Consider the following 114,563-nt stretch of genomic DNA (forward strand, 5'->3'; position numbering starts at 1 on the left):
CACGGACGGCGGGCAGCAGCGCCTCCAGGAGCGCGCCGTTGTCCAGGACGTCCTGCCCGGTGCCGCCGAGCCGCCGCAGGTCCGCGAGGAGTCCGGCGTCGTCCGCGAGGTGCAGGGTGCCGCCGCGGGTCCGCCGGGGGGCCGGCTGGCCCGAGACGACGAGACCGGCGGGCGGGCGGCCGGTCACCGCGAGTCTGCGCGCCGTCTCGTAGGCCACGGCGGCGCCCATGCTGTGCCCGAAGAGGACGGTGGTGGCGAGCGTGTCGGCGGTGTGCTCCCGCAGCAGCCCCGCGACGACGTCGTCGACCAGGGCCTCCATGTCCGCCGCCACCGGCTCGCCGAAGCGGTCGCCGCGGCCCGGGTACTGGACGGCCGACACCTCGACGTCCCAGGGGGATTCCAGGGCCCAGGCGCGATAGGCGCCGGCGGCTCCGCCGGCGTGCGGGAAGCAGACCAGGCCGGCCCGCGCGTGGGTGCGCCGGGAGAAGACCCGCGGGGCGGCGGGGGCGGGGTGGCCGGTCGGCGTCACAGCTCGCCCTCCTCGAAGTCGCCGGGGTCCCCGGCCGCGTCCCGGCCCGGTCCGTCGAGCGCCCGCGACTCCGCGACGAGCGCGCTCATGCCGGCGACCGTGGGGGCCCGCAGGACGTCGCGCATCGGCAGTTCGACGCCGAGCCGGCCGCGCAGGGCGGTCACCAGCCGGGTCGCCGTGAGGCTGTCGCCGCCGAGGGAGAAGAAGGTGGCGCCGCGTGCCGTGACGGGTACGCCGAGGGCGCGCGCCCACAGTTCCGCGACGATCTCCTCCACCGGGCCGCGGGGCGGGTCGTCCTCGCCGCCGCCCCGGGCCGCGCCCTCCGCGAGGACCCGTTCGACCCGTCGCCGGTCCACCTTGCCGTTGGCGTTGAGCGGCAGGGTCGCGAGACCGACGAGGGAGCCGGGGATCATGTGGGCGGGCAGCCGGTCGGCGAGCCAGCCGCGGAGCGCCGCGGGGTCCGGGCCGGGCACGCCGTCGGGGCGGCGGGCGGTGAGCAGGACGACGCCGTCCGGCTCGTGGCGGGCCCGCTCGACGGCGGCGAACCCGGCCGCCTCCAGCGCCTGCGCCCAGCCGGCCGCGTCCGCCGGGGAGGAGGCGGGCGCGGCGGCGGTGGGCAGGGCCAGGGCGGAGACCGTCGTCCGGGCGACGAGGAACAGCCGGCCGCCGGGGCGGGCCAGCAGGGCGAGCGCGCGCGCCGCGGCGTGCGGGTCGGGCTCCCGGCCGAGCGCGTCGTTGGCCACCAGGACGTCGTAGGCGGCGAGCCGTTCCTCGGGGACGGCGAAGGCGTCCTGACGGGCGGTCCGGACGCGGTGGCCCGATCCGGCGAGCCGGTTCTCGGCGGCGGCCAGCCGGGCGGGCCGGGCGTCGAGCAGGGTGTAGCCGACCGCGCCGGGCTTGAGCCGGTCGAGGAGTGCGGCGGCGGTCCGGCCGCCGCCGGCGGCCCAGTCGGCGATCTCGGGCGCCCGGGTGCCCTCGGGGTACGCGGCCTCCACCTCGGCGGCGACGGCGTCCAGGCAGGCGGCGACGCCCGGCCACCGGTGGGCCAGGCCGTCCGGGGACAGGACGGGGTCGTCGGCCAGCGCCTCCGCGTCGGTCTCGCCGGAGAGCAGGGGCATCAGGACGGGCATCGCCCCGGCCCAGGCGTCCACGACCGCCTGGAGGGGGGTGCCGGCCACCCGTCGGCGCAGGGCGGCGGCCCGTTCGCGGTCGCGGGCGGCCGCCCAGCGGGGGCCGGGGGCGACGCCGCCGCCGGAGCGGGTGAGGACGTCGCGCGCCGCGAGGAAGTCGACCCAGGTGTCGAACAGCGGGCGCCGCTCCTGCGCCACCGGGAGCGAGCCGCTCTCGGCCGGGCCTCCGTCGGGGCCGAGCACCTGCTCCAGCAGGGCGGCGAGCAGCGTCTCGGTCAGCTCCGCCTCCAGCTCCCCCGCGTCCTCGCCCGGGGCCGGTTCGCGGGCGGGCGGCGGGGCGGCGGCGGGCACGCCGTCGGCGGGGCGGGTACGGCCGGGGGCCGGCCCGGAGGCGGCGGGCGCGGGCAGGAAGGCCGCCGCGACCTCCCGGGTGCGGTCCCCGACCACGGCGGCGAGGGCCTGGGACACGGCCGGATGGGTCTGGAGCACGGACTCGATCTCGCCCAGTTCGACCCGGAAGCCGTTGATCTTGACCTGCTGGTCCATCCGGCCGAGGAACTCCAGGGTCCCGTCCGGCCAGTAGCGACCGGTGTCGCCGGTGCGGTACCAGCGCCCGTCGGGCCGTCGGGGGAAACGTTCCCGCGTGAGCTCCGGGTCTCCCCGGTAGCCCTGGGCCACCCCGGCGCCGCCGATCCACAGCTCGCCGGGCACCCAGTCCGGGCAGTCCCGGCCCTGCGGGTCGACGACCCGGAATCGCTGGTTGGAGAGCGGCGTGCCGTACGGGACGGACCGCCACTGCGCGGGCACCGAGCGGACCTCGTGGGCGTTGGACCAGATCGCGGCCTCGGTGGCGCCGCCGAGCGCGATCAGGCGGCAGCGGCCGCCGGTCGCGGCGGCCAGCCGGTCGGGCAGGTCGAGGCCGATCCAGTCGCCGGACAGCAGGGCCAGGCGCAGGGTGTCCGGCAGGGGTTCCCGGTCGGCGGCGGTGAGCAGCATGTCCATCAGCGCGGGTACGGAGTTCCACACCGTCACGCCGTGGCGCCGGCACAGGGCGAGCCAGCGGTGGGCGTCGCGCCGGTCGGCCTCGTCGACCAGGACCAGGGCACCGCCCTCGGCCAGAAGGCCGAACACGTCCCAGACCGAGAGGTCGAAGTCCAGGGCGGAGACGGCGAGGACGCGGTCGGTGGAGCCCACCGCGAAGCGCTCGTCGACGTCCTCGACCGTGTTCACGGCGGCCCGGTGGGAGACCTCCACGCCCTTGGGTGTGCCGGTGGATCCGGAGGTGAAGATGACGTACGCGGTGTCGTCGGCGGGGACCTCCACCGGGGCGTCGAGCGGCGCGGCGCGCAGGGCTCGGTGCAGCGGCAGGACGGGGAGCCGCGAACCGGCGGGCCGTGCGGGGTCGTTGCCGTCGAGGACCAGGACCGCGCGGCTGAGGGCGTGGATGCGGTCGCGGCGTTCGGCCGGCTGGTCGACGCCGACGGGGACGTACGAGCAGCCCGCCGCGAGGACGCCGAGCACGGCGGCCATCTGGTCCGGGCCCTTGGGGGCGGTGACGACGACAGGGCTGCCGGGGCGGACGCCGTGGGCGGCCAGGGCTCCGGCGACGCGCAGGGCGCGGTCGGCGAGTTCGCCGTGGGTGAGGCTGCCGTCCTCCCCCCACAACAGGGCGGGGTGGCCGGCCCGGGCGGCCGCGCGCTCGAAGAAGGCCTGGTGCAGGAGCCGTCCGCTCTCCTGCCGGGTCACGGAGTTCACCTCGTCGCGACATCGGGTCTGGGAGGCGGGCAGGGGTATGTGCGGCGGGCTCGTCCAGTCGGCGGTCGCGAGCCCGTGCAGCAGGGCGGTGTACGCGCCGAACATGGTGTCGAGGACGCCTTCGGGGAAGAGCGCCTCGACGGCGTCCCAGGCGAGCAGCAGGCCGCCCTCGCGGGTGCCGTACACCTGGTGGTCGAGCCACACCTGCGGGGTCTGCGAGACCATCCAGGACAGGTCGCCGAGGACGGCGGCGCAGTCGTCCGGCACCAGCGGTGCGTCGAGGTTGCAGGCGAAGACGACGGGTGCGGTGCGCGGGGCGCCGGTGTCGGTGCGGACGAAGTCGCGCAGCACGTCGACACCGGTGTAGGCGGCGTGGCCGACGTCGTCGTGCAGGCGCTGCTGGAGGGCCCGCGCACGCTCGGCGAAGCCGTCGCCGGGGGCCGGCGCGACCTCCAGGAGCAGCAGGCTGGTGAAGTCGGCGACCATGCGCTCGATGTCGGGGTGGACGTCCTGGTCGCGGTCGAACAGCGGGATGTTGAGCAGGAACCGCTGCTGTCCGCTCCAGCGGGCCAGGATCTCGGAGAAGGCGGTGGCGAGCAGCACCGCGGGGGTGATGCCGTGTTCGGCGGCGCGGCGCTGCAGCAGCGCCCAGTCTCCCGGGTCCAGGGTGTGGTTCCGCCGGACGAAGCGCGGGACGCCGATCTCGTCGGGGTCCGCGGCGAGCGGCAGGTCGGGGCCGCCGGGGAGGTCGGGCAGCCGGCGCTGCCAGTACTCCCGGGCCTTGTCGCGTCCGGCCGCTCGCCGGGCGGCGGTGTCGGCGGTGTACTGCGCGAAGGTGTAGCCCGGTTCGCCGCCGGTGGCGGGATCCCGGTAGAGCCCGGCCAGGTCGGAGAGGAGGAGGCGGATGCTGGCCACGTCGGCGACGAGCAGGTCGACGTTGACGTGGAGCCGGGGGCCGGCGCCGGGGCGGCGGCTGAGCTGGACGTCGAGGACCTCGCCGCGGGAGACGTCGAGGACCCGGTGGGACAGCCGGTCGCGCAGCCGCAGCAGGGCCTCCTCGGCGGCGGGCGCGGGGAGCCCGCTGTGGTCGTGCACCGTCAGGCCGGGCCAGGCGGAGGTGCCGAGGACGCGCTGGGCGCCGTCGTCGGCGAAGGAGGCGCGGAGCATCGGGTGCCGGCGTAAGAGGTCCCGTACGGCCTCCTCCAGCCGGTCCGCCGCCACCTCCCGGGTGTCGATCTCCAGGTAGGCGTGGCAGCCGACGCCGCCGAGCGGGCGGTCGGTGCCGCGGCCGATCCAGTAGGCCTGCTGGACGGCGGTGAGCCCGAAGGGCGCTCCCGGGTCGACGGGGACCGTGCCGGCCGGGGACTCCGCGGCGGGGTCGGTCGCCGCCGGGTCGGCCCCGAGCAGGCCGTACCAGGCGGCGAGGCGCGGGTCCTGGGCCATCTCGGTGAACTCGACGCCGATGCCGGCGCGGTTGAGTTTGTTGATCAGCCGCATCAACTGGATCGACTGGAGGCCGAGTTCGAAGAGGTTCACCTCGTCGTCCGACGGGCTCAGCTCGGTGTCGAGGAGCGCGGCGACCTCCTCGCGGAGGTCCGCCGGCCGCCATGCGGCGGACTTCCCCCCGGCACGGACGTCGGACCCGGCCGCCGTGTGCTTGCGTGACATCCCTACCCCTGTGTCGGATGGTGTGTGACGGGCGAACGATCTGCCATGCTGCCTTCAGGCCGCGGCGAGCGCGGCGATTCGCCGGAACTCGGCGTAGCGGCCCTGGTGCCGCAGGAGTTCCTCGTGGGTGCCCTGTTCGACGATTCGGCCGTCCTCCAGGAAGACGATCAGGTCGGCCTGTTCGACCGTACGCAGCCGGTGGGCGACCATGAGGGTCGTCCGGCCCACCATGAGCCGGTCGAGTCCCTCCTGGACGGCGGCCTCGCTCTCCGGGTCGAGGGCCGAGGTGGCCTCGTCGAGGAGCAGGACGGGAGCGTCCTTGAGCAGCGCGCGGGCGATGGAGACCCGCTGGCGCTCGCCGCCGGACAGCGAGGTGCCGCCCTCGCCGACCTGGGTGTCCCAGCCGTCGGGCAGGCGCTCCACCACCTCGTCCAGGCAGGCCGCGGCGGCGGCTCCGCGTACTTCCTCCGCCGTCGCGTCGGGCCGGCCGATGCGGACGTTGTCCTCGATGGTGCCCTCGAAGAGGTACACGTCCTGGAAGACCACGGAGAGGCCGGCCATCAGCTGTTCGGTGTCGATGTCGCGTACGTCGACACCGCCGAGGCGCACGGAGCCCCGGTCGACGTCGTGGAAGCGGGCCACGACCTGGAGCAGGGTGCTCTTGCCGGCGCCGGAGGAGCCGACGATGGCGACCCGCTGCCCCTCCCCCACGTCAAGCGAGAGTCCGTCGAGCACCGTGCGGTCGCCGCGCCGGAAGGACACGGAGTCGAGCGTGACGCCGTGGTGGGCGGGCAGTTGCGGGGTCTCGGTGTGCGGCAGCGGCGGTTCGGTGAGGACCGCGTCGATGCGCTCCAGTTCGCCGCGGGAGGCCCGCATGATCCCGCCGAGGTCGGCGAGGGACAGCAGCGGGTCCACGCAGCGGGCCGCCAGGACCATGATCGCCAGGAGTTCGGCGGCGCCCAGGTCGCCGTCCAGCGCGAGGTACACGCCGAGGGCGAGGACGGCGGTGAAGACGGCCTGGACGGAGAAGCTGAGGCCGAGCATGCCCGGTACGCCGCTGAGGGCTGCGCGCCGGCTGGTGCGCCACTGCTCGTTCAGCGCGTCGTCGAGGAGGGCGAAGCGCTCGCCCGTCCGGCCGCCGGCGCGCAGCACGGGCTGGGCGCGGACGTACTCGACGACCCGGCCGGCCGCGTCGTCGCTGCTCCGGGCCCGGTCCGCGTCCTGCTGTGCGGTGGCCCGCGAGGTCCAGCGCTGCACGCCGGCGATGAGGGGCGCGGCGACGAGTCCGGCCAGCGCGATCCGCCAGTCGAAGAAGAAGAGCACCACGACCGTGGTCAGCGGGATCAGGGTGGCGTTGATCAGCGGGCGCAGCCGGTGCGCCGGTACCGACATGACGCCCATGACGCTGCGGCTCGTGAGGCCGGAGACGTCGCCGACGCGGCCGGGGGTGAACCAGCCGAGCGGCAGCGCGGCCAGGTGGTCGCCGAGCCGGTGGTGCAGTCCGCGGGAGAGCTCGCCGCCGGTACGGAAGCCGGACTTGTCGCTGAGGTAGCCGAGGACCGAGGTGACGATCACGGCCACGGCGAAGGCGGTGAGCCAGGGCCGGGCGGCGCCGGCGTCGCCGTCGAGGAGGGCGTCCAGCAGGGGGATGAGCAGCGCGTACGACAGCCCTTCGAAGACCGCGCACACCGACATCAGCGCGACGGTGCGGCGCAGGGGTCCCGAGTGCCGCTCGCCCAGGACTCGCAGCAGCAGCCTGATCATCAGTGGATCTCCCTCTCCTGGCCGGCGCGGGCGTGCTGGGCACGCCACATGGCGGCGAACCTGCCGTTCATCCGCATCAGTTCGTGGTGGTCGCCGCTCTCCACGACGCGTCCGCCCTCCATGACGACGATCCGGTCGGCGCGGGCCACGGTCTCCAGCCGGTGGGCGATGACGAGTTGGGTACGGCCCCGCGCCAGGGTCTCCAGCGCGGCGCGGATCTCCGCCTCCGTCTTGGCGTCGGCGAAGGACATGGCCTCGTCCAGGACGAGGACCGGCGCGTCGACGAGCAGGGCCCGGGCGATCGACAGGCGCTGCGCCTCGCCGCCGGAGAGGCCGACGTCCTCGCCGATCACGGAGTCGTAGCCGCGGGGCATGGCCTGGACGCGCTCGTGGACACCGGCGGCGCGGGCGGCCCGCTCGACGTCCGCGTGGTCGGCGTCCGGTACGGCCAGGGCGATGTTGTCGGCGATGCTGGCCCGCAGCAGCCGGACGTCCTGGAGGACGAAGGAGACGCTGCGGTACAGCCGGTCGGTGGCGATCTCGCGCGCGTCGACGCCGCCGATCAGCACGGCGCCGCTCGTCGGGTCGGCGAAGCGCGGGACGAGCTGGGCGAGGGTGGACTTGCCGGCACCGGACGGTCCGACGAGTGCGGTGGTGGTGCCGGGTTCGAGGGTCAGGTCCACTCCGTCCAGGACGGGACGGCCCTCGTCGTAGGAGAAGCCGACGCCGCGGAACTCGACGCGGTGACCGCGCGGTTCGGCCGGGTGGGCCGGCTCCGGCAGCGGCGGTACGTCGAGCATCGCCCGGATCCGCTCGGCGGAGGCCTCGGCGGCGCGGACGTTGTCGAGGCCGTGTCCCAGGGCGGCGATGGGCGCGGTGAGCGCCACCGCGAGCAGCGGGAAGGGCAGCAGGTCCGCGGGCGGCATGGCGTCCGCCGCGATGAGGGCCGTGCCGCCGGCGCAGACCAGCAGCAGGACGAAGGGCGGCGACAGCACCAGGGCGGCCAGCGAGGCGAGTCCGGCGGCGCCCGCCACGTAGCGCAGGAAGAAGTCGGCGAAGTCGTCGGCGGCCTGGCGGTAGCGCCGGTGCGCCCGGCCGCCGCCACCGAAGGTCTTCACGACGGAGATGCCCTCGACGAACTCCACGGAGGCGGAGCCGATGCGCCCCATCGCCTCGCCCATCTTCCGTCCCTCGCTCTGCCGTTCCTCGGTCATCAGCGCGCGGTGCAGCAGCAGGCCGAGGACCACCGGGACCAGCGCGACGAGCGTCAGGCGCCAGTCCACCCAGGCCAGGTAGGCGAGCGAGGCGAGCGGGACCACGACGGCGGAGGTGGCCTCCACCGGCGCGTGGGCGATGAGGTGGTGCAGCTGGTCGACGTCGCCCTGCACCACGCCGTTGATCTCGCCCGAGCTGCGACGGGAGTACCAGCCGAGCGGCACCTTCCCCAGCCGCTGGGCGAGCAGCCTGCGCAGCGTGAGCTGGATCCGTCCGTCGACCAGGTGCGCGATGCCGCCGGAGGCGGCGGTGAGCACGACCCGGACGAGCAGGCCGGCGACGCCGATCCACACGGCGGTCCAGGCGGCGCCCTGGTCGGCCGGGCCCGGCGCGAGCAGCACCCGGCCGAGTTCCACGACCGCGACGAGCGGCGCGAGACCGGCGAGCGAGCCGACGATCTGGAGGACGAAGACGGCGACGATGCCGGCGCGGTAGGGGCGGAGCAGCCGCAGGAGCACCTGCCTGGGTGTCGTCGCCGCACCGACCGGATCGCTCTCGGGACCGCCGTCGCCGACCGCCTCCCGGCTTTCGGCACGGCTGTGCAGACCCTCTGCCGTGGCCATGGGGTTCCCCACCTCTCAGGCGCGACCGTCCGGCCCGCGGGCGCGGTCGCGCGACCACGGGCGGACGGCAAGATCCGTGAATACCGAGAGATAACTTTACACGTATAAGAACCCGCGTCGCAACCGCCCCACCGTGCTTCCACGAGCTCGCCGAGCCGTCTCGATCACGGTCTCCACCAGGGCTTTCACACATCGAGATTCCACCCAGACGATGCCCAGGACAGGGTTGAAAGGATCGGCCGCAACCCCTGCCAGGGGCGGTCACGACAATCCCAACGGGAGCGGGTACGCGTGCGCTTTCTACTTCTGAGCGGGCTCGGGCCCGCCAACATCAATTCGCCCTATCTGGAGGGCTCGCTCTTCGCCGCCGAGACCCCCGAGCGCGCCCGGGAGATGCTCCGCCGCGCCGGCGCCCCGGACCTCGCTCTCGGCCGCCTCGCCTTCACCCAGGCGGGCACGGAGTACGCCCTGCTCAGGCCCCGCGCGGACACGGCGCCCCATCTGACCACCGTCACCCTGCTGTCCATCCTGGAGAACAGCGGTCACAGCTTCGAGCGCGTGGACCTGGAGGACGTCTGGGAAGGGCGCGCCAAGGCCCCGGTCGGCGACGTGGACTACGTCCTGCTGTCGACCACGTACATCTGGAACGGCCCGATCCTGGGCGCGGCCGTGGCCTGGGTCCGGGAGAACCTGCCCGGCACGGGGATCGTGGCGGGCGGGCAGTTCACCAACCTGAAGTTCATGTCCGCGCTGCGCGACCACCCGGAGATCGTCGCCGTGGTCCGCGGCGACGGCGAGATCGCGCTGCCGCGCACGCTGGACGCGCTGTCCGGACGCGGCGAGCTGAGCGCCGTGCCCAATCTGGTGTGGCGCGACGAGGACAACATCCGCATCAATCCGACGGAATACGTCGACATCGAGGATTTCCCGTCGCCGCTGGTCATCGGGAAACAGCCGATCATTCCGTACGAGTCCATGCGGGGCTGCCCCTTCGACTGCAAATTCTGTTCCTTTCCGGCCGCCTCCCCGAAATGGCGGTACAAGTCGGCCGAGAAGATCCGCGACGACTGGATCGCCTACGCCGAGCGGAACGCCGCGGACTCCATCTCTGCCATGGACTCGACGTTCACCATTCCGCCGACCCGGCTGCGCCGGCTCCTGGAGATCCTGCCGGGCTCGGGAGTGCCGAGGTGGGAGGGGTTCAGCCGGGCCAACACCATCAACTCGGCCGAGCTGGTCGCCGGTCTGGAGGCCGCGCACTGCTTCCAGCTGCACATCGGGTTCGAGTCGATGAACGACGCCACGCTGAAGCGGATGAGCAAGCGTGTCTCGGTCAAGCAGAACCGTCGCGCGGTCGAACTCCTCAGCGAGGGCGGGCTCTCCTACTACGGCCTGTTCATCGTCGGATATCCGGGTGAGGACCCGGGGATGTTCCAGGACACGCAGGACTACCTGCTGCACGAGTACTCCGGGCACTTCGCGCTCTCCAAGTTCTCCATCACCGACGAGACCATGCCGCTGTGGCAGGACCGGGAGGAGTTGCAGATCGTCGCGGACGACCCGACGGATCCCGCCTCGCCCTGGTCCCACATCGGCATGGACAGCGCCCAGGCCGCCCGGCTCCAGAAGGAGACCCTGGACAAGGTCCGGCTGACCAACGACAAGGCGGTGCTGAGTCTCTGGCAGCACGACTACCAGCACTGGCTGATGCCCCGGCACGACCACACCACCAACATCGCGGTGGAGAAGTGCCTGGAACGGATGGCCATGGCCCCGGTCGACCACGCCGACCTCGACGAGGGCGCCGCCGTCGTCCGGGACAGCCTCCACCGGCTGAAGGGCTTCGGAGTCGAACTCGCCCCGCCCGGGCGGCCCCTGGTGTGCGATCCGGCCTGATGCCCACCGGATCGCGCGCACAGCGGTGGCTCGGACGGAGGATCCGTCCGAGCCACCGCCGTGAGCGGGCCCGCCGACGCGGGGCCGGCGGGCCGGGCCGGGCGCCCTACAGCACGCCGTCCTCCAGGTCGTCTCCCGCCGTGGACACCGCGACGGCCTCCCGTTCGGGGGCCGCGTCGGAGACGGTGACGACCGTGCCGGGCAGATGGCGCCGCAGCGCGTCCGTGACCAGCCGGGGCGGGAGTACGGACGCGGCCCGGTGGGCCCCGGGGCGCACCCGGCCGCGGGCCACCTCGCGCGCGGCGACCGCGCCGACGACGCCCGTCATCGCCGAGCCGTCCTCCCCCCGGATCAGCACCGTGCGGCGCCGCACCGGGCCCTGGGCCGACGCGCGGCGGAGCGGCTCCAGGGACTCCAGGACCCCCCACAGCACGTGGTACGGGGTCCTGCCGAGTGCGTCCAGGGTGCTGGCCCGCACCACGGCGTCCGCCCGCGCCGCCAGGCCGCCGGCCCGGACGTCACCCGCCCGCTCGTCGCCCGCCCGGACGTCGCCCGCCCGCTCGTCGCCCGCCGCCCGGGAGCGGTTCAGCGCGTCGAGCAGGTGCCGGCCGTCGAAGGCGTTGTACCAGCGGGCCTCCGCCAGACCGAGCGCCCGCGCCTGGGCCGTCAGCTCCCGGGTGAGGTAGGGGTGGGCGGTGACCGGGTGCGGTACACCCGGCACCACGCACTCCTCGGCGGCCCGCAGGGCGCCCGGCACCACGCGCCCGTCGCGCCACTGCGCCCGGGGCGTTCCGTAGCCGCGTTCCATGCTCAGCAGGTAGTCCGTCGCGCCGGTGCGGGTGAAGGCGCCGAGCGAGACGTAGTAGCCGGTGAACCGGGCGGCGCCCGGCTCCGGCCACCCCGGTCCGCCCCCGGTTCCCTCCGTGAGGAGGCGGGGCAGCAGTCCCGAGAGCCCCGGCGCGACACCGGCCGAGAGCACCACCGTGCCCTCGTCCGCCGGCGTCCCGCCGGGACCCGATCCGTCCATCACGTCCACGTAGTCGGCGCCGGCGGCGGCCGCCGCCCGCCGGGGGCGGTCCCCCAGCAGGTAGGCGGGCCCGGCGCAGTTGAGGACGACGTCGCAGCCGTGGACGAACCGGCCGAGGGAGTCGTCGTCCAGGGCGTCGGCCGCCGCGCCTTCGGCGGCCCCGCCGAGGGCGGCGGCACACCGTGCCGCCGCCTCGGCGTCCCGGCCGCCGATCCGGAGCCGGAGACCGCCCCCGGCGGTGAGGACGCGGGCGGCGGCCACGCCGACCGCGCCGTATCCGCCGAGGACGCCGATCACGGGCGGGCCGCCGGTCACCGCTCGTCCCCGGGCAGCAGCGCCCGCGCCACGGACCGGGCGTGCGGCGGCTGTACGCAGCTGAAGTGGTCGCCGGGCACGTCCACGATGCGCAGCCCCGCGCCGCAGACCCGCTGCCAGTAGTCCGTCATGTCGTCGTGCATCCCGGGGAAGATCTCCGCCTCCCCGGTCTGGCGGACGAAGGTCGCCGGGAAGGCGCAGGGGGTCGGCTCGTGCGAGGCGACCGACACGAGGCTGTGCTTGACGATGCGGAACAGCCGGGTGAGGCGTTCCTCGGAGCGCAGCGCGGCGTCCTCCACCGGCATGCCGGCGCCGATGGCCCGGAGCCGCTCCTCCTGGGAGCGTTCCGCGAGGGCCCGGAAGGCCCGCAGTGCCTCGCGGCCCGGCCCGGACAGCATGTCGGCGGGCCGGTCGACGAGGCTGCCCTGGGGCACGGTGTCGCCGTGCTCGGCGGTGGCCGCCTCGACGAGTTCACGTGTCGCCGCCTCGTCCTCGGGATAGCCGAGGGCGACCAGGTCGGCCCGCATGAGCCGGGCGAAGATGTACTCGGCGAGCAGGTCGTCCTCCACCAGGTACGGCACCCGGTAGCTGCTGATGACGGTCAGTCCGGTCACCTCCACGCCGGCGGCGGTCAGCCGCCGGGCGAGTTCGGGGACCAGCAGGCCGCCCATGCAGTAGCCGACGAGGTGGACCTGCCGGAGTCCTTCGGCGAGCAGGGCCTCCGCGTGCCGTTCGGCGAGTTCGGCCACCTGGGTGCGGGGGTCCGCCTTGAGGAAGGCGTCGATGTCGTCGACGACGAGCGCGGCGAGCGACATCCGGTCGGCCAGTTCGCCGATCACGCCGCGGTACGGGATGACGGTGCCGGTGCCGTCGTGCACCAGGATCCGCGGCACCGTGTCGCGCGCGCCGGCCGGCGCCTCGCTGATCCGGACGAACGGGGAGGCGGGTGCGGCCCCGGCGGGGCCGGAGAGGTTCTCCCGCGGGGCGGCCAGGTGGGCCGCGAGCGCGGCCACGGTCGGCCGGTTCATCACCAGGCGCAGCAGGTCGTCCCATTCGAGGTCGGCGGCCTCGGGGAGCCGTTCGCGCATCCGGGTGACCAGGCGGGCCACCAGCAGCGAGTCGCCGCCGAGGTCGAAGAAGTTGGCGTCGCGGCCGACGGTGGTGACCGGCAGGACGTCCGTCCACAGGGCGGCCAGGGTCTGCTCCATGCCCTCGTGCGGCGCGTCACCGCCCTCGTCGACCCGGCCCTGCGCCGCCGAGGCGGTCCAGGCGTCCAGCCGGGCCCGGTCGATCTTGCCGTTGCCGGTGAGCGGAACCCGGTCCACGACCTGGAGTTCGGCGGGGATCATGTATCCGGGGAGCCGGTCGCGGAGGTGGCCGAGCAGTGCCTCGGGGCGCAGCTGCGCGCGGTCGGCCTTGAAGCGGGAGACGAAGACGTGCTGGCCGATCCGGTCGAGCGCGGTGCCCTCGTCGGGCAGGCAGACGGCGACCTCGGCGCCGGCCTCGCGGAGCATCCGCAGCCACTGGTCGCGCCCGAAGAAGGTCTGGCCGGTCTCCCGGCGCTCGTCCTCGAAGCCGTGCAGCCCCGCGTTGAACTCCATCGAGGTCATGACGTGGTAGGCGTCGCGGGTGGCCTCGATGAAGACCAGCCAGCCACCGGGGGCCAGGAGTTCCCGCAGTCGGGCGAGCACCTTCTCGGCGTGCACGGAGTTGTGCAGCACGTTGGCCAGCAGGATGACGTCGAAGGAGTTCGGCGCGTGGCCCTGGGCCCGGTAGTCGCGGTTGAGGTCGAAGAGGCCGTAGCGCACCCAGGGGTGGTCCCGGAAGCGCTCCTCGGCCGCGGTGAGGAAGAAGTGGGACAGGTCGGTGAAGAGGTAGTCGACGCCCAGGCCGTCGAGCGCGGGTACCAGCACGGTGCTCGTACCGCCCACGCCGGCGCCGATCTCCAGGAGCCGGAGCGGTTCGGGGCCGCGGTGCCGCCGGGCGATCTCCTGGAGCGCGGCCACGACGGCCGCGTTGTTGTGGCGGCTGATCAGGTTGTCCCGGTAGGCGGCCTCGGCGGTGTCGAGGCGGCCCTCGGGGAACAGCAGCGTCTTGAGGTCGATCTCGTTGCGCAGCAGCGGGGCGAGGTGCTGCTCGGACACCCGGTGGTAGCGGACGAGTTCGGCGCCCCACGCGATCCGGGGTTCGAGGGCGTCGATCCGTCGCAGCACCTCCTCGTGGCGTTCCCGGCTGTCGGCGCGCAGGGCGCGGTAGCGGCCGGTGTCGGGGTCCTGGGTGACCCGCCCCTCGTGTTCCAGGGCGGTGAGCCAGCGCTGCACCAGGTAGTGGTTCTCCGGGGCCGCCCCGGTGGCCTCGACGACCTCCTCCAGGGTGTGCTCGGAGGCGGGCTCGGGGAAGAGGCCGCAGGAGCGCAGGAGGGCGGCCATCGACTGGAGCGCGGAGAGGTCGAGGAGTTCGACCATCTCGGTCGTCTCGGCGTCGGAGACGTCGCGGACGGTCTCGGCTCCGCCCGCCGCCGCGGTCTCCCGCAGCCGGGCCGGGAGCGCGGGGGCCTCGGCCCGGCCGGGCTCGGCGAAGGCCACCAGGCGGCGGGCGCCGCCCTCGCCCTGGATCGTGGCCGCGGCGAGTTCCACCGCGGGGTGGCTCTGGAGCGCGGCCTCGACCTCGGCGAGCTCGACCCGGTGCCCGTTGAGCTTGACCTGCCGGTCGACCCGGCCGAGGAACTCGATGGTGCCGTCGTCGAGCCGGCGCCCCATGTCGCCGGTGCGGTAGAGACGTTCACCGGTGGCGGGGTGGGTGACGAACCGTTCCGCGGTGCGCTCGGCGTCGCCCAGGTAGCCCAGGGCCAGGCCGGCTCCGGCGATGTACAGCTCGCCGGTGACATGGGCGGGGCACTCGCGCATCCGGGTGTCCAGCACGTGGAAGCGCTGGTTGGCCAACGGCCTGCCGTACGGGATGCTGCGCAGGTCGGGGTCGACCTCCGTCACCGGGTGGCAGATCGACCAGATCGCCGCCTCCGTGGCGCCGCCGAGGCTGACCACCTGCAGCCCGGGGATCCGCCGGCGGACGGCGTCGGGCAGGGTGACGGGGAGCCAGTCGCCGGAGAGCAGGACGAGCCGCAGCCGGGAGACGTCGGTCCCGGGCCTGCCGCGGAGGTACTCCTCCAGCATCTGCATCTGCGCGGGGACGGAGTTCCACACCGTGACGCCGTGCCCGGCCAGCGACTCGGCCCAGTGGGCGGGGTCGCCGCGGCGCGCGGGGTCGGGCAGGACCAGGGCGCCGCCGACCGCCAGCGGGCCGAAGACGTCGTAGACGGAGAGGTCGAAGCCGAGCTGGGCGAGCCCGAGCACCCGGTCGTCGGCGGTCACGCCGAACCGGGCGTTGACGTCGTCGACGGTGTTGCGGGCGGCGGCGTGACTGATCATCACGCCCTTGGGGGTGCCGGTGGAGCCGGAGGTGTAGATGACGTACGCGAGGTCGTCGGGGGCCGTGCGGTGGCTGAACGCGCGGTCGGCGGGTCCCAGGGTGTCGACCCCGACGGCCGGCAGCCCGGCGGGCAGGGCGAGCGAGGGCAGCAGCGCGGACTGGGTGAGGACCAGGCGGGCCCCGGCGTCGGCGAGGACGGCGTTCCGGCGCAGCGGGGGCTGGGTGGTGTCCACGGGCAGGTAGACCCCGCCGGCGAGGAGCACGCCGAGCACGGCGGCGACCTGCTCCCACCCCTTGTCCATCACGATGCCGACGCGTTCCCCGGGCCGGCAGCCGGCGTCGGCGACGGCGACGGCCACCGACCGGGCGCGGCCGAGGAGTTCGCCGTAGCTCAGGGTCCGGGTGGGGGTCACGACGGCGACGCGGTCCGGGGTGCGGGCGGCCTGGGCGACGACCTCGTCGTGCAGGAGTCCGGTCCGGCGCGGGGCGTCGGTGTCGTTGGCCCGTGCGACGCGCGCCGTCTGTCCGGCGGGCAGTTCCACGGGTTCGGCGTGCCCCCACACGGTGTTCCCGTCGACGAGCCGCTCGACCAGCTCGGCGAAGGCGGCGAACATGTCGTCCACGACGCCGTCGGGCAGGACGCCGTCGCGCACGTCCCAGTGGGCGAGCAGGCCGCCGCCGTCCTCCATGACCTGGCAGTCGATCCACACCTGGGGGGTCTGGGTGATGCCGTGGACGAGCTCGCCGTGCGGCATCAGCGCGGACTCGGCCCCGGCCCCGGCCCCTGTCCCGGTGACGGTGCTGGTGAAGGTGACGGGCAGCAGCGCCTCGGCGCGGCCCCGGCGACGGGCCAGTTCCCGCAGGACCTCGACGCCCGAGCAGAGCCCGTGGTCCATGTCCTCCCAGAGCCTCGCCTGCACGGTCCGCATGCGGTCGAGCAGGGTCGCGCCCTCGCCGAGGTCGACGGCGAGCAGGCTGGTGGAGCTGAAGTCGCCGATGACGCGGTCGGCGTCGGGGTGCAGGGGGAGCCGGTTCTGCACGGTGAGGCTGAGGGTGAAGCGCGGGGTACGGGTCCAGCGGCCGACGGTCTCGGCGAAGGCCTGGAGCAGGGCGCCGGAGGCGGTGACGCCCGCCTCGGCGGCTCGGCGGCCCAGCGTCCGCCACTGCTCGGGGGTCAGGCGCAGGCCGTGCCGGGTGAAGCGGGGCGGGGCGGCGAGCGAGTCGGTGCGCAGGGGCAGGTCGGGGGCGGGCGGCAGGGCGTCCACCCGGTCCCACCAGTAGGCGCGGTCGCGCTGGTACCGGCTGCCCTCGCGGGCCTGGCCGGCCGCCAGGACGTAGTCGCGGAAGTCGGCTCCCGGCGGCTCGGGCCGCCGGGAGCCGGTACAGATCGCGTCGAGTTCGGCGAGCAGCAGCCGGATGCTGCTGTAGTCGCAGATCAGCAGGTCGACGGCGACGTGCAGCAGCAGGGCCCGGTCGGTCTCGGTGACGCGCAGGTCGAACAGCGGCCACTGCTCGGTGGGACGCACCTGGTGCGACATCTCGGCGCGGGTGGCCTCCAGGGCGGCCGTCCGGCCGGCGGTGTCCGTGCCGCGCAGGTCCTCGCGGCGGACGTGGTAGCGCGGGACCTCCGGGAGCACCCGCTGGTGGCCTTCGGCCGAGACGACGGCGCGCAGCATGGGGTGCCTGCGGATCAGCTCGTTCCAGGCGTCCTCGATCCGGTCGGCTCCCCAGTGCGGGAGCGCCAGTTCGAGGTAGCCGTGGCAGGCCACGCCGCCGTAGTCGAAGGCCTCGCTGCGGCCGAGCAGGTAGGCCGCCTGGACGTCGGTGAGCGGGAACGGCTCGTGCGCCGCCTCCGGGTCGGCGACGACGGCCGGGCCGTACTCCTGTGCCCGTAAGAGGGCGAGTACGTCGTCCCGGTGGGCCTTCAGGGTCTCCAGCCGCTCCGGCGTCATCACCCCTCGGGGGGCGCGGTAGCGCAGCCGGCCGTCCTCCTCGTACATCGTCACACCGGCCGCGCTCAGCTCGGCCACGAACTCCCCTGCATTCACGATCCGTTGCCCTTTCTCGGCGTGCTGCGTGCACCACAAAGCGGCCATGAGACGCCTGACAGCCTCACCCATCGCCCCTGGCGAAGTTCTGGATGGCCCGCCACCGGCCGCGGTGACCCGCCACCCCGGCCACGCAACGGTCAATTCACGCCAAAGGGCGGCAACGGGTGCGTATAGGCTGACCTGCGCACACGCTCCTTCCCGTACCCCGCCGCCCCTCTGGAGAGTCTCCGGTGTCCGTCGCGTCCGCCCCGTCCGAATCCGGCACTCGTACCGCCGTACCCGCCCCCACCGCCGAACCGGCCGGCACCACCGGACCGGCCGGACTCCCCCCGACCACCGAGGTCACCGAGGTCACCGAGGCCACCGGCGCCGCCACGGTGCCCGCCCCGTCCGCCGAGGCCACCGGAGCGGCCGAACCGGCGGGGGTCACCGATCCCGCCGGCACCGCCCCGTCCGCGGAGGCGGCCGCGGCCACCGGCCCGGTGGTCCGCGACGCCCGGGAGTTCGGTGTGTACGCGCGGACCGGCGGCTGGGCGTTCGCTCTCCGGGTGGCCCGCAGCGTGCGGCCCGGCGGACAGGCCGCGGAGGACTCCCCGAAGGTGTCGGCGAAGGCGTTCGCCGAGCTGGCCGGCTGCTCGGCGGACCGGGTGATGCGCTTCTACAAGGCGTGGGACATGGCAGCCGACGACGGGCTCGTCCCGCAGTTCGAGGCGCTGGTGCCGGGCGAGGACGTCGCCCTGCCCGAGGCGGACGCCTGGCCGGCGTACTACTCCTCCCGGTCCGGGGCGGCCTCGGTGCGCGGGCAGGCGATCACCGCCGCCGCGGCGGCGGAGGGGATCCGGCCGACGAAGGCCCTGGAGGTCGCCGAGAACCCGACGGCGCTGCGCGCGGCGATCCTGGCCGACCCGGGCACGGCCGAGGCGGCCCGCGGCGCGCTGCTCGACCGGATGAAGGAGGATCCGGCGCTGCAGACCGAGATGGCGCGGGCCATCGCCCGGACCGACGGGCTGAAGAAGGCCGTGGCGACCGAGGCGAAGGCGGCCGACCGGATCGGCTACGTCCGGCAGATCGCCGAGAAGGGGCAGATCCGCACGCCGGCGGGTCAGACGGTGGAGGCGCCCGCCGCACTGCGCGCGGAGGCGGAACGGCACCTGTCGCTGATCGACGAGCTCGACGACGACGAGGAGGCGGGCCAGTGGGCGGGCGAGGCGTACGACGCCGTGAAGGGGCTCGTCGCCGAGGCCGTGGAAGCCGACCCGGAGCTGCGGGTCCGCGAGCGCCGCACGCGGTTCTACAGCAGTCTCCAGAAGGCCACCAAGGTCTTCGAGGAGCTGACGCTGGACGACGTCTTCGAGGAGGACGTCTACGAGGAGGACATGGTGCGGCGGCTCGAGGCGCTGCAGGAGGCGGTGGCCGGCTGCATCAGCGCGCTGCGCCGGGCGTCCGACGCGCGCTGAGCCCGGCCCGGCCCCCGGACCGGACCTGCCCCCGCCCCCGGCCCGGACAGTCCGCGGGCCGGGGCCGCCGGCGGCTCAGTCCTCGTGGCCGAGCTGGAGGTCCCGCTCGGTGCGCCCGCCGCCGGCGACCTGGAGGACGGTCGCGACGGGCGGGTAGCCGGCGGCGATGACGGTGTACTCGCCGGACGACAGGTCGACGAAGCGGAAGGTGCCGTCCGGCCCGGTCGTCAGGGTGTCGACGACGTTCCCGGCCGCGTCGAGGAGCGTGACCCGCGCGTCCTCGACCGGCCGGCCGCCACCCGCGCGCACCGTGCCGCGCAGTACGGCGCCACCGGCGAGCTCGATGTCCTGGCGGGTCTCGCGGGACGCCTGCACGCTCACCGGCAGGGCGGCCGGACGGAAGGCGGGCGCGCTGGCGGCCAGCGTGTACTCGCCGGCGACGAGTTCCGTGATGACGTAGCCGCCCTCGCGTCCGCTGCGGGTGGAGGAGACGACGTCACCGCGGACGTCGGTGAGGGTCACCGCCGCGTCCCGGACCGGCGTCCCGTCGGCGGTGACGACCGTGCCGGCCAGGCGGCCCGCGCCGCCGAGGACCACGTCGAGTTCGACGGGCCGCTCGCCGACGGTCACCGAGACGGCCTGCGGCTGGTGGCCGCCCGCCGCGGCGATCAGGACGTACGAGCCGGGGCCCGGCACGCTGAGCGCGTACCGCCCGTCCTCGCCGCTCCCGCCGCGGCCGATCTGGTGTCCCTGGACGTCGATGAGGGTGAGGGCCGCACGCGGGACGCGGCTGCCGTCGTGGTGCTGGACGGTGCCGGTGACGGGGAGGCCCGCGAGGGAGGGCGCGGCGGTCCTGGCGCGCGGGACGGCGGTGGCGGCCTCGGCGGGGGTGGCCTCGGCGGCGGGGCTGTGATGGGACACCAGCGGTTTCTCCTTGAGGAAGAAGGCGAGGACGAGGCCGAGCACGAGGACCGGCACCAGGTAGAGGAAGATCCGCGGCATCGCGTCGGCGTACGCCTGGATGTAGGCGTCGCGCAGCGCGGGCGGCAGGGCGTGCACCGTCTGCGGAGTGATCGATTCGGCGGGCGGCAGCGCGATGCCGGCCGTCCGCGGCAGCCTGTCGGCGAGGGCGTCGTCGAGCCGCGAGGCGAAGAGGGTGCCGAAGATCGCGGCGCCGACGCTGCCGCCGATCTGGCGGAAGTAGTTGTGGGCGCTGGTGGCGGCGCCCAGGTCGGCGGGGCGGACGGAGTTCTGCACCGCGAGCACGAGCACGGGCATGACCAGCCCGATGCCGACGCCGAGGACGGCCTGCCAGAGGCTGTGCTGGAGGCGCGGGGTGTCGGTCTCCATCCGCGAGAGCAGCCACATGCCGAGCACCGAGAGGGCGCCGCCGAGGATCGGGTAGGTCTTGTAGTGCCCGGTGCGGGTGATCAGCTGTCCCGAGACGATGGAGGCGCCGACGATCCCGCCCATGAGGGGCAGCATCAGCAGGCCGGACTCGGTGGCCGTGGCGCCCTCGACCATCTGCAGGAAGGTCGGCAGATAGCTGGCGGCGCCGAAGAGCGCGATGCCGACGACGGCGCCCACGAGGGCGGTGACGGCGAACACGGGATCGCGGAACAGCCGCAGCGGGATGAGCGGTTCGGGCGCGAAGCGCTCGACGACCAGGAAGAGCAGGGCGGCCGCCCCGGCACCGCAGCCGAGACCGAGGATGACGCGCGAGTCCCAGGCGTACTCGGTGCCGCCCCAACTGGTCAGCAGGACCAGGCAGGTGGAGGCGGCGGCGAGCAGGAGGGCGCCGAGGACGTCGAGCCGGGCCCGGGTCCGGGTCCGGGGGAGCTTGAGGACCACCGCGACGACGGCGAGGGTGACGAGCCCGAAGGGCACGTTGAAGTAGAAGCACCAGCGCCAGGAGACATGGTCGGTGAAGAAGCCCCCGAGCAGCGGGCCGGCGACCGAGGCGAGTCCGAACGCGGCCCCGATCAGACCCATGTAGCGGCCGCGCTCGCGGGGCGGGACGATGTCGGCGATGATCGCCTGGACGCCGATCATCAGGCCGCCGGCGCCGACGCCCTGGATCGCCCGGAAGGCGATGAGCTCGTCCATCGACCGTGACCAGCCGGCGAGCGCCGAACCGATCACGAAGACGACGATGGCGAAGAGGAAGACCCCCTTGCGGCCGAAGAGGTCGCCGAGCTTTCCGTAGACGGGCAGGCCGATGGTGGCGGTGAGCAGGTAGGCGGTGATGGCCCAGGACATCCGGTCCAGGCCCTGGAGTTCACCGACGATCTTCGGCAGCGCGGTGGCGACGATCATCTGCTCCAGCGCGGCGAGCAGCAGCGCGAGCATGAGGCCGAGGAAGACGAGCCGGGTCCGGCGGGGGTCGAGTGCCGGGCCGGGCGCGGGCGGCGGCGGCTCGACGGGCGGGTCGCCCGCGACGGGAGGTACGTCGTCCTTCACCAGCGTGATCGCACCCACGTGCTGCTCCCCTCGTCACGGCGTTCGGCGCCGCGTCATTCTTCGCATTGGGCGCGAAGCGGGAGCAAGTCGGGCGAGGTGCGGGCCCGCCGGCGTCAGCGGGGGTGAACGCCCCTGCCGTACGTGGCACTTGGGGCGCTCATCAGCGCGTTTACGGAAGTCCCCGCGCCCCCTGCGTGCGCGGGGCGCACCGGCGGGAGTCGCGGGGAAACCACTCGAATCGGTGAGCGGAGCCCGCCGGGGACGTTACTTCTCGACCTCGGCGGCCAGCTTGTCCAGCACGGCGTCGTAGATGCGGCTGAGCCCCTTGGGGGCGAAGGTCCGCTCGAAGAAGCCGCCGATGCCGCCGGCCCCGTTCCAGACGGTGCTCACCACGGCCTTGGAGCGGCCCTCGCCGGCGGGGGTGACGGTCCAGGTGGTGACCATGGACGAGTTGCGGTCCTTCTCGACCAGCTGCCCGTCGGTGGGCTCGGTGACGTCCAGCAGGCAGTCGCGGACGCGCTTGCTGGTGGCCTGGAGCTTCCAGTGGACGAGGGTGCCCTCGCCGTCGCCGCCCTCCCGCACCTCGTACTCGCTGAAGTGCTCCGGGAGCACCTTCGCGCGCGTGCCGCTGTAGTCGGCCAGCGCGTCGAACACCTTCTCCGCGTCCGCCGCGATGACCCGCTCCGTCGTGGCCTCGACCTGCGCCATGGCACTTCCTCCAGCACTTGTTCTCAAGGGGTGTGGGCCCAGCCAATCACCTGGGCCCGGGCCTCCCAAATCCGGGTTGCGGCGATCAAGGGAACAGATGTTCTATTCTTGGGTCACGACCGGGGAGACGACCCGAAGGCGGCCGAAGGCGGCCAGGACGTCGACCCGGGGACACCGGCACCGAGGAGGGTCAGCGGGGCTCCGGGTTACCGGAATGGAGCCGCGATCGGACACCGCGCCCGTGCAGGGAGGTGTGCAGGGGTGCCCTGCACAGCGTTTCCGCAGCTCAGGAGGCATCTAGAGCCCTGCTGTGCAGGGTATGCAGGGCAAATCTCCATTACAGCCCTTAGGGACCATTAGGTGTTCCCTCATCTCTCATAACGCGTAGTTTCCTCGAGATGCCCTGCACGCGCTGCACAGCAGGGTCGGAACACCCTTTGACCTGGGGCGATAGAGATCGTTTCTGTGCACCCTCCCTCTGCACATCCCCTGCGCACCCCCCTGCACAACCCTGCACATCCCCCTGGTGCCGCCCTCGCTGGCGGGGCTGCCCTGGTGATGACGAGCCGCAGCACGAGGGCCGACCTTAAGCCCGCGGCCACACGTCGTCCGCTGCGCCCCGCTCGCACCCTCAGAGCAATCCGGAGGACTCCGGAAGGTCGCCTCGTGGACAGGTGGGTGTTCGGAGACTTGATGGCCTTGCTTTCCGAGCCGGTGCAAGCGCAGCCGGATTCGCCCGAAACGTCGCCGTGATCATTTGTCCGTGTCATCGAGGTTGCGCCAGAACCCGATTCCCACTGCGGAAAGGGCCCTAGCGCATCCGTCATCAGACTCTATGGACGATCCGCACAGTGTCCGGGTTGAACGGCCGGCGCCCTCCGCCCCCGGCCCGGTCCACGGTCACCTCGGCGAGGAGATCCACCACGGCCCTCTTCCGGTCCAGGCCGAGCCGCTTCCACGCGGCGCGCACGTCGTCCGCGTCCACGAGTCCGGCGAGCACGCGTGCCCGCTGCGGGTGGGCCATGCGGCCCTCCACCTCGGCGAGGCGCTCGCGCAGGCGCCGCGTCGCGTCGCGGAACTCCATCACGTCCGCCTCGTCGTCGTCCGCGAACGCGGCGGCGAGGGCCTTCAGGCGGGCCCGCAGGGCGACCGCCTGTGTCCGCAGTTCCCCGGCGCCCGGGGCCGCCTCGTCGTGGAACAGATCGGCCGCGTCCGGGCGGGAGAGCCGGGCGATCACGAACTCCTCCACGAGGGCATCCACCGGCTCCATATTCCGGGCGAGGTGCTTGCTCAGCCGACACTTGTAGATCGGCTGCGACGTTCCCTCTCCGTCTTCCGGCAGGAGTTCGGCCTCGTCCTCCAGGCGCTCCTCGTCGCCCTCGGTCCGGTTCTTCTTCACCCCTCGCGATCCGCTGGTCACGGTCGTCTCCCCGTCGGCGCAGACACCGCACAGTGCGATGCCCGAGAGGAGGTGGCGTCGTGCCGGTCCCGGGGAGGTGGCCCGGTCCTCCTCCTCGAAGATCGCCCGAGCGGCTCGCCACAGATCCTCCGGGACGCCCGGCGGCCACATACCCGGGTACAGCTCCCCCTCGTACTCCCGCAGCGCCGCGTACCGGGGGTTCTTCAGGACATGCCTCACCCCGTTGTTGGTCCAGGGGTCCCCATCCTTGTTGAGGACTCCCCGCTCGCGCAGGTCCCTCGTGATGCCGGACACGGACCTCGTGACCACGAACGTCTCGTACGCCTTCACGACCTCGGGCATCTCCTCGGGGATGATCGTCCAGCCGTCTGCGCTGTAGCCGAACGCCCTCGGGCCGGTCGCGGGGAGGCCCTTCTCCACCCGCTGACGCATCTCCCGTTTCTCGCGCTCGCTCATCTGCTCCACCTCGAACGAGTCCACCTCGCCGAGGAGCCCCGCGAGGAGCCGGCCGCTCGCGGTGGTCAGGTCCAGCTCGGGACCCTTGACGGCGAGGATCGAGACGCCGTGCGCGCGGAACAGCTCCATCCCCTCGGCCCGCTCGCGCCGGTTGCGCCACAGTCGGCTCAGAGCAGCCACGATCACGACGTCCACCCGATCGGCGCGCACGGCGGTCAGGAGCCGTTCGTAGTCGGGGCGCAGCCGCTTGCCGGTGGTCGCCGAGATGTCGTTGTCGGTGTAGCGGCCCTGGACCGGGATGCCTCGCGCGAGGGCGAGCGCCCCGGCATCCTCGTCCTGTCGGGTGACACCGTCCCCGGTGAGTTCGTCGTCTCGGCTGATCCGGGTGTAGATCGCACCCTGCTGAAAGCCCGTCATGGCCGCCCCGCTCTCGGTCACTTGAGTGACGGAATCTTAGCGGGTCTTAGTGGGCAGTACAGGTGCGTCTACTGCTTCGCCCGCAAGACCCACGGCTATCTCGACCTCGACACCGGCCTCGGCTTCGACTCGCAGATCGTGGTGAAGACCAACGCGCCGGAACTGCTGCGCCGCCAGCTCGCCTCCCGGCGCTGGCAGGGCGCGCACATCGCGATGGGCACCAACGTCGACTGCTACCAGCGGGCCGAGGGCCGCTACCGGCTGATGCCCGGGATCATCTCGGCGCTCCGCGACCACGCCAACCCCTTCTCCGTCCTCACCAAGGGCACCCTGATCCTGCGCGACCTCGACCTGCTGGTGCAGGCGGCCGCCGTGACCGAGGTCGGCATCTCCGTCTCCGTCGGCTTCACGGACCGCGAACTGTGGCGCACCGTCGAGCCCGGCACCCCCTCCCCGCAGCGCCGCCTGGACGTCGTGCGGACGCTCGGTGAACACGGCATCGGCTGCGGCGTGCTGATGGCCCCGGTCATCCCCTTCCTCGGCGACCGGCCCGAGCAGCTGCGCGCGACGGTACGGGCCGTCGCCGAGGCGGGGGCGACCTCCGTCACCCCGCTCGTGCTGCATCTGCGGCCGGGTGCCCGCGAGTGGTTCATGGCCTGGCTGCGTCGCCACCACCCGGGCCTGGTGGGCCGCTACGAGCGGATGTACGCGGACGGTGCCTACGCACCGACCTGGTACCAGCGCCGGATCACCCGTCAGGTGCACGAACTGGCGGACGAGTTCGGGATCGGCCCGGCCCGCCGGGGCGCCTCGCGCGCGCTCCCCATACCGGACGATCCCGCTCCGGAGGGCGCGACACAGCTCACCCTCCTCTGATCGGGTCAACTCTCGGCGGAACGTGTCCCCTCGCCCCGCGTGCGGGGCACGCACGCCCTATGAACCCACGTGCAGGTGTGCTGATCGCCACTGGGGCACTCGTCGCAGGGACGGTCACCGTCCTGCCCGCGTCCGCCGAGCCCCGCCCCGAACCGACTCCCCGCCCCATCGCCCCGCTCGTCTGGTCCGGCTGCGCGACGAAGGCCTATCCGAAGCTGGAGTGCGCCACGCTGAAGGTCCCGCTGAACCACGACGACCCGGCCGGCCGGACCGTGACGCTCGCGCTGAGCCGGATCGCGCACACCGCCGAGGAGTCCCAGGGACCCCTGCTCGTGAACCCGGGCGGGCCGGGCGGCAGCGGACGGACGATGGCCGGGTTCGTGGCCGCCTCCCTGCCCGCCGCGGTGGCGGCCCAGTACGACGTGATCGGCTTCGACCCGCGCGGGGTCGGGCGGAGCGAACCGGCCCTCGACTGCCGGCCCGGCCACTTCGCCCCCGTCCGGCCGGACTCGGTGCCCGCCGGGGCCGAGGGCGAGCGCGCCGGGGTCGAGCGGGCACGGGCGTTCGCGAACGCGTGCGGCGCGAAGTACGCCGACGTGCTGCCGTACATCGACACGGTGAGCACCGCCCGGGACATGGACGCCATCCGGGACGCCCTGGGCGCGAGCCGGCTCAACTACCTCGGCTACTCCTACGGCACCTACCTCGGGGCCGTGTACGCGCGGCTCTACCCGGAGCGGGTGCGGCGGTTCGCCCTCGACTCCGTCGTCAACCCGCGGGGTGTCTGGTACGAGGACAACCTCGCCCAGGACCGGGCCTTCGACGCCCGCCACAAGGCGTTCACGGCCTGGGTCGCCCGCCACGACGCCGCCTACCGGCTGGGCACGGACCCGGCCGCGGTCGAGGCCGCCTGGTACCGGATGCGCGACGCCCTGCGGAAGACGCCGGCCGGCGGGAAGGTCGGGCCGGGCGAGCTGGAGGACACCTTCCTGCCCGGCGGCTACTACAACGGTTACTGGCCGAAGCTCGCCGAGGCCTTCTCGGCGTACGTCAACGACGGCGACGCGGCCCCGCTGACCACCGCCTACGCGCAGCTCGCCGAGACCGACGCCTCGTCCGACAACGGTTACTCGGTCTACACGAGCGTGCAGTGCCGGGACGCCGCCTGGCCGCGCGACTGGGGCGTGTGGCGGAAGGACAACTGGGACGTGCACGCCAAGGCCCCGTTCGCCACCTGGAACAACGCCTGGTACAACGCTCCGTGCGCGTTCTGGCCGGTGGACTCGCTGACCCCGCCCGACGTCACCAACGACGAGGTCTCGCCGATCCTCATCCTCCAGGCGACGGAAGACGCGGCCACCCCCTACGAAGGGGGCGTCGAGCTGCACCGGATGGTGCGCGGCTCCAGCCTGGTCGTCGAGCAGGGCGGACCGAACCACGGTGTGACGCTGAGCGGCAACGCCTGCCTGGACAAGCACCTGGCGACCTACCTGTCGACGGGGCGGGTGCCGCGCGGCGACGCGGGGTCGGAGGCGGACGCCGTCTGCGAGACGCTCCCCGATCCCCGGCCGGCGAAGACCGCGGTGCGCCGCGGCGACGCGGGCACGGGCGGTACGACGGGGGGCGCCGTGCTGCACGGCCTGCTCGGCCACCGGGGCTGAGCCGCCCGGGGCCGGGCGGCCGGGATGTCGGTGGCGTCCGGGAGGATGGCGGGCATGGTTGCCCACCTCACCCACGTCCCCGCCCCCGACGGCGTCGCCCCCAGCCCCCAGTACAGCCACGTCGTGTGGGGCACCGGCCGGTTCGTCGCGATATCCGGCCAGTGTTCCCTCGACGCCGCGGGGGCGGTGGTCGGGCCCGGCGACCCCGCGGCGCAGGCCCGTCAGGTCTTCGCGAACCTGCGCCGCTGCCTCGCGGCGGCCGGCGCCGGCTTCGAGGACGTCGTGAAGCTGACGTACTTCGTCACCGACGTCGCGCACCTGCCGGCGGTCCGGGCGGCCCGGGACGAGGCCTTCGGCACGGCCCCGCTGCCGGCCAGTTCCGCGGTGCAGGTCGCGGCGCTGGTCGGGCCGGACCTGCTGATCGAGATCGAGGCGTTCGCGCTCGTCCCGACGGCCGGGGACACCGACGGCGGCGACAGCCCTCCGCCGCTCTGACCCGCCGGTCCATCGCCCCGGCCGGTCCCTCGCCCCGGCCGGCGGTCGCCGCCGGCACCGCGGCCGCCGGTCAGCCGTCGGGGGCGTCACCGAGGCGCGCGAGTGACTCCGCCGCCGCGCGGCCCAGGCGGGGGTGCGGCAGGGCCGCCTCGAGACAGGGCCGGGCGCGCGGGTCACCGAGTACGCCCAGCCCCTCCACACAGGCCAGCGCGACGCGCCAGTACGGGTCACCCGCCGCCCGCAGCCGCCGTTCGAGGACGGTGACCAGCGCCGGTACGGACTCGGGCGCGCGCAGCTCGGCGAGCAGACGGACCGGCAGCAGGGCGTACGCCACCCGGAGTTCGTTGGTGGCGAGGGCGGCGGCGGCCCGCGCGGTGCGGGGGTCGCCGAGCCGCACCAGGGCATGGGCGGCGCTGACACAGCGTTCGGGGTCCCGGTGGTTGACGAGCAGGACCAGGGCCTCGAAGGCGCGCGGGTCGCCGGCCACGCCGAGCCGGTAGGCGGCGATCTCCCGCGCCCAGAGCGGCTGCCGCGGCGCGGTGAGGACGTCGGCGAGCCGGTCGCGGTCGTCCGTCGCGAGCAATTCCCTGGACCGCTCCGGTCCTTCGGGGGTACTTCGGATCTCTTCCCGCAATCGATCGATCATCGAGCAGAATTCCTCGTCACGGAGGTTCTCCCGGGCGATTTCCATGACGGTCAGGGTATCCGCGACCCAGATCACATTTTCCCCACTTCCCGGGACTGGCGCGCTCGTTACTCGCCGGTTAATCTCAGGTGAGCGGGTCAACCCCCGCATCCCTCGCAGCGGCCTGGTGACGCAGCCGCGGTGAGCGTTCGTCGGTTCGGTTCGGCAGTTTTCGGCGTGACTCCGGGACAGAGTCCGTCGCCCTTTTCCCGACGCGGTTCCTTTCGCGTTCTGCCTCGATCTCGCGCGGTCCGCCCTTTCGGCGCATTCCGCCCCCGAATTCCGCATCTTCGCCTTCAGTCGTCACTCTTCCCTCTGGAGTCCCCTGATGGACACCCCTCTCTCCACCATCGCCGTCGTCGGTCTCGGCACCATGGGCACCGGCATCGCCGACGTCCTGGCCCGCGCCGGCCGCGAGGTCATCGGCATCGACGTCAGCGACGCCGCCGCCACCCAGGCCGTCGCGGCCCTGGAAGCGTCCACCACGCGTGCGGTGGCCCGCGGGCGGATCACCGAGGAGGAGCGGCAGGACGTGCTGGCCCGCTTCCGCACCTTCTCCGACCTTCAGGCCGCCGCCGAGGCGGACCTCGTGATCGAGGTCGTCCCCGAGTCCTACGAGGCCAAGCAGGAGGTCTTCCGGGCCCTGGACGGGATCGTCCGGCCCGACGCGATCATCGCCACCGGCACCAACGCGCTGTCCGTCACGCGTCTGGCCGCCGACTCGGCACACCCCGAGCGGGTCCTCGGCCTGCACTTCTTCACCCCGGTCCAGGCCATGAAGCTGGTCGAGGTCGTGTCCTCGGTCCTCACCGCCCCGCAGGCCGTGGACGCGGTCACCGCCCTGGCCCACGACCTCGGCAAGGAGCCGGTCGCGGTCGGCGACCGCCCCGGTTTCGTCGCGGACGGCCTGCTCTTCGGGTACCTCAACCAGGCCGCGGCCATGTACGAGGCCAAGTACGCCTCCCGCGAGGACATCGACGCCGCGATGAAGCTGGGCTGCGGTCTGCCGATGGGCCCGCTGGCGCTGCTGGACCTGATCGGCGTCGACACCGCCCGGACCGTCCTGGAGGCGATGTACAGCGAGTCGCACGACCGGCTGCACGCCCCCGCCCCGATCCTCAAGCAGCTCAGCGAGGCCGGCCTGACCGGCCGCAAGTCGGGCCGCGGCTTCTACACCTACGACGCGCCCGGCTCCGCGACGACGGTGCGTGACGCGCTGACCCCGCTGGAGGACTCGGCGGCCGGTGGCGCGGCGTCCCGCGAGGTCCGCTCCGTGGGCGTCGCCGGCTCCGGCACGATGGCCTCGGGCATCGCCGAGGTCTTCGCCAAGGCCGGCTACGACGTCGTCCTCGCCGCCCGCTCGCAGGAGAAGGCCGACACGGCCAAGGCGCGGATCGCCAAGTCCCTGGCGCGCTCCGTCGACAAGGGCCGGATGACCGGGGAGGCGCGGGACGAGACGCTGGCCCGGATCACCCCGGCCGGTTCGCTCGACTCCTTCGCCGAGGTGGACCTGGCCGTCGAGGCGGTGGCCGAGGACCTGGAGATCAAGCAGCAGCTCTTCGCGACGCTCGACAAGATCTGCAAGCCGGGCGCGGTGCTCGCCACCACGACCTCCTCGCTGCCCGTCGTCGCCTGCGCCCGCGCCACCTCGCGCCCGCAGGACGTCATCGGCATGCACTTCTTCAACCCGGCACCGGCCATGAAGCTGGTCGAGATCGTCCGTACGGTGCTGACCGCCGACGACGTCCACGCCACGGTCCGCGAGGTCACCGCGAAGATCCGCAAGCACCCGGTGGACTGCGGCGACCGGGCCGGCTTCATCGTCAACGCGCTGCTCTTCCCGTACCTGAACAACGCGATCAAGATGGTCCAGGAGCACTACGCCACCCTGGACGACATCGACGCCGCGATGAAGCTGGGCGGCGGCTACCCCATGGGGCCGTTCGAGCTGCTGGACGTGGTCGGCCTGGACGTCTCGCTGGCGATCGAGCAGGTCCTGCACCGCGAGTTCCGCGACCCGGGCCTGGCCCCGGCGCCGCTCCTGGAGCACCTGGTGGCGGCCGGCTGCCTGGGCCGCAAGACGGGTCGCGGCTTCCGCGAATATGCCCGACGCTGAGCCCTACGCGGGCTGGGGAGGGTTGCTGAGCCCCGCGGGGGCCCCGGGCGCGAGCCCGACGGGCCCCCAGGACGACTCCGGCGACCCTCCCCCACCTGGGCACACTCCCGCGCTGATGCAGTACGTTCAAGGCATGTCCAAGGCCGCGAAGTCACCCCGTGCCACGTCCACGTCCGACACCCAGGAGAGTGCGGCGGGCACCCGCGCGGCCGCCCAGCGGCTCAAGATGCGCCGCGAGCTGGCGGCGGCGGCCATGGAACTGTTCGCGACCAAGGGGTACGAGGCGACGACGGTCGACGAGATCGCCGCCGCGGCCGGGGTCGCCCGCCGGACCTTCTTCCGCCACTTCCGTTCCAAGGAAGAGGCGATCTTCCCCGACCACGACGACACCCTGGTGCGGGCGGAGGCGGTGCTCAACGCCGCGCCGCCGCACGAGCACCCGCTGGACACGGTGTGCCGCGGTATCAAGGAAGTCATGAAGATGTACGCGGGGTCGCCCGCGGTCTCCGTGGAGCGGTACCGGCTCACCCGCGAGGTACCCACCCTGCGCGAGCGCGAGATCGCCTCGGTGGCCCGCTACGAGCGGCTCTTCACCCGGTACCTGCTGGGCCACTTCGACGAGCGCGACCACCACGACGGGAACGACGACCCGCTGCTCGCCGAGGTGGCGGCGTCCGCCGTCGTCACCGCGCACAACCACGTCCTGCGCCGCTGGCTGCGGGCGGGCGGGCAGGGGGACGTGGAGGCGCAGCTCGACCACGCCTTCGCCATCGTGCGGGAGACCTTCGGCACGGGCATCGGCGCCCGGCCGGCCACGGCGGCGGCACAGGCCGTGCAGCCGTCGGCGGGCCTCCAGGGAGGGCCGGCCGCCGCGGCCTCCACGGAGGGCGGCGTCGTGGTCGCCGTGGCCCGTACGGACGCGCCGCTCGACGAGGTCATGCGCACCATCCAGCAGGCCCTCCGGCAGGGCTGACCGCCTCGCCGCCCCCGGGCGGCACCGGGAACGGGCAGGGACCGGCTCGCGCCCCGGACCACCCATCGCCACCGACGAAGGCCGCCCCCACCAGGGCGGCCTTCGTCGCTTTTGCGCACGCTTGGGACAGACGCTCGATCGATCATCGCTCATATGTGACCGGCGGATTGCATCTGAGTGAAATTGTTGGCACGCAGTGCCTTGTCAGGTGACACGCGGTGCCATACGTTGATGTTGTCCGGGCGGTCGGCGCGCAGAGGTCTCCTCGTGCGCCGGCTGTCCCCACAAGCGATCGTGATTGTGCGCCCGGACGCCTGCGTCACAGGCAACTTCCGCGCCCACCAGGCGCAGCCACAGCACCACCCGCCGAACCGACGGCACACCTCCACAGCAACCCCACCCTCGAACCCGAGGGGGAACCGCGCTTCGGTCCCCCTCAGACGCGCACCGCCGGAGGCATCCCCGTGAAGCACATCCTGGACGCGATTCAGTCGCCGGACTCCACGTCCGCGGACTTCGCCAACATCAAGCTCCCCGAGTCGTACCGCGCGGTGACCGTGCACAAGGACGAGGCCGAGATGTTCCACGGTCTCGAGAGCCGCGACAAGGACCCGCGCAAGTCGCTCCACCTCGACGACGTGGCGCTGCCCGAGCTCGGCCCGGGCGAGGCCCTGGTCGCGGTCATGGCCAGCTCGGTCAACTACAACTCGGTCTGGACCTCGATCTTCGAGCCGGTGTCGACCTTCTCCTTCCTGGAGCGCTACGGCCGGCTCTCCGAGCTCACCAAGCGCCACGACCTGCCGTACCACGTCATCGGCTCCGACCTCGCGGGCGTCGTGCTCCGCACCGGCCCCGGCGTGAACTCGTGGAAGCCCGGCGACGAGGTCGTCGCCCACTGCCTCTCGGTCGAGCTGGAGTCCTCGGACGGCCACAACGACACGATGCTCGACCCCGAGCAGCGCATCTGGGGCTTCGAGACCAACTTCGGCGGCCTGGCGGAGATCGCCCTCGTCAAGTCGAACCAGCTGATGCCGAAGCCCGACCACCTGAGCTGGGAGGAGGCGGCGTCCCCGGGCCTCGTCAACTCCACCGCGTACCGCCAGCTGGTCTCCCGCAACGGCGCCGGCATGAAGCAGGGCGACAACGTCCTCATCTGGGGCGCGAGCGGCGGCCTGGGCTCGTACGCCACACAGTTCGCCCTGGCCGGCGGCGCCAACCCGATCTGTGTCGTCTCCTCCCCCGAGAAGGCCGACATCTGCCGGTCCATGGGCGCCGAGGCGGTCATCGACCGCAACGCCGAGGGCTACAAGTTCTGGAAGGACGAGCACACCCAGGACCCGAAGGAGTGGAAGCGCTTCGGCAAGCGCATCCGCGAGCTCACCGGCGGCGAGGACATCGACATCGTCTTCGAGCACCCGGGCCGCGAGACCTTCGGCGCCTCCGTGTACGTCACCCGCAAGGGCGGCACCATCACCACCTGTGCCTCGACCTCCGGCTACATGCACCAGTACGACAACCGCTACCTGTGGATGTCCCTCAAGCGGATCATCGGCTCGCACTTCGCCAACTACCGCGAGGCGTGGGAGGCCAACCGCCTGATCGCCAAGGGCAAGATCCACCCCACGCTCTCCAAGGTGTACTCCCTGGAGGACACCGGGCAGGCCGCCTACGACGTGCACCGCAACCTGCACCAGGGCAAGGTCGGCGTCCTGGCGCTGGCGCCCGAGGAGGGCCTGGGCGTGCGCGACACGGAGCTGCGTGCCAAGCACATCGACGCCATCAACCGCTTCCGGAACGTCTGAGGTCCCTCGATGACTGAGCGTCAGAAGGACCGGCCGTGGCTCATGCGGACCTACGCCGGTCACTCCACGGCCGAGGCGTCCAACGAGCTGTACCGCCGCAACCTCGCCAAGGGCCAGACCGGTCTCTCGGTGGCCTTCGACCTGCCGACCCAGACCGGGTACGACCCCGACCACATCCTCGCCCGCGGCGAGGTCGGCCGGGTCGGGGTGCCGGTCTCGCACCTCGGTGACATGCGCCGGCTGTTCCAGGACATCCCCCTGGACCAGATGAACACCTCGATGACCATCAACGCCACGGCGATGTGGCTCCTGGCGCTCTACCAGGTGGTGGCCGAGGAGCAGGGCGCGGACCGCACCAGGCTCCAGGGCACCACCCAGAACGACATCGTGAAGGAGTACCTGTCGCGCGGGACGCACGTCTTCCCGCCCGGCCCGTCGCTCCGGCTCACGACGGACATGATCACCTACACGGTGAACAACATCCCGAAGTGGAACCCGATCAACATCTGCAGCTACCACCTGCAGGAGGCGGGGGCCACTCCGGTCCAGGAGATCTCCTACGCGATGTCCACCGCGATCGCGGTGCTCGACGCGGTCCGCGACTCCGGTCAGGTGCCCGCGGACCGCTTCGGCGAGGTCGTCGCCCGGATCTCCTTCTTCGTGAACGCGGGCGTCCGCTTCGTCGAGGAGATGTGCAAGATGCGTGCCTTCGGCCGCATCTGGGACAAGGTCACGCGGGAGCGGTACGGCATCGAGAACGACAAGCAGCGCCGGTTCCGCTACGGCGTGCAGGTCAACTCGCTCGGCCTGACCGAGGCGCAGCCGGAGAACAACGTCCAGCGCATCGTGCTGGAGATGCTGGCCGTCACGCTCTCCAAGGACGCCCGCGCGCGGGCCGTCCAGCTGCCCGCCTGGAACGAGGCGCTCGGTCTGCCCCGTCCCTGGGACCAGCAGTGGTCGCTCCGCATCCAGCAGGTGCTGGCGCACGAGTCGGACCTGCTGGAGTACGAGGACATCTTCGCCGGGTCGCACGTCATCGAGGCCAAGGTCGACTCCCTCGTCGAGGAGTGCCTGGCCGAGATCGACCGGATCCAGGAGATGGGCGGCGCCATGGCGGCCGTCGAGTCCGGGTACCTCAAGTCGCAGCTCGTCTCCTCGCACGCCGAGCGGCGGGCCCGGATCGAGGCAGGCGACGAGAAGATCGTCGGCGTCAACATCTTCCAGTCGACGGAGGAGAACCCGCTCACCGCCGACCTCGACACGGCGATCATGACGGTCGACCCGGCCAACGAGGCCCGTGTCGTCGCGGCGCTGCACGAGTGGCGCGACAACCGCGACGAGAGCCGGGCCCAGGAGTCGCTGGCCGCGCTGAAGGCCACGGCCGCCGGGGACGGCAACCTGTTCGCCGCCACCCTCGAGTGCGCGCGGGCCGGCGTGACCACCGGCGAGTGGTCCTGGGCGCTGCGGGACGTCTTCGGCGAGTTCCGCGCCCCCACGGGCGTCTCCTCCGCCCCGGTCGCGGTGACCGCCGAGGAGGGCACGCCGCTGGCCCTGGTCCGCGAGAAGGTGGCGCGCACCGCCGAGGAGCTCGGCTCCGGCCGGCTGCGCCTCCTGGTCGGCAAGCCGGGCCTCGACGGCCACTCCAACGGCGCCGAGCAGATCGCCGTCCGGGCGCGGGACGCCGGCTTCGAGGTCGTCTACCAGGGGATCCGGCTGACGCCCGAGCAGATCGTCAACGCGGCCCTCGCCGAGGACGTGCACTGCGTGGGCCTGTCGATCCTGTCCGGCTCGCACTCCGAGCTGGTCCCGGACGTGCTGGACCGCCTCCGCGAGGCGGGCGCGGCCGACATCCCGGTCATCGTCGGCGGCATCATCCCGAACGCCGACGCCGCAGATCTGAAGCGTGCGGGTGTGGCCGCCGTCTTCACACCGAAGGACTTCGGTATCACGGAGATCATCGGCCGTATCGTCGACGAGATCCGGAAAGCGAACAAGCTCGACCCTCTGGAGGTCCCCGCATGACCACCCCCGTGAACCGTCTGCGTCCGCGCCGCTCCTGCCTCGCGGTCCCCGGCTCCAACCCGCGCTTCCTGGAGAAGGCCCAGGGCCTCGCCGCCGACCAGGTCTTCCTGGACCTGGAGGACGCCTGCGCCCCGCTGGCCAAGCCCGAGGCGCGCCACACCATCGTGAAGTTCCTCAACGAGGGCGACTGGACCGGCAAGACCAGGGTCGTGCGGGTCAACGACTGGACGACCCACTGGACGTACCGCGACGTGGTCACGGTCGTCGAGGGCGCGGGCCAGAACCTCGACTGCATCATGCTGCCGAAGGTCCAGGACGCCCAGCAGATCGTGGCGCTCGACCTGCTGCTGACGCAGATCGAGAAGACGATGGGCTTCGAGGTCGGCAAGATCGGCATCGAGGCGCAGATCGAGAACGCGCAGGGCCTCAACAACGTCAACGCGATCGCCACCGCCTCGCAGCGGGTCGAGACGATCATCTTCGGCCCGGCCGACTTCATGGCCTCCATCAACATGAAGTCCCTGGTCGTCGGCGAGCAGCCGCCCGGCTACGACGCGGACGCGTACCACTACATCCTGATGAAGATCCTGATGGCCGCCCGCGCCAACAACCTCCAGGCGATCGACGGCCCCTACCTCCAGATCCGCAACCCCGAGGGCTACCAGGCCGTCGCCCGCCGCGCCGCCGCGCTCGGCTTCGACGGCAAGTGGGTGCTGCACCCGGACCAGGTCGCCGCGGCGAACGAGATCTTCTCCCCCTCGCAGGAGGACTTCGACCACGCCGAGCTGATCCTGGACGCGTACGACTACTACACGTCCGAGGCCGGCGGCAAGAAGGGCTCGGCCATGCTCGGCGACGAGATGATCGACGAGGCCTCCCGCAAGATGGCCCTGGTCATCTCCGGCAAGGGCCGCGCCGCCGGTATGGAGCGCACCACCAAGTTCGAGATCCCGGAGGCCTGAGTCCGATGCAGTTCGGCCGCACCTACGAAGAGTTCGAGATCGGCGCCGTCTACAAGCACTGGCCCGGAAAGACGGTCACCGAGTACGACGACCACCTCTTCTGTCTGCTGACGATGAACCACCACCCGCTTCACATGGACGTGAACTACGCGGAGAACACGACGGACTTCGGCAAGAACGTCGTCGTCGGCAACTACATCTACTCGCTGCTGCTCGGCATGTCCGTCCCGGACGTCTCGGGCAAGGCGATCGCCAACCTGGAGATCGAGTCGCTGCGCCACGTGGCGCCGACCTTCCACGGCGACACCATCTACGGCGAGACCACGGTCCTCGACAAGACTCCCTCGAAGTCGAAGAACGACCGCGGCATCGTCTACGTCGAGACCAAGGGCTACAAGCAGGACGGCACGCTCGTCTGCATCTTCCGCCGCAAGGTGATGGTCCCCACCGAGACGTACATCAAGGAGCGCGGCGGCGAGCAGCCCGGCCGCCCCGAGCTGATCGAGCCCTCCAAGAAGTCGGAGAAGTAGTCATGGCGCGACTCGCCCAGACCCACGGTCTGACCGATGTGCAGCAGGAGATCCTCTCCACCGTCCGGGACTTCGTCGACAAGGAGATCATCCCGGTCGCGACGGAGCTGGAGCACCGCGACGAGTACCCCCAGGAGATCGTCGACGGGCTCAAGGAGCTCGGCGTCTTCGGTCTGATGATCCCCGAGGAGTACGGGGGCCTGGGTGAGTCGCTGCTCACCTACGCGCTGTGCGTGGAGGAGATCGCCCGCGGCTGGATGTCGGTCTCCGGCATCATCAACACCCACTTCATCGTGGCGTACATGCTCAAGCAGCACGGCACCCAGGAGCAGAAGGAGTACTTCCTGCCCCGCATGGCGGCCGGCGAGACGCGTGGCGCGTTCTCGATGTCGGAGCCGGCCCTGGGCTCGGACGTGTCCGCGATCACGTCCAAGGCGGTCAAGGACGGCGACGAGTACGTCCTCAACGGCCAGAAGATGTGGCTGACGAACGGCGGAACGTCAACGCTGGTGGCCGTCCTCGTCCGAAGTGACGAAGGACACCCGGAGGGCACCGCCCCCCACAAGTCGATGACGACCTTCCTCGTCGAGAAGGAGCCCGGCTTCGGAGAGGTCCGTCCGGGACTCACCATCCCCGGGAAGATCGACAAGATGGGCTACAAGGGTGTCGACACCACCGAGCTCATCATGGACGGACTGCGCATTCCGGCCAATCGGGTCCTCGGCGGCACCACCGGCCGAGGGTTTTACCAAATGATGGACGGCGTGGAGGTCGGCCGCGTCAATGTGGCGGCACGTGGCTGCGGCGTCGCACAGCGTGCTTTCGAACTGGGTGTCTCGTATGCCCAGCAACGTCACACTTTCGGCAAGCCGATCGCCCAGCACCAGGCGATTCAGTTCAAGCTTGCCGAGATGGCTACCAAGGTCGAGGCCGCTCATGCGATGATGGTGAACGCAGCACGCAAAAAGGACTCCGGAGAACGAAACGACCTCGAAGCAGGGATGGCGAAGTACCTCGCCTCCGAATACTGCAAGGAGGTCGTCGAGGACGCCTTCCGTATCCACGGGGGATACGGGTTCTCGAAGGAGTACGAGATCGAGCGCCTCTACCGCGAGGCGCCGATGCTGCTGATCGGCGAAGGTACCGCCGAGATCCAGAAAATGATCATTGGGCGCCGGCTGCTCGAGGAGTACCGATTCCAGGGGTGATTGTCGTATTCGGGTCGGTTTGGCCGCGAAGAAGATCACACCCTGTCATCGTCTTCCGGCCGCCGACTCGGCTTCTGGCTTGCCCAGTTGCGGCCCGCAACCGATAGCATCGCCCGAAAGCCGCCGTCCCCCGTTGCCAGTGCGGCATCATCCGCTACGAAGGTCATCCATGCCCCACAGCCAAACCTCTGCACCTCGCGACAGCCTCACCGGCGTTCGCCTCGCGCGCGGAGCATCGCCGTGGCTTCTGCCGACCGTCGCCACCGCAGCGCTCAGCCTCGCCCGGGCCCGCAAGTCCGGACGCTGGGCCGCCGTCGCCGTGCCCACCACCGCTCTCGCGGCGGGCATGCTGTGGTTCTTCCGCGACCCCGAGCGCGAGATCGCGCAGGGCCGGGTCATCTCGCCCGCCGACGGTGTGGTGCAGAGCATCATGCCGTGGAAGGACGGACGCACCCGCGTCGCCATCTTCATGAGCCCGCTGAACGTCCACGTCAACCGCGCGCCGCTGGCCGGCACGGTGACGTCCGTGGAACACATCCCCGGCGGTTTCGTACCGGCGTTCAACAAGGAGAGCGAGAACAACGAGCGCGTTGTCTGGCACTTCGACACCGAGCTCGGCGACATCGAGATGGTGCAGATCGCGGGTGCCGTCGCGCGCCGCATCGTGCCGTACATCCCCCAGGGGACGAAGGTCGAGCAGGGCGAGCGCATCGGTCTGATCCGCTTCGGGTCGCGCGTTGACATCTACCTTCCGGAAGGTGTCGACGTCGCTGTCGAGGTCGGTCAGACCACGACCGCGGGGGTGACTCGAATTGACCGTGATTGATCCCGACACGCGGGCCGGCGACTGGGTCGCCGACGCGGAGGCGGACGAGGCCGAGGAGATGCCGCTGTCGCTGAGGCTGTCCATAGCGGACGCCCTCACGCTCGGTAACGCCACGTGCGGGTTCATGGCGGTGTACTTCACCACCACCGGCATCCTCATCCCGCACCTCACCGGCAGCACCGAGACCGGCATGGCGCGCAACAGCGCCGCCACCGCCGTGATCCTCATGCTGTGCGCGGCGATCTTCGACCTCTTCGACGGGATCGTGGCCCGCAAGCTGCGCTCGTCGCCGATGGGCGCCGAGCTGGACAACCTCTCGGACCTGATCAGCTTCGGTCTGGCCCCGGCCTACTTCGTGCTGGTGTACGGCATGGTCGCGGACGACGCGCAGCAGAAGGTCTCGGCGGTGGCCGCGATCGTGGTGCTGCTCGCCGTGGTGCTGCGGCTCGCCAGATTCTCCTGCGTGACGATGAAGGACGGCATGTTCCAGGGCATGCCGAGCCCGTTCGGCGCGCTCACGGTCGTCTCGATCGTGCTGCTGGAGCTGCCGTTCATCCCGACGCTGCTCGCGATCATCGGAGTGGCCTGGCTGATGGTGAGCCGGGTCGAGTACCCCAAGCCGCGGGGTGTCCTCGCGGTGGCGATGCTCAGCTGGATCGTCGGTGCCATGGGCATGCTGGCGGCCTGGGCGTTCGACGCGCCGGGAGGCGCGTTCCTGCTCCAGGCCGGCTGCGCGCTGCAGGTCGTGATGGGCGCCGTGATCCCCCTCTTCGCGACGGCCCGCCGGGTGAACACCTTCCGCGGCAACCGCCGCGAGAACCGCGAGGCGCGGGCGGCACAGCTGCCGTAGCGGTGGATACGAGCGAGAAGGGCCCGGGTGCGGACGACGCACCCGGGCCCTTTCGCGTGTCCGGCGCTACATGATCCGCGCGTCCCGCGGGAGCGTCCCGAGCTGCTTGTAGTACAGCGTGGTGGGGCGCAGCGTGCCGGCGGGGTCGGCCGCGAAGTCGGGGATGGTCCCGGCCGCCGTCCAGCCCGCCCTGCGGTACAGGCGCTCGGCCGGGCTGTCGGTCTGGGTGTCGAGGACCAGCAGGGTCAGGCCCTCCCCCGCCGCGTGTTCCTCCGCCGCGGCGAGCAGCCGGCCGCCGAGTCCCTGGCCGCGCGCCGCGCGGTGCACGATCAGCCGGGCGATCTCGCCGCGGTGCCGCCCGTTCGCCTTGTCGCCGCGGACCAGCGTGACGGCTCCGAGGACCACGTCGCCGGGCCCGTGCGCCGTCCAGACCGTCCGCGCGCCCCGCTCGGTCTCCTCGGCCACCGCGAGCCACCAGCCGGCCGCCTCGGCCGGGTCCAGGGGGGCGAGAAAGCCGAGGGAGGCACCGCCGTCCACGGCGTCGACGAGCAGGGCGGCGAGACCGTCGGCGGCGTGTTCGCGGATCCGGGCCGCCGGGAGCCGCTCGATGCGCGCCGGCGCGCCCGGCCCCGCCGGGGTCCGCAGCCGCTTCTCCAGGCAGAGCAGACCCGGCCGGTCGTCCCAGGGCCATACCGTCTCGAAGCCGAGCCCGCGGTAGAGGGCGATGGCCCGCCCCCGCCACAGCCAGACCGAGAGCCGCACCGCGGGCGCCCCCGCCCGCGTCGCGTGGTCCACCGCGCCGTCCATCAGGGCCGCGGCGACGCCTCTCCCCCGGGCCTCCGGGGCGACCCAGAGCCGTTTGATCTCGGGGACGCCGTCCTGGTGCGGCGCGGTCAGCACCACGAGGCCGGCGGCGGTGTCCGCCGCGTCCACGGCCAGCAGGACGGTGTCGTCGGCGAAGGCGGCCGCCGGGTCGAGCGCCTCCGCGCGGTAGGCGGGGGGCAGCTCGGCGGCCGAGGCGACGGGAACGCCCTTCTCCGCCTCCGTACGCAGGTGGTAGGCGGCGAGGAGGGCGGGGACCCGGGGGTCGTCCGGGGTGACGGGCCGGACGGTGCAGTACGCGTTCATGGCCCGAGCTTCACATCGGGTTGTTGCGACGAGATGACGACATGCCCGTGGCCGCGATCACCTCATCCGTGCGTTCCTCGCGGCCGCCACGGGCGCGGGCGGACGGCTGGACACCCGCGTACCCGTCCCGGCGCACGGGCTTCGCGCGCCAGGACGGGTAGCGGGTTCCCCGCCGCGACCGGACGACCGGGTCGCCGGACGGGCGGGGGGCCGGACGGTCGGCCGGTCACTTCACCGCGTAGCTCCGCGCCGCCTCCGAGACGAAGGGCGTACGGACGGTCCGCATGCCCCCGGCGACGGACTTGTCGGGCTGGATGATCACGGACTCGCGGGACGACGGGGCCTTCGGGTCACCGAAGTCGTGCTTCATGCCGAAGCCGGCGTCGTAGCCGTTCAGGGTGAGGAGCGCCTTGTCGACGCCCTCGCGGGTGAGGTCCTTCGACTCGCACGCCTTCTTCAGCGCCTCGCCGAAGACGGTCGCCGCGGTCCAGCCGGCGACGATGCCGTTGTCGAGGCCGTCGCTCGGGTAGGCGGCCTTGTAGTCGGCGACGAGCTTCTTCGCGGCGGGGGTGTCGGCGCCGATCGGAAGGCTCGGGGAGGCGAACCAGTACATCTTCTCCAGGGCGGGCCCGGCCTGGGTGCCCAGCAGCTGCGGGGCGAAGGCCGAGTTGTTCCCGATGACCGGCACCCGCAGCCCGGTCGCGGCGGCGACGCCGACGAGCGAGGCGGCCTGGCGCGGGCCCGCGCTGAGGACGATGCCCTTGACGCCCGCCTGCTTGAGCGCCGCGACCTGGGCCGACATGTCGTTGTCCGTCGGCTTGATCTTCTGCTCGACCACCGTGAGGCCGGCCTTCTCGGCGGCGTAGCGGGAGCCCTTGAGCGCGTTCTCGCCGTAGTCGCCCTCGAAGTAGACGTGGCCGAGCTTGTCCCCCGCCTTCAGGCCCTTCTCGGTGACCAGGAAGTCGACGGCGTTGATCGTCTCGACGTCGTAGGTGGAGCCGAGGACGCGGATGTACGGGGAACCGAGCAGCGAGGCCGACCAGGCCTGCGGCAGCACGAGTCCCTTGTCCTGGCCGTCGACGCGGGGCTTGACCGCGGCGACGAACGGGGAGCCGATGAACTGGGGGAAGCCGACGACCTTCGGCTCCAGCTCGGTGTAGGCGGAGAGCGCCTTCTGCGGGTCGTAGCCGTGGTCGCGGACGGTCAGCTCCAGCTGCCGCCCGCAGATGCCGCCGGACGCGTTGACCTGCTTCACGTAGAGCTGCTGCGCCTGCGTGACGCTCTTGCCGAGGGTGGCGTAGACCCCCGTCATGTCGGTGAGCGCGCCGAGCGTGATGGTCTTGTCGGTGACGCCCTCGCCGGCCTTCACCCCGCCCGCTCCGGTGCCCGAGTCGTCGCTGCTCTTGGCCTTGCTGCTGCAGCCCGCGGCAGTCAGCGCGACCAGGGCGGCGACTGCGGCGGCCAGGCCCCGCACGGCCCGTCGTCGGTGGTTCATCTTTCCTCCACTGAGGGTTGGATGGGGTGCGTGGATCGCCGGGAGGCAAGCCGGACCAGGCCTCCGGGCAGGAACAGCACCACCGCGACCACGGCGGCGCCGTACAGGTAGCGCGCGGCCTCCCCCGGTGCGATCCCGCCCGTCCCGGGGGCAGAGACCAGGGGCAGGGCGTCGCTGTACCGGTTGAGGAGCTGCGGCAGCAGGGAGACGAAGACGCCTCCGACCACCGCTCCGGCGACCGAGCCGAGACCGCCGATGACGATCATGGCCAGGTATTCGAGGGAGAGCATCATGCCGAAGTACTCCGGCACGGTCCGCTGGAAGACCAGCGCGAGGAGGACGCCGGCGAGGCCCGCGTACATGGACGACAGGACGAAGACGGCGGCCCGGTAGCGGGCCACGGGGATCCCCATGACGCCGGCCGCGATCCGGTGGTCGCGGATGGCGTTCATGGCGCGGCCCGGACGGCCGCGCAGGACTCCGCGGGCGAAGAGCGCGCCGGCGAGGAGCAGGACCAGCCCCAGGTACCAGAGCTTCTCGGCGGAGCCGAAGGGCACCTGGGCGACGAGGAGTTCGCTGTCGTCGAAGGTGATCCCGAACAGGGACAGCGGGGGCACCGCCCGGCCGTTGTAGCCGCCGGTGAGGTCGTGCGCGTTGAACAGCACGTGCTGGCCGATGAAGATCAGCGCGAGGGTGGCGATGCCGAGGTAGGCGCCGCGCAGCCGGCCCGCGATGGGGCTGAAGACCCCGCCCGCCAGGCCCGCCAGGGCGACGGCCAGGACGGCGGCGAGCCAGCCGGGCAGCCCGAGTCCGGCCAGTCCGTCGGCGCCGTCGCCGGCGAAGGCGCAGTACCCGTACGCGCCGACGGCGAGGAAGAAGGCGTGGCCCATGGAGAGCTGTCCGGTGGCGCCGGTCAGCAGGTTGATGCCGAGGGCGCCGATGGCGGCGGCCATGGCGAAGAGTCCCGCCTGGAGCCAGAAGCGGTCCAGGTAGAAGGGGAAGGCGGCGAGGACGAGGCCGGCGGCGGCCCAGCCGTACACCCGGGGGCGGGTGACGGCGGCGAGTCCGCGGCGGGGCAGTGCGTCAGACACGGGCCGGCTCCTTCGTGCCGAAGAGTCCGGCCGGGCGGATCAGCAGCACCGCGACCATCACGAGGTAGGGCGCGAGGTCGCCGATGCCGCGGCCGAGGAAGGTCAGGTCGCCCTGGTAGCCGGTGGCGAGGGATTCGGTGATGCCGACGAGGAGTCCGCCGACGAGGGCGCCGGTGGTGGAGTCCAGGCCGCCGAGGATCGCGGCCGGGAAGGCCTTCAGCGCGGCCAGCGAGGTGGTGCGCTCCAGGCCGGGGGTCGGGAAGACGGTGAGGAAGAGCGCGGCGACGGCGGCGAGCCCGCCGGCCACCGCCCAGGCGCCGATCGAGACGCGGCCGAGGCGGATGCCCATGAGGGCCGCGGTCTCCTGGTTCTCGGCGGCGGCCCTCATGGCGACTCCCCACGAGGTGTGGCGGAAGGCCAGCAGGAAGGCGGTGATGAGGAGGCCGGCGGCGAGGAACGCGGCGATCCGGGTCTGCGCGATCGTGACGGGTCCGAGCGCGACGACGGAGTCGCCCCAGGGGTCGCCGAGCGCCAGGATGTCGGTGCCGATGCGACGGGTCAGTTCGGTGGCGAGGAGGATGTCGACGCCGATCGTGACGATGGCGAGCACGCTATGGTCCGAGCCGCGGTAGCGGCGCATGACGAGGAACTCGACGGCCGCGCCGACGAGGGCCGCGCCGGCGATGCCGACCAGCAGTGCGGGCCAGAACCCGATGTCGTCGTGGAGCACGGCGGTGATGTAGCCGCCGGCGAGCAGGAGCGAGGCGTGTGCGAAGTTGACGACCTCGGTGGCGCGGAAGATCACCACGAAGCCGAGGGCGATGAGGGCGTAGATGGAGCCCAGCGAGACGCCGCCCAGGAGGAGTTCGGCAAAGGTGGTCACTCGGCGTTCTCCTCTCCGAGATAGGCGCGGACGACCGCCGGGTCGTTCTGTACGTCGGCGGGGGTGCCGTCGGCGATGCGACGGCCGAAGTCGAGGACGGTGACGGCGTCGGCGAGCCGCATCACCACGCCCATGTCGTGTTCGACGAGGACGATGGAGATGCCGAGGCTGTCGCGGACGCCCGCGATGACCGCGGCGGTACGGCGCCGCTCGTCGGCGGTCATGCCGGCGACGGGCTCGTCCAGGAGCAGCAGCCGGGGCTCCATGCACAGCGCGCGGGCCAGTTCGGCGAGCTTCTGCTGGCCGTACGGGAGCGAGCCGGCGGGCTGCGCGAGTTGCTTCTCCAGGCCGACGAAGGCGGCGATCTCCCGGACCCTGGCCCGGTGCCGTGCCTCCTCGCGGGCCGCCGCGGGCAGCCGGAGCCCGGCGGCGACGAAGCCGGTCCTGGTGAGCCGGTGCCGGCCGAGCATCAGGCTGTCCTCGACGGTGGCGCGCGGCGGCAGGGCGAGGTTCTGGAAGATGCGGGCGACCCCGAGGTCGGCGATCTTGTGCGGGGGCAGCGCGGTGAGTTCGTGCGTGCCGAAGCGGACGGATCCGGAGGTGGCCTTGTAGACCCCGGACAGGACGTTGAAGCAGGTGGACTTGCCCGCGCCGTTGGGTCCGATGACGGCGTGGACGGTGCCGGGCCTGACGGTGAAGCCGACGGCGTCGAGCGCGGTGAGTCCGGCGAAGCGGACGGTCAGGTTCTCGACGTGCAGGGCGGGTACGGGCTCGGCCGGCGCGGACGCCGGGGCCGGGCCGGAGGGCGGGACCGTGGACGGTGTCATCGGGCGTCCTCCCAGCGGGAGAGCACGGGGTGCGCCGTCGCGGCGCCCGCCGCGTCGGCGGCGGCGTCCTCGTCGACCACGCCCAGATAGCGGCGGCGCACCTCGTCGGAGGCCGCGAGCTCCTCGGCCGGCCCGGACAGGGTGACCTCGCCGACCTCCAGGACGTACGCCCGGGAGGCGAGCCTGAGGGCGAGTGCCGCGTTCTGTTCGACGAGGAGCACGGCGGTGCCCCGGGCGTTGATCTCGCGGATGGTGTCGGCGATCCGGGCGGCCATCAGCGGCGCGAGGCCGAGCGAGGGCTCGTCCAGGAGCAGCAGCTTCGGCGAGGCCATCAGGGCGCGGCCGACGGCGAGCATCTGCTGCTCGCCGCCGGAGAGGAGCCCGGCCTTCTGCTGGGCCCGGTCGGCGAGGACCGGGAAGAGCTCGTGGACCCACCGCAGGGCGGAGTTCCGCCCCGAGCGGTCGCCGCGTGCTCCGAGCATCCCGGCGCGCAGGTTGTCCTCGACCGTCATCCGGGCGAAGACCTGGCGTCCCTCCGGGACCTGGGAGACGCCGGCGGCGACCACCCGGTCCGGGGCGAGCCCGCCGAGCGGCCGGTCGCCGAAGGTCACGGTGCCGCCCGTGACGGACCCGCCGTGGAACGACAGTGTGCGCGAGATCGCCCGCAGCAGTGTGGACTTGCCGGCGCCGTTGCCGCCGAGGACGGTGACGACGCTGCCCTCCGGTACGTCGAGCGTCACCCGGCGCAGTGCGCGGACCGGTCCGTACCCCGCCGACAGGTCCGCCACCTCGAGTGCGAGTGCGGTACCTCCCATGGCTCCCCTTCCGTGGCCCGATCGGCCCTCGGACATGCCGGGTCTCCGGGCATGACCGGGGGTCCGCTTCGGATTCCGTGGCCTGTTCAATGGCGCTCACCCCAGCACCGTGCAGGCCGCAGGTCCACGTCCGGCGGCGGAATCGCTGCCGGTGCCCAGCGGGCGCGGCGGCGGGTTGTGCACGCGCACAACACTGCGTGTCAGGGGCCTGCGGCGGAGGGCCGGGGGGTGGCATCCTCCGGAGCATGGGACGGCGCAGACCACGGACCGGAGACGACTGGAAGCTTCTGGCACGGGCGTGCACGGCACTGCTGGAGCGCCTGCCCGAGCTGGTGGACGAGCACCTTCGGGAGCTGTACGAGTACGAGCCCGCCTATGGCCGGATCGTGCCGTACGACCAGCACTGGCAGGAGGCCCACGCGGCGATGCGGGTCGGCATCGAGATGATCTCGGCGCCCCGTGACTCGCCTCGCCGCGATCTGGTGCACGCGGAGGAGATGGGGCGGCGGCGTGCGGAACAGGGCATGCCGCTGGAGCTGGTGGTGCACGCCTACCGCCATGCCGGGCACCTGGTGTGGGACGCGCTGATCGAGACGGCGGACGCGGCGCAGCTGGCGACGCTGATGCAGTCGGCGACGATCGTGTGGTCGGCGGTGGACGCGCAGGCGGACACGGCGTCGGAGGCGTACCGGGCGACGGAGCTGGAGCTCCAGCGTCGTACGGACGAGCAGCTCCAGGCGCTGCTCGACGCGCTGCTCCAGGGGCAGCGCTCGCCGGAGGTCGTGTCGCGGGCGGCGGCGGGCCTGGATCTGCCGGAGCACGGACGTTACGCGGTGGTGGTGCTGCGGCACGACCGGCGGGAGGCGTCAGAGCCGTTCCACCGCCGGGTGCAGGGTGCGGGGGTGCGGTTCCTGTGGCGGATGCGGGCGGACTGCGAGATCGGCGTGGTGTCGCTGGCGGAGGGCACGGGGCTGGACGCGCTGGCGGAGCTGCTGGAGGGGCGCTGTCCGGGGCCGGGCGGGATCAGCCCGGTGGTCACCGGTCTCTCGGAGCTGGGCCGCGGGCGCCGGCTGGCCGAACTGGCCCTGCGCACCTGCCCGCCGGAGTCCCGGCAGGTCGTCCGGCTGGACCGCCGGATGGCGGGCGCGCTGGTGGTCGGCCAGCCGGAGCTCGCGGGGCTGCTCGTCGCGGACGTCCTCGGCGCCCTGCTGGAGCTGGACCCGGCGGACCGGGCGATCCTGCTGGAGACGCTGGACGTCTGGCTCGACTGCGAGGGTTCGGCAGGCCGGGCGGCGGGCCGGCTGTACTGCCACCGGAACACGGTCTTCAACCGGCTGCGCCGCCTGGAGCAGCTGACGTCCCGCTCGTTGTCGCGGCCGCGGGACCTGACGGAGATGACCCTGGCCCTGGACGCCTTCCGCCTCACGGCGGCGGGGTGACGGCCCGGGAGGGGGGTCCGGTCGTGCGGCCCTCGCGGGGCCGCACGACGGCCGGAGGCCCTCCCCCACGCTTTAGGTCAGGAAGTCCCGCGCGATGTTCGCCGCGACCTGCTCCAGGAGCGGGCCGACGTTGGCGATGCAGGCGGCGGTGTCCGGCTCCAGGTCCGTGAGGGGGTAGGCGCGGCGGATACCGGCCGCCCCCAGGCTCTCCGGGGCCAGGGCGAGGCGGCCGCAGACCGCGACGACCTCCTTGTCCGCCGCGCGGGCCGCCGCGGCGACGCCGGCGGGTGCCTTGCCGTGCAGGGTCTGCTCGTCGAGGGAGCCCTCGCCGGTGATGACCAGGGTGGCCTTCGCCAGCGCGGGGGCGAAGCCCAGCACGTCCAGCATCAGCTCGATGCCCGGGCGGAAGCTCGCGTCCAGGCCGACGAGCGCGCCGTAGCCGATGCCGCCGGCGCCGCCCGCGCCCGGGGCGGCCGCACAGTCGGCGGCCTTGGCGCCGATGGACCGCTCCAGGACCGTGACGAAGTGCGAGAGCGCCGCGTCCAGGGTCTCGACGTCCTCGGGGGACGCTCCCTTCTGCGGACCGTAGACGGCCGGCGCGCCCTTCGGTCCGGTCAGCGGGTTGTCCACGTCGCTGGCCAGGACCAGGTCGACCGAGGCGAACCGGGGGTCGATGCCGGAGAGGTCCGCCGTGGCGAGGTCGCGCAGGCCGCCGCCGCCCGGGCCGACGGGCGCGCCGTCGGCGTCGAGGAACTCCGCGCCGAGCGCCGCCAGCATGCCGGCGCCGCCGTCGGTCGTCGCGCTGCCGCCGACACCGAAGACGATCTGGGTCGCGCCGGCGTCCAGGGCCGCCCGCAGCAGCTCGCCGGAGCCGTACGTCGTCGCCGTCAGCGGTGCGAACACGTCGCGCGGGAGGAGCTGGAGACCGGACGCCTCCGCCATCTCCACGACCGCGGTGGTGCCGCGCAGCGCGTACGCCGCCGTGACCGGCTCGCCGAGAGGGCCGGTCACCGTCACCTCACGGCGTTCGAACCCGGCCGCGACCGCGGCGGCGACCGTACCGTCGCCGCCGTCCGCGACGGGCAGTGTCTCCACGTCGAGCTCCGGGACGACCCGTCGCAGCCCTGCCGTGACCCGCTCCGCGACCTGTACGGCCGTGAGCGAGCCCTTGAACTTGTCGGCCGCGACGAGCACACGTGCGACCTCAGTTACTGCTCCGTCCGTCACCTTGCATCCCTTGCTTTCGAACAGGCAGTCGCGCCAGGGCCGACCCTATCCGGACCGGAAGACGGCGTGCCACCCTCTGATAGGGCGATATTCCGGACCATAGCGGGGCAGCGGACGCCGAACCGATCGATCAAACCTCGTCGGCGCGGCCGGGTCCGGCCGCGGGCGGAGTCGGGGCGGTACGGGGACGGCCGCTCGGCGCGCGCCGGGACCGCCCCTTCGGTACACCGGAGGTATGGGGCTCACGCACGGCGAACTCGCCGACCGGATCCTCGGCGGCTGGACGGGCAGGATCGCCGGGAACATGCTCGGCAAGCCCGTCGAGCAGGGCGACCACTGGACTCCCGTACACATCGACGCCTATCTCCGGCTGACGGACGCCCTTCCGCTCACCGACTACCTGCCTCCGCCGCCGCCGGACGCCGCCGGCTTCGAGCTGCGGCCCGAGTGGCCGCAGTGCGTGCGCGGCCGGATCCACGGAAGCTGCCGGGACGACGACGTGGACTACGCGATCCTCGGCCTGCATCTCCTGGAGACCCGGGGCTTCTCGTTCACCACCGAGCAGGTCGGCGAGCTCTGGCTGCTGCGCCTGCCCTACCTCCAGACGTTCACGGCGGAGCGCGTCGCGTACCGCAACCTCGCCGACGGCCTCGGGCCCCCGCTCACCGCCACCTACGACAATCCGTACCAGGAGTGGATCGGCGCCCTGATCCGGGCCGACGTGTACGGCTGGACCTCGCCCGGCGACCCGCGCCGGGCCGCGTCCCTCGCCCGGCGCGACGCGGTCCTGTCGCACACGGGCAACGGCGTGTACGGGGCGATGTGGGCCGCCGCCCTGATCGCGGCCGCCTTCGTGGCACCGGACGTGCGGACCGCGCTGGAGACCGCGCTGGAACGGATCCCGGCGAGCAGCCGCCTCGCCCGCGTGGTGCGGCTGACGATCGCGCTGTACGAGTCGGGCACGCCGTGGTCCGACGCCCTCGCCGAACTCGCCGCGCGGACCGCGGGGCTGGGCTGGATCCACGTCCTGCCCAACGCCGCGGTCCTGACCGCCGGCCTGCTGTACGGCGAGGGCGACTTCACCCGCACGATCGCGCTGACGGTGCGCGGTGGGCTGGACACCGACTCCAACGGGGCGACGGCGGGCTCGGTGGCGGGGGTGCTGTGCGGGGCCGCCGCGATCCCCCCGCAGTGGGTCGAACCGCTGGCGGACCGGGTGCGGAGCGCGGTCTTCGGGTTCGACGGCGCGCGGATCGGCGAGTTGGCGGAGCGGACCGTGCGGCTGGCTACGCTGACGCCATGACGACGACCGACTACGCCACGTACATCGCGAGCCTCCCCCGAGTCCTGGCCGGCGCCGGCGCGCTCTTCCGGGACTCCGCGGGCCGGATCCTCGTCGTGGAGCCCGACTACCGCGAGGGCTGGGCCCTGCCCGGCGGCACGATCGAGTCCGACACGGACGAGACACCCCGCCAGGGAGCGCGCCGCGAGACGGCCGAGGAGATCGGCCTGGACGTCGTGCTCGGGCCGCTCCTCGCGGTCGACTGGGTGCTCGGGCCGGCGAGGCCGCCGGTCGTGGCGTACGTCTACGACGGCGGGGTGCTCTCCGAGGAGCAGTTCGCCGCGATCCGGCTCCCGGAGGACGAGCTGCTGTCCTGGAAGCTGATCACACCCGACGAGGTCGCCGCCCACCTGCCGGGCAGCCTGGGCCTGCGGGTTCTCGCCGCCCTGGACGTGCTGGCGCGCGGCGGGGGGCCGGTGGAGCTGGAGAACGGCCTTCCGCCGCGCTGACCCTGGGGCGGGCGCCTCGGCCGGGGCGGGTGCGCGGCGCCGATCAAACCGTTCGCGGCGGCGCCGCCGGCCCGCATACGCTCGCGACATGACCATGGTCGCGATACTCAGCGGAGCCGGGATCTCCACGGATTCCGGCATCCCGGACTACCGAGGACCCGACGGCGTGTGGACGCGCGATCCGGAGGCGGAGAAGCTCGCCACCTACGAGCACTACATGAAGGATCCCGGGATCCGGCGGCGCGCGTGGCGGGTGCGGCTGGAGGGGCCCGTGCTGCGTGCCGAGCCGAACGCGGCACACCGGGCGATCGCCGCCTTCGAACAGTCCGGGAACCCGGTCCGGGTGATCACGCAGAACGTCGACGGACTGCACCAGATCGCCGGGCTGTCCGAGCGCAAGGTGCTCGAACTCCACGGTTCGGCGCGCTCGGTGGTGTGCACGGGCTGCCATGCCCGGTCGTCGATGAGCGACGCGCTGGACCGGGTGCGCGCCGGTGAGGACGATCCGGGGTGTCTCGCCTGCGGGGCCGTCCTCAAGTCGGCCACCGTGATGTTCGGCCAGCGTCTCGACCCGGTGGTGCTGGGCGAGGCGATGTCGATCGCCAAGGCGACCGAGGTGTTCATCGCCGTCGGCACCAGCCTCCAGGTCCAGCCGGCGGCCTCGCTCGCGGGCATCGCCGCGGAGCACGGGGCCCGTCTGATCATCGTCAACGCGCAGCCGACCCCGTACGACGCGGTCGCCGACGAACTCGTCCGCGAGCCGATCGGGACGGCGCTGCCGAAGGTGCTCGGACGCTACGCCTGAAGGCCGGGACCCGGCGGCGCCGGGCCGCCGGCCGGTCGAGGACCTCGCGACACCCGCACCGGACCGCGTCCCGCGGTCCGGTGCGGTGCCGTGCGGCGCCTGTCAGAAGAGCGCGTCCGGCTCGGCCGCGCCCGATTCGAAGGCCAGCAGCCGCTGCTTGCGGCTCAGCCCGCCGCCGTAGCCGGTCAGGCTGCCGCCCGCGCCGATCACCCGGTGGCACGGGACGATGATGGTGACCGGGTTCTTCCCGTTCGCCAGGCCGACCGCGCGCGAGGCACCCGGGCTGCCGAGGGCCTCGGCAAGCTCGCCGTAGGTGCGGGTCTCGCCGTACGGGATGCGCCGCAGCTGCTCCCAGACCCGCAGCTGGAACTCGGTGCCGTCGAGGCGCAGCGGGAGGTCGAACTCCGTCAGTTCGCCGGCGAAGTACGCGTCGAGCTGGCGGATCGCCTCGCCGAACGGCCGCGGGTCGGGCTCCCCGAAGGTCTCCTCCGGCGGGCGGTGGCGCTGGTCGGTCATGTACATGCGGCTGAGGACGCCGTCGACGGCGACCAGGGTGAGGGGGTCGTAGGGGCTGTCCACGACCGTGTGCTGTACGAGGGGCATGGTCTCGGCTTTCCAGGGATGTCTTCTCAGTCGGTCGGGAGATGGTTGATCGGGTGGTCGTCGGTCGCCCAGAGGTACTGGACGGCGTACGCCCGCCAGGGCCGCCAGCGCGCGGCGGCGGCCGTGAGGGCTGCCGGGGTGGCCGGCAGCCCGAGGCCCTCGGCCGCGCGGCGCATGCCGAGGTCGCCCGGCAGGAACGCGTCCGGGTCCCCCAGCGCCCGCATCGCGATGACCTCGGTGGTCCACGGGCCGAAGCCCGGCAGGGCCAGGAGCCGGGCCCGTGCCTCGTCCCAGTCGCTGTCGAGGCCGAGCCGCAGTGTGCCGTCGGCGAGTGCCCCGACGAGGGTGACGAGGGTGGTCCGGCGGCTGCGGGGCAGCGCGAGGGACGCGGGGTCGAGCGAGGCCAGAGCCTCCGGCGTCGGGAAGAGGTGGGTGAGCCCGCCTTCGGGGTCGTCGACCGGTACGCCGTGCGCGGTGACCAGGCGCGCCGCGTGGGTCCGGGCGGCGGCGGTGGACACCTGCTGGCCCAGCACCGCCCGTACGGCGAACTCGGCGGCGTCGACCGTCCGCGGCACCCGGCGCCCGGGTGCGGCGTCGACCAGCGGCGCGAGCAGCGGGTCGGTCCGCAGCTGGTCGTCGACGGCCACCGGGTCGGCGTCCAGGTCGAGCAGCCAGCGGCAGCGGCTGATGGCGTTGGTCAGGTCCCGCGGGTCGGTGAGGAACAGGCGGCAGGCGATGTGGTCGGGGCGCGGACCGAGGGCGACGATGCCGTGTCCGTGCGGCAGGCTCAGCGTCCTGCGGTAGGCGCCGTCCCGCCACTCCTCCACCCCGGGGACGGCGGTCGCGGCGAGGTGGCCGAACAGGTTGGACGGGTTGAGGGGCGCGCGGTACGGCAGCCGCAGCACGATCACGCCCGGGGTGCGCGGGGCGCGCGCGGCAGCCCGGGAGCGGGCCGCGCGGGAGCGCAGCTCACCGGGCGGCAGGGCGAAGACCTCGCGGACCGTGTCGTTGAAGGTGCGGATCGAGGAGAAGCCGGCGGCGAAGGCGATCTCGGCCATCGGCATCGGCGTGGTCTCGATGAGCACGCGCGCCGCCTGGGCGCGCTGGGCGCGGGCCAGGGCGAGCGGGCCGGCGCCGAGCTCGGCGAGGAGCTGGCGCTCGATCTGGCGGGTGGAGTAGCCGAGCCGTGCGGCGAGCCCGGGCACGCCCTCGCGGTCCACCACGCCGTCCCGGATCAGCCGCATGGCGCGGGCCACGACATCGGCGCGGACGTTCCACTCCGGGGAGCCGGGGCTGGTGTCGGGCCGGCAGCGCTTGCACGCCCGGAATCCGGCGCGCTGGCAGGAGGCCGCGCTGGGGTGGAACACCATGTTCTCCACCTTGGGCGGCACGACCGGGCAACTGGGCCGGCAGTAGATCCGGGTGGTCCGGACGGCGGTGAAGAAGACGCCGTCGAAGCGGGCGTCCTTCGACTTGACGGCCCGGACGCAGGCCTCGGTGTCGGTGTGCATGGGTTCAAGCATCGGGGACGGAGAGGGCTCCCGGCTGGCGAGAAAACGACATCGACCTCGGCACCGGCCGGGCGCCGCGCGCTGCCCCGGCCGACGGGGCGCTCCCGGCACCGGGGACGCGGTACCCCGGCGGGGGCGACACACGCGTGCCGGTCCCGTCTCGATTTCCTGCCCGGGCAGGCGCAGCATGGAAGGACGGGTTCCCCTACGGCCCCGACGTGCCGAGGAAGTGAACGGGTGACAGCCGAGTCCGTGATCACAGCCGCAGCCACGAGAAGAGCCCCATGACCGGAAGGCTTGGCCGAACACGGGGGCTGGGGCTGCGCAGCGTCGCCGGGCAGGTCTTCGCCCTGCAGGCGATCATCGTGTGCCTGCTCGTCGCGGTGGGGACGCTGGCCCTGATCCTCCAGGCCCGGTACGACACCGAGGCGGACGCGCGCAACCGGTCGCTCGCCGCCGCGGAGGCGTTCGCACACGCCCCGGGGCTGCTGGACGCCCTGCGGGCACCGGACCCGTCGGCCGTGCTCCAGCCCCTGACCGAAGCGGCCCGCAAGGCCGCGGGGGTCGACTTCATCGCCGTGATGACCCCCGACGGCATCCGCTACACCGACTCCCGGCCGGAGCTGATCGGGCAGCGCGCGACCGGCGACATCGCACGCGCCAGGGGCGGGGAGTCGTTCACCGAGGTCTTCACCGGCGAGCCGTCGAGCGCGGTCCGCGCGATCGTCCCCATCCGGACCGGCGACGGCGACATCGTCGGCCTGGTCGGCACCGGGATCGAGGTCGAGAACGTCTCCAACGTCGTCGAGGGCCAACTGCCGCTCCTCATCGGCACCGCAGCGGGCGCCCTGGTCCTCGCGGTGGGCGGCGCCGCGCTGGTGACCCGCCGTCTGCTCCGGCAGACCCACGGCCTGGGCCCGCTGGAGATGACCCGGATCAACGAGCACCACGAGGCGGTCCTGCACGCGGTGCGCGAGGGGGTGCTCATCATCGACGCGGACCGCAGGCTGCTGCTCGCCAACGACGAGGCGCGACGGCTGCTCGACCTGGCGCCGGACGCCGAGCAGCGGCACGTGACGGAGCTGGGCCTCGATCCGCGCACCGCCTCGCTGCTCGCCTCCGGCCGCAGCGTCACGGACGAGGTGCACCTCGCGGGCGACCGGCTCCTCGCCGTCAACGTGCGTCCGACCGCGCCGTACAAGGGCCGCCCCACCGGGACCGTCATGACCCTGCGGGACTCGACCGAGCTGGCCGCGCTCTCCGGCCGGGCGGAGGTGGCCCGCGGCCGGCTCCAGCTGCTCTACGACGCCGGGGTGCGGATCGGCAGCACGCTGGACGTGGCGCGGACCGCCGAGGAGCTGTCGGAGGTCGCGGTGCCGCGCTTCGCCGACTACGTGACGGTGGAACTCCTGGAACCGGTGCTGCAGGGCGAGGAGCCGAGCGGCGCGTACACCGAGATGCGCCGCGCCGCGCTGTCGGGCATCGGGGAGCAGCCGCCGCTGCAGCCGGTCGGCGACCTGATCCGGTGCGACGTGCCGACGACGCCGATGGCGGTGGCGCTCGACACCGCGCACGCGGTCCTCGTGACCGACCTGCACACGGCCGACGGCTGGCGGGCCCAGGACCCCGAGGGCGCCGCCGCCGCGCTCGCCTACGGTCTGCACTCGCTGGTCGCGGCGCCGCTGATGGCCCGCGGGGTCGTGCTCGGGATGGCCAACTTCTGGCGGGCCGAGACGCCCGAGCCCTTCGACGACGAGGACGTGTCCTTCGGGGAGGAGCTGACCGCGCGCGCCGCGGTCTCCATCGACAACGCGCGCCGGTTCACCCGCGAGCACGCCATGGCCGTGACCCTCCAGCGCAGCCTCCTCCCCCGGGTGCTGCCGGAGCTGTCCGCCGTCGACGTCGCCTACCGCTACCTGCCGGCGAAGGCGGGGGTGGGCGGCGACTGGTTCGACGTGATCCCGCTTCCGGGAGCCCGGGTGGCGCTGGTCGTCGGCGACGTCGTCGGGCACGGGCTGCACGCGGCGGCGACCATGGGCCGGCTGCGGACGGCGGTGCTCAACTTCTCCACCCTGGACCTGCCGCCCGACGAGCTCCTGGGCCACCTCGACGAGCTGATCGACCGGATCGACCGCCCCGACAGCGGTGGGGGGAACGGCGAGAACGGCGCCGACGGCGGAGAGGACGACTCGCCGGAACGGATCACCGGCGCCACCTGCCTGTACGTGGTCTACGACCCGGCCAGCGGCCAGTGCTCGATGGCCGGCGCCGGGCATCCCGGACCCGCGATCGTGCATCCGGACGGGCGGGTGGAGTTCCCCGAGCTGCCGGTCGGTCTGCCGCTGGGCGTGGGCGGGATGCCCTTCGAGGCCACGGCGCTCCGGCTGCCGGAGGGCAGCCGTCTCGTCCTGTTCACCGACGGCCTCCTGGAGGACCGCGACCGGGACTTCGACACCGGAGTCGCGCTGCTGCGGGACGCGCTCGCGACGACCGGCCGGAGCCCCGAGCAGGCGTGCGCGGACGTCCTGGCCTCCCTGCTCGTCCCGGCGCCGGACGACGACATCGCCCTGCTGGTCGCCGACACCCGGCGGCTGCCGGCGGACCGGATCGCGGAGTGGACGGTGCCCTCCGACCCGGCGGAGGTCTCCCGGATCCGCAACGAGGGCGCGGCGCAGCTGGCCGCCTGGGATCTGGAGGACATCGCGTTCTCCGCGGAGCTGATCCTGAGCGAGCTGGTCACCAACGCGATCCGCTACGGTGCCGAGCCGATCAAGGTGCGGCTGCTCCGGGACGAGCAACTCATCTGCGAGATCTCGGACGGCAGCAGCACGTCGCCCCACCTGCGCTACGCCGCCACCACGGACGAGGGCGGGCGCGGTCTGTTCCTGGTCGCCCAGTTCGCGGAGCGCTGGGGCACCCGCTACACCGAGCGGGGCAAGGTCATCTGGGCCGAGCTGCCGCTCACCGGGGGTGTGCAGGCGGCGGTGCCGGTGCCGGACCTGGACGCGCTGGAGGACCTGGCCTGGTGAGGCGGGCGGGGCGGGCGGCCCGCGGCCGGAGTCCCGGGCGTCGTCGGCCGAGGGCGGTCGGGGAGCCGGCGGTCATCCGGGCGTGGTCAGCCGAGGGCGGTCCGGGCGAGCAGCACGGCGACGTCGTCCTGCGGCGCGCCGGTCAGCAGCTGGTCGAGGATGCCGTCGCAGAGCCGGGTCAGCGGCCGTTCGAGGTCGAACAGGGCACGGGCGAGCTGGTCCATGCCCTCGTCCAGGTCCCGGTCCCGGGCCTCGATGAGGCCGTCGGTGTACAGCACGAACAGGGAGCCCGGGGGGAGCGGCACCTCCTGCGTGCAGAAGTCCTGGCCGCCGGTGCCCAGGGGCGTGCCGAGCGAACCCTCCAGGAAGGTGATCGCGCCGTCGGCCGTGGCGACGGCGGGCGGCGGGTGCCCGGCCCTGGCGATCACGACGCAGCCCGTCGCCGGGTCGTGGACGGCGTACACGCAGGTCGCCATCTCGTCCTCCCCCAGGTCCGCGACGACCGCGTCCAGGGAGCGGAGCAGCTGGGCGGGCGGGACGCCCTCGCGGGCGAGCGTGCGGACGGCGGTGCGGAGCTGGCCCATGACCGCCGCGGCGTGGATGCCGTGGCCCATGACGTCGCCGATCACGAGGCCCGTGCGGCCTTCGGACAGGGCGATGACGTCGTACCAGTCGCCGCCGACGTCGTGGTCGCTGGCGGGGAGGTAGCGCCCGGTGAGTTCCAGGCCGCCGACCCGGGGCAGGGCGTTGTTGGTCAGGCTGCGCTGGAGCGTGAGGGCGGCCTCGCGCTGACCGGTGTACATCCGGGCGTTGTCGATGCTGAGTGCCGCGCGCGCCACCAGGTCGTCGATGAGGACGCGGTCCTGCTCGTCGAACGGTTCGCGCTCCTTGACCCGGGTCACGGTCACCGAGCCGAGCACCTTGCCGCGGGCGACCATCGGGACCATCCGGGCCGAGCCGATGCGGTCGGCGAAGTAGTCCCGCAGCGGGGCGGCGCGCGGGTCGGGGAACAGGGCGTCGAGGTCGGAGTGGTAGAGGTTCATGGGGCGGCCGTCGGTGAGCACGCGTTCGTACACGGTGCCGAGCGGGACCTGGTAGGTCTGCCCGGCGACCAGGTAGGCGGTGGGGGCGGTCGGTTCGGGGAAGGCGGCGGCGAGCCGGCGCAGGACGCCCCGGGTGGACGCGGCGGCCTCGTCGGGTTCGAGGACCGCTTCGAGCATCTGCACGTCGGCGGAGTCGGCGAGCCGGGGAACCAGTACCTGGACGACCTCCTCCGCGGTCTGCCGCAGGTCCAGGGTGGTGCCGATGCGGGTGCCGGCCTCCGCGAGCAGGGCGAAGCGGTGGCGGGCCCGCTCGACCTCGACCTGGGCGCGCTGGCTCTCGGTGATGTCGATGAGGGAGGCGATCAGGCCCAGCCGGCGGCCGGAGCCGTCGAGCAGCGGGGCGTACGAGCAGGACCAGGTGTGGTCGTGGTCGGGGTCGGACGGTGTCCGCCCGGTGCGGCGCACGTCGACGACAGCCTCGCCGCCGACCAGGACCTGCTGCATCGTGGCCTCGAGGGCGGACGCGTTGACGCCCGGTACGACCTCGGTCAGGCGCTTGCCGAGGTGTTCGGCCGGGGAGACGCCGTTCATCCGGGCCAGGGCGTCGTTGACGCGCAGGAAGCGCAGGTCGGGACCGAGGGTGGCGAGACCGATGGGCGACTGGGTGAACAGGCTCTGCAGGGCCGCCAGCGAGTCGCGCATGCGCAGGACCTCGGAGGTCTCCACGGCGATCAGCATGGCCCCGGTCCGTCCCTGGGGGTCGGCGTCGGGGACGATCCACATCTCCATCGTCACGTCGTGGCCGTCGCGGTGGCGCACGGGCAGGGTGCCCACGACGGACTCGCCGGACTGGACCCGCCGGGTCAGCTGGTCGGCGAGCGCCCGGTTGGCGTCGGGCACGAGCACGGGTGCGGCGGGACGACCGAGAAGGTCCTCGGGGCGGTGTCCGAGGAGGTCCTGCGCCGCGAGGGACCACTCGACGACGCGACCGTCGGCGTCCTCCCTCCAGAGGGCGATCGGCAGCAGCTCGCGCAGCACACCCGCGTATCCGACGGCAGCGTCCGGCCGCTCCGGCGTCTCGCTCGCCGGCTGATGACTGTCCAACGAATCGTCCTGACCCCGGGGGGTGTTTTTCCTACTCAATCACCCTATCCGAGGCATGTCGGCGAGGCTCTGCGTGCGGGGCCGTTCGGCTGGGGGCGGGGTACGGCACTCGCGGGGGCGCCGCACGCCCCGGGCCGCGGGCCGGCGCGGGGGCGCGGGCGGGCGCGGGGGCGCGGGCCGCGCTCCGTGAAGGTCGGTCCAGCGGCCGCGCTCCGTGAAGGTCAGTCCAGCCGCGCGGCGAACGCCGCGTAGGCGGGCTCGTCGAAGAGGACGAAGCGGACCTCCTCGACCGCTGTCTCCGTCGCCCGCACCGTCTCCAGCGCGATCCGGGCGCCGTCGTCCATCGGCCAGCCGTAGACGCCGGTCGAGATCGCCGGGAAGGCCACCGTCCGCGCCCCGAGCCCGTCGGCGACGCGGAGCGACTCGCGGTAGCAGGAGGCGAGCAGCGCGGAGCGGTCCTCCTCGCGGGACCAGACGGGACCGACGGTGTGGACGACCCAGCGGGCGTCCAGGCGGCCCGCCGTGGTGGCGACCGCCTGCCCGGTCGGCAGGCCGCCGCCGTAGTGTCCGGCGCGCAGCCTGCGGCAGTCCTCCAGGACGGCCGGGCCGCCCTTGCGGTGGATCGCCCCGTCGACCCCGCCGCCCCCGAGCAGCGAGGAGTTCGCCGCGTTCACCACGGCGTCGACGTGCTGCTCGGTGATGTCCCCGCGGACCAGCGTGATCTTCGTCGGATGTGTCATACGTCCATCATCGCGCCGCACCCACCGGCGCCGCCGACCCTTTTCGGACCCCTCGCCGCAGGCCCCCGCCGGTCCCGGACCCCGCGGCTCCGCGTCAACGGCGGGCCGCGCGCAGCCGCCGCCAGACCGCCTTGGCCGCGTTGTGCCCGGACATGCCGTGGACACCCGGCCCCGGCGGGGTGGCGGAGGAGCAGAGGAAGACCGCGGGATGCGGGGTGCCGTAGGGGAAGAGGGACAGCTTGGGCCGCAGGACCAGCTGGAGGCCGCGGGCGGCACCGCAGGCGATGTCGCCGCCGACGTAGTTCGCGTTGCGGGCGGCGAGCTCGGGCGGTCCGGCGGTCGCGCGGGCGAGGACCCGGTCGCGGAAGCCGGGGGCGAAGCGCTCGATCTGGCGCTCCACCGGCTCGGTGAGGTCGCCCTCCCAGCCGTTGGGCACGTGCCCGTACGCCCAGAAGACGTGCTTGCCCTCGGGTGCGCGGGAATCGTCGACGAGGCTGGGCTGGGCGGTGATGAGGAAGGGCGTCTCCGGAGCCGTACCGGAGGACGCCTGGTCCAGCGCGGTGGCGATCTCGCCGCTGGAGGGACCGATCTGGACGGTGCCCGCCCGGCGCGGCTCCTCCGCCTTCCAGGGGACAGGACCGTCCAGCGCGTAGTCGATCTTGAAGACGCTGGCGCCGTAGCGGTAGGCGTCGTAGTAGCCGCCGAAGCCGGCGATCCGGGCGAGGGCGGTGGGCGAGGTGTCGAAGACGTAGGCGCGCGCCGGGGGCAGGTCGTCGAGCCGCTTGACCTCGTAGTCGGTGTGGACGGCGCCGCCCAGGTCCTTCAGGTACGCGGTGAGGGCGTCCGCGATGGACTGGGAGCCGCCGCGGGGCAGCGGCCAGCCGCCCTCGTGCGCGGCGAGCGCGAACACCATGCCCACCGCCGTCGTGGCGAACCCGCCCAGCGGGGCGATGACATGGCCGACCAGCCCGGCGAACAGGGCGCGCGCCTTGTCGTCCTGGAAGCGGCGCAGCAGCCAGGTCGACGGCTGCAGGCCGTCGAGGCCGAAGCGGGCGAGCGTGACCGGGTCGCGGGGCAGGGCGGTGAGCGGCAGGGACATGAAGTCCCGTACGAGCGTGTCCCACTTGCCGAGGTAGGGGGCCACCAGCCGCCGGTACGTGCCCGCGTCACGCGGTCCGAAGGAGGCGGCGGTCTCGGCGACGGACCGGGACAGCACGGCGGCCGTCCCGTCGTCCCAGGGGTGGGCCATGGGCAGCCGGGGGTGCAGCCACTCCAGGCCGTACCGGTCCAGCGGCATGGTCTTGAAGACGGGCGAGCCGACGCCCAGCGGGTGCACGGCGGAACAGGGATCGTGCCGGAAGCCGGGGAGGGTCAGCTCCTCGGTCCTGGCACCGCCACCGACCGTGGACTTGGCCTCGAACACGGCCACGGAGAAGCCCCGGCGGGCCAACTCCACAGCGGCGGTGAGCCCGTTGGGTCCCGCCCCCACGACGACGGCATCGAGCATCGACGGCACCTTCGGACTCCTTCGTCAGCCGATGGCCAGGGCTCTCAGGATATTCCTGTCCTCCGACGGCCTTTATCGGCCCCGCAGCAGTGTCCGGATCCGGTCGCCCGTGGCCGTGTCGCGGGCCGCGGTGAACGGCAGCGCGTTGCCCCCGGTGATCCGGAACGGTTCGCCCGCCACCGTCGTGTGCGTCCCGCCCGCCTCGGTCACCAGGAGCAGGCCGGCGGCGTGGTCCCAGGCGTACTCCCAGGAGAAGGCCGTGGCGTCGAGCTCGCCGCGGGCGATGGCGAGGTACTCCAGACCGGCGGAGCCGCACGGCCGGGGACGGACCCCGTCGGCCCGCAGCCCGAGCAGGGCGGCCTTCTGGTCCGGGGTGGTGTAGTCGGGGTGCGAGGTGGCGACCTCCAGGGTCGCCGAGGATGACGGCGACCCGGAGCGTATGGGGCGGCCGTTGAGCGTGGCCCCGCGCCCGCGGACCGCGACGGCCATCTCCTCGCGTGCCGGGGCGAACGTCCAGGAGGCGAGGAGTTCGCCGCGGAGCGCGAGCGCGACCAGGGTGCAGAAGTCCGGCTCGCCGCGCACGAACTGCCGTGTGCCGTCGACCGGGTCGACGATCCAGACCGGGGCGTCGCCCCGGAGCGCGGCATAGACCTCGGGGTCGGCGTGCACGGCCTCCTCGCCGACCACCACGGACCCCGGCAGCAGCGCGGTGAGCGACGCGGTCAGATGGGCCTCGGCGGCCCGGTCGGCGACGGTGACCAGGTCGTGCGGGCCGTTCTTCTCGACGATCTCGTGCGCGGCGAGCTGCCGGAAGCGAGGCATGATCTCGGCGGCGGCCGCCTTGCGGACCGCCTCCTCCACCTCGGTCGTGCCACCGGCCAGGACGTGGTCAAGGAAGTCTTCGATCATGCGTCCAGCTAAGCACGGCCCGCTGACATTCCGGGAGTCCGTGTCGTAACCCACTGTTTCCCCACGGAGTACGCTTTGGCCGAGTTCACCCTGAGATCCGGGCCGTCGCGATCCCGTCGTCCCGGTCCGGTCGTCGCTCCCGGGAGGGTTCGTGCACGGCGAGTACAAGGTGCCCGGCGGAAAGCTGGTCGTCGTCGACCTCGACACACGGGACGGCGTCCTGCGCGACGTCCGGGTCGCGGGCGACTTCTTCCTGGAGCCGGACGAGGCGATCCAAGCCATCGACCGCGCGCTGGAGGGCGCCCCGGCAGACACGGACGCGTCGGGCCTCGCGGCCCGGATCGACGCGGCCCTGCCGCCGGGCACGGAGATGTTCGGGCTCACCACGGAGGGGATCGGGGTGGCCGTCCGCCGGGCCCTGGCGCACGCCACCGACTGGACCGACTACGCCTGGCAGTTGATCCACGAGCCGCCCCAGGCGCCCGCCCTGCACATGGCGCTCGACGAGGTCCTGACCGCCGAGGTCGCGGCCGGCCGGCGCCCGCCGACCCTGCGGGTCTGGGAGTGGGGCGCGCCGGCCGTGGTGATCGGCAGCTTCCAGTCGCTGCGCAACGAGGTGGACCCGGAGGCGGCCGAACGGCACGGCATCGAGGTGGTCCGCCGGATCTCCGGTGGCGGCGCCATGTTCATCGAACCGGGCAACACCATCACGTACTCCCTCTCCGTGCCCGACGCCCTCGTGCAGGGCCTGTCCTTCACCGACAGCTACGCCTACCTCGACGACTGGGTGCTCGGCGCGCTCGGCGACATGGGGGTGAAGGCCTGGTACCAACCGCTCAACGACATCGCCACCGACGCCGGCAAGATCGCGGGCGCCGCGCAGAAGCGGATGGTCGCGGGCGAGGGCGCGGTGCTGCACCACGTGACGATGGCGTACGACATCGACGCCGACAAGATGACGGAGGTGCTGCGGATCGGCCGCGAGAAGCTCTCCGACAAGGGCACGTCGAGCGCGAAGAAGCGGGTGGATCCGCTGCGCCGGCAGACCGGACTGCCGCGCGAGGCGGTCATCGAGCGGATGATCGGCTCCTTCCGGGACCGCTACGGCCTGACCGAGGGCCGGGTCACGGAGGAGGAGAAGGCGCGGGCGAAGGAGCTGGCCGCGGCCAAGTTCGGCACGCGGGAGTGGACGGCGAGGGTGCCCTGAGGGCCGTCCGGGCGGACCGGGCGAGGCGCCGGGAACCGCGGGCCGTGCGGGCGCCGGTGTCCCGGTCGCGCAGGCCCGGGCGGCCCGGGACACCGAGGAGGGGCGCCCGTACGATCGACGCATGCACGTCGAGCGGCCGGTGAAGCCGGGGTTGAGGATGGAGAGCGCCGACGGGCGGCGGCTGGTCCTGCTCCAGGGCGACGTCCCCGTCCTCTTCGCCCGCCCCCGCGCCACGCACCGCGGGGTGCACTACGCCCGTACCGGCCTGTACGTGTCCCCACTGCCGCCTCTGCGCGCCGAAGAGGCCCGCGCTCACGCGGAGTTCGCGACGCCGGGTTCCCGGGAGTGGAGCGGGCGCTGGGCGGCGCACGCCGCGTCCCGCCTGCGGGAGGCGGCCGGCGGACCACTCCACGAGGGGGACTGGAACCTCGGCCCGGAACGCTCCCGCTGGTTCGCGGACTGCAACTGGCCCAAGCTCGCCGCGCACGACCCCGACCGGGGCCACCTGACCTGGTTCGGCTACGGCGACCCTGACGAGGACGCGCGGGACCTGCTGCCCCTGCGCGCGCTGTCGCGGCCCGACGCTCCACGGGTGAGGGCGTTCCGCCGCCAGTACCGCGAGGGGGTGCTCCCGCCCGTGCTCGTCTGGTGGATCAGCGGTCTGAACTCCCCGGTCGTCCTGGACGGTCACGACCGGCTGGCCGCGGCGCTCGCCGAGGGCGGCCGTCCGCACGTCCTGACACTGTCCCGGAAGCAGGACGAACGGTGGACGTCCCTGCTCTCCGAGGGGCCGGTCAGGGAGTACGAGTACCGGATCGCCGCGCTCGACGGGCCGCTCGCCGCGAACCGGATCGCGCACCAGGGGCGCCGGCTGGCGGACGAGTTGCGGGAGATCGCCGGCACGCCCTACCTCACCCGGGCCTGGCCCCTGCCCGGAGGCCCGGCCGCCTGGGACGCCGCCGTCGCCCGGCATGCTCCCGGCTGGGCGCCGGACGCCGACCTCTAGGGGGTGGCCTGCCGCTCCTGCCGGGGGTCCGGCGGGCGGTGCTCGAACCAGCGGCGGTCGTCCTCCAGTTGGGCCGCGAGCGAGATCAGCAGCGGTTCGCTGCCCGCCGGTCCGAGCAGCTGGGCGCCGACCGGGAGGCCGTCGGACAGGAATCCGGCGGGTACGTTCACACCCGGCCAGCCGAGCACGTTCCACGGCCAGGCGTAGGGGCAGGCGGCCGCCATCGTCAGGTCGGTGCGCCAGCCCGGCATCGCGTCGAAGGTGCCGATCCGCGGCGGCGGGGCGGCTGTCGTGGGCGCGAGCAGGACGTCGTACGCGTCGAAGAAGGCGCCGATCCGACGGTGCTGGTGGGCCTCCCGGGCGCGCGCCGCGCGCAGGATCCGGCCGCCGAGCCGGCGTCCGGTGCGGGTCGCGCCGAGGGTCCGCGGGTCGAGCAGGGCGGGGTCGGGGTGCCGGTCGGCGTACTCGGCGATCCCGGCCGTCGCGCGCGGCAGGAAGCTGAGTCCGATGAGTCCGTAGCGCGGCCGCGCCTCCTCCACCGTGTGGCCGAGCCGGGCCAGTGCCTCCGCGAGCTCGGTGACGGCCCGCCGGATGCCCGCGTCGAGCGGGTTGTACGTGGCGGTGAAGGGGGATTTCCAGGCGAGGGCGATCCGCAGGCGTCCCGGCTCCCGGCGCGCGGCGGCCGAGCGTCGATCGCGGACGGCTGGAAGCGGTCGCCCGGGTGGGACCCGGCGACGGCGTCGAGCAGCAGGGCCGCGTCACCGACCGTACGGGCGAGGGGGCCGTTCACGGTGAGGCCCTGGAAGCAGTCGTCGTAGGGGTGGACGGAGACCCGGCCGCGCTGCGGCTTGATGCCGACGAGATGGGTCCATGCGGCCGGGATCCGGATGGACCCGGCACCGTCGGAGCCGAGGGCGGCCGGGACGAGTCCGGCGGCGACGGCGGCGGCGGAGCCGCCGGACGACCCGCCGGGGGTGTGATCGGTGTTCCACGGGTTGCGGGTGGCGCCGAAGGCGGGGCCCTCGGTGAACGGCCACTGGCCCAGTTCGCAGGAGTTCGTCTTACCGACGATCACCGCGCCGGCGGCCCGCAGCCGGCGTACGGCCTCGCCGTCGCCTTCGGCCTCGGGGATGTCGCCGGCGCAGCCGAAGCGGGTGGGCAGACCGGCGACGTCGGTGTCGTCCTTGACGGCGAGGGGGACGCCGAGCAGCGGAAGCCGCTCCCCCGCGGCGAGCCGCCGGTCGGCTTCCGCGGCCTCCGCGAGGGCGGCCTCGGGGCGGGTGCAGCGGAAGGCGTTGAGTGTGGTCCGGGTGTCTTCGATCCGGTCGAGCGCGGCCCGGACGAGCGTGACGGAGTCGACGACCCCCTCGGCCAACTGCCTTGCCTGTCCGGTCAGTCCGGTGTCTGCGACTGCGGTCACGGCAGCCCCTCCCCTGAGTCTGCCGCGAACCCTACTGGAGCGTAACGTCGCTGTCAGTACCCGCCGGTAACGCGAGTTCGCCGGGGGGGCGGGGGGCGGGTACCTCGGTGGCTTCTGGTGGTTGGCCGCCCTCTCTCCGAGTGTGGCGGGTTACGGCGCCGCATCAAGGGCGCTCCTTCGTCGCGTCGCTGCGCGATGGCCTTCGGCCACCCTTGACCCGTCGCCTCCACCCGCCTTTTCACACTCGGAGGGCGGCCCGGGGAGGGGGCATCCGCTCCGGGGCCCGGTCCCTCTCGGGCGCCGTCGGCGGCCGTCGGCCCGGGGGTGGCTTCCCGCACCCATTGAATGGGGCGGTCGGGCATGGCTTAGCGGATGCCGCTCGATTCCGGCTGGGATTCATGCCCCGCTGGTCATTCCCGGTGGTGGGTGATCCCTTATCCGAGGAGGACATGGAAGGGTGACGTCTCAAGCCGGCCCCATCCAGTCCGGCCCGTCTTCGGCGGCGGGGGTTCCATCCCTCTCCCCGGATGACGCTAGCGCGTACATTACTTGCGGTAACAGGGACGGGATAAGGAACTTCACGGGCATATCGGACTCTCGGCGGGCTTAATGTACGCCGTAGCGTCATTGAGCAGTCCATCCCGGGTCGGCGATGGGATGGGTGAGGCGGATGGGATCCGTACGGCCCGCCGCCCCGTGCGACCCGTGCCCCTGACCCGAGCCGGCGATGACGGCTCCGGATTCGGCTGCACCCCCCACCGAGAATGACCAGCGGGGCATGAAGCTCCGCCAAGACACGACGGATCGACGCTAAGCGCCGCCGCGTCACCCCATTCAATGGGTGCGGGAAGCCACCCCGAAAGCTGTCGGACGCCGACGGCGCCCGAGAGGGACCGGGCCCCGGAGCGGATGCCCCTCCCCGGCCGCCCTCCGAGTGTGAAAAGGCAGCCGGGGCCGGGCGGTCAAGGGTGGCCGAAGGCCATCGCGCAGCGACGCGACGAAGGAGCGCCCTTGAGGGCACGGACCCGGCTGCCACACTCGGAGAGAGGGCGGCCAACCACCAGAAGCCGGCAAGAGCCCCAGCCCCAAGAGCCAGGCCCCCCACCCCCCCAAGCGCCAGGCCCCCAAGACCCCAGCCCCCCCACGCACAAGCGCCCGGCGCGGCACTCGCCCCTCTCGCCGAGGAGCGGTGACCGGCGCCGGGCGCCCGGGCGTGCGGAGAAGGGTCAGCCCTGTGCGGCCGGGACCTTTCCGACCAGGATGAACTCGTTGTACGGGAAGACCTTGCCGACGTTCCGCGGGAAGGGGAACGAGTAGGTGCGGTCGACGGTCAGGCCGATCTTCTCCGCGTGGCCGCGCAGCCCGTCGAAGTCGACGAAGCGGACGTGGGTGGCGTCCGTCTTGTAGCCGGCCTCCTGGGGACAGATGAGGACCACGTTGCCGCCCGGCTTCACCAGGGGCAGGTACTGCTCCAGGACCGAGTTCCCCAGCGCCTCGTCCATGTGCTCCAGGACGTGGGCGCACAGGAGGCTGTCGAAGGAGCCGGGGCCGCAGTCGGGCGCCTCGAAGAGCTCCTCGGAGGTGTAGGCGGTGAGCCCCCGCTCACGGCACGTCTGGACGGACGTGGCGTTGTGGTCGACGCCGACGCTGTCGGGTCCGCAGTTCAGCAGGTTGCGGCCGATGCCGCACCCGACGTCCAGCACACGGCCCAGACCGAGGCGCTTCAGGTTCCACCGGTACGGGGCCTGGGTCGGCAGAAGCCGCTTGATTCCCGAGTTCTCCAGGCGGGCGAGGCGCTTGGTGTAGTCGGAGGACTCTGTCCCTGCCGTAAGGGCCTCGTCCTGAGTGCCGGACATCGGCGACCGCCTTCTCTTGCTCTGAGGTAACGGATAACGACCGCGTGGGGGGCGTGCGCGGCGTCCGGCGGACGCGTGCGCGTCGTCGCGGCACGGAGGCCGCGTTCCCTTCACCGCAGTGTGATCGGTTGCACGAGGCTATGCCATGGACAAGGAGGAGGTAAAGGCCGGCAGGCAGCGAGCCGATGCCTTGCGGGACACGGCTTCCGGCGTCGACGACGGGCGGATCGCACCTGTGTTCAGAGAGTGACGCCGCGACCTCCGGAGGCGGCAGGGGCACGGAGGGGCAGGAGAGCGGGACGAGGGTGCGGACCGGTGACCGGAACCTCGCCCACCGGCCCGGAGGTCACGCCGGAACCAGTCCGGGGAGACGCCGGAACCAGTCCCGGGAGGCCGTGCCCCGCGCACGCGTCTTCTTACCGCTGCACCCATGCCGAAACCCGCGAATGCCCGACGATGCAATAACATTCACCCGTCAAATATGGCCTTCTGCAAAGGCGTTATCTCCTCGTTACAGTCGGAGGGTTTGTCCCCTTCTGTGACCCTCCGTCGCCCTGGAGTGCGTGTCCCGCACCCCCTTTCGCCGTTCGAAACCAGCGATTTGGTTACCACACCGATCCCTGTCGCGTAACCCCCTGGCGCCAGGAAGTTCTCGGTCTTGATCGGTAGCTTCGGCGCCCATGACCACTGCTCAAGCGGAACGGGAAAGCCTTCGGGACCACGCCTCGGCCCTGCCCGAGGGCGTACGCATCGACCGGCCGGAGATGGCCGACGGCAGCGAACTGTGGCGGCTCGCGAAGGACTCCCAGGCCCTGGACGTCAACTCGCCCTACAGCTATCTGCTGTGGTGCCGCGACTTCACCGACACCTCGGTGGTCGCCCGGGACGCCTCCGGACGACCGGTGGGATTCGTGACCGGCTACCTCCGCCCCGAGGAGCCGGGGGCGCTGTTCGTCTGGCAGGTGGCCGTCGACGACTCCCTGCGCGGGCACGGCGTGGCGAGCGCCCTGCTCGACGCGCTCTCGGCGCGGGTCGAGGAGGCGTACGGGCTGAGCCGGATCGAGACGACGATCACCCCGGACAACCGGGCGTCCGACCAGCTCTTCCGCTCCTACGCGCGCCGCCACGGCGCGGACCTGACGCGGGAGGTCCTCTTCCCCGCCTCCGCGTTCCCCGCGACGGCCGACGACGCCGGGCACGAGCCCGAGGTGCTCTACCGCATCGACCGCCCGGCGGCCTGACCCTCCGCCCGGCTCACGCCGCACCGGCTTGACCAGCCACCTTCCGGGCACACGACGACAGCACAGACGAGAACCACTGGAGAACACGTGACCCTCACCGTGACCCCCCCGACCGTCTTCGAGACCGTCGAATCGGAGGTCCGCAGCTACTGCCGCGCCTGGCCCGTGGTCTTCGAGCGCGCCAGCGGCAGCCGGCTCTACGACGAGCACGGGCGCCCCTTCCTCGACTTCTTCGCCGGGGCGGGCTCCCTGAACTACGGCCACAACAACCCGGTCCTGAAGCGGGCGCTCCTCGACTACCTCGCGGGCGACGGCATCACCCACGGACTCGACATGTCGACGACCGCCAAACGGGACTTCCTGGAGGCCTTCCGGACGACGGTCCTGGAGCCCCGCGCCCTGCCCTACAAGGTGATGTTCCCCGGCCCCACGGGCACCAACGCGGTGGAGGCGGCGCTCAAGCTCGCCCGCAAGGTCACCGGGCGCAAGACCGTCGTCTCGTTCACGAACGCGTTCCACGGCATGTCGCTCGGCTCGCTCGCCGTCACCGGCAACGCGGCCAAGCGCGCCGGCGCGGGCGTCCCGCTCACCCACACCGCCCAGATGCCGTTCGACCACTACCTCGGCGGCCAGGTGGAGGACTTCGTCTGGTTCGAGCGGCTCCTGGAGGACCCGGGCTCCGGCCTCGACCACCCGGCGGCCGTGATCGTCGAGACGGTGCAGGGCGAGGGCGGGGTCAACGTGGCCCGGGCCGAGTGGCTGCGCAAGCTCGCGGACGTGTGCCGCCGCCGCGACATGCTCCTCATCGTCGACGACGTGCAGATGGGCTGTGGCCGCACCGGCGACTTCTTCTCCTTCGAGGAGGCGGGCATCACGCCCGACATCGTCACCCTGTCGAAGTCCATCAGCGGATACGGGCTGCCCATGGCGCTCTGCCTCTTCCGTCCGGAGCTGGACGTGTGGCAGCCGGGCGAGCACAACGGCACCTTCCGCGGCAACAACCCGGCCTTCGTCACCGCCACGACCGCCCTCGACACCTACTGGAGCGACGCGGCGCTGCGCGAGCGCACCCTGGGCCGGGCCGGCCGCGTCGAGAGCGCCCTGCTCGACCTGTGCGGCGACGACGACCGCACGGGCGTCGCGGTCCGTGGACGGGGCCTGGTGTGGGGCCTGGAGTTCGCCGACGGCGACCGGGCCGAGGCCGTCTGCCGCCGGGCCTTCGAGCTCGGCCTGCTCCTGGAGACCTCCGGCCCGCGCGGCGAGGTGGTCAAGCTGCTGCCGCCGCTGACCGTGACGGACGACGAGCTCGACGAGGGGCTGGGCGTCCTGGCCCGCTCCGTCCGGCACGTCGCCGACCGCCACACCGCCTGAACCCCGTACGACGAAAGGCCCCCTCATGATCGTCCGTTCCTTCGACGAGCTGGAGAACACCGAGCGGCACGTGCGGTCCGCCTCCGGCACCTGGGAGAGCAAGCGCATCGTCCTCGCCCGCGAGCGGGTCGGCTTCTCCCTCCACGAGACGGTGCTCTACGCCGGCACCGAGACAGCCATGTGGTACGCGAACCACGTCGAGGCCGTCGTCTGCACCGCCGGCAGGGCCGAGCTGACCGACCACGAGACCGGCCGGACCTACACGATCACGCCGGGAACGATGTACCTGCTCGACGGGCACGAGCGCCACACGCTGAAGGTCGAGCAGGACTTCCGCTGCCTGTGCGTCTTCAACCCGCCCGTCACCGGCCGCGAGGACCACGACGAGAACGGCGTCTATCCGCTGCTCACCGAGCCGGGCGGCGCCTGACACCCCCGACTCGCCGCAACCGAGAACGACGCACGCACGCCACCGGAAAGGGAGACACCACCATGACCGCCGCCCCCACCCGTCCCGTCGACCTCTACCCCACGCGCGGAGCCCAGGAGGCTCTCGTCGGCCGCAAGGACCCCGTGGTGTGGTCCGACCCCGGCACCCCTGGCCCGTTCTGGACCCGTGAGCTCGAGGAGTACGAGCGCGACGGGTTCGTCACCGTCGACGAGCTCGTCACCGCCGACGAGGTCGCGGAGCTGCGGGCCGAGCTGGACCGGCTCGTCGGCGACCCGGCCATGCGGGACGACGACCGGTCCATCGTCGAGCCCCGCTCCCAGGAGATCCGCTCCGTCTTCGAGGTGCACCGGATCAGCGAGGTCTTCGCCCGGCTCGCCGCCGACCCCCGCGTCGTGGGCCGCGCCCGCCAAATCCTCGGCTCCGACGTGTACCTCCACCAGTCGCGGATCAACGTGAAGCCCGGATTCGGCGCCAGCGGCTTCTACTGGCACTCCGACTTCGAGACCTGGCACGCCGAGGACGGCCTGCCGCAGATGCGGACCGTGTCGGTGTCCATCGCGCTCACGCCGAACCACACCACCAACGGCAGCCTGATGATCATGCCGGGCTCGCACCGGACCTTCCTGGGCTGCGCCGGCGCCACCCCCGAGGACAACTACAAGAGGTCCCTCCAGATGCAGGACGCCGGGACGCCCTCGAACGAGGCCCTCACGACCTTCGCCGAGGCCTGCGGGATCCGCCACTTCACCGGCGCCCCGGGGTCGGCCACCTGGTTCGACTGCAACGCGCTGCACGGTTCGGGCGACAACATCACCCCCTACCCGCGCAGCAACGTCTTCCTGGTCTTCAACAGCGTCGAGAACCTGCCCGAACTCCCCTTCTCGGCCCCCGTCCGGCGCCCGTCGTACATCGCCTCGGACGACTTCACGCCCGTCGGGTGACCTCCCCCGTCCCAGGCCCACCCCACCGGAAAGGCAGGACATGACTCCTCCCGCGAACCTCGGCCGCCGGGGTTTCCTCACCGGCACGGCACTGCTGGGCGGCGCCGCCCTGACGCCCGCGTTCCTGACCGCCTGCAGCCGCACCCAGGCCGGCACGGGCGCCCCCACCGACGATGGCGGACTGCTGGCCTCGCTCAAGGAACAGGGCTTCGTCCGGGTCGGGTTCGCCGGTGAGGCGCCGTACGGCTTCCAGGAGGGCGGGAAGCTCTCGGGCGAGGCCCCCACCCTGCACAGCGAGATCTTCACCGCGCTCGGCATACCCGAACTGCGCCCGACCCTGACGGAGTTCGGCGCGCTGATCCCCGGGCTCCTGGCCGGCCGCTTCGACGTCGTGAGCGCCGGCATGGCGATCACGCCCGAGCGCTGCGACAAGGTGATCTTCTCCGAGCCCGAGTTCGTCTCGCCCACCGCGCTGATGGTCCGCAGAGGCAATCCCAAGGGCCTGAGCGATCTCGCGTCCTGTGCGGCGAAGGGCGCGACCATCGGTGTGCTGACCGCCGCCGTCGAGACGTCGTACGCCGAGGCGGCCGGCGTGCCCGACGGTTCCGTGAAGACCCTGGCCAAGCAGCAGGACGGACTCGACGCCCTGCTGGCCGGCCGGATCGACGCGTTCGCGCTGACCGGCATCTCCCTGCGGTGGCTCGCGCGGACGAACGCGGGCGCCGCGATCGAGGTGCTGGACCCGTTCGTCCCGGTGGTCGACGGCGTGCGGCAGTTCAGCCCCGGGGGCGCCGTCTTCCGGCCGGGCGCGAAGGGGCTGCGCGACGCCTTCGACCGCGAGCTGGCGAAGATCACGGGCGATCGGGCACGCTACGTCGGACTGATCGGGCGCTTCGGCTTCACCGAGCGCGAGGTGCCGCCCCGGGACCTGCGCACGGCCGAACTGTGCCGCGCCGCGTGAGGGACCTCCGACATGGCTGACTTCGTCCCCGAACTCGTACGGGCTCTGCCGCGGTTGGGCGAGGGGCTCCTGGTGACCGTCGAGGCGACCCTGCTGGGCGCGACCCTGGCGCTGGTCCTGGCCTACGCGCTCGGACTGACCTCGCTGTCGCCGCGGCCGGTGGTGCGCGGCGCCGTGCGGGTCGTCGTGGAGTTCTTCCGGGGCACGTCGTTGTACGTGCAGCTCTTCTGGCTGTTCTTCGCGCTGCCCATGCTCGGCTTCAAGCTGGAGCCGCTCGCCTGCGCCGTCGTGGCCCTCGGGCTCAACTTCGGTGCCTACGGAGCCGAGGTCGTGCGGGGCGCCGTGAACGCGGTGCCCCGCACCCAGACCGAGACCGCGATCGCGCTCGGCATGGGCCCGGCGCTGCGGATGCGACGGGTGGTCCTGCCGCAGGCGCACGCCCTGATGATCCCGCCCTTCAAGAACCTGCTGATCCAGCTGCTCAAGGCGACCCCGCTGCTGTCCCTGATCACGGTGGCCGACGTGACCTTCGAGGTCGACCAGCTGCGGTCCGCGACCGGCAGCACCGGCGCCGCCTACCTGCTGCTGCTCCTCCTCTACTTCGGCATGGCCGCCGTCCTCAGCCTGTCCATGAACGCGGCGGAACGGGCGGCAAAGCGGCGGCTCGGTCAGGAAGGTGGTCGGTGATGTGGGACGGCGAAGCGGCACGCGCCGCACTGCCCGTGGTCCTCGACGGCTTCCGCGTCACCCTGCTCGCGACCGTCCTGGGCTTCGCCGCCGCGGCCGTGCTCGGTCTCGTCCTCGCGCTGGGGCTGCGCAGCCGCGCCCGGCTGATCGCGCTCCCCGTGCGCGCGGCGACCGGTTTCGTCCGCTCGACGCCGCTGCTGGTGCAGCTGTTCGCGGCCTGGGTGCTCGTCCCGGGGCTGGACGCCCTCACGCTCGGCGTCCTGGTCCTCGGTGTCCACTACGCCACCTACCTGGCCGAGGTGTACCGCGCGGGCATCGACGCCGTCCCGAAGGGCCAGTGGGAGGCGTGCACCGCGCTGTCGCTGCCGCGCCGGCGGGTGTGGCGGGCGGTGGTGCTCCCCCAGGCGGTACGGAACGTGCTGCCGCCGCTCGGGAACTACGCCGTCTCCATGTTCAAGGAGACTCCGCTGCTCTCCGTCATCACGGTGCAGGAGATGGTCCACGAGGCGAACACCTACGGCAGCACGCACTTCGCCTACCTGGAGAGCTTCACCCTGGCCGCCGCCGTCTTCCTGCTCGCGAGCTGGCCGACGTCCGTGCTCGTACGACGACTGGAGGTACGCCTTGCCCGCTGACACCACGTCCCAGGACCTGCCGCCCACGGCTCCCGGCATGATCCACTTCGACAGCGTCACCAAACGCTTCGGCGACCTGACCGTGCTCCAGGACCTCGACCTGACGGTCGAACGAGGTGAGCGGGTCACCCTCATCGGGCCGAGCGGATCCGGCAAGACCACGATCCTGCGCCTGCTCATGACGCTGGAGCAGGTGACCGACGGCGTCATCCACGTCGACGGCCGGCCCTTCTCCCACATGCCCTCCGGGCGGAAGGAGGGCCTGGTCCGGGCGGACGAGCGCTATCTCGCCCCGCGGCGGCGCCGGATCGGCATGGTCTTCCAGCAGTTCAACCTGTTCCCCCACATGAGCGTCCTGGAGAACATCACCGAGGCGCCCGTGCACGTCCTGGGCGTGTCCCGGGACGAGGCCAGGGCACGCGGCCGGGAGCTGCTGTCCACGGTCGGGCTCGCCGACAAGGAGGACGCCCACCCCACCCGGCTCTCCGGGGGTCAGCAGCAGCGGGTGGCCATCGCCCGGGCGCTCGCGATGGAGCCGGAGATCCTGCTCCTCGACGAGGTGACGTCGGCGCTGGATCCCGAGCTGGTGGCGGAGGTCCTCGACGTGCTCCGGGACGTCGCGTCCGGCACGGACCTCACCATGCTGTGCGTGACCCACGAGATGGGGTTCGCGCGGGACGTCTCGGACCGCATCCTGATGTTCGACCACGGACGGATCCTGGAGTCGGCGCCGCCGGTGGACCTGCTGGAGAACCCGGAGCACGAACGGACGCGCACGTTCCTCCAGTCGGTGCACTGAACGGCCGCCGCCGTGGACGACCCGGAGGAACCCGCACCGGAGGAACCCGCACCGGAGGAACCGGTACCCGACGAGGCCGCCCCCGACGAGGCGGACGTCGACACCGTGACGGACGCGGTCCTCGCCGCCTCGCGTCTCCTCGTCACCATCGCCGCCCGCTCCCTGTGCACGGTCGAACACCGCCTCACCCTGCCGCAGTTCAGGATGCTGGTGGTGCTGTCCGCGCTCGGCCCCGCGAAGCTGGTCGACCTCGCGGAGCACCTCGACGTCCAGCCGTCGACGGCGCTGCGCATGGTCGACCGCCTCGTGGCGGCCCGTCTGGTGGGCCGTCGCCACAACCCGGTCAACCGCCGCGAGACCGAACTGACCCTGACGGTGTCGGGCCGCCGGGTCGTCCGGGAGGTGACCGCCCGCCGCCGTGCCGTCATCGGCACGGTCCTGCGGCGGCTCCCGCCGGCCCGCCGCGTGGCGCTGGTGGAGGCGCTGGACGCCTTCAACCGGGCGGGGCGGGAGCCGCGCGCCGACGGGGCCGGCCCCGGCCCCGACGCACCGGGGTGGAGCGACCCCGTCGAGGAGGCGGGCCGGTCGGTCAGCCGGCGAGCGCCGGGATGATCTCCTCGCCGTAGGCGTCGATGGTGGACTCCTTCGCGTCGTGCATGGCGTACACGGCGAACTGGTCCACACCCATGTCCCGCAGCCGGCGCAGCTTCTCGATGTGCGCCTCGACCGGTCCGAGCAGGCAGAAGCGCTCGACGATCTCGTCGGGGACGAAGTCGGTGGAGGGGTTCCCGGCCCGGCCGTGGTGGCTGTAGTCGTAGCCGTGCCGGTCCTTGATGTACGCGGTGAGCTCCTCGGGGACCATTCCGGAGTGCTCTCCGTACCTGCTCACCAGGTCGGCGACGTGGTTGCCGACCATTCCGCCGAACCAGCGGCACTGGTCGCGGGCGTGCGCCAGGTCGTCCCCGACGTACGCGGGCGCGGCCACGCAGACGGTGAGGGCGTCGGGGTCCCGGCCGGCGTCGGTGGCGGCCTGGCGCACGGCCTTGACCATCCACTCGGTGAGGAAGGGGTCGGCGAGCTGGAGGATGAAGCCGTCGGCCTTCTGCCCGGCGAGCGCGAGGGCCTTGGGCCCGTAGGCCGCCATCCACACGGGCAGCCGGCCGTTCTTCACCCACGGGATGCGGAGGGGGTTGCCGTCGACGCTGACCTCCCGCCCCTCGGCGAGGTCGCGGATGACGTCGATGGCCTCGCCGAGCCGGGCCAGGGTGTTCGGCTTGCGGCCGGCGACGCGCATCGCGGAGTCGCCGCGGCCGATGCCGCACACGGTCCGGTTGCCGTACATGTCGTTGAGCGTGGCGAAGGTCGAGGCGGTGACCTCCCACGTGCGGGTCCCGGGATTGGTGACCATCGGGCCGACGTGCAGCTTGGTGGTGTGCTCCAGGATCCTGCTGTAGATGACGAAGGGTTCCTGCCAGAGCACGGCGGAGTCGAAGGTCCAGCCGTAGCGGAAACCGTTGCGCTCCGCCCGGCGCATCAGGCCGACGACCTCCGAGGCGGGCGGGTCGGTCTGCAGGACGAGTCCGAAGTCCACGTCGGGACCTCCTGGTTCGGTTCGGTGCGGCTCAGTTCAGGTACTGACAGGTGGCTCGGGGGGTGAAGCTGCCGTGCCCGGCGCGGCCGGTGAACTCGCGCTTGTCGATGACGAGTTCGCCGCGGGAGAGGACCGTCTCGACCTGTCCGGTGAGGGTCCGGCCCTCGTAGGCGGAGTAGTCGACGTTCATGTGGTGGGTGGTCGCCGACACGGTCTGGCGGACGTGCGGGTCGTAGATGACGACGTCGGCGTCGGCGCCGGGCGCGATCGTGCCCTTCTGCGGGTAGAGGCCGAACATGCGGGCCGGGGTGGCGCAGGCGATCTCGATCCAGCGGCGGCGGGTGATGTGCCCGTCGACGACGGCCTGGTGCAGCAGGTCCATCCGGTTCTCCACGCCCGGGAGGCCGTTGGGGATCTTGGAGAAGTCGCCGCGGCCCAGTTCCTTCTGGTCGGCGAAGCAGAAGGGGCAGTGGTCGGTGGAGACGACCTGGAGGTCGTTGGTCCGGAGCCCCCGCCAGAGCGCCTCCTGGTGCTCGCGCGGGCGCAGCGGCGTGGAGCAGACGTACTTGGCGCCCTCGAAGCCGGGCTCGGCGAGGTTGTCGGTGGACAGGAAGAGGTACTGCGGGCAGGTCTCGCCGAAGACGTTCAGCCCCTTGTCGCGGGCGGCGGCCAGTTCCCGGACCGCTTCGTCGGCGGACACGTGGACGACGTACAGCGGCGCGCCCGCGACCCGGGCCAGCTGGATGGCCCGGTGGGTGGCCTCGGCCTCCAGGAGGACCTTGCGCACCTCGCCGTGGTAGCGCGGATCGGTCTCGCCGCGGGCGAGGGCCTGCTCGACGAGGACGTCGATCGCGATGCCGTTCTCGGCGTGCATCATGATCAGCCCGCCGTTGGAGGCGGAGCGCTGCATGGCGCGCAGGATCCGGCCGTCGTCGCTGTAGAAGACGCCGGGATAGGCCATGAAGAGCTTGAAGGAGGTGATGCCCTCCTCCACCAGCTTGTCCATCTCCTTGAGCGTGTGCTCGTTCACGTCGGAGAGGATCATGTGGAAGGCGTAGTCGATGGCGCACCGGCCGTCGGCCTTCGCGTACCAGGTGTCGAGCCCCTCGCGCAGGGTGTGTCCGACGGTCTGCACGGCGAAGTCGACGATGGTGGTGGTGCCGCCCCAGGCCGCGGCCCGGGTCCCGGTCTCGAAGGTGTCGGAGGCCGAGGTACCGCCGAACGGCAGCTCCATGTGGGTGTGCGCGTCGACGCCGCCCGGGATGACGTAGCGGTCGGTGGCGTCGATGGTCCGCGCCGCGGTCCAGCCGGCGGCGACGTCCGAGCCGTGGGCGGCCAGGGCGGCGATGCGGCCGTCCTCGATCAGGACGTCGGCGTGCAGCTCGTCCGCGGCGGTGACGACCAGACCGCCGCGGATGAGGGTACGGGTACTCACGGGTCTCCCCCTGACATGGGCCGGGCTGGGTTGGGGTCGGGTCCTTACAGCGAGCGGAGGGCCTGTTCGAGGATCGAGGCGCCTTCCTCGGCCTCGGCGACGGTGAGCGACAGCGGCGGGGCGATGCGCAGGGAACTGGTGTTGTGGCCGCCGCCCTTGCCGATGAGCAGACCGCCCTCGCGGGCCGCCTCCAGGACGGTGGACGCCGCCGCCGGGTCGGCCTCGTCGGTGCCGGGGCGGGTGAGCTCGATGCCGATCATGAGGCCGCGGCCGCGGACCTCCCGTACGGCCTCGATGCCGGCCGTGGCACCGCGCAGCCGTTCGAGCAGCAGTCCGCCGACGCGGCGCGCGTTGCCCTGCAGGTCGTGTTCCAGCAGGTGGCCCAGGTTGGCGAGGCCGGCGGCCATGGTGACGGGCGAGCCGCCGAAGGTCGAGATGGAGTTGGCGTCCAGGCAGTTCATCACCTCGGCACGGGCGACCACGCCGCCCACGGACATGCCGTTGCCGATTCCCTTGGCGAAGGTGAGGATGTCCGGCGGCCCGGCCTCGGCGTGCGCCTGCCAGCCCCAGAAGTGGTCGCCGGTGCGGCCCCATCCGGTCTGCACCTCGTCGGTGATCCAGAGGATGCCGTGCCGGTCGAGGACCCGGCGGAAGGCCGCGTAGAGGCCGTCGGGCGGGGAGGTGAAGCCGCCGACTCCCTGGACGGGTTCCGCGATCAGCGCGGCGACGTCGCGGGTGTGGCCGAGCAGGTCCTCCAGGTCGGCCACGCACGCCTCGATGAACTCCGCGTCGCCGTACCCGGCGTAGGGGCCGCGGGTGCGGACTCCGCCGTGCACGTACAGGGTCTGCAGCGGGGAGAGGCCGGTGGGCGACCAGGACCGGTTCCCGGTGATGGAGACGGTGGAGAACGAACGGCCGTGGTAGCTGTTGCGCATCGCCAGGATCTGGGAGGACCGCCGGTACGCGGTCGCGAGCAGCAGGGCGGTGTCGTTGGCCTCGGTGCCGGAGGTGGTGAAGAAGACGCGGGCGTCGGGGATGCCGGAGAGCGTGGCGATCCGCTCGGCCAGCTCCACCATCGGGCGGTTGAGGTAGAGCGTGGAGGAGTGGATGATGCGCCCGGCCTGCTCGCTGATCGCCTTGGTGACCTCGGGCAGCGCGTGGGCGGTCATGGTGGTGAGGATGCCGCCGAAGAAGTCGAGGTACCGGCGGCCCTCGGCGTCCCAGACGTGGCGGCCCTCGCCGTGGGTGATCTCCAGCGGGTCGCGGTAGTAGAGGGCGACCCAGTCGGGGATGACGGCGCGGTGGCGGTCGTGGAGGCTGCTCACGGCTGCACCAGCCCGTCGTACGCGTCGGGGCGGCGGTCCCGGTAGAACGCCCACTGCTGCCTGACCTCGTCGATGACGCCGAAGTCGAGGTCGCGGACGATCAGCTCCTCGGTCTTGTCGGAGGCGACCTCGCCGACGAACCTGCCGCGCGGGTCGACGAAGTAGCTGGTGCCGTAGAAGTCGTTGTCGCCGTACTCCTCCTGGCCGACGCGGTTGATGGCGGCGACGAAGTACTCGTTGGCGACGGCGGCCGCGGGCTGTTCCAGCTGCCAGAGGTAGCTGGAGAGCCCGCGCGAGGTCGCGGACGGGTTGTAGACCAACTGGGCTCCGTTGAGTCCGAGTTGGCGCCAGCCCTCCGGGAAGTGCCGGTCGTAGCAGATGTAGACGCCGACCTTGCCGACGGCGGTGTCGAACACCGGCCAGCCGGCGTTCCCCGGCCGGAAGTAGTACTTCTCCCAGAAGCCCTTGACCTGCGGGATGTGGTGCTTGCGGTACTTGCCGAGGTAGCTGCCGTCCGCGTCGATCACGGCGGCGGTGTTGTAGTAGAAGCCCGAGTCCTCGATCTCGAAGACCGGGACGACGATCACCATGCCGGTCTCGCGGGCGAGGTCGCTCATCCGGCGGACGGTCGGCCCGTCCGGGACGGGCTCGGCCCAGCGGTAGTGCTCCGGTTCCTGCACCTGGCAGAAGTAGGGGGCGTTGAAGACCTCCTGGAACCCGATGACCTTGGCACCCTGCCGGGCCGCCTCGCGGGCGTGCTCCTCGTGCTTGGCGATCATGGATTCGGTGTCGCCGGTCCAGGTCGCCTGGACGAGTGCGGCGCGTACGACGTCGGTCATGAGCTGCTCCTTCGGCGCGGCGTCAGAGAGCCTCTACGCCCGTAGACGCGGTGCGTAGGAGGTAGAACGTAAGCCCCGTCACACCCCGGAGCAAGACCGCCGCCGTGAACCGCCGGAGTCGATCATGTTTCATACCCGAGTGGTCCACGTCGGACACTCACCGACACGTCCGGATCTCTTCCGGTACGTCAGGCTCCGGCGAGTCCGGCGACCCGGAGGGCGTGCAGGAGGTCCCGTTCCCGCGCCGGGGAGACCGCGCGCCCCGCGGCGAGGAGTTCCGGGACGAGGCCGTGGGGACCGGCGGCGGCGAGCCGGGCGGCGTCCTCGGGGGTGCGGGCCCGGACGAACGCGGTGAGCAGCGCGTGCGCCTCGCGGTGGTGCCCCTCGGCGTGCAGGGCGGCGCAGGCACCGGCGAGCTCCTCGACGGGGCGGGCGATGCCCTGGCGGAGCAGCTGGTCGCAGTCCTGTTCCCGGCCGGCGTCGGCCAGCGCGCCGGCGACGGCGGCGAGGCGGCCGGGCGGCAGCGAGGCGGCCTCCCAGAGCAGGGTGGCCCAGTCGGCGCCGAGCCCGACGCGGTGCAGTTCCGCGGCGACCGCGGGGAGCCAGTCGGGCGGCCCGGCGAGGGCCTCGCACAGGAGCGCGTGCGCCTCGCCGCTGCGGCCCTGGGCGCGCAGCCGCCGGAGCGCGTAGACGGCGTTCGCGGCCGCGCGCGCCGCCTCCGCGGCGACCTCGGCCGGGATCGCGGGGCGGGGTTCGTCCGCGACCGCCTCACCGCCGCCGAAACGTGCCCCGCGGGGCGCCGTGCCGCTCACCGGCAGCACGGGGACCGCGACGGCCTCCTGCACGTCCTGCGTCTCGTCCAGCCAGGCGTACCGGGCGCCCCGCGGACGCCGCTTGGGCGCCGCCTGGCTCCGCGTCGGCGGCCGGCGCTCCTCCGCGTCGGCACCGGAAGCGGTCGCGCCGCCCGCACGCGGCGGCGTGAGGGCGGCGAGGCGTGCGGTCAGTTCCGCGATGCGCGCCGTGGCGCGGGTGTGGTCGTCGCGGGACCAGGCGAGTTCGTTGTCCAGCCGGGGCGCGTCCGCGGCGGCCGGGGCCGCCCGCAGCCGCTCGGCGAGTTCACGCGTGCGGCTCTCGGCGTACCACCGCTCCCGCTCCATCACCCCCAGCCGCTCACGGAGCGCGTCGGCTCCGCCGGGGCGCCGGTCGTGGGCCGCGGCCGCCGCGCCGTGCAGGGCCCTGGCCCGCGCCGCCCCGGGTCCGGTGCCGTCGTCACCCGCGTCCTGGAGCAGCGACTCGACGACGTCCCAGGGCAGGATCTCCGTCCCGTCGAAGCAGGCCCGGAGCCCTTCCGGGTCGCGCTCCAGGAAGACGCCGTACCAGCCTTCGCCCGGCACCAGACGCGCCGCCAGGTCCCGGAGGTAGTGCGCGAACGCACCTACCTCCGACGGGAGTTGATACACCGTCATACCGTCCGCACCGCCCGCGCACTCGACTGGGACCTTCCGGTCCACGGGTATTCGACCCCAGTCGTGTTACGGAACGGCTACGGACTGTTTTCAGGCGGAGCCCGTCCGTCGGCGAACGGAGGAGGCGGACAGCAGGAGGAGGGCGACGGAAGGAGGGCGGCGGCGGGGTGGGGCACCGGCGAACGCCTCGCCTCCAGGAGCGGGACCGGCCCCACGGGTCAGAAGGTGACCGCGATGCCCGTGTGGGGCCGCTTGCCGAGACGGGCGACCATCGCGGGCCAGTCCACCAGCCAGAACTGCCAGGTGTACTTCCGCGCCAGCAGTTTCCGCACCCGGCGCAGCTCATCGCCCTCCAGGAGCCGCGCCGTACCCTCGACGCGCACCGCACCCTCGGCCACGTTCCCGCGCAGGTCGCAGACCTGCGCGACGATCCGGGGGTCGTTGCGCAGCCGCTTGACCTTCCAGGAGTCGCTGCGGGTCCAGGCGTACAGGACCTCACCCTCCACCGCGTACCAGACGGGTGTCGCCACCCCCGTGCCGTTCTTGCGGAAGGTGGTCAGGCTGACGTAGCGGCCACGCCGCAGCTCCTCGGGCATCATGCGGCCGAGACTACGGCGCCGCGCGGACCCCCGGGTCCGCGCCCCCGCGTCGCACTCCGGGCCCGGTCCACCCCACCTCCCGATGCCCTCCCGCGCCCGGTCAGACCGGCACCAGCGCGCACCGGACGACGACCTCGTCCAGGGACAGGCCGAGGACGCGGGCCAGGGCCGCGACGGTGAAGAAGGCGGGGGTCGGCGCCCGGCCGGTCTCGATCTTGCGCAGGGTCTCGGCGGAGAGCCCGGCGGCGGCGGCGATCTCGACCATGGACCGGCCGCCGCGGGCCTCGCGCAGCAGGAGGCCGAGGCGCTCGCCGCGCTCGCGCTCCTCGGGGGTCAGGGGTGTGCGAACCATGACGCCATTCTAATACCGGTATAGTAATTGGCATGGTTGAGATCAAGACAGACGAATCCCTGCAGGCCATGCGGGAGGCGGGGCGGGTCGTCGCCGAGGCCCTGGCGGCCGCGCGGGAGAAGGCCGCGCCGGGCGTGACCCTCCGGGAACTGGACCGGGCCGCGCGCGAGGTGCTGACCGCGGCGGGCGCCGGCTCGCCCTTCCTCGACTACCACCCGGACTGGGCTCCGGTGCCCTTCCCCGCGGTCGTCTGCACGTCCGTCAACGACGCGATCGTGCACGGCATCCCGGGGGACCAGCGCCTCGCCGACGGCGACCTCGTCTCCGTCGACTGCGGGGCCGTCCTCCGCGGCTGGGTGGGGGACTCGGCCGTCAGCTTCACGGTCGGCCGCGCCCGGCCCGAGGACACCCGGCTGGTCGAGACCGCGTACGAGGCGCTGGAGGCGGGCATCGCGGCGGCCGTGGTCGGCAACCGCATCGGCGACATCGCGCACGCCGTCGGCCGCGTCTGCCGCCGCGCCGGCTACGGCATCCCGGACGGCTTCGGCGGCCACGGCATCGGCCGCACCATGCACGAGGACCCCGGCGTCCCCAACGAGGGCCGCCCCGGCCGCGGCATGCCGCTGCGGCACGGCATGGTGCTCGCGATCGAGCCGATGCTGCTGGCCGGCGGCGACGACGAGCACTACACGGCCGCCGACGGCTGGACCGTGCGCACGCTCGACGGCTCCCGCGCGGCGCACGCGGAGCACACGGTGGCCATCACGGCGGACGGCCCGCGCATCCTGACGGCCTTGTAGGCCGGGGCGGCCGCGACCTGGTCGCCGCCCGGTACGACGGGCTCGGGCGCGGGCCGGCACGCGCCCCTCGCGGGGCGGCGCCGGGCCCGTCGAGGCCCGAGCCGGGCGGGCCGCACCACCCGGCCGCCCGTCCCCGGCGCTGTCGGCGCGGCGCCCCTACCGGGCGGCGGGCCGCACCACCATCGCCGAGCCGCCGCCCCGGCGCACGGGTTCCGCCGCCGCCACCCAGCGCCCGTCGGGCAGGCGCTGCACACCGGTCGCCGCGCCGATCTCCGGGTTCTGCCGGAAGCGGTGCCCGATGGCCTCGAGTTCCGCGCGCAACGGGCTGTTCCACAGCGCCGGTTCCAGCTCCGTCGTCGCCTGGTTGCGCTGGCTGGCACGCGGCGCGGCGATCGCGTCGCCGAGCGGCAGCCCGCGGTCCACGACGCCGGTCAGCGTCTGCAGCACGGTGGTGATGATCGTCGCGCCGCCGGGGGAACCGAGGGCGAGCACCGGGCGGTCGTGCCGGTCGAGGACGATCGTCGGGGAGATCGAGGAGCGGGGCCGCTTCCCCGGACCGGGCAGGTTGGGGTCGTGGACGGCCGGGTCGGCCGGCGCGAAGGAGAAGTCGGTCAGCTCGTTGTTGAGCAGGAAGCCGCGTCCCGGGACGGTGATCCCGCTGCCGCCCGTCGACTCGATCGTCAGCGTGTAGGCGACGACGTTGCCCCACCGGTCGGCCACCGTGAGGTGCGTGGTGTTCTCGCCCTCGTACGTGGTCGGCACCGCCGCGCCCGCGCTCGCGCAGGCGGCGGGGTGTCGCGGGTCGCCCGGCGGGAGCGGACTGGTCAGAGCCGCGTCGTCGCGGATCAGGCAGGCCCGGGAGTCCGCGTAGCGCTGGGAGAGCAGCTCCCTGACCGGCACGTCCTCGAAGGCCGGGTCGCCGACCCAGCGGCCGCGGTCGGCGAAGGCGATCCGGCTCGCCTCGATGAAGCGGTGGAGGTACCGGGCGGGCGAGACGCCGGACAGGTCGCCGCCCTCCAGGATGTTCAGCGCCTCGCCGACGCTCGTCCCGCCGGAGGAGGAGGGTGCCATGCCGTAGACGTCGAGGCCCCGGTAGGAGACCTTCGTGGGCCTGCGCCGCTCCGTCGCGTACCCGGCCAGGTCACGCTCCGTCAGGTCGCCGGAGCGGACGACGCGGCTGGCGCCGTCCCGCACCGGGGGCGTGCGGACCGTGTCGACGATGTCCCGGGCCAGCGGCCCGCGGTAGAGGGCCCCGACGCCCTCGCGGCCCAGCTTGTCGTACGTCCGCGCCAGGTCGGGGTTCTTGAAGACCGATCCGACCTCCGGGAGCCGCCCGCCGGGCAGGAAGAGGGCCGAGGAGGCCGGGAAGTCCCGGAAGCGGGCCTCGTTGGACGCCGTCTGGGCGCGGAAGGTGGCGTCGACGGTGAAACCGTCGCGGGCCAGCCGGCTCGCCGGTTCGAGGAGCCCGCGCAGCGGCTTGCTGCCCCAGGCGTCCAGGGCGGTCTTCCAGGTCGCCGGGGTGCCCGGCGTGCCGACGCCCCGGCCGCTGGTCATCCCCTCCTCGAAGGGGATCGGCCTGCCGTTCTCCACGAAGAGGTTCGCGTCCGCAGTGTGCGGCGCCGTCTCCCGGCCGTCGACCGTGTGGACCGTGCGGCTCTTCGCGTCGTAGTAGACGAGGAAGCCGCCTCCGCCGATGCCCGCCGAGTAGGGCTCCGTGACGCCGAGGGCCGCGGCCACCGCCACGGCGGCGTCGACCGCGTTGCCGCCCTTGCGCAGGACCTCGACGCCGGCGGCCGAGGCGTCGGCGTCGACGCTCGCGACGGCGCCGCCGTATCCGACGGCGACGGGCTCCTTGACCGGCGTCGCCGGCGCGGGTGTCGGTGGAGCCGCGGCCCCCACCGAGAGCACCGTCGCGGCGACGGCCAGAATCGGCACGGTCCGTGTGGCGGAACGACGCATCCCTACCTCCAGTCAACAGCCGTCCCCGCAGCGTAACTTCCCACGGGCGCCCCCGTCAGGACCGCCTCGAACAACCGACCGCCCGCCCGCTAGCATGCGCGCCCATGAACGAAGACCTGCGCAACGTCGTGCTGGGCGTGCTCGCCACGGGCGTCAGTGCCACGCTCGGCTGGCTCACCCGCACCTATCTCTGGCGCCGCAAGCTCCGTCGCAAGCAGGCCTTCTTCGGACTGCCGGGCGGCGCCGCGTGCCTGCTCGTGGTGAACCGGGAGGCGGGCAGCGACGGGGCCGTGCACCGCTTCGACGTGTTCGCGCTGCTCGAACTGGCCGCGCTCATCAAGGACTGCGGGGCGAACGCCGAGATCGTCCAGCACGATCTCGCCCGGCAGGGGTTCGGCGACCGCACCGAGTTCTGCCTCGGCGGCCCGTACTCCAATCGGCGGATGGCGGCTCATCTCCGCTCGCTCCTGCCGGGCCTGACCATGAACGTCGACACCGATCCGGACCATCCCGACCGGGCCGCGCTCGTCGTCGGCGGGGAGTCCTACCGCCCGGAGAAGGGGCTGACGGAGTACGTCGTGCTCGCCCGGCTCACCGGCGGCGAGGGCGGCCGGCCGGTGTTCCTCTTCTGCGGCCAGCGCGCCATCACCAACCAGGCCGCCACCCGGTACCTCTCCCGGCACCACGAGAAGCTGGCGCGCAAGTACGGCTCCGGCCCGTTCGTGCTGCTCCTCAAGGTGGTCAACTCCCAGGCGTACGGGCCCGATGTGGTGGAGCTGGTCGCCGATGTCACGCGGGCGGCGCGGACGGCTCCCGCCCCCGAGCCCGAGCCCGAACCCGAACCGGCAACGACTTGACGCCGTTGACGAAGTTGGAGACGAGCCGCCGGGGCGGCCCCGCGAGGTCGAGGCCGGTGAGCGCGTCCCGCACCTCCTCGTGCAGGATCCGCAGCTGGAGCCGGGCGAAGTGGGCCCCGAGGCAGACGTGGGGGCCGTCGCCGAAGGAGACGTGCGGGTTGGGCGTCCGCCCGAGGTCGAGCCGGAGCGGGTCGGGGAAGACCCGCTCGTCGTGGTTGGCGGACGCGTGGAAGACCACGACCTTGTCGCCGGCGGCGATGGGCCGGCCCGCCAGCTCGGTGTCCCGGACGGCCGTGCGGCGGAAGGAGAGCACCGGCGGGTGGACGCGCAGCAGTTCGTCCACGGCCGTGTCCGTGCCGACCTCGCCGGACCACAGCCGCGCGCGTTCCCGGGGGTCCCGGGCGAGGGCGAGCAGCCCTCCGGGGGCGGCGCTGCGGACGGTGTCGTTGCCGGCCACGGTGAGCAGGAAGAAGAACATCTCCAGCTCGCCGTCCCGGAGCCCGGAGGCCGCGAGCGTGGACATGATGTCGTCCGCGGGCCGGCGCCTCCGGTACGCGGCGAGGTCCTGGGCGTAGGCGAACATCTCGGCGAGCGCCGCCGGGGACCGCGGGTTCACCGGTAGGCCGTCCGCGTCGAGCACGGGCGGTTCGTCGGGGTCCTGATAGGCGATGACCCGCTCGGTCCAGGTCAGCAGAAGTCCCCGGTCGGCGGCGGGCACACCGAGGAGGTCGGTCAGGTTGAGCAGCGCGTAGTCGTCGGTGACCGCGTGCACGAGGTCGATCTCGTCCCCGGTCTCCAGCGCGTCCCGCAGCAGCTGCCGCGCCCGCAGCCGCGCCGTCCCGGCGAAGCGCTCGATCCGCCCCGGCGTGAACGCCCGGCTGACGAGGCGGCGCAGCCGGCCGTGCTCCGGCGGGTCCTGGTTGAGCATCATCCGCCGGATGAAGGGCAGGTCGGCGGGATCGGGGTCCCGGATCTGCGTGGCGCCGAGGCGGGAGGAGTAGCCGGCGGAGTCCTTCAGCACCCGGACGACGTCGGCGTGCCGGGTCACCGCCCAGAATCCGGTGCCCGGGGGCCAGCCGAGGACCTCGTACTCCCGCTGCCAGGCGACGGGGTGGCGGTCGCGCAGCAGTCGGAACGCCTCGTGCGGCAGGCCGCGGGCGTAGATCCGGGGGTCGAAGACGTCGGGTACCTCGGCGGTGTTCTGCACGGCTCCCAGCCTGGGGCGCCGGCCGGGGGATTTCCAGATGCCGGGGGGGGCGTCCGGTCGCGGGGCGCCCCCCGGATCGCTCGGGCGGGCGGACCCGCGGGACGCCGGGACCGGCCCCCGCGCCCGGGTGTCAGGCGGGGAGGGAGCGGGCCAGGCGGAAGCCGACGTCGTCGACCCGGTAGCTCGGGTGGCTGCGGCGCCGGGCGGAGGCGCGGCAGCTCCAGTGCTCGTCGAACCAGCCGCCGCCGCGCAGCACCCGGTAGGCGCCGTAGACCTCGGCGTCGTAGACGTCCCAGCACCAGTTCCAGACGTTGCCCAGCATGTCGTGCAGGCCCCAGGCGTTGGGCAGTCTGCCGCCGACGTCGTGCGGGCGCTCGCCCGAGTTGCCGCGGCACCAGGCGATGTCGTCGAGGGGGCCGTAGTGCGGACCGGTCGTGCCGGCGCGGCAGGCGTACTCCCACTCCGCCTCGGTGGGCAGCCGGTATCCGTCGGCGGCGGCGTCCCACTCGACGCCCTCGTCGTCCCCGCGGATCCGGTACGCCGGGGCGAGTCCGTCCCGTACGGACAGGGCGTCGCAGAACCGGACGGCGTCCCACCAGGAGACGCCCTCGACGGGGAGGAGGTCCCCGGGCGTGGCGCTCGGCCGCAGTCCGCCGGTGACCTCGGCGTACAGGGCCTGGGTGACCGGGACCGTCGCGAGCTCGCAGGGCGTGATCTCGACCTGCCAGCTCCGGCGGGTCCGCCGGTCCGACAGGGTCACCCGTCCCGGCGGGAGGGCGACCATGGTGTTCCCCGTGTGCGCTTCCATGATCACAGGATCGCAGGCGGGACGCCGAGGACGGGGCCGAACACCCCTGGAACGGCCGGGAGTCGCCGGACGTCCGCGGGTCCGCACGGGGGGCCGGCCGTATACACCCCCGACGGCGCACGAGGCAGGCGGAGCGCCCTGGCCGGGGCATCGGCGCGCGCGGGCGCCCCCGTCCCGCCCGACCTGCGAACAATCGTTACCCGCACGTAACTTACCGACCAGTTACCGCAGGTAAGGCCGCGCGGTTACCGTCGGGTCACTTTCACTGCCCCCATCAGTGAACCCCCCAGTGAGGAGTGACCCGTGCGCACAGCTCCGGTCTTCGCCGTCTCGGCCGCCCTCGTGGCCGGAACGACCCTCGGACTCGCCCCCGCCGCCCACGCGTCCGAGACCGCCGCCACCGGCACCACCGTCCGCTTCGTCGACATCGCCGGCGACGGTGGCACCGTCCTCAAGGCCAACGTCGTCACCCCGGCCGGCGCCGACGGCGCTTCCCGTTTCCCGGTGATCGTGCTCCCCACGAGCTGGGCCGTGCCCCAGATCGAGTACCTCGCGCAGGCCCAGAAGCTCGCCGACTCCGGCTACGTCGTGGTCAGTTACAACTCCCGCGGCTTCTGGCAGTCCGGCGGCGAGATCGAGACGGCCGGCCCGAAGGACGTCGCCGACGCCTCCCTGGTCATCGACTGGGCCCTCGCGCACACCCCCGCCGACCCGGACAAGGTCGGCATGGCGGGAGTCTCGTACGGCGCCGGCATCAGTCTGCTCGCCTCGGCGCACGACAGCCGGATCAAGGCCGTCGCGGCCCTCAGCGGCTGGGCCGACCTCATCGAGTCCATCTACAGCGGACGCACCCAGCACCTCCAGGCCGCCGCGGTGCTCGGCGGCGCGGGCTACCTCACCGGCCGCCCCGGCCCCGAACTCCGCCAGGTGCTCCACGACTTCCTCTCGTCCGACCTGGACAAGGAGGACGAGATGATCGCCTGGGGGCGCACCCGCTCCGCCGTCACCCAGCTGGACCGGATCAATGCCAACGGCGCCGCGATCATGCTCGGCAACGCCTGGGGCGACACGATCTTCCCGCCGAACCAGTACGCGTCCTTCTACGAGAAGCTGAAGGGCCCCAAGCGGCTGGAGTTCCGCCCCGGCGACCACGCCACCGCCGAGGCCACCGGTCTGCTCGGGCTGCCCAACGACACCTGGACCAGCGCCCATCGATGGTTCGACCACTACCTCAAGGGCGTCGACAACGGCATCGACCGCGAGCTGCCTGTCCGGCTCAAGCCCCGCTCCGACGGCGGTTACGAGAGCTACCCCGACTGGAAGTCCGTGGGCGCGGACGAACGGAAGATCGCCCTCGGCGGTACCCAGCGGATCTGGGCCAACGTCGACTCGGGCGCCAACGGCGGCCTCGTGTTCCTGTCCAACATCCTGGACCAGCTCGTCCAGGCCCCGCCGATGGCCTCCATCCCGCTGCTGCCCCGCGCCTTCGCCGGTGTCTGGCAGTCGGAGCGGTACGACACCGCCCAGCGGGTGCGGGGCACCGCGAAGCTCCACACCACGGTCACCTCGACCAAGGAGAGCGGCACCCTCGTCGCCTACCTCTACGACGTGGGCCCGCTCGGCCTCGGCAAGTTGGTCAGCAATGCCCCGTACACGTTCCACGGGCAGACGCCCGGCAAGCCGTTCACCGTCGACCTGGAGCTCTTCGCCACGGCCTACGACGTGCCGGCCGGCCACCGTCTCGCCGTGGTCGTGGACACCGTCGACCCCCTCTACATCGAGCACAACCCGACCGGCGCACGGCTGACCTTCTCCTCCCCCGCGGGCGACCCGTCGTACGTGTCGGTCCCGCTGCGGGCGAAGTGATCACCGGCCGTCGCCGGACGGGTATGGCTCCTTGCGAGCTGCCCCGCGTCGGCTACCGGCCGAGCGGCGGGAGCAGCGCCCCTGGTTCGGCCGGGGCGACGCCCCCGGCCCGTGTCCTCGGACTGCGCCGCTCCCTCCTGGCCACCCAGGAGAGCAGCACGCACATCCCGATGTTGATCGGCGAGATCACCGCACCACGGGGATGAAGGGCAGATCGTAGTCGAGATCCGACGCGATGAGCTTGCCCGCGTGCAGGAACTCCTCGTAGGTGACGAGGAACCCGAGCGAGGTGTCCTTCAGGTCGACGACCGGCCGACCGATGACGTCCGGCGGCACGGCGCGTACGCCCTGTGGGACCAGGACATGGGTCATGACCTGCGTCTTGCGCATGCCCAGCGGGTGGGCGGCCTCGACGGTCCGACGCCCACGACGGCCTCGCCGCGGCCGACGGTGAATTCGATGTCCCGCAGGACGTGCAGGGTGCCGAAGTGCTTTTTGACGCCACGCAGTTCGATCAACGGATCGACGACGGCCATACGCTGCCCTGCCCCCTTCTCGGCGATGTCGCGGTCAGCGCAAACTATTCACCACGAAAGGGCACTTATCGACTGACACGCATAAGACGGGCATAAGCCGTATTTACTGCAGAGGGGTGGAGGAGACGCTCAGAACTCCGCGGCCTCCGCGTACACCTGGGAGAGCTCCGGCGAGCCGCTGACCGCCCAGTCGAGCCCGGCCTCCACGACGTTGATCTCCCGGCCGGAGGCCAGCCGGACCACCGGCTGGCCGCCCGGCCACACCTGCCAGGTCGCACCGGGCACGGTCCGCACGATGACCGTGCCCAGATAGAGGCCCGCGTCGTTGCCCAGCCAGGGAAGCTCCTCGGGATCGTCGCGCCAGCGCGGCGGGATCTGGTCGATCCGCTCCAGGGAGGACGGCGTGTCGTCCAGCTCGATCCCCGAGTCCTGGACGACCGTACGCAGCAGCTCGCACTCGGCGAGCAGATCCGCCACCCCTTCGGGGTCCCGGTCGAAGGCCGAGACCAGCGGCGGCGCGGACGATTCGATCACGCGCCTCTTGCGCCAGTTGTCCAGGAATGGGATGTTCATCGGACCAGCGTCGCATTTTCCCGGGCCACCGCACCACCAGGCGCGCGGAGATCGTCCGGGCGGGACGACCCCCGCCCGACCATCCGGGCGGGACGGCTCCGGGACGGCCCTCAGACGTCCAGGTCGACGACGACCGGCGCGTGGTCGGACGCGCCCTTGCCCTTGCGCTCCTCACGGTCGACGTAGCTGTCCGTGACCGCGTCGGCGAACGGCTTGTTGCCGTACACCAGGTCGATGCGCATGCCCCGGTTCTTCGGGAAGCAGAGCTGGCGGTAGTCCCAGTACGTGAACGGGTGGTCGTACTTGAGGGGGCGCGGGACCACGTCCGAGAGCCCGGTCTCGCGCAGTCCGGCGAGCGCGGCCCGCTCGGGCTCGGTGACGTGGGTGAGCCCCTCGAAGGCGGCGAGGTCCCAGACGTCCTCGTCGGCCGGGGCGATGTTGTAGTCGCCGAGGACGGCGAAGGGCCGCTCCCCCGCCGCGTCGTCGGCCACGGCGGCCTTGAGCGCCTCCAGCCACAGCAGCTTGTACGCGTAGTGCTCGTGGGAGACCTCGCGGCCGTTGGGCACGTAGACCGACCAGACGCGGACCGGGCCGCACGTCGCGGAGATCGCGCGGGGCTCCTCCACGCCGTCGTACACGGGGCCGCCCGGCAGGCCCGTGACCACGTCGGCGAGGCCCACCCGGGAGACCAGCGCGACGCCGTTCCACCGGCCGGTGGCGTTGACCACGGACTCGTACCCCAGCTCGCGCAGCTCGTCGGTGGGGAACTGCTCGGCGGTGCACTTGGTCTCCTGGATGCACAGCACGTCGGTGCCGCTGCTTTCCAGCCAGGCCAGGAGCCGGGGCAGCCGGGCGGTGATGGAGTTGACGTTCCAGGTGGCGATACGCATGGAGGGAAGCCTATCGGCGGGGTCCGACAGTCGCCGGTACGGACGTCACAGCTCGGTGGAGTCTCCCGGGCTCAGCCGGCCGTGGTCGGTGCCGCCGAGCCCGCCGATCTGCCGGTCGTAGATCGGCCGGGCGAGGTCGGTGAGCAGGGCGTCGTGCACGTCGATGGCCCGGCGCGGCCGGACCTCGCGGACGTAGTCGATCACCTCGGAGATCTTGTTCCACGGAGCCATCACCGGCAGCAGCAGCGTGTCCACCGGCTGATCGGGGACGGTCAGCGCGTCGCCGGGGTGGAAGACGCCGCCGTCCACGAGGTAGCCGACGTTCGTGATCCGGGGGATGTCCGGGTGGATGACCGCGTGGAGCTCGCCGTGCACCTGGACGTCGAAGCCGGCCGCGCTGAAGGTGTCGCCGTGGCCGACCGTGTGCACCCGGCCCGGGAAGGCGGCGGCGAGCCGCTCGGCGACGCTCCGGAGCGTCCAGATCTGCGCGGCCGGGTCGGCGTCCAGGGCGGCCCGCAGCCGCGCCTCGTCGAAGTGGTCGGGGTGCTCGTGGGTCACGAGCAGCACGTCGGCGCCGAGGGCCGCGTCCTGCTCGCTGAAGCCGCCCGGGTCGATGACGAGCGTCCGCCCGTCCTTCTCCAGCCGGACGCAGGCGTGGGACATCTTGGTCAGCTTCACGGGACTCGACCTCACGACGACGCGGACGGACCACGGGGGCCGTCCGTGGACGGCCCTCCGGCCAGCCTACGCCCGGAGGACGTCCTGTCGATCAGGCCAGATCGACAGGACACCCCCTACGGCGTGGTGTCCTCCAGGATCACCCGGCGCACCACGCGCAGCGCGCTGTCGGCGGCGGGCAGCCCGCAGTACACGGCGGTCTGCAGCACGATCTCCCTGAGTTCGGCGGGGGTCAGTCCGTTGCGCAGGGCGGCCCTGGTGTGGTCGGCCAGGGCGTCGAGGTGGCCGCCCGCGATCAGGGCGGTGAGGGTCACCGCGCTGCGGGTCCGGCGGTCCAGCGCCTCCCGGCTCCAGATCTCGCCCCAGGCGTAGCGGGTGACCAGCGACTGGAAGTCCTCGTCGAAGCCGTCCCCCAGGGCCTGGTCCACATGGGCGTCGCCCAGGACCTCGCGGCGCAGCTTGAGGCCGCGCTCGTACGGGTCGGGGCGCGAGTCGTCGGCCGTCCCGGACGGGATCTCGGCCGGGGCGATCTCGGCGCGGGGCACGACCGGGGCGGAGACGGGAGGCATCGGCGGGGCGGCCGGCGTGCTCTGGGTGTCGTGCGCGGTGCCGGCGAAGTGGCCGGTGAGCAGGTCGGTGACGGCGGCCGGCTGCTCGACGGGGGCGAGGTGCGAGGCGCCGGGGACGACGGCGAGCCGGGCGTCCGCTATCCCGGCGACCAGGGTGCGGGCCTCGGCGGGGCCGGTGACCTGGTCCTCGGAGCCGACGAGCACCAGCGCGGGGATCCCGATGCGTCCGAGGGCCTCGCGGACGTCGAAGACGGCGAGCGCCTCGCACGCGGAGATGTAGCACCCGGGGTCGGTCGTCCGCACCATCTGGACGGCCCATTCGACGATCGCGGGCTGGGCGGCGGCGAAGCCGGGGGTGAACCACTGCTCGGGTGCGGTGCGGGCCATCGGTTCGAGGCCGTTGGCGCGGACGACCACGCCGCGCTGCCGGAACTCGTCCGGGCTGCCGAACCGGGGCGAGGTGGCGACCAGGGCCAGGGAGGCGACCCGGTGGGGGGCGCGGAGCGCCAGGTCGAGGCCGACGGCGCCGCCGAACGAGCAGCCGGCGTAGCCGAAGCGCTGGACGCCCAGTTCGTCGAGCGTGGTGAGCAGCCGGTCGCCGAGCTCGGCGACGGAGGCGAAGGGGTGGGCGGGGGCTCCGCCGTGTCCCGGCAGGTCGAAGCGGACGACGCGCCACTGACGGGTCAGCTCGGGGATCTGCCGGTCCCACATGTGCCATGTGGTGCCCAGCGAGGGCCCCAGGACCAGGACCGGGGCGTCTTCGGGTCCGTCGGTGCGGTATTGCAGGGTGTTCGGTGATGTCTGGCTCACGCCCTGCACCGTCTCATATCGCGCGGTCCGCCCCGTGCCCGGGTGGGAGCCGCGCACGGCGCCTCGCGAACCTTCACGAGAACCGCCCACTCCCCCGGGTGCGTCCTGCCCTACGGTGCCATCAGTCGCCTACGACGGGGGAGGAACCGTGCAGCAGCCGAGGGGGGCGCTCGCCGAGCGCATCGCCGAGCGGAGGAGAGGGGGCGACGACCCTCGCGCCCTGGTCGGCGAGATGCGGCGGTCGGTGCTCCTGGTACCGGTGGCCGACGGGGGGCTGTGGTCGGTGCGTTCGGGCGGGGTGCGGTGGATCTGCGGGTTCACCGACGAGGCCGCGCTGGCGCGGTTCGCCCTGCACCACGGGCCGGGCGACCGGCCCATGGACTACGCGGCGCTGCTGGGCGCGCGGATCGTCGACGAGATCGTGCCCGCGCTGGGCGAGCCCGCCGGGCTCGCCGTGGACATCGCCACCGAGGACGGGGCGATGTTCTTCCCGCCGGTCGTCGGGATCGTTCCGGACGCGGTCGCCGTCGACGCCGGTGCGGCGGGGGCGGCAGGAGGGGGACACGGGCATGAGCGGTGACGAGAAGGACCTGCAACTCGACCAGGCGTCCGTGGTCAGGTTCACGCAGGGCGTGGGCGCGACCATCGACGAGCTCGGCGATCTCGGCGGCTCGACCGGCTCGTTGCTGGGCAAGGGCTTCTCGTCGCTGGCCATGACCGGGATGGAGGCCGGACACCACGGTCTCTCGGTCGACTTCGAGGACTTCTGCGAACGCTGGGAATGGGGTGTGCGCGCGCTCGTGCGCGACGCCAGCGAGATCGCGAACCGCCTCGGCCTGGCGGCGGGCACCATGTGGGAGCACGACCAGTACATCGCGAGCACCCTCAAGGTCGGCGCCAACTCGCTGTTCGGCGGGAACCCGCACGCCAGTGAGGAGGAGATCGCCAAGCAGGGCTGGGGGGACATCTTCACGCCGGACTACCTGGACCCGGACTGGAGCCCCGAGTCGTTCGAGAAGGCCGGGCAGGACATGGAGCAGACCTGGAAGGACACCGGTCGCACCGTGCTCACCGAGGGCCAGGGCGGCCGGCAGTCGCAGATCCTCAACGAGGCTCTCGGGATATCCGACGACCGCTGGAACCAGGCGCTGGACGACACCTTCGGCCCGTCGCCGGAGGAACGCGCGCAGCAGGAACAGCAGGGTGAGTCCGGGGGGAACTGACCATGGGCATCGGCGACTTCATCAGTGACATCACACCGGACGTGGTCGAGGACGCGGTCGAGGACGGTGCCGAGTGGGTGGGCAACCGGGTCGAGGACGCGGGGAACTGGACCGCCGACCGGCTGGAGGACGTCGGCTGGGAGTCCGGCGCCGACTGGGTCCGCGAGCAGTCCCGCTCGGTCGCCAACCGCCTGGGCGCGGAGGTCGACGAGATGGACCTCGGGCAGACCGAGGACAAGACCAAGCTGATCTACGGCAGCGCGAGCAGGATCAACGCCGTCGCGGCGAAGCTGACCGCCTTCCAGTCCGCCTTCGACGACACCGGCGACGGTCTCAGGGGCCTGGACTCCGGGCGGCTCAAGGGCGAGACGGCCGACGCGCTGCGCACCGCGGTGAGCACCCAGCCGCCCAAGTGGTACAAGGCCGCCGACGCCAGCTCCAAGGCGCTCGGCGCCCTGGAGGCGTTCGCCGACACCGTCACCTGGGCACAGGGGCAGGCGCAGACGGCGATCGACAAGTGGAAGGAGGGCGTCAAGGCCTCCGAGAACGCCGCCGACGCCCACCGCAAGAAGGTCGACGACTACAACGGGGCCGTCGACCGCTACAACGCCCAGCCCGCCGACAAGCGCGACCCGGCCTCGCTGCCTCCCAAGCCCGGCGCGACGTTCGAGGATCCCGGCAAGGCGCTGATGAAGGAGGCCCAGGACATCCTCGCCGAGGCCCGCAAGCAGCGGAACTCGGCGGCGGAGACCGCGCGCACGGCGATCCGTGCCGCCCGCGACATGGCGCCGGCGAAGCCGTCGTACGCCGAGCAGATGGGCGACGGCCTCAAGGAACTGCAGATCATGGGCGACCACGTCGGCGGCGGCATCATCAAGGGCACGGCGGGGCTGCTCAACTTCGTCCGCAGCGTGAACCCGACGGACCCGTACAACATCACGCACCCCGCCGAGTACGCCACGTCCCTCAACAGCCTGGCCGCGGGACTCGTGGTCGCCGTCAACGACCCCGTCGGCACCGGCGGGGCGATGATCAAGGACTTCATGAAGGACCCGGCCGAGGGCTTCGGCCGGCTGATCCCCGACCTCGCGCTGACCGCCGCGACCGGCGGTGGCGGTGCCGCGGTCAAGGGCGTGCGCATCGCCGAGGAGGCCGCGGACGCGGCCCGGCTGCGCCGGCTGGTCGACGACAGCCCGGACGGGACGCACCACACCCCCGACGGCGACCGCACCGCCGGCGGCGACCCGGTGGACCTCGCCTCCGGCCGGATGTACCTGCCCCAGACGGACCTGGAGATCCCCGGCATCCTGCCGCTGGTCTTCAGCCGCCGCACCGAGTCCGGCAGCGCGACCGGCCGCTTCCTCGGGCCCGCCTGGTCGTCCACCGTCGACGAGCGTCTGGAGATCGACGCGATCGGCGTCGTCCACGTCACCGCCGACGGGCTCCTGGTCACCTACCCGCACCCGGTGCCGGGCGTGCCCACCCGGCCCTGGCCGGGCCGGTCCGGCACGCTCCTGGCCCGGGACGCCGACGGCGACTACACGGTCACCGCCGCCGACGGCGGCCTGAACTTCCGCTTCGCCGCCCCGTCCGGGAGCGAGCCGGGGGGTGACGGCACGGCCTGGCTGTCCACCGTCACCGAACGCAACGGTCACGTCGTCACCGTCGACCGGGCCGAGGGCGGCCTGCCCCTGGCGCTGGCCCACTCGGCCGGGCACCAGGTGACGCTCTCCCACGCCGACGGTCTGGTCACCGGCCTGTCCCTGGCCGGTGCCGGCGAGGGCGGCGGGGACCTGCCGCTGCTGCGCTACGGCTACCGGGACGGCGACCTGACGACGGTCACCAAGCCGTCGGGCGCCACCACCACCTTCGTCTACGACGACCGCCGCCGCGTCATCGCCTGGATCGACTCCAACGCGAGCCGCTACGACTACGTCTACGACGACCGCGACCGCGTCGTGGCGGAGGGCGGCGAGGCCGGGCACGTCCACATCTCCCTGGCCTACACCGATCCGGACCCCGAGACGGGCCGCCACACCACCACGCTCACCACCGCCGACGGGCACGCGACGCGTCATCTCTTCGGCCCCGGCTGCCGGCTCCTGGCCGTCACCGACCCGCTCGGCCACACCACGTCCTTCACCTACGACCCGCGCGGCAACGCCCTGACCCGCACCGACCCGCTCGGTCACACCACGTCCTTCGCCTACGACGACGAGGGCCGGCTCACCTCCGCCGTCCGCCCCGACGGCAGTGAACTGCGCACCGTGCGGGGCCTGTTCGGCCTTCCGGTGGAGGTGGTCGGTGCGGACGGGACACGGGTGCTCCACACGTACGACGAACGGGGCAACCGCACGGCGGTCACCGACGAGGCCGGCACCACCACCCGCTACACCTACGACCACGGCGGACGGCTCACCTCCGTCACCGACGCCCTCGGCGCGACGACGCGGGTGGTGTGCGACGCGGCCGGGCTGCCCGTCGAGGTGACCGACCCGGCCGGCGGCACCACCCGCACGGAACGCGACGCCCTGGGCCGCCCGGTCCGCGTCACCGATCCGGTGGGCGGGGTCACCCTCCTGGAGTGGAGCGCCGACGGGCACCTCGCCCGCCGGACGGGACCCGACGGCGCCACGGAGACGTGGACCCACGACGGCGAGGGCAACGTCCTCACCCATACCGACGCGGCCGGCGGCGTCTCCCGTGTCGAGTACACCCACTTCGACCTGCCGGTGGCCCGGACCCGGCCCGACGGCGCACGCTACGAGTTCGAGCACGACGCCTCCCTGCGTCTCACCCGCGTCACCGACCCGCAGGGTCTGACCTGGGACTACACGTACGACGCGGCCGGCAACGTCGTCTCCGAGAGCGACTTCGACGGCCGCGTCCTGAGCTACCGGGTGGACGCGGCGGGCCGGCTCGCCGCCCGCGTCGACGCGCTCGGCGGCACCGTGGCCTTCGCGCGCGACGCCCTCGGCCAGGTGGTCGGCAAGGACGTCGACGGCCGGGTGACGACGTACGCCTACGACCGGGCCGGGCGCCTGCTGGAGGCGGCCGGCCCGGACGGCGAACTGCGGTACCAGTACGACCAGCGCGGCCACACGAAGACGGAACTGGTGGACGGACGGCCCGTCGTCTACGCCTACGACGTCCTCGGCCGCCGCACCCGCCGCACCACCCCCACCGGTCACGTCACCTCCTACGCCTACGACGCCGCCGGACGGCTCGACCAGGTCACCGCCGGCGGCCGGCGGGTCGGCTTCGCCCACGACGCCGCCGGCCGCGAGCTGGCCCGCGTCTTCGACGGCACCCTCACCATGACGTCCGACTGGGACGAGGCCGGACGGCTCTCCGCTCAGCACGTCACCGCCGGCGCGCGGGCCGTCAACAGCCGCTCCTACGCCTACCGCTCCGACGGCCACCTGCTCTCCGTCGCGGACCGGCTGTCGGGCACCCGGACCTTCGACCTCGACCCGGCGGGGCGGATCACCGCCGTCCGCGCCGGGGACTGGACGGAGCGGTACGCCTACGACGCCGCGGGCAACCAGACCTCCGCCTCCTGGCCCTCCGGCCACTCCGGCGGCGAGGCCACCGGGCCGCGCGCCTACACCGGCACCAGGCTGACCCGTGCCGGCGGCGTCCGCTTCGAGTACGACGCGCTCGGCCGGGTGACCCTGCGGCAGAAGACCCGGCTGTCCCGCAAGGCGGACACCTGGCGCTACACCTGGGACACGGAGAACCGCCTCACCGCCGTGACCACCCCCGACGGCACCCGCTGGAGGTACCGCTACGACCCCCTCGGCCGCCGCACCGCCAAACAGCGCCTGGCGCCCGACGGCGAGAGCGTGGTCGAGGAGGTCCGGTTCACCTGGGACGGCCTGACCCTGTGCGAACAGACCAGCCACGAGCCGGCCCGGCCCCACTCGGTCGCCCTCACCTGGGACCACCGCGGCCTCGTGCCCCTCGCCCAGACCGAGCGCGTCCTCACGGCCGACGACGGCCAGGCGGAGGTCGACCGCCGCTTCTTCGCCATCGCCACCGACCTGGTCGGCACCCCCACCGAGCTGATCGACGAGTCCGGCGGGATCGCGTGGCGTTCCCGGGCCACCGTGTGGGGCGCCACCGCCTGGGCCCGCGGGAGCAGCGCGTACACCCCCCTGCGCTTCCCCGGCCAGTACGACGACCCCGAGACCGGCCTCCACTACAACCACTTCCGGCACTACGACCCGGAGAGCGGCCGGTACGCCTCCCCGGATCCCCTCGGTCTCGCGCCGGCCCCGAACCCCGTCGCCTACGTGGACAACCCGTACTCCGGGTGCGACCCGCTGGGCCTCATGCCCAAGTACACGAAGGAGGAGAAGGCCGCACGTGCCCGGCAGGAAGCCCTCGACACCGCGGACGAGGTGATCGAGAGGGCCCAGGGCGACCGGATACGGAAGGCCGGCAACTACCACGCGGACACCTCGCACAACTTCTCCGACGAGCGGGTCCTGGAGATCCTCAAGAAGCCGGACGCGGTCTACCACTCGACGGCCGGCAGCGGGAACCTGATCTTCCGGCAGGGCGACGACATCGTCGTGACGAAGGGAGGCGGAGCCGGCGGAGGCAACGTCATCACCGCCTACGGCCCCTCGGGCCTCAAGGGCGACTCCGGGGTGACGGCCCTGGGCGGACTGCCCACCGACCCCGGTGGGCCGATTACCCACCTGGACGTGGTGGAGGGCAGGATTCCCGCCAAGAACGGCTACATGGCTCCCGCAGTGCAGATCAAGTGAGGCGGCACCCACCGTGAGACTCACCCTCGACGACAGCTGGCAGGCCACCGTCACGGACGAGCCGCTGCGCTTCCTGCCGCGCTTCGACTTCCGGGACTTCCGCGTGCGCGTCGCGGCGTACGCGGACGTGGCGGAGCGCGAGCGGTTCCTGCTGGGCACCTTCGGCAGTCGGCCGTGGCTGTGGGACACCCCCGACGAGCTGCGGTTCGACCCGGAGAGCCGGGAACTGGCCGGCGCCGAGTTCCAGCTGGCCGACGAGATCGCCTCGGCCGAGGACGCCGCGCGCGTCCCGGCCGGACCCCCCGTCCGGCCGGGCGGTCTCCGCGCGGACGAGGCCCGGGACTTCCGGCTGGAGGTGACCTCGGAGCTCTGCCGCGGCCCCGGCGACACCGTCGTCACCTGCCTGCGCGACCTCGACGTGCTCGACGAGCCGCTGACCGCGCGGATCGGGATCGCCCCCGACGTGGCCCTCCTCGTCCAGGCCGGCACGGTCGTCGGCTGGAGCCTGACCGACCCGGTCCGCTACCTGACCTCCGGGTTCGCCGCCCCCGACCCCGCGCCGCCGTCCCCGGCCACCCGGCGGCTGCTCACGGAGTGCATGGACCTGGTCACCACACCGGGGCGCCGGGCGCTCCGGAAACGGGAGCCGGCCGCCCTGGCCCGGCTCCGGGCGGTCGACGAGGCCCTGCGGGGCCGGCGCGAGGACCGCCTGCGGACCGAGGCGCTGCTGGCGCCCATCGCCGAACTCGTCGAGGACTACGGCGCCGGGTGACCTGCGCGGCGGCCGGGCGCCGGCCGCCTGCCGTGGCATGCGGAAGCCCCGCCGGATCCCGGCGGGGCTTCGTCGCTCCGTACGCCCCTCAGGGGGTGGTCGTGGAGACCACGTACACCCGGGGCGCGGCCGGGTCGGTGAGGTCGACGGTGATGTCGTGGCCGGGCCGTGGCTTGTCGCGGCCGATGGAGGTGGCCGACCAGTCCCGGCCCGGCGGGAACTCCCAGCCCACGATGTCGGCGTCGCGTTCGCTGACGGTGACCTTGCCCGGCTCCAGCCGGGAGCGGCTGGTGCCGACGTCCTCCAGGAAGGAGTCGAGCTTGCCGGCGCTCGTCGTGAACTGGACGTAGAGCCGGCTCGTCTTCCAGTTGCTGGTCTCGTAGTAGGCGACGTCCGTGGACCGGCTGGGGATCGGCACCTCGAAGATCCGGCGCTTCATCTGGGACGGCCAGTTGTCCTGGAGGCCGCTGCCGGAGGACTCGCGTTCCTTGTCGCGGCCGCTGTCGCGGCTCTGCCCGGCGGAGATCACCAGGTAGCCGGCCGGGATGCCGACGAGGAGCACGATGGTCAGCGCCGTCAGGAAGCGGCGCTTGATCATGTGGCGCCGGTCCTCCGGGAGCTTGTCGCGTCGGTCGGGCGAGACGGACTGGGTGGGCACGGTCATGGATTCGGGTCCTGGGGGGTGGTGCGGGAGGTACGGCCCTCGACGCCGCCCCGCAGGGCCTGGGCGTAGCGCTCGTACCGTTCGTAGCGTTCGAGGCGGCGGCGGTTCGCCCGGCGGAAGCGGCGGGCCACGAGCCGGGCCAGGTCGGCGGCGCCGACCATACCGGCCTCGGGGCCGAGCTGCGCCTTGGTGATCCGGGCCTCGGGGCGGTAGCCGCGGCCCGTGAGGTGACGCCGGAAGGCGTCCCTGGCGGGGCCGATCAGCAGGTCGTCGGCGGCACTGACACCGCCGCCGATGACGAAGCAGGAGGGGTCGAGGGCGGCGGCGAGGTTGGCGATGCCGACTCCGAGCCACTGGCCGATGTCCTGGAACAGCTCGACGCACATGGCGTCGCCCTCGCGGGCCAGCTCGGTGATGAGCGGGCCGGTGATCTCCGGAATCTGGCCCTTGACGCGGTCGATGATGTTGTAGGCGACCGGGGAGTCGGCGGCGGCCAGTTCGCGTGCCTCGCGGACGAGGGCGTTGCCGGAGCTGTACTGCTCCCAGCAGCCGCGGTTGCCGCAGGGGCAGCGGTGGCCGCCGGGCACCACCTGCATGTGCCCGAACTCGCCGGCCACTCCGTACTTGCCCCGCTTGACCTGGCCGTCCTCCAGGATCGCGCCGCCGATCCCGGTGCCGAGCGTGATCATGACCAGGTGGTCCTCGCCGCGGCCCGCGCCGAAGCGCCACTCCGCCCAGGCGGCGGTGTTGGCGTCGTTGTCGACCATCACGGGGACGGCGAGGCGGGACTGCAGCGAGTCGCGGAGCGGTTCGTTGCGCCAGGCCAGGTGCGGGGCGAAGAGCACGGTGGCCCGCTCGGCGTCGACCCAGCCGGCCGCGCCGATGCCGACGGCGTGCACGTCGTGGCGGTCGGACAGGTCCAGCACCAGTTCGACGATGGTGTCCTCGACGACCTTGGGGCTCTTGGACTTGTCGGGGGTCTCGGTGCGGACCTTCTCCAGGATGGTGCCGTCCGCGTCGACGACCCCGGCCATGACCTTCGTACCGCCGATGTCGATGCCGACGGTGGGCACCCGGGGAGCGGTGAGGTGGGAGCGGCGCTCTCGCGTGCCGACGGTCCGCAGCACGGTGGCCCGGGCGGAGCCGCGGTGGGTGAGGTCGCGGTAGGTACTCATCGCCTCGATTCTGCCAGGTGCGGGGGCGGGGGGCGGGTCACGGCGTCCGCGCCGCCCCTCCCGCGCCCGCGCCGGGCCCCGGGGGGCGTGGCACAGACCTCAGTGGCGTTCCAGCTCGTGGCGGAGGTCGTCCAGCTCGCTGCCGCCCGCCATCTGCCGGGTCAGCTCGTCGAGGGTCACCGAGCCCTTGGTGTGGCTGCCGGCCATGACGCCCCGCTTGAGCAGGACGAATCGGTCGCCGACGAGGTAGGCGTGGTGCGGGTTGTGGGTGATCAGCACCACGCCGAGACCCTGGTCACGTGCGGCAGCCACGTACTTCAGCACCACCCCGGACTGCTTCACGCCGAGCGCGGCGGTCGGCTCGTCGAGCACGAGGACCTTGGCGCCGAAGTGGACGGCGCGGGCGATGGCCACGCACTGGCGCTCTCCGCCCGAGAGGGTGCCGATCGGCTGGTCGACGTCGCGCAGGTCGATCCCCATGCGCAGCAGCTCGGCACGGGTGGTCTCGCGCATCAGCTCGACGTCGAGCCGCTTGAACGGGCCCACGCCCTTGGTCGGCTCGGAGCCGAGGAAGAAGTTCCGCCAGACGGGCATCAGCGGGACGACCGCGAGGTCCTGGTAGACGGTGGCGATGCCGCGGTCGAGGGCCTCGCGCGGGTTGGCGAGCGCGACCTCCTCGCCCTCGATGCGGAAGGTTCCGGCGTCGTGCCGGTGCAGCCCGGCGACGATCTTGATGAGGGTCGACTTGCCGGCGCCGTTGTCGCCGAGCACGCAGGTGATCTCGCCGGCGTGCACCTCCAGCGAGACGCCTTCCAGGGCCCGGATGTTGCCGTAGTACTTGCTGACGTCGTCCAGCTCCACCAGCGGGGTCGACGGCGTCGTCATCGGCTCGGTGGTCATTTCACGGCCTCCACGCGCCTGCGGATCCAGGCGTTCAGCAGCGTCGCCAGGAGCAGCATCGCTCCCAGGAAGAACTTGAACCAGTCCGGGTTCCACTCGGCGTAGACGATGCCCTTGCTGGTCATGCCGAAGATGAAGGCGCCGACCGCGGAGCCGATGGCGGAGCCGTAGCCGCCGGTGATCAGGCAGCCGCCGATCACGGCCGCGATGATGTAGATCAGCTCGTTGCCGACGCCCTCGCCGGACTGGACGACGTCGAACGAGAAGAGCAGGTGCTGGCCGGAGACCCAGGCGCAGAAGGCCACGCCCAGATAGAGGCCGATCTTCGTGCGGAAGACGGGGACGCCGACGGCCCTCGCCGCGTCGGCGCCGCCGCCGACCGCGAAGATCCAGTTGCCGGAGCGGGTGCGCAGCAGGATCCAGGTGGCCACGGCCACCAGGGCGAGCCACCACAGGATGGTGACCTTGAGCTCGACCCCACCGACGGTCCACTGGGACGCGAACAGCTTCCGGGCGGAGGGGAAGCCCTCCATGTCGGCGATCGACTTGGTGGAGACCGTCCCGCTGATCAGCTTGGTGAAGCCGAGGTTGAGGCCGGTCAGCATCAGGAAGGTGCCGAGCGTGATGATGAAGCTGGGCAGTTTCGTGCGCGTCAGCATGAAGCCGTTGAAGGCGCCCACGGCCAGGGTGACCAGCAGGGAGACACCGACGCCGACCCAGACGTTCGCGGTCATCTGGTAGCTGAACATCGCCGAGACGAGCGCCGAGGTCGTCACCAGGACGCCGGCCGACAGGTCGAACTCGCCGCCGATCATCAGCAGGGCGACCGGCACGGCCATGATGCCGATGGTGGAGGCCGCGTAGAAGACGGTGCCGAGGCTTGAGGCGCGCAGGAAGCCGTCGGCGACGACCGAGAAGAAGAGGAAGACGGCGATCGCGCCGACGACCGAGCCCAGCTCGGGGCGGGCCAGCAGCTTCGCCGTCCGGGAGGTGCGCAGCAGCCGCTCGTCGACGTGGTCGATCTCCGGTGGGGCGGCGGCGCTCATCGGGTGCCCCGCTCGGTGTACTCCGCGAGCGCGGCGGCCTGGTCCTTGGTGATGATCTGCGGTCCGGTGAGGACCGGCTGTCCGCCGCCGAGGACGTCGGCGTTGTACTTGTACAGCCAGAGCAGGTCGACGGCCTCGTAGCCCTGGAGGTAGGGCTGCTGGTCGACGGCGAAGCCGAGGGTGCCGGCGCCGAGCGCCCCGGCGACCTTGGCGTTGAGGTCGAAGGTGTCGACCTCGGCCTTGCTGCCGGCGGTCTTCTTCGCCTGGACGGCGGCGTCCGCGAAGGGCGCGCCGAGGGTGACGACCGCGTCGACGGACGGGTCGGCCTGGAGCTTGGCGAGGATGGACGCCTGGACGTCGGGCATGTTGGTGCCGTCGACGTACAGGTTCTGCAGCTCGCCGCCGAAGGTCTTCTTCGCCCCGGCGCAGCGCTGCTCGTGGCCGACGTTGCCCTGCTCGTGGAGCACGCACAGGGCCTTCTTGCGGCCCCGCTTGTCGAGCTCCTCGCCGACGGCCTCGCCCGCCACGGTCTCGTCCTGGCCGATGTGGGTGAGCGCCCCGTACGCCTTCGAGCGGTCGGCGCCGGAGTTGACGGTGATCACCGGGATGCCGGCCTTCACGGCCTTCTCGACGGCGGTCTTCATCGCGTCGGGCTTGGCGAGGGTGACGATCAGACCGTCGACGCCCTTGGCGATGTAGGAGTCGACGAGCTGCGCCTGCTGCTGGGCCTCGTCGCTGTGGGCGTAGAGGAAGTTGATGTTGTCCTTGACGGCAGCCTGCTTGGCGCCGTTCTGGACGATGTCCCAGAAGGTGTCGCCGTCCCCCGAGTGGGTCACCATGGCGAAGGTCCACCGCGGGGTGTTCACGGCGGCCCTGCCCTGGGCGGCGGCCGCCTTGCGGGCGTCCTCCGCCCGCTTGCCGCCGGTGCTGCTGCACCCCGCCAGCGTGGCGGTGAGCGCCATCGCGAGCACGGCGCCGACCGCCGCGCGTACCCCTCCTGTCCGAACCCTGGTCACGAGGCCGTGCCCTCCTTTGTGTCCTTCTGCGTGCATTGCAGTATCGGTCATGGGGGTCGCGCGGATCGTCAGCGGGTCAGGGAATCCTCAGGTCAGGGGCGCACCAGCAGCTGGAAGTCGAAGGAGTACCGCGACGCCCGGTACAGGTGCGAGCCGAACTCGACGGCGCGTCCGGTGTCGTCGAAGGTGGTGCGTTCCATCGTCAGGAGCGGGGCCCCCTCCCGTTCGGCGAGCAGGTCGGCCTCGGCGGCCGAGGCGGCGCGGGCGCCGACCGTCTGGCCGGCGCTGTGCAGGGTGACCCCGGCGCCCCGCAGCAGGCGGTAGAGGCCGGTGTCCTCCAGGGGTGCCGTGTCCAGGTCGAGCAGGCCGACGGGCAGGTGGTTGCGCAGCCGGGCCACCGGTTCGCCGTGCGTGGTCCGCAGCCGCTCCAGGCAGTGGACGTCGCTGCCCTCCGGCACGCCGAGGGCGGCGGCGACCCGGGCGTCGGCCGGTTCGAGGCGGTTGGCCAGGACGACGGTGGCGGGCAGTCCGCCCGCCGCCTGCAGGTCGTCGTAGAGACTGCTCAGTTCCAGCGGGCGCCGCACGTGGCGGTGCACGACCTGGGTGCCGACGCCCCGGCGGCGCACCAGGAGCCCCTTGTCGACGAGCGACTGGATGGCCTGGCGGACGGTGGGCCGGGACAGGCCGAGGCGGGTGGCGAGGTCGATCTCGTTGCCGAGGAGGCTCCCGGGCGTGAGCGCCCCGTCGCCGATCGCCGCTTCCAGCTGCCGGGCGAGCTGGAAGTAGAGGGGGACCGGGCTGGTGCGGTCCACGGAGAGCGGCGGCAGAACGGCGGACGGCGGCTTGGACACGGAGGGGAGCGTAGCCGCAGGGGCGTACGACAGGAAGGGGTGAAGTCCGGTTGTCCTGACAAATCCTTGACAGGATGCCCCCTCGGCACCACCTTGGGGCCATGCGCATCGGACTGATCGGAACGGGACGTATCGGGGCCTTCCACGCGGGTGTGCTCGCCCGCCATCCGGAGGTCGAGTCGCTGGTCCTGGCGGACGCCGACGCCACCCGGGCCGCCCGGGTCGCCGGGGCGCTCGGCGCCGAGGCCGCCCCCACCGTCGACGCCCTCCTCGGCCACGCCCTCGACGCCGTGGTCATCGCCTCCGCCACCGCCGCCCACGCCGAGCTCATCGGCCGCGCCGCCGGGGCCGGGCTCCCCGCCTTCTGCGAGAAGCCGATCGCGCTCGACGTGCCCGGCACCCTGGCCGCGCTGCGGGCCGTCGAGTCCGCCGGCACCGAACTGCAACTGGGGTTCATGCGCCGCTTCGACGCCGGCTACCGGGCCGCGCGCGAGGCCGTGGCCGCGGGCGGGCTCGGCCGGCTGCACACCGTCCGGACCGCATCGTCGGACCCGGCGCCCCCGCCGGCCGGGTATCTGCCGCTCTCCGGCGGCCTGTTCCGGGACTGTCTGGTGCACGACTTCGACATACTGCGCTGGGTCACCGGCCGCGAGGTCGTCGAGGTGTACGCGAGCGGATCGGACGCCGGGCCCGCGATGTTCCGCGAGGTCGGCGACGTCGACACGGCCGCGGCGCTGCTCACGCTCGACGACGGCACGCTCGCGACGGCGACGGCGACCCGCTGCAACGGCGCGGGCTACGACGTACGGATGGAGCTGGCCGGGGAGCGGGACCAGATCGCCGTCGGCTGGGACGACCGCACCCCGCTCACCTCGGTCGAACCGCTGGGCCCGCCCTCCCCCGGCAAGCCGTGGCCCGGTTTCCTCGAGCGCTTCGCCCCCGCGTACGAGGCCGAACTCGACGCCTTCGTACGGCTGGTACGGGGCGAGCGGGCGAATCCGTGCGACGGCCGCGAGGCGCTGGAGGCGCTGCGCGTCGCCGAGGCGTGCGAACGCTCGCGCCGCGAGCGCCGCCCGGTGGCCCTGGCCGAGATCCCCTCGGCCGGCGACTGAGGCAGCCGGCGACTGAGGCCGGAGGCGAGGCGGCGGGTGGGCTCGGGCGGCACACCGGCCGCGCGCGGGCGGCGCGGCGCGACCCCGCCCGTGACGGGCACGGGACCGGCGCCGGGCTCAGCCGCCGGCCGCGAGCACCGTCCCCTGGGCCACCGCGCAGAGGGTCTCCTCCCCCGCCGCGTCCACGGTCAGCAGGTCGCACCGCACGACCGCCTGCCGCCGCCCGGCGTGGACCACCGCCGCGCGGGCGACCAGCGTGACGCCGAGGGCGGGGCGAACGTACTGGATGGAGAAGCCGGCGGTCAGCACCGCCGCCCCCAGCGCCGTCCCGGCGGCGAAGGTCAGCGCGTTGTCGGCGGCGTACGAGAGCACGCCGCCGTGCGCGAAGCCGTTCTGCTGGAGCAGGTCCTCGCGCAGGTCGAGCTCCAGGGTGGCCCCGCCCTCGCCGAAGGCGGTGATCCGGGCCCCGAGGAGCCGGCTGAACGGCTGCGCCTCCAGGACCTTGCGGGCGAGGGCGGTGTCGAGTTCCGTCATGCCCTCACCATCGCACGGGCAGATGCCGCACCCCGTGCATGAGTCCGCCGGGAAGCCACTCCAACGGGCCCGCCCCGGGATCGAGTTCCAGCCCCGGGAGGCGTTCCAGGAGCGTCCGGATCGCGATCCTGGCCTCCAGACGGGCGAGCGGGGCGCCCAGGCAGAAGTGGATGCCGTGCCCGAAGGCGAGGTGGCCCCGCGGGTCGCGGCGGATGTCGAAGCGGTCGGGGTCGGGGAAGCGGTCCGGGTCGCGGTCGCCCGACGCGAGGCAGACGAGCACGGCACTGCGCGCCGGGACGACGACGTCACCGAAGGCGACCGGCTCCCGGCTGAAGCGCAGGGTGGCGTTCTCCACCGGGCCCTCGTACCGCAGGCCCTCCTCCACCGCCCCGTCGATCAGTCCGAAGTCGGCCCGTAGGGCGGCGAGTTGGTCGGGATGCGTGAGCAGCGCCCGCACGGTGTTGGTGATCAGGTTGACCGTGGTCTCGTGACCCGCGATGAGCAGCAGATAGACGAAGGCGCGCAGTTCGCTCCGGGACAGCCGGTCGCCGTCCTCGGCGCTGTGCGCGAGCAGCGCGGAGAGCAGGTCGTCGGCGGGGCGCGAGGCCCGCCGGTCCTCGATGAGCTCGTCGAGGTAGGCGGCGAAGCCTTCGACGGCCTCCTGCTCCGAGATCTCCCCGCTCGGCGTCACCAGCTCGTTCGACCAGCGGCGGAAGGTGTCGCGGTCCTCGGCGGGCACGCCCAGGAGTTCGCAGATGACGATGATGGGAAGCGGGAAGGCGAAGGAGTCGACCAGGTCGGCCCCGCCGGCCGGCAGCATCGCGTCGACCAGCTCGTCGGCGAGCCGCTGGACGCGCGGCCGCAGGTTCTCCACCCGGCGGCCGGTGAACGCCCCCGCCGCGAGCTTGCGCAGCCGGGTGTGGTCGGGCGGGTCCACGGCGAGCAGATGGAGGCCGACGGCCTCCTCCTCCAGGGGGACGAGGTCGACGACGGACGCCGACTTGGACAGGCGCGGGTCGGTCAGGGCGGCACGGGCCTCCTCGTGCCCGACCACCAGCCAGGCGTCCATCCCGTACGCGGTGCGCACCGCGTGGACGGGTCCGGCCTCCCGGAGCTCGGCGTAGTACGGATAGGGGTTCGCGGTGAAGTCCGGCCCCAGCTCGCCCAGATCGATGACGGTCATGTCCGCACCCTACGGACTGCCCTCGTCCTCCAGCAGGCCCGCGTCGTGGACCAGGAGGGCGATCTGGACACGGTTGTTGAGGCCGAGTTTGGCCAGAATGCGGGAGACGTGCGTCTTGACCGTCGGGACGCCCATGTACAGGGTGGCCGCGATCTCGGCGTTGGAGCGGCCGTGTCCGACGGCGACGGCCACCTCCCGCTCCCGCTCGGCGAGGGCGGCGAGCCGGGCGGCGGCGGCGGCCCGCCGGGGCTGCTCCTGGTGACCGGCGACATGGGTCATCAACTGGCGGGTGACGGCCGGGGAGAGGACGGGTTCGCCGGCGGCAACCCGGCGGACGGAGGCGACGATCTGCGCGGGCGGCGTGTCCTTGAGGACGAAGCCGGCCGCGCCCGCGCGCAGGGCGCGCAGCACCTGCTCGTCGGCGTGGAAGGTGGTGAGGACGACGATCTCGGGCGCGCCGGGGAGGGCGCGGAGCCGTTCGGTGGCGGTGAGGCCGTCGACCCGCGGCATCCGGATGTCCATCAGGATCACGTCGGGGCCGAGCCGGGCGACGAGTTCGGGGACCTCGTGGCCGTCGGCCCCCTCGCCGACGATCTCGATGTCCTCGGCGCCGCCGAGCATGAGGGTGAGTCCCGCGCGGACCAGGGGGTCGTCGTCGACGATGAGCAGCCGGATGGTCATGAGGGCCACGGTAGCCAGGCGTGCAGGGCGAATCCGCCGTCGGGGGTGGGGCCGTGGTGCATCCGGCCACCGGCGAGGGTGGCGCGTTCGGTGAGGCCGATGAGGCCCTGGCCCGAGCCGGGGACGTGCGGGACGGGTCCGGTGGGGGCCGGGTTGCGGATCTCGACGGTCAGCCCGTCGCCGGGGCGCCCGCGCACGGTGAGGGTGACCTCGGTGCCGGGGGCGTGTTTGCGGGCGTTGGTCAGTCCCTCCTGGGCGATGCGGTAGACGGTGCGGCCGGTGGCGGCGGGAACACCGGCCGGGTCGTCGAGGGTGGTGTCGAGGACGACCTTCATCCCGGCCTCGCGCGACTCGGCGACCAGGGAGTCGAGGGTGGCGAGGGTGGGCTGGGGCCGCTCGCCGCCCGTCTCGTCGCCGGGCGCGCGCAGGACGCCGATGATCTCGCGCAGGTCCTGGAGCGCCTCGTGGGCGCTGTCCCGGATGACGCCGGCGGCGCGGGCGATCTGGGCGGGCGGGGCGTCGGGGCGGAACTCCAGGGCTCCGGCGTGCACGCTGAGCAGCGTGAGCCGGTGGGCGAGGACGTCGTGCATCTCGCGGGCGATCGCCTCGCGTGCCAGCCGCTGCGCCTGCGCGGCGCGCAGTTCGGCCTCGGCCTCGGCCCGCCGGGCGCGTTCGCGCAGCGCCTCGACGAGCTGGCGGCGGGAGCGTACGAGCATGCCCCAGGCGACGACCAGCAGGGTGACCACGACGCCGATCACGACGGCGGCCAGGGGGTGGAGGGAAGGGTCCGGGCGCAGGAAGACCTGGACGGTGGAGGAGACCGCGGCCAGGGCGCCGAGGGCCGCGGTCTGCCGGAAGGGGCGGTGGACGGCCACGCCGAAGAGCGCGGCGAGGGCGGCGCCGCCCGCGACGGGCGCGAACGTGCTGACCACGGTGAGGACGACAGCGACGCCGACCGGCCAGCGGCGCCGCAGCCAGAGGGCGCAGCAGGCGGCTGCGCCGACGAGCTGGTCCGCGAAGGCGACGGCCTCGCTGTTGAGCTGTTCGGTGGTCTCGGCGGCGATCAGGCCGAAGAACGCCGCCAGGAGGAAGAGCAGGGTGTCGACGCCCCAGTCGCGTACGGTGCGGCGCGGCCGGCGCCCCGGCGGGCTGTCGGCCGGGGTGTCGGCCGTCGCCGAGGGGAGCGGCCGGGCGCGGCGGTCCGTACGTGTCATACCGACCAAAGTACGCAGGTGGGAGGTTCGGGGGCGGTCAGGAGGCGGGAGTCGCGACCAAAGTCGCCGGGCGGGAGACTTTGGTCGTGGCGGCGGGTCCCGTCGGCCGACGCGGGCGCCCCGGCGCGGGGATCATGCTCGGGCCATGAAGAGATTCCTGGAGGGCTTCGGCTTCCTGACCATGGTGGTCGGCGTGTGCGGGGTGGTCCGCGAGCTGACGGACGGCTGGTTCCGGCTGCTGGGCTTCACCCGGTTCCTGACGGAGGGCGTGCCCTTCCTGGAGGGCCGCGAGCTGTACGCGCACCTGGTGATCGCGGTGCTGGGCGTGGTGATCATGATCATCTCGGACCGGGTGAGGGCGTGAGGCCATGACCGGTGGCCCCGGGCGTCCCGTCCGCCGGCCCCGGGCGGGTGTGCCGGGGATCACGGCGGCCGTCCGTGCGGGCCTTCTAGGATCGTGATCACGGGCTCGGGTCCCGCAGGGCGTGCCCGTGCCGCGGCACCCGTTCCACCCGAGGAGATCCACCCCGTGACCCCACACACCGGCGCCCGTGAGAGCTACTACGTACGCACGGACGAGCACCGCTACAAGCCGACCTCCCACGCGGGGGGCGCCTGGAGCGCCGGGGAACAGCACTTCAGCCCGCTCGCGGGCCTCGTCGTCCACGCGATCGACCGTCACCTCGACGGCCGGCCCGACCAGGGGCTGCTCCTGGCCCGGATCAGCTACGACATCCTGGGCCGGATCGCCCTGGCCGAATGCGAGATCACGGTGGAGACGGTGCGGCCGGGGCGGACCATCGAGCTCCTCGAGGCCGTCGTACGCATCGACGACCGCCCGGTGGTCCGCGCCCGCGCCTGGCTCCTGGCGTCCCAGGACACCTCGGCCGTGGCCGACAGCCCGCACGAGGCCCTGCCCGATCCGGAGTCCCTTCCGTCGTGGGCGATGAACAGCGCGTGGGACGGCGGCTACGTCTCCTCCATCGACGTCCGGCGCACGCCCCCGACGCGCCGGGGCCGTACGGCCGCCTGGATCTCGTCGCCCGTGGACCTGGTCGCCGGCGAGACCGCGAGCCCGCTCGCCTCGTACGTCGCGCTGGTGGACACCGCCAACGGCATCGCCGTGCAGCAGGACCCCACGACGTGGATGTTCCCGAACCTGGACCTGACGATCCATCTGCACCGTCAGCCCAGGGGCCCGTGGACCGGGCTCGACACCACGGTCACCTTCGGCCCGTCCGGACAGGGGCTGACCAGCAGCGTCCTGCACGACATCAGCGGCCCGGTGGGCCACGCCGAACAGATCCTCACCGTCCGGCCGCAGCCCGGCACCTGACCTGCACCGGGATCAACCTCTGGCCGGCCGGCACGGTGGGCGACGTCACGGCCTCCGCTCCCGCCTCGGTCCTGATCCGCGACTCTGGTGGCACGGCCACGGTCGGTGTCTCCGGTCCGCTGCGTGACGGCGCGACCATCGACCTCACCTGGAACCGTCCGGTGTCCTCGGTGACGTCGGCCGATCCGTCGGTCCAGGTGCTCGGCACGGGTTCAGCGCTCCGGCTCCGCGTCACCCCGGGAACGCCGGCGGCCACGCACCGGGCGGTGGTCGCCCTGGGGTGAAGGCCGCACCCGGCGCCGGACGGCGGCCGTGCGGAGGCGTGGCCGGCCACGGGGCGCGTGCGCGGGTGAGGGTCGCTCATTCGTGCGCCGGCGACTGAAGAAGTGCGCCCCCGCGCGCCCCCTGCCGAACCGCCGCGGCGGCCGGCCCGACGCCTCGTCAGCCGGCCGCGCGCGCCCGCCTGTCGGCCACGTACCCGCCGAAGGGCCGCGCCGGTCCGACATGCACCGGGCCGCCCGGAGTGGAATCGTGGAAGACGAGCGAAGAATCCCCTACCGATCCGAGGTGGGCGTCATGCCTGACTTCAAGCTCGGTGACTCGCTGGACGGCTACGACGAGGACGTCGTGAAGATGGCACCCCCGGTGGTCTTCCACTCGCAGCCCGACCGCTACGTGGTCCTGAAGACACCCGAACAGCTGCGCGCCTGGGAGCAGGCGGTCCGTCAGACCACCGGCCTGGAGATCGTCGCCGACAATCTCGCGGGCGTGGCCGCCGAGACCGGATGCTCGTACGGCGAGGCGAGCCACAGCGACGACTGCGGCGTCGCGTGATCCTGACCGTCTCCGTCCGCGAGGACCTCCACGCCCTCGCCGTCCAGCACGCCGTGCGCGGTCGCGGGCGGGAGCTGCACATCGTGGAGAGCGACGCCATCGGAGGACGGCGGACGCTGTCCTGGCGCTCGCACCGGGACGGGCCGCCCGGTTCGGGCCGGCCGGCCACCGTCCTGACCTCCGAGGGTGTCGAGGTGGCCGTGGAGGAGGCGGACGTCCTGTGGTGGCGGCGCCCCCGGGCCGATCAGGCCGTGTCGGCGGGGGCGGGCAGCGCGCACGAGCGCAGTCTCGTCGACAACGACTGCCGCGGCGCGCTCGGCGGCATCCTCGCCGCGTCCTTCCGCGGCAGCTGGATCTCACCGGCGGACGCCACCGACCGGGCCGCCGACAAGGTCTTCCAGTTGGCGGTGGCCCGGGACTGCGGGTTCCGCGTGCCGCGGACCCTGATCTCGCAGTCGCGCGCGGAGGTGGTCGACTTCGTGCGCGAGACGGGCCGGACGATCGTCAAGCCCGTGGTCGGCGCCCGGGGGCCGTCCCTGTGGACCCGGATGCTGGACGATCCCGGATCGATCCCGGCCCCCTCGTTCGAGGTCTGCCCCGCCGTGTACCAGGAGTACATCGAAGGCTGCCGGCACATCCGCCTCAACTCCTTCGGCGAGCGGATGTACGCGGCCCTCATCGAGACGGAGGACCTGGACTGGCGCCCCGACCTGGAGGTGCCGATCCGTCCGTGGCCCGTACCCGCCGAGCTCCGCGCCCGGGTTGCCGAGGTGCTGCGGCGCCTGGGGCTGCCGATGGGGATCGTGGACCTGAAGCTGACACCGGACGACGAGCCGGTGTGGCTGGAGGTGAACCCCCAGGGGCAGTTCCTGTTCCTGGAACCGCTGACGGGCGAGCCGCTGACCGAGCACTTCGCCGACTTCCTGCTGTCGTCGACCGCGGGCGGGGGCCCGGCGTGATCCTCCAAGGCCGCCCGTTCAGGCGGACGCCTCGTTGAGGCGGGTGACCTCCGCGAGGTGCTCGGCCATGCGGTGGGAGACCGAGCCGCTGGTGTAGAGGACGGAACCGACGACGGCGAGGGGCACGGACGCGCCGAGCACGGCGAGCAGTTCGGGCCAGTCGCGCTCTTCGACACAGGCGCTGCCGTCGCGGTGCAGGTTCTCCGAACTCCAGCGGGACAGGCACTCCTTGGTGCGGTACTCGCCCGCCTCGTACGGCGCGAACAGCAGCACGGCGAGCCAGATCCACAGCAGGCCGGCGAGCGCGAGCAGGCCGAGCCCCCAGCCCTGGGTGCGGCGTGCGCGGGCGCGGAACTCTATGTCGTACGGGAGTGATCGCATGGGCCGAGAACCTACCGGGCACCCTCGTCGGCGGCGCGACGGCCCCAACTCGTCCCGGCGAGCACGAGGGCGGCCCCCGCGACACCGAGGACGCCGAGCCGGTCGCCCGCGAGCGCGATGCCCGCGGCGGCGGCCCACAACGGCTCCGTGCCCAGCAGGAGGCTGACCCGGGACGGGGAGGTGCGGCGTACGGCCCACATCTGCACGAAGAACGCGAAGAGGGTGCAGAAGACGGAGAGGAAGACCAGCCCGGCCCATTCCCGGGGCCCGAACCCGGCCGCGACCGACCACGGTGCGGCGCCGGTCCCGGGGACGGCCGCGAGGAGGGCGAAGACGGCGACGGCGGAACCGAGTTGGACGGTGGTCAGGGAGAGGGAGTCGGCGCTGCGCACCGCCTTGATCCGGGACATGGCCAGGACGTGGACGGTCCGGGCGAGGGCCGCCAGCAGCATGAGCAGGTCACCGGGAGAGGGGGTGGTGAAGCCGCCGCCCTGGGTCAGCAGCACGACGCCCGCGACCGAGAGCGCGGCCGCGGCGAGGAAGGCGCGCGGCGGCCGCCTGCGGGTGACGGCGGCCTCGGCGAGCGGGGTGAAGACCATGGTCAGGCTGATGATCAGGCCCGCGTTGGTGGCGGAGGTGTGGACGACGCCGTACGTCTCCAGCAGGAAGATCCCGCCGAGGATCAGGCCGAGGAGGCCGGCGCCGCGCCACTGGGCGGCGTTCAGCGCCCTGAGCCGGCGCCACCCCGCAGCGACGAGGACCGGCAGGACGACGGCGAACCGCAGGACCAGGACGGCGATGACGGTGTGGGTGGTGGTGATGCCCTTGGCCGCGAGATAGCTGGTGCCCCAGACGACGGCGACGAGGAGGACCGGGAGGTCGGTCAGCCAGGCACGGCG

The 114,563-nt window shown here is 73.1% G+C and carries 93 protein-coding genes and 4 pseudogenes (2 of these 97 only partly in view); 43 read left to right on the forward strand and 54 right to left on the reverse strand.

Annotated elements, in window-relative coordinates; translation table 11 throughout:
• The 4 genes in view from ACE1OA_RS06890 to ACE1OA_RS06905 are tightly spaced (at most 54 nt apart) and all read right to left on the reverse strand, a layout consistent with a single transcriptional unit that may run on beyond the window.
• Positions 1-529 carry the 5' portion of a thioesterase II family protein gene (locus ACE1OA_RS06890; protein ID WP_356608663.1) on the reverse strand. The gene continues 272 nt to the left of window position 1, outside the view, so only the first 529 of its 801 coding nucleotides appear in the window; it begins with the start codon at positions 527-529; its stop codon lies beyond the left edge, outside the window.
• The gene (locus ACE1OA_RS06895) at positions 526-5,082 is read right to left on the reverse strand and encodes an amino acid adenylation domain-containing protein (RefSeq protein ID WP_432752479.1); all 4,557 of its coding nucleotides are present in this window, start codon (positions 5,080-5,082) and stop codon (positions 526-528) included. Before ACE1OA_RS06895 ends, ACE1OA_RS06890 begins: the two co-directional genes overlap by 4 nt.
• Positions 5,083-5,136: 54 nt before the next feature.
• Positions 5,137-6,846, reverse strand: coding sequence for an ABC transporter ATP-binding protein (locus tag ACE1OA_RS06900; RefSeq protein WP_356608667.1), 1,710 nt, complete (start codon positions 6,844-6,846; stop codon positions 5,137-5,139).
• Complete coding sequence (locus ACE1OA_RS06905; RefSeq protein ID WP_432752480.1) at positions 6,846-8,684, reverse strand: ABC transporter ATP-binding protein; 1,839 nt, start codon at positions 8,682-8,684, stop codon at positions 6,846-6,848. The genes ACE1OA_RS06900 and ACE1OA_RS06905 overlap by 1 nt, the downstream gene beginning before the upstream one ends.
• A 291-nt stretch (positions 8,685-8,975) precedes the next feature.
• Between ACE1OA_RS06905 and ACE1OA_RS06910 the strand changes: the two genes are divergently transcribed.
• The gene (locus ACE1OA_RS06910) at positions 8,976-10,580 is read left to right on the forward strand and encodes a B12-binding domain-containing radical SAM protein (protein ID WP_356608671.1); all 1,605 of its coding nucleotides are present in this window, start codon (positions 8,976-8,978) and stop codon (positions 10,578-10,580) included.
• A 106-nt stretch (positions 10,581-10,686) separates the two neighbouring features.
• Here the strand turns inward: ACE1OA_RS06910 and ACE1OA_RS06915 are convergent, their stop codons facing one another.
• Both ACE1OA_RS06915 and ACE1OA_RS06920 read right to left on the reverse strand, forming a co-directional pair.
• Positions 10,687-11,922: a saccharopine dehydrogenase NADP-binding domain-containing protein gene (locus ACE1OA_RS06915; protein ID WP_432752481.1), complete on the reverse strand. Its 1,236-nt coding sequence runs from the start codon at positions 11,920-11,922 to the stop codon at positions 10,687-10,689.
• Complete coding sequence (locus ACE1OA_RS06920; RefSeq protein ID WP_432752482.1) at positions 11,919-17,399, reverse strand: amino acid adenylation domain-containing protein; 5,481 nt, start codon at positions 17,397-17,399, stop codon at positions 11,919-11,921. Before ACE1OA_RS06920 ends, ACE1OA_RS06915 begins: the two co-directional genes overlap by 4 nt.
• Positions 17,400-17,632: 233 nt before the next feature.
• Here ACE1OA_RS06920 and ACE1OA_RS06925 point away from each other — a divergent pair, with 233 nt between their 5' ends.
• Entirely contained in the window at positions 17,633-18,859 is a 1,227-nt protein-coding gene (locus ACE1OA_RS06925) for a hypothetical protein (RefSeq protein WP_432752483.1), read from the forward strand.
• Between the two features lie 75 nt (positions 18,860-18,934).
• Here the strand turns inward: ACE1OA_RS06925 and ACE1OA_RS06930 are convergent, their stop codons facing one another.
• The 3 genes from ACE1OA_RS06930 to ACE1OA_RS06940 form a co-directional block, all read right to left on the reverse strand.
• Positions 18,935-21,337, reverse strand: a complete 2,403-nt coding sequence (locus tag ACE1OA_RS06930) for an MFS transporter (RefSeq protein ID WP_432752484.1) — start codon at positions 21,335-21,337, stop codon at positions 18,935-18,937.
• A gap of 246 nt (positions 21,338-21,583) precedes the next feature.
• Positions 21,584-22,027 carry an SRPBCC family protein gene (locus ACE1OA_RS06935; RefSeq protein WP_356608824.1) on the reverse strand — a complete coding sequence of 148 codons (444 nt, stop codon included), beginning with the start codon at positions 22,025-22,027 and terminating at the stop codon, positions 21,584-21,586.
• Between the two features lie 826 nt (positions 22,028-22,853).
• Complete coding sequence (locus tag ACE1OA_RS06940; protein ID WP_432752485.1) at positions 22,854-24,341, reverse strand: recombinase family protein; 1,488 nt, start codon at positions 24,339-24,341, stop codon at positions 22,854-22,856.
• Between ACE1OA_RS06940 and ACE1OA_RS06945 the strand changes: the two genes are divergently transcribed.
• From ACE1OA_RS06945 to ACE1OA_RS06955, 3 genes are read left to right on the forward strand one after another with little or no spacing between them, the layout of a single operon-like run.
• Positions 24,342-25,196, forward strand: coding sequence for a radical SAM protein (locus ACE1OA_RS06945; RefSeq protein ID WP_432752486.1), 855 nt, complete (start codon positions 24,342-24,344; stop codon positions 25,194-25,196). It abuts the gene before it with no gap.
• A gap of 59 nt (positions 25,197-25,255) precedes the next feature.
• Entirely contained in the window at positions 25,256-26,857 is a 1,602-nt protein-coding gene (locus tag ACE1OA_RS06950; protein ID WP_356608818.1) for an alpha/beta hydrolase, read from the forward strand.
• 54 nt (positions 26,858-26,911) lie between these two features.
• Positions 26,912-27,352 carry a RidA family protein gene (locus tag ACE1OA_RS06955; RefSeq protein ID WP_384870580.1) on the forward strand — a complete coding sequence of 147 codons (441 nt, stop codon included), beginning with the start codon at positions 26,912-26,914 and terminating at the stop codon, positions 27,350-27,352.
• 70 nt (positions 27,353-27,422) lie between these two features.
• Here the strand turns inward: ACE1OA_RS06955 and ACE1OA_RS06960 are convergent, their stop codons facing one another.
• A complete protein-coding gene (locus ACE1OA_RS06960) occupies positions 27,423-28,043 on the reverse strand; it encodes a HEAT repeat domain-containing protein (protein ID WP_356608814.1) in 621 nt (206 codons plus the stop codon).
• 322 nt (positions 28,044-28,365) lie between these two features.
• Here ACE1OA_RS06960 and ACE1OA_RS06965 point away from each other — a divergent pair, with 322 nt between their 5' ends.
• The 9 genes from ACE1OA_RS06965 to pssA all read left to right on the forward strand — a co-directional run bounded on the left by ACE1OA_RS06965 (position 28,366) and on the right by pssA (position 39,326).
• Positions 28,366-30,153, forward strand: a complete 1,788-nt coding sequence (locus tag ACE1OA_RS06965; RefSeq protein WP_356608812.1) for a 3-hydroxyacyl-CoA dehydrogenase family protein — start codon at positions 28,366-28,368, stop codon at positions 30,151-30,153.
• 133 nt (positions 30,154-30,286) lie between these two features.
• A complete protein-coding gene (locus ACE1OA_RS06970; protein ID WP_356608810.1) occupies positions 30,287-31,126 on the forward strand; it encodes a TetR family transcriptional regulator in 840 nt (279 codons plus the stop codon).
• Positions 31,127-31,590: 464 nt separating this feature from the next.
• Complete coding sequence (gene ccrA / locus ACE1OA_RS06975; protein WP_356608808.1) at positions 31,591-32,928, forward strand: crotonyl-CoA carboxylase/reductase; 1,338 nt, start codon at positions 31,591-31,593, stop codon at positions 32,926-32,928.
• Positions 32,929-32,937: 9 nt separating this feature from the next.
• Positions 32,938-34,950: a protein meaA gene (locus tag ACE1OA_RS06980; RefSeq protein ID WP_356608806.1), complete on the forward strand. Its 2,013-nt coding sequence runs from the start codon at positions 32,938-32,940 to the stop codon at positions 34,948-34,950.
• Positions 34,947-35,912 carry an HpcH/HpaI aldolase/citrate lyase family protein gene (locus ACE1OA_RS06985; RefSeq protein WP_384870587.1) on the forward strand — a complete coding sequence of 322 codons (966 nt, stop codon included), beginning with the start codon at positions 34,947-34,949 and terminating at the stop codon, positions 35,910-35,912. Before ACE1OA_RS06980 ends, ACE1OA_RS06985 begins: the two co-directional genes overlap by 4 nt.
• A gap of 5 nt (positions 35,913-35,917) precedes the next feature.
• Positions 35,918-36,442: a MaoC family dehydratase gene (locus tag ACE1OA_RS06990; RefSeq protein WP_356608802.1), complete on the forward strand. Its 525-nt coding sequence runs from the start codon at positions 35,918-35,920 to the stop codon at positions 36,440-36,442.
• A gap of 2 nt (positions 36,443-36,444) precedes the next feature.
• The gene (locus ACE1OA_RS06995; RefSeq protein ID WP_147981782.1) at positions 36,445-37,650 is read left to right on the forward strand and encodes an acyl-CoA dehydrogenase family protein; all 1,206 of its coding nucleotides are present in this window, start codon (positions 36,445-36,447) and stop codon (positions 37,648-37,650) included.
• A gap of 169 nt (positions 37,651-37,819) precedes the next feature.
• Positions 37,820-38,476, forward strand: a complete 657-nt coding sequence (locus ACE1OA_RS07000) for a phosphatidylserine decarboxylase (RefSeq protein ID WP_147981781.1) — start codon at positions 37,820-37,822, stop codon at positions 38,474-38,476.
• Positions 38,469-39,326 carry a CDP-diacylglycerol--serine O-phosphatidyltransferase gene (gene pssA, locus ACE1OA_RS07005; protein ID WP_356608834.1) on the forward strand — a complete coding sequence of 286 codons (858 nt, stop codon included), beginning with the start codon at positions 38,469-38,471 and terminating at the stop codon, positions 39,324-39,326. The genes ACE1OA_RS07000 and pssA overlap by 8 nt, the downstream gene beginning before the upstream one ends.
• A 66-nt stretch (positions 39,327-39,392) precedes the next feature.
• Here the strand turns inward: pssA and ACE1OA_RS07010 are convergent, their stop codons facing one another.
• The 7 genes and pseudogenes from ACE1OA_RS07010 to ACE1OA_RS07040 form a co-directional block, all read right to left on the reverse strand.
• Positions 39,393-39,935 carry a GNAT family N-acetyltransferase gene (locus ACE1OA_RS07010; RefSeq protein ID WP_356608832.1) on the reverse strand — a complete coding sequence of 181 codons (543 nt, stop codon included), beginning with the start codon at positions 39,933-39,935 and terminating at the stop codon, positions 39,393-39,395.
• Positions 39,936-40,022: 87 nt separating this feature from the next.
• Positions 40,023-40,454 (reverse strand): annotated as a pseudogene (locus tag ACE1OA_RS07015) (GNAT family N-acetyltransferase); the annotation flags it as partial.
• A gap of 226 nt (positions 40,455-40,680) precedes the next feature.
• A complete protein-coding gene (locus tag ACE1OA_RS07020) occupies positions 40,681-41,949 on the reverse strand; it encodes an ABC transporter substrate-binding protein (RefSeq protein ID WP_356608799.1) in 1,269 nt (422 codons plus the stop codon).
• Positions 41,946-43,040, reverse strand: a complete 1,095-nt coding sequence (locus tag ACE1OA_RS07025; RefSeq protein ID WP_356608797.1) for a branched-chain amino acid ABC transporter permease — start codon at positions 43,038-43,040, stop codon at positions 41,946-41,948. The genes ACE1OA_RS07020 and ACE1OA_RS07025 overlap by 4 nt, the downstream gene beginning before the upstream one ends.
• The gene (locus ACE1OA_RS07030; protein ID WP_356775661.1) at positions 43,033-43,923 is read right to left on the reverse strand and encodes a branched-chain amino acid ABC transporter permease; all 891 of its coding nucleotides are present in this window, start codon (positions 43,921-43,923) and stop codon (positions 43,033-43,035) included. The genes ACE1OA_RS07025 and ACE1OA_RS07030 overlap by 8 nt, the downstream gene beginning before the upstream one ends.
• Positions 43,920-44,750 (reverse strand): ABC transporter ATP-binding protein, encoded by an 831-nt coding sequence (locus tag ACE1OA_RS07035; RefSeq protein ID WP_356608793.1) that lies wholly within the window; start codon positions 44,748-44,750, stop codon positions 43,920-43,922. The genes ACE1OA_RS07030 and ACE1OA_RS07035 overlap by 4 nt, the downstream gene beginning before the upstream one ends.
• Positions 44,747-45,565 (reverse strand): ABC transporter ATP-binding protein, encoded by an 819-nt coding sequence (locus ACE1OA_RS07040; protein WP_386540870.1) that lies wholly within the window; start codon positions 45,563-45,565, stop codon positions 44,747-44,749. Before ACE1OA_RS07040 ends, ACE1OA_RS07035 begins: the two co-directional genes overlap by 4 nt.
• A 245-nt stretch (positions 45,566-45,810) precedes the next feature.
• On the opposite strand from ACE1OA_RS07040, the gene ACE1OA_RS07045 reads away from it, so the two are divergent.
• Positions 45,811-47,004, forward strand: a complete 1,194-nt coding sequence (locus tag ACE1OA_RS07045; protein WP_356608789.1) for a PucR family transcriptional regulator — start codon at positions 45,811-45,813, stop codon at positions 47,002-47,004.
• A 72-nt stretch (positions 47,005-47,076) separates the two neighbouring features.
• Here ACE1OA_RS07045 and ACE1OA_RS07050 read toward each other — a convergent pair whose 3' ends face one another.
• Entirely contained in the window at positions 47,077-48,231 is a 1,155-nt protein-coding gene (locus tag ACE1OA_RS07050; protein WP_432752487.1) for a glycerate kinase, read from the reverse strand.
• A 235-nt stretch (positions 48,232-48,466) separates the two neighbouring features.
• Between ACE1OA_RS07050 and ACE1OA_RS07055 the strand changes: the two genes are divergently transcribed.
• The 3 genes from ACE1OA_RS07055 to ACE1OA_RS07065 all read left to right on the forward strand — a co-directional run bounded on the left by ACE1OA_RS07055 (position 48,467) and on the right by ACE1OA_RS07065 (position 50,827).
• Positions 48,467-49,534, forward strand: coding sequence for an ADP-ribosylglycohydrolase family protein (locus ACE1OA_RS07055; protein WP_432752488.1), 1,068 nt, complete (start codon positions 48,467-48,469; stop codon positions 49,532-49,534).
• Positions 49,531-50,022, forward strand: a complete 492-nt coding sequence (locus ACE1OA_RS07060) for an NUDIX hydrolase (RefSeq protein WP_356775657.1) — start codon at positions 49,531-49,533, stop codon at positions 50,020-50,022. Before ACE1OA_RS07055 ends, ACE1OA_RS07060 begins: the two co-directional genes overlap by 4 nt.
• An 88-nt stretch (positions 50,023-50,110) precedes the next feature.
• Entirely contained in the window at positions 50,111-50,827 is a 717-nt protein-coding gene (locus ACE1OA_RS07065; protein WP_356608781.1) for an SIR2 family NAD-dependent protein deacylase, read from the forward strand.
• A 102-nt stretch (positions 50,828-50,929) separates the two neighbouring features.
• On the opposite strand, the gene ACE1OA_RS07070 is transcribed toward ACE1OA_RS07065, so the two are convergent.
• Positions 50,930-51,430, reverse strand: a complete 501-nt coding sequence (locus ACE1OA_RS07070) for a methylated-DNA--[protein]-cysteine S-methyltransferase (protein ID WP_356775653.1) — start codon at positions 51,428-51,430, stop codon at positions 50,930-50,932.
• 26 nt (positions 51,431-51,456) lie between these two features.
• Positions 51,457-52,941, reverse strand: coding sequence for an AlkA N-terminal domain-containing protein (locus tag ACE1OA_RS07075; RefSeq protein ID WP_384870598.1), 1,485 nt, complete (start codon positions 52,939-52,941; stop codon positions 51,457-51,459).
• A gap of 284 nt (positions 52,942-53,225) precedes the next feature.
• On the opposite strand from ACE1OA_RS07075, the gene ACE1OA_RS07080 reads away from it, so the two are divergent.
• Positions 53,226-55,970: a SpoIIE family protein phosphatase gene (locus ACE1OA_RS07080; RefSeq protein ID WP_356608775.1), complete on the forward strand. Its 2,745-nt coding sequence runs from the start codon at positions 53,226-53,228 to the stop codon at positions 55,968-55,970.
• Positions 55,971-56,056: 86 nt separating this feature from the next.
• Here the strand turns inward: ACE1OA_RS07080 and ACE1OA_RS07085 are convergent, their stop codons facing one another.
• From ACE1OA_RS07085 to ACE1OA_RS07100, 4 genes are all read right to left on the reverse strand, one after another.
• Positions 56,057-58,117 (reverse strand): SpoIIE family protein phosphatase, encoded by a 2,061-nt coding sequence (locus ACE1OA_RS07085; RefSeq protein ID WP_356608773.1) that lies wholly within the window; start codon positions 58,115-58,117, stop codon positions 56,057-56,059.
• 221 nt (positions 58,118-58,338) lie between these two features.
• Positions 58,339-58,857 (reverse strand): O-acetyl-ADP-ribose deacetylase, encoded by a 519-nt coding sequence (locus tag ACE1OA_RS07090; RefSeq protein ID WP_384870601.1) that lies wholly within the window; start codon positions 58,855-58,857, stop codon positions 58,339-58,341.
• Positions 58,858-58,951: 94 nt separating this feature from the next.
• Entirely contained in the window at positions 58,952-60,373 is a 1,422-nt protein-coding gene (locus ACE1OA_RS07095; protein ID WP_432752489.1) for a phytoene desaturase family protein, read from the reverse strand.
• A 63-nt stretch (positions 60,374-60,436) separates the two neighbouring features.
• Positions 60,437-61,273 carry an inositol monophosphatase family protein gene (locus ACE1OA_RS07100; RefSeq protein WP_356775644.1) on the reverse strand — a complete coding sequence of 279 codons (837 nt, stop codon included), beginning with the start codon at positions 61,271-61,273 and terminating at the stop codon, positions 60,437-60,439.
• 151 nt (positions 61,274-61,424) lie between these two features.
• On the opposite strand from ACE1OA_RS07100, the gene ACE1OA_RS07105 reads away from it, so the two are divergent.
• Positions 61,425-62,480, forward strand: coding sequence for a lipoate--protein ligase family protein (locus ACE1OA_RS07105; RefSeq protein ID WP_356608765.1), 1,056 nt, complete (start codon positions 61,425-61,427; stop codon positions 62,478-62,480).
• 121 nt (positions 62,481-62,601) lie between these two features.
• Complete coding sequence (locus tag ACE1OA_RS07110) at positions 62,602-63,486, forward strand: hypothetical protein (RefSeq protein ID WP_432752490.1); 885 nt, start codon at positions 62,602-62,604, stop codon at positions 63,484-63,486.
• On the opposite strand, the pseudogene ACE1OA_RS07115 reads toward ACE1OA_RS07110, so the two are convergent.
• Both ACE1OA_RS07115 and ACE1OA_RS07120 read right to left on the reverse strand, forming a co-directional pair.
• Positions 63,483-64,906 (reverse strand): annotated as a pseudogene (locus ACE1OA_RS07115) (amidase). The gene ACE1OA_RS07110 and the pseudogene ACE1OA_RS07115 overlap by 4 nt on opposite strands.
• A gap of 1,226 nt (positions 64,907-66,132) precedes the next feature.
• The gene (locus ACE1OA_RS07120; RefSeq protein WP_356775638.1) at positions 66,133-66,762 is read right to left on the reverse strand and encodes a class I SAM-dependent methyltransferase; all 630 of its coding nucleotides are present in this window, start codon (positions 66,760-66,762) and stop codon (positions 66,133-66,135) included.
• A 680-nt stretch (positions 66,763-67,442) separates the two neighbouring features.
• On the opposite strand from ACE1OA_RS07120, the gene ectA reads away from it, so the two are divergent.
• The 9 genes from ectA to ACE1OA_RS07165 all read left to right on the forward strand — a co-directional run bounded on the left by ectA (position 67,443) and on the right by ACE1OA_RS07165 (position 74,460).
• A complete protein-coding gene (ectA, locus tag ACE1OA_RS07125; protein WP_356607282.1) occupies positions 67,443-68,003 on the forward strand; it encodes a diaminobutyrate acetyltransferase in 561 nt (186 codons plus the stop codon).
• Positions 68,004-68,090: 87 nt separating this feature from the next.
• The gene (ectB, locus tag ACE1OA_RS07130) at positions 68,091-69,374 is read left to right on the forward strand and encodes a diaminobutyrate--2-oxoglutarate transaminase (RefSeq protein WP_356775636.1); all 1,284 of its coding nucleotides are present in this window, start codon (positions 68,091-68,093) and stop codon (positions 69,372-69,374) included.
• Between the two features lie 25 nt (positions 69,375-69,399).
• The gene (locus tag ACE1OA_RS07135; protein ID WP_356607286.1) at positions 69,400-69,804 is read left to right on the forward strand and encodes an ectoine synthase; all 405 of its coding nucleotides are present in this window, start codon (positions 69,400-69,402) and stop codon (positions 69,802-69,804) included.
• Positions 69,805-69,866: 62 nt separating this feature from the next.
• A complete protein-coding gene (gene thpD, locus ACE1OA_RS07140) occupies positions 69,867-70,766 on the forward strand; it encodes an ectoine hydroxylase (RefSeq protein ID WP_356607288.1) in 900 nt (299 codons plus the stop codon).
• Positions 70,767-70,806: 40 nt separating this feature from the next.
• Complete coding sequence (gene ehuB / locus ACE1OA_RS07145; protein ID WP_356775632.1) at positions 70,807-71,727, forward strand: ectoine/hydroxyectoine ABC transporter substrate-binding protein EhuB; 921 nt, start codon at positions 70,807-70,809, stop codon at positions 71,725-71,727.
• A 12-nt stretch (positions 71,728-71,739) separates the two neighbouring features.
• On the forward strand, positions 71,740-72,414 hold the full coding sequence (gene ehuC / locus ACE1OA_RS07150; RefSeq protein WP_432752491.1) for an ectoine/hydroxyectoine ABC transporter permease subunit EhuC: 675 nt from the start codon (positions 71,740-71,742) through the stop codon (positions 72,412-72,414).
• Positions 72,414-73,049 (forward strand): ectoine/hydroxyectoine ABC transporter permease subunit EhuD, encoded by a 636-nt coding sequence (gene ehuD / locus ACE1OA_RS07155; RefSeq protein WP_356607294.1) that lies wholly within the window; start codon positions 72,414-72,416, stop codon positions 73,047-73,049. Before ehuC ends, ehuD begins: the two co-directional genes overlap by 1 nt.
• A 37-nt stretch (positions 73,050-73,086) precedes the next feature.
• Positions 73,087-73,848 (forward strand): ectoine/hydroxyectoine ABC transporter ATP-binding protein EhuA, encoded by a 762-nt coding sequence (ehuA, locus tag ACE1OA_RS07160; protein ID WP_384870647.1) that lies wholly within the window; start codon positions 73,087-73,089, stop codon positions 73,846-73,848.
• A 12-nt stretch (positions 73,849-73,860) separates the two neighbouring features.
• The gene (locus ACE1OA_RS07165) at positions 73,861-74,460 is read left to right on the forward strand and encodes a MarR family winged helix-turn-helix transcriptional regulator (RefSeq protein ID WP_432752492.1); all 600 of its coding nucleotides are present in this window, start codon (positions 73,861-73,863) and stop codon (positions 74,458-74,460) included.
• On the opposite strand, the gene ACE1OA_RS07170 is transcribed toward ACE1OA_RS07165, so the two are convergent.
• From ACE1OA_RS07170 to ACE1OA_RS07200, 7 genes are all read right to left on the reverse strand, one after another.
• Positions 74,438-75,439 (reverse strand): TIGR03842 family LLM class F420-dependent oxidoreductase, encoded by a 1,002-nt coding sequence (locus ACE1OA_RS07170; protein WP_356607296.1) that lies wholly within the window; start codon positions 75,437-75,439, stop codon positions 74,438-74,440. The two genes, ACE1OA_RS07165 and ACE1OA_RS07170, sit on opposite strands and share 23 nt — an antisense overlap.
• Positions 75,440-75,470: 31 nt before the next feature.
• Entirely contained in the window at positions 75,471-76,874 is a 1,404-nt protein-coding gene (hydA, locus tag ACE1OA_RS07175) for a dihydropyrimidinase (protein WP_356775624.1), read from the reverse strand.
• A 44-nt stretch (positions 76,875-76,918) separates the two neighbouring features.
• On the reverse strand, positions 76,919-78,199 hold the full coding sequence (locus ACE1OA_RS07180; protein ID WP_356607300.1) for an aspartate aminotransferase family protein: 1,281 nt from the start codon (positions 78,197-78,199) through the stop codon (positions 76,919-76,921).
• On the reverse strand, positions 78,196-79,038 hold the full coding sequence (locus ACE1OA_RS07185; protein WP_356607302.1) for a nitrilase-related carbon-nitrogen hydrolase: 843 nt from the start codon (positions 79,036-79,038) through the stop codon (positions 78,196-78,198). The genes ACE1OA_RS07180 and ACE1OA_RS07185 overlap by 4 nt, the downstream gene beginning before the upstream one ends.
• Positions 79,039-79,226: 188 nt before the next feature.
• A complete protein-coding gene (locus ACE1OA_RS07190; RefSeq protein ID WP_432752493.1) occupies positions 79,227-80,504 on the reverse strand; it encodes a UL36 very large tegument protein in 1,278 nt (425 codons plus the stop codon).
• A 218-nt stretch (positions 80,505-80,722) separates the two neighbouring features.
• Complete coding sequence (locus ACE1OA_RS07195; protein ID WP_432752494.1) at positions 80,723-81,103, reverse strand: PPOX class F420-dependent oxidoreductase; 381 nt, start codon at positions 81,101-81,103, stop codon at positions 80,723-80,725.
• A 100-nt stretch (positions 81,104-81,203) separates the two neighbouring features.
• Entirely contained in the window at positions 81,204-81,455 is a 252-nt protein-coding gene (locus ACE1OA_RS07200; protein WP_147981748.1) for a helix-turn-helix domain-containing protein, read from the reverse strand.
• 32 nt (positions 81,456-81,487) lie between these two features.
• Between ACE1OA_RS07200 and map the strand changes: the two genes are divergently transcribed.
• The gene (gene map, locus ACE1OA_RS07205; RefSeq protein WP_356607308.1) at positions 81,488-82,255 is read left to right on the forward strand and encodes a type I methionyl aminopeptidase; all 768 of its coding nucleotides are present in this window, start codon (positions 81,488-81,490) and stop codon (positions 82,253-82,255) included.
• 156 nt (positions 82,256-82,411) lie between these two features.
• On the opposite strand, the gene ggt is transcribed toward map, so the two are convergent.
• Positions 82,412-84,214: a gamma-glutamyltransferase gene (gene ggt / locus ACE1OA_RS07210; protein WP_384870629.1), complete on the reverse strand. Its 1,803-nt coding sequence runs from the start codon at positions 84,212-84,214 to the stop codon at positions 82,412-82,414.
• Positions 84,215-84,318: 104 nt separating this feature from the next.
• On the opposite strand from ggt, the gene ACE1OA_RS07215 reads away from it, so the two are divergent.
• Entirely contained in the window at positions 84,319-85,071 is a 753-nt protein-coding gene (locus ACE1OA_RS07215) for a hypothetical protein (RefSeq protein ID WP_361313955.1), read from the forward strand.
• Here ACE1OA_RS07215 and ACE1OA_RS07220 read toward each other — a convergent pair.
• The gene (locus ACE1OA_RS07220) at positions 85,004-86,278 is read right to left on the reverse strand and encodes a cytochrome P450 (protein ID WP_356607314.1); all 1,275 of its coding nucleotides are present in this window, start codon (positions 86,276-86,278) and stop codon (positions 85,004-85,006) included. The genes ACE1OA_RS07215 and ACE1OA_RS07220 overlap by 68 nt on opposite strands.
• Positions 86,279-86,408: 130 nt before the next feature.
• Complete coding sequence (locus ACE1OA_RS07225; protein WP_432752495.1) at positions 86,409-87,086, reverse strand: formylglycine-generating enzyme family protein; 678 nt, start codon at positions 87,084-87,086, stop codon at positions 86,409-86,411.
• A gap of 303 nt (positions 87,087-87,389) precedes the next feature.
• Here ACE1OA_RS07225 and ACE1OA_RS07230 point away from each other — a divergent pair, with 303 nt between their 5' ends.
• A complete protein-coding gene (locus ACE1OA_RS07230) occupies positions 87,390-88,952 on the forward strand; it encodes an alpha/beta fold hydrolase (RefSeq protein ID WP_432752496.1) in 1,563 nt (520 codons plus the stop codon).
• A gap of 52 nt (positions 88,953-89,004) precedes the next feature.
• Here the strand turns inward: ACE1OA_RS07230 and ACE1OA_RS07235 are convergent.
• From ACE1OA_RS07235 to ACE1OA_RS07260, 6 genes and pseudogenes are all read right to left on the reverse strand, one after another.
• Positions 89,005-89,381 (reverse strand): annotated as a pseudogene (locus ACE1OA_RS07235) (amino acid ABC transporter permease); the annotation flags it as partial.
• Positions 89,363-89,488 (reverse strand): annotated as a pseudogene (locus ACE1OA_RS07240) (amino acid ABC transporter ATP-binding protein); the annotation flags it as partial. The pseudogenes ACE1OA_RS07240 and ACE1OA_RS07235, both read right to left, overlap by 19 nt.
• A 129-nt stretch (positions 89,489-89,617) precedes the next feature.
• The gene (locus tag ACE1OA_RS07245) at positions 89,618-90,061 is read right to left on the reverse strand and encodes a DUF6278 family protein (RefSeq protein WP_356607320.1); all 444 of its coding nucleotides are present in this window, start codon (positions 90,059-90,061) and stop codon (positions 89,618-89,620) included.
• Between the two features lie 110 nt (positions 90,062-90,171).
• Positions 90,172-90,951 carry an exodeoxyribonuclease III gene (locus ACE1OA_RS07250; protein WP_356775604.1) on the reverse strand — a complete coding sequence of 260 codons (780 nt, stop codon included), beginning with the start codon at positions 90,949-90,951 and terminating at the stop codon, positions 90,172-90,174.
• A gap of 45 nt (positions 90,952-90,996) precedes the next feature.
• The gene (locus ACE1OA_RS07255) at positions 90,997-91,629 is read right to left on the reverse strand and encodes an MBL fold metallo-hydrolase (RefSeq protein WP_384870636.1); all 633 of its coding nucleotides are present in this window, start codon (positions 91,627-91,629) and stop codon (positions 90,997-90,999) included.
• Positions 91,630-91,745: 116 nt separating this feature from the next.
• Positions 91,746-93,008, reverse strand: a complete 1,263-nt coding sequence (locus tag ACE1OA_RS07260; RefSeq protein ID WP_356607326.1) for an alpha/beta fold hydrolase — start codon at positions 93,006-93,008, stop codon at positions 91,746-91,748.
• Positions 93,009-93,156: 148 nt separating this feature from the next.
• Here ACE1OA_RS07260 and ACE1OA_RS07265 point away from each other — a divergent pair, with 148 nt between their 5' ends.
• Genes ACE1OA_RS07265 through ACE1OA_RS07280 form a run of 4 tightly spaced genes read left to right on the forward strand, consistent with a single transcriptional unit; the run spans position 93,157 to position 99,778 of the window.
• Positions 93,157-93,588 carry an SseB family protein gene (locus ACE1OA_RS07265; RefSeq protein WP_432752497.1) on the forward strand — a complete coding sequence of 144 codons (432 nt, stop codon included), beginning with the start codon at positions 93,157-93,159 and terminating at the stop codon, positions 93,586-93,588.
• The gene (locus tag ACE1OA_RS07270) at positions 93,578-94,231 is read left to right on the forward strand and encodes a hypothetical protein (protein WP_356607330.1); all 654 of its coding nucleotides are present in this window, start codon (positions 93,578-93,580) and stop codon (positions 94,229-94,231) included. The genes ACE1OA_RS07265 and ACE1OA_RS07270 overlap by 11 nt, the downstream gene beginning before the upstream one ends.
• A 2-nt stretch (positions 94,232-94,233) precedes the next feature.
• Positions 94,234-99,006, forward strand: a complete 4,773-nt coding sequence (locus ACE1OA_RS07275; protein ID WP_432752498.1) for a putative T7SS-secreted protein — start codon at positions 94,234-94,236, stop codon at positions 99,004-99,006.
• Positions 99,007-99,019: 13 nt separating this feature from the next.
• On the forward strand, positions 99,020-99,778 hold the full coding sequence (locus ACE1OA_RS07280; RefSeq protein ID WP_386540839.1) for a hypothetical protein: 759 nt from the start codon (positions 99,020-99,022) through the stop codon (positions 99,776-99,778).
• Positions 99,779-99,866: 88 nt separating this feature from the next.
• On the opposite strand, the gene ACE1OA_RS07285 is transcribed toward ACE1OA_RS07280, so the two are convergent.
• The 6 genes from ACE1OA_RS07285 to ACE1OA_RS07310 form a co-directional block, all read right to left on the reverse strand.
• The gene (locus ACE1OA_RS07285) at positions 99,867-100,442 is read right to left on the reverse strand and encodes a hypothetical protein (protein WP_356607336.1); all 576 of its coding nucleotides are present in this window, start codon (positions 100,440-100,442) and stop codon (positions 99,867-99,869) included.
• The gene (locus tag ACE1OA_RS07290) at positions 100,439-101,617 is read right to left on the reverse strand and encodes an ROK family glucokinase (protein WP_356607338.1); all 1,179 of its coding nucleotides are present in this window, start codon (positions 101,615-101,617) and stop codon (positions 100,439-100,441) included. The genes ACE1OA_RS07285 and ACE1OA_RS07290 overlap by 4 nt, the downstream gene beginning before the upstream one ends.
• Before the next feature lie 99 nt (positions 101,618-101,716).
• Complete coding sequence (locus ACE1OA_RS07295; protein WP_356607464.1) at positions 101,717-102,502, reverse strand: ATP-binding cassette domain-containing protein; 786 nt, start codon at positions 102,500-102,502, stop codon at positions 101,717-101,719.
• Positions 102,503-102,513: 11 nt separating this feature from the next.
• Entirely contained in the window at positions 102,514-103,563 is a 1,050-nt protein-coding gene (locus ACE1OA_RS07300) for an ABC transporter permease (protein ID WP_356607340.1), read from the reverse strand.
• Entirely contained in the window at positions 103,560-104,525 is a 966-nt protein-coding gene (locus ACE1OA_RS07305) for a sugar ABC transporter substrate-binding protein (RefSeq protein WP_384873082.1), read from the reverse strand. The genes ACE1OA_RS07300 and ACE1OA_RS07305 overlap by 4 nt, the downstream gene beginning before the upstream one ends.
• Before the next feature lie 146 nt (positions 104,526-104,671).
• Positions 104,672-105,391 carry a GntR family transcriptional regulator gene (locus tag ACE1OA_RS07310; RefSeq protein WP_432754041.1) on the reverse strand — a complete coding sequence of 240 codons (720 nt, stop codon included), beginning with the start codon at positions 105,389-105,391 and terminating at the stop codon, positions 104,672-104,674.
• A gap of 140 nt (positions 105,392-105,531) precedes the next feature.
• Here ACE1OA_RS07310 and ACE1OA_RS07315 point away from each other — a divergent pair, with 140 nt between their 5' ends.
• A complete protein-coding gene (locus ACE1OA_RS07315) occupies positions 105,532-106,542 on the forward strand; it encodes a Gfo/Idh/MocA family protein (RefSeq protein ID WP_356607342.1) in 1,011 nt (336 codons plus the stop codon).
• Positions 106,543-106,659: 117 nt separating this feature from the next.
• Here ACE1OA_RS07315 and ACE1OA_RS07320 read toward each other — a convergent pair whose 3' ends face one another.
• Genes ACE1OA_RS07320 through ACE1OA_RS07335 form a run of 4 tightly spaced genes read right to left on the reverse strand, consistent with a single transcriptional unit; the run spans position 106,660 to position 110,154 of the window.
• Complete coding sequence (locus ACE1OA_RS07320; protein WP_386540834.1) at positions 106,660-107,076, reverse strand: PaaI family thioesterase; 417 nt, start codon at positions 107,074-107,076, stop codon at positions 106,660-106,662.
• Between the two features lie 4 nt (positions 107,077-107,080).
• Positions 107,081-108,259 (reverse strand): cytochrome P450 family protein, encoded by a 1,179-nt coding sequence (locus ACE1OA_RS07325; protein ID WP_356607346.1) that lies wholly within the window; start codon positions 108,257-108,259, stop codon positions 107,081-107,083.
• Positions 108,260-108,268: 9 nt separating this feature from the next.
• Positions 108,269-108,940 (reverse strand): response regulator transcription factor, encoded by a 672-nt coding sequence (locus ACE1OA_RS07330; protein WP_432752499.1) that lies wholly within the window; start codon positions 108,938-108,940, stop codon positions 108,269-108,271.
• A complete protein-coding gene (locus tag ACE1OA_RS07335; RefSeq protein ID WP_386540830.1) occupies positions 108,937-110,154 on the reverse strand; it encodes a sensor histidine kinase in 1,218 nt (405 codons plus the stop codon). The genes ACE1OA_RS07330 and ACE1OA_RS07335 overlap by 4 nt, the downstream gene beginning before the upstream one ends.
• Before the next feature lie 145 nt (positions 110,155-110,299).
• Between ACE1OA_RS07335 and ACE1OA_RS07340 the strand changes: the two genes are divergently transcribed.
• From ACE1OA_RS07340 to ACE1OA_RS07360, 5 genes are all read left to right on the forward strand, one after another.
• Positions 110,300-110,518, forward strand: coding sequence for a hypothetical protein (locus ACE1OA_RS07340; protein ID WP_356607352.1), 219 nt, complete (start codon positions 110,300-110,302; stop codon positions 110,516-110,518).
• Between the two features lie 165 nt (positions 110,519-110,683).
• On the forward strand, positions 110,684-111,490 hold the full coding sequence (locus ACE1OA_RS07345) for a thioesterase family protein (RefSeq protein WP_432752500.1): 807 nt from the start codon (positions 110,684-110,686) through the stop codon (positions 111,488-111,490).
• Between the two features lie 35 nt (positions 111,491-111,525).
• The gene (locus tag ACE1OA_RS07350) at positions 111,526-111,774 is read left to right on the forward strand and encodes a polysaccharide lyase beta-sandwich domain-containing protein (protein WP_356607356.1); all 249 of its coding nucleotides are present in this window, start codon (positions 111,526-111,528) and stop codon (positions 111,772-111,774) included.
• A 292-nt stretch (positions 111,775-112,066) separates the two neighbouring features.
• Positions 112,067-112,324 (forward strand): hypothetical protein, encoded by a 258-nt coding sequence (locus ACE1OA_RS07355; protein ID WP_147981725.1) that lies wholly within the window; start codon positions 112,067-112,069, stop codon positions 112,322-112,324.
• Positions 112,321-113,283, forward strand: coding sequence for an ATP-grasp domain-containing protein (locus ACE1OA_RS07360; protein WP_432752501.1), 963 nt, complete (start codon positions 112,321-112,323; stop codon positions 113,281-113,283). The genes ACE1OA_RS07355 and ACE1OA_RS07360 overlap by 4 nt, the downstream gene beginning before the upstream one ends.
• A gap of 18 nt (positions 113,284-113,301) precedes the next feature.
• Here the strand turns inward: ACE1OA_RS07360 and ACE1OA_RS07365 are convergent, their stop codons facing one another.
• Together ACE1OA_RS07365 and ACE1OA_RS07370 are read right to left on the reverse strand one after the other, a co-directional pair.
• Complete coding sequence (locus ACE1OA_RS07365) at positions 113,302-113,664, reverse strand: hypothetical protein (protein WP_356607360.1); 363 nt, start codon at positions 113,662-113,664, stop codon at positions 113,302-113,304.
• Positions 113,665-113,675: 11 nt separating this feature from the next.
• Positions 113,676-114,563, reverse strand: partial view of a DMT family transporter gene (locus tag ACE1OA_RS07370; protein ID WP_384873051.1) — the 3' portion only. 39 nt of this gene lie beyond the right edge of the window; only the last 888 of its 927 coding nucleotides appear in the window; its start codon lies off the right edge, out of view; the stop codon is at positions 113,676-113,678.

The organism is Streptomyces sp. JL2001, assembly GCF_050917515.1.
Taxonomy (GTDB): Bacteria; Actinomycetota; Actinomycetes; order Streptomycetales; family Streptomycetaceae; genus Streptomyces.

What these genes read in the sequence shown, in the direction of transcription:
- ACE1OA_RS06895 (WP_432752479.1), bottom strand. Translation starts at nt 5,082, where the DNA reads ATGTCACGCAAGCACACGGCGGCCGGGTCCGACGTCCGTGCCGGGGGG.
- ACE1OA_RS06900 (WP_356608667.1), bottom strand. Translation starts at nt 6,846, where the DNA reads ATGATCAGGCTGCTGCTGCGAGTCCTGGGCGAGCGGCACTCGGGACCC.
- ACE1OA_RS06905 (WP_432752480.1), bottom strand. Translation starts at nt 8,684, where the DNA reads ATGGCCACGGCAGAGGGTCTGCACAGCCGTGCCGAAAGCCGGGAGGCG.
- ACE1OA_RS06935 (WP_356608824.1), bottom strand. Translation starts at nt 22,027, where the DNA reads ATGGCGCAGGTCGAGGCCACGACGGAGCGGGTCATCGCGGCGGACGCG.
- ACE1OA_RS06950 (WP_356608818.1), top strand. Translation starts at nt 25,256, where the DNA reads ATGAACCCACGTGCAGGTGTGCTGATCGCCACTGGGGCACTCGTCGCA.
- ACE1OA_RS06955 (WP_384870580.1), top strand. Translation starts at nt 26,912, where the DNA reads ATGGTTGCCCACCTCACCCACGTCCCCGCCCCCGACGGCGTCGCCCCC.
- ACE1OA_RS06960 (WP_356608814.1), bottom strand. Translation starts at nt 28,043, where the DNA reads ATGGAAATCGCCCGGGAGAACCTCCGTGACGAGGAATTCTGCTCGATG.
- ACE1OA_RS06965 (WP_356608812.1), top strand. Translation starts at nt 28,366, where the DNA reads ATGGACACCCCTCTCTCCACCATCGCCGTCGTCGGTCTCGGCACCATG.
- ACE1OA_RS06970 (WP_356608810.1), top strand. Translation starts at nt 30,287, where the DNA reads ATGTCCAAGGCCGCGAAGTCACCCCGTGCCACGTCCACGTCCGACACC.
- ACE1OA_RS06980 (WP_356608806.1), top strand. Translation starts at nt 32,938, where the DNA reads ATGACTGAGCGTCAGAAGGACCGGCCGTGGCTCATGCGGACCTACGCC.
- ACE1OA_RS06985 (WP_384870587.1), top strand. Translation starts at nt 34,947, where the DNA reads ATGACCACCCCCGTGAACCGTCTGCGTCCGCGCCGCTCCTGCCTCGCG.
- ACE1OA_RS06990 (WP_356608802.1), top strand. Translation starts at nt 35,918, where the DNA reads ATGCAGTTCGGCCGCACCTACGAAGAGTTCGAGATCGGCGCCGTCTAC.
- ACE1OA_RS06995 (WP_147981782.1), top strand. Translation starts at nt 36,445, where the DNA reads ATGGCGCGACTCGCCCAGACCCACGGTCTGACCGATGTGCAGCAGGAG.
- ACE1OA_RS07000 (WP_147981781.1), top strand. Translation starts at nt 37,820, where the DNA reads ATGCCCCACAGCCAAACCTCTGCACCTCGCGACAGCCTCACCGGCGTT.
- ACE1OA_RS07020 (WP_356608799.1), bottom strand. Translation starts at nt 41,949, where the DNA reads ATGAACCACCGACGACGGGCCGTGCGGGGCCTGGCCGCCGCAGTCGCC.
- ACE1OA_RS07035 (WP_356608793.1), bottom strand. Translation starts at nt 44,750, where the DNA reads ATGACACCGTCCACGGTCCCGCCCTCCGGCCCGGCCCCGGCGTCCGCG.
- ACE1OA_RS07040 (WP_386540870.1), bottom strand. Translation starts at nt 45,565, where the DNA reads ATGGGAGGTACCGCACTCGCACTCGAGGTGGCGGACCTGTCGGCGGGG.
- ACE1OA_RS07045 (WP_356608789.1), top strand. Translation starts at nt 45,811, where the DNA reads ATGGGACGGCGCAGACCACGGACCGGAGACGACTGGAAGCTTCTGGCA.
- ACE1OA_RS07055 (WP_432752488.1), top strand. Translation starts at nt 48,467, where the DNA reads ATGGGGCTCACGCACGGCGAACTCGCCGACCGGATCCTCGGCGGCTGG.
- ACE1OA_RS07060 (WP_356775657.1), top strand. Translation starts at nt 49,531, where the DNA reads ATGACGACGACCGACTACGCCACGTACATCGCGAGCCTCCCCCGAGTC.
- ACE1OA_RS07065 (WP_356608781.1), top strand. Translation starts at nt 50,111, where the DNA reads ATGACCATGGTCGCGATACTCAGCGGAGCCGGGATCTCCACGGATTCC.
- ACE1OA_RS07070 (WP_356775653.1), bottom strand. Translation starts at nt 51,430, where the DNA reads ATGCCCCTCGTACAGCACACGGTCGTGGACAGCCCCTACGACCCCCTC.
- ACE1OA_RS07075 (WP_384870598.1), bottom strand. Translation starts at nt 52,941, where the DNA reads ATGCACACCGACACCGAGGCCTGCGTCCGGGCCGTCAAGTCGAAGGAC.
- ACE1OA_RS07080 (WP_356608775.1), top strand. Translation starts at nt 53,226, where the DNA reads ATGACCGGAAGGCTTGGCCGAACACGGGGGCTGGGGCTGCGCAGCGTC.
- ACE1OA_RS07090 (WP_384870601.1), bottom strand. Translation starts at nt 58,857, where the DNA reads ATGACACATCCGACGAAGATCACGCTGGTCCGCGGGGACATCACCGAG.
- ACE1OA_RS07100 (WP_356775644.1), bottom strand. Translation starts at nt 61,273, where the DNA reads ATGATCGAAGACTTCCTTGACCACGTCCTGGCCGGTGGCACGACCGAG.
- ACE1OA_RS07110 (WP_432752490.1), top strand. Translation starts at nt 62,602, where the DNA reads ATGCACGTCGAGCGGCCGGTGAAGCCGGGGTTGAGGATGGAGAGCGCC.
- ACE1OA_RS07120 (WP_356775638.1), bottom strand. Translation starts at nt 66,762, where the DNA reads ATGTCCGGCACTCAGGACGAGGCCCTTACGGCAGGGACAGAGTCCTCC.
- ectA (WP_356607282.1), top strand. Translation starts at nt 67,443, where the DNA reads ATGACCACTGCTCAAGCGGAACGGGAAAGCCTTCGGGACCACGCCTCG.
- ACE1OA_RS07135 (WP_356607286.1), top strand. Translation starts at nt 69,400, where the DNA reads ATGATCGTCCGTTCCTTCGACGAGCTGGAGAACACCGAGCGGCACGTG.
- thpD (WP_356607288.1), top strand. Translation starts at nt 69,867, where the DNA reads ATGACCGCCGCCCCCACCCGTCCCGTCGACCTCTACCCCACGCGCGGA.
- ehuB (WP_356775632.1), top strand. Translation starts at nt 70,807, where the DNA reads ATGACTCCTCCCGCGAACCTCGGCCGCCGGGGTTTCCTCACCGGCACG.
- ehuC (WP_432752491.1), top strand. Translation starts at nt 71,740, where the DNA reads ATGGCTGACTTCGTCCCCGAACTCGTACGGGCTCTGCCGCGGTTGGGC.
- ehuD (WP_356607294.1), top strand. Translation starts at nt 72,414, where the DNA reads ATGTGGGACGGCGAAGCGGCACGCGCCGCACTGCCCGTGGTCCTCGAC.
- ehuA (WP_384870647.1), top strand. Translation starts at nt 73,087, where the DNA reads ATGATCCACTTCGACAGCGTCACCAAACGCTTCGGCGACCTGACCGTG.
- ACE1OA_RS07185 (WP_356607302.1), bottom strand. Translation starts at nt 79,038, where the DNA reads ATGACCGACGTCGTACGCGCCGCACTCGTCCAGGCGACCTGGACCGGC.
- ACE1OA_RS07190 (WP_432752493.1), bottom strand. Translation starts at nt 80,504, where the DNA reads ATGACGGTGTATCAACTCCCGTCGGAGGTAGGTGCGTTCGCGCACTAC.
- ACE1OA_RS07195 (WP_432752494.1), bottom strand. Translation starts at nt 81,103, where the DNA reads ATGATGCCCGAGGAGCTGCGGCGTGGCCGCTACGTCAGCCTGACCACC.
- ACE1OA_RS07200 (WP_147981748.1), bottom strand. Translation starts at nt 81,455, where the DNA reads ATGGTTCGCACACCCCTGACCCCCGAGGAGCGCGAGCGCGGCGAGCGC.
- map (WP_356607308.1), top strand. Translation starts at nt 81,488, where the DNA reads ATGGTTGAGATCAAGACAGACGAATCCCTGCAGGCCATGCGGGAGGCG.
- ggt (WP_384870629.1), bottom strand. Translation starts at nt 84,214, where the DNA reads ATGCGTCGTTCCGCCACACGGACCGTGCCGATTCTGGCCGTCGCCGCG.
- ACE1OA_RS07215 (WP_361313955.1), top strand. Translation starts at nt 84,319, where the DNA reads ATGAACGAAGACCTGCGCAACGTCGTGCTGGGCGTGCTCGCCACGGGC.
- ACE1OA_RS07225 (WP_432752495.1), bottom strand. Translation starts at nt 87,086, where the DNA reads ATGGAAGCGCACACGGGGAACACCATGGTCGCCCTCCCGCCGGGACGG.
- ACE1OA_RS07245 (WP_356607320.1), bottom strand. Translation starts at nt 90,061, where the DNA reads ATGAACATCCCATTCCTGGACAACTGGCGCAAGAGGCGCGTGATCGAA.
- ACE1OA_RS07250 (WP_356775604.1), bottom strand. Translation starts at nt 90,951, where the DNA reads ATGCGTATCGCCACCTGGAACGTCAACTCCATCACCGCCCGGCTGCCC.
- ACE1OA_RS07270 (WP_356607330.1), top strand. Translation starts at nt 93,578, where the DNA reads ATGAGCGGTGACGAGAAGGACCTGCAACTCGACCAGGCGTCCGTGGTC.
- ACE1OA_RS07275 (WP_432752498.1), top strand. Translation starts at nt 94,234, where the DNA reads ATGGGCATCGGCGACTTCATCAGTGACATCACACCGGACGTGGTCGAG.
- ACE1OA_RS07285 (WP_356607336.1), bottom strand. Translation starts at nt 100,442, where the DNA reads ATGACCGTGCCCACCCAGTCCGTCTCGCCCGACCGACGCGACAAGCTC.
- ACE1OA_RS07290 (WP_356607338.1), bottom strand. Translation starts at nt 101,617, where the DNA reads ATGAGTACCTACCGCGACCTCACCCACCGCGGCTCCGCCCGGGCCACC.
- ACE1OA_RS07295 (WP_356607464.1), bottom strand. Translation starts at nt 102,502, where the DNA reads ATGACGACGCCGTCGACCCCGCTGGTGGAGCTGGACGACGTCAGCAAG.
- ACE1OA_RS07300 (WP_356607340.1), bottom strand. Translation starts at nt 103,563, where the DNA reads ATGAGCGCCGCCGCCCCACCGGAGATCGACCACGTCGACGAGCGGCTG.
- ACE1OA_RS07305 (WP_384873082.1), bottom strand. Translation starts at nt 104,525, where the DNA reads ATGGCGCTCACCGCCACGCTGGCGGGGTGCAGCAGCACCGGCGGCAAG.
- ACE1OA_RS07315 (WP_356607342.1), top strand. Translation starts at nt 105,532, where the DNA reads ATGCGCATCGGACTGATCGGAACGGGACGTATCGGGGCCTTCCACGCG.
- ACE1OA_RS07320 (WP_386540834.1), bottom strand. Translation starts at nt 107,076, where the DNA reads ATGACGGAACTCGACACCGCCCTCGCCCGCAAGGTCCTGGAGGCGCAG.
- ACE1OA_RS07325 (WP_356607346.1), bottom strand. Translation starts at nt 108,259, where the DNA reads ATGACCGTCATCGATCTGGGCGAGCTGGGGCCGGACTTCACCGCGAAC.
- ACE1OA_RS07330 (WP_432752499.1), bottom strand. Translation starts at nt 108,940, where the DNA reads ATGACCATCCGGCTGCTCATCGTCGACGACGACCCCCTGGTCCGCGCG.
- ACE1OA_RS07335 (WP_386540830.1), bottom strand. Translation starts at nt 110,154, where the DNA reads ATGACACGTACGGACCGCCGCGCCCGGCCGCTCCCCTCGGCGACGGCC.
- ACE1OA_RS07340 (WP_356607352.1), top strand. Translation starts at nt 110,300, where the DNA reads ATGAAGAGATTCCTGGAGGGCTTCGGCTTCCTGACCATGGTGGTCGGC.
- ACE1OA_RS07355 (WP_147981725.1), top strand. Translation starts at nt 112,067, where the DNA reads ATGCCTGACTTCAAGCTCGGTGACTCGCTGGACGGCTACGACGAGGAC.
- ACE1OA_RS07365 (WP_356607360.1), bottom strand. Translation starts at nt 113,664, where the DNA reads ATGCGATCACTCCCGTACGACATAGAGTTCCGCGCCCGCGCACGCCGC.